We start from the raw sequence: 112,477 nt of genomic DNA on the forward strand, positions 1-112,477 counted from the left end.
ACCTCCCGCTCCATGAAGGTGTGCAGGGTGTCGCTCCACAGTCGCTGCTCGTCGGTGAACCGGAAATCCATGCCAGGCCCTTCGCCGTAGGATCGTCAGTCCCGCTTTTCGCCCGTCCCGCTTTTCGTCCGCCCCTTTGCAGCACGGTTGTTGACCACCGTAGTGGTCGCTGCTAGTACTAACAAGTGTTTGTTTTTCCCTGACGCCCGAGTGCGGCCGATTCCTGGGAAGGGGACCATTGAGTCTCGAACGCACCTATCGCGGACTGCGCGTGGTGGATCTCAGCGAGAACATCGCCGGCCCGCTGGCCTGCATGATTCTCGCCGACCTCGGCGCGGACGTGGTGAAGGTCGAACCACCGGGAACCGGCGAGGCCACCCGTCGGCTACCGCCCCACTGGGGCACCGACAGCACGGTGTTCCTGGCACTCAACCGCAACAAGCGCAGCGCCGCCGTCGACCTCCGCACCCCGGCCGGCCGGGACGCGGTGCTGCGGATCGCCCGGGGTGCCGATGTCGTCGTACAGTCCTTCCGGCCGGGTGTGGCCGACCGGCTCGGCCTGGGCTTCGACGACCTGCGGCGGACGGCCCCGCGCGTGGTGTACTGCTCGGTGAGCGCGTTCGGCGAGGGTGCGCTCGGCCGTGAACTGGCCGGCTACGACGCCCTGATACAGGCGTTCACCGGAATCATGGAGATGACCGGCGACCCCGACGGGCGACCGGCACGGGCCGCGCCCTCGGTGGTGGACATGTCCACCGGCATGTGGGCGGCCGTCGCCGTCATGGCGGCACTGGCCCGGCGCCCCGACGAGCCCGGCGCACAGCGGCTGGAGGCCGGCCTCGTCGACAGCGGCTTCTTCCTGATGGCCCATCAGATCATGGGCTATCTGGGCACCGGGACGTTTCCGCCACGGCTCGGCTCCGCGGCCCCCAGTACCGCTCCGTACGAGGCGTTCCGGACCGCCGACGGATCGATCATGATCGCGGCGGCCACGGACCGGCTGTTCGCCCGGTTGTGTACGGCGCTGGACCTGCCAGGACTGGCGGCGGACCCCCGGTTCCGGCGCGTGGCCGACCGGGTGGCACGGCGCGCGGAACTGGCCGGACCGATCGAGGAGCGACTGCGCGGCGCACCGTCAGGATACTGGCTGGACCGCATCGTCGCGGCGGGCGTACCGGCCGCGGCGGTCCACACACTGGCCGAGGCCCTGGAGCACCCCGTGACCGTGGAGCGCGGCATCGTGCGCGACGCGGCCCGGGGGCGTGTCCACGGTCTGAAGCAGCTGCGGCTGCCGATCGACACCGGCGCCGACTGCCCGATGCGCCAGCCACCCGCTCCGGGCGAGCACACCGAGGAGATCCTCTCCGAAGCCGGGCTCTCCCCGGAGGAGATCGACCGGCTTCGTCCGTCAACGGCGATGGAAGGGACGGCACCACCTCAATGACGACACTCCCCCCTCCACAGGAACGGCGTGCCGCCCTGGAGGCGCGGCACCCGGTGTGGACACCACGCACCACCGCCCAGCAACTCGACGCGGCAGCAGCGGAGTTCGCCAAGCGCCCGTTGATCCTGACCGATGATCACGTCCACACCTACACCGAGGTACGGCGGCGCTCCGTCCGACTGGCCGCCGGGCTGATGGCGCTGGGAGTGCGGGCGGGCGACCACGTCGCCGTCGACCTGGCCAACTTTCCGGACATCATCGCCCTCAAGTACGCGGTCGCCCGGCTCGGCGCGGTGTCCGTGTCCGTCAACTTCCTGCTGCGGCACGAGGAACTGCGGTACGTCCTGCGCCAGTCCGACGCCGTCCTGCTGATCACCATGGACTCGTTCCGGGAGCTCGACTACCTCGACGCACTCGACCGGATCGCGCCCGGCTGGGAGGAGCACGCGGGCGCCGCCGTGCTCCCCCGGCTCCGTGAGGTCGTCGTACGGGGGACGGACGGGCCGCCCGCCAGGGGCCGGTCCCTGGAGGAACTCGTACGGCTCGGGGCGGCGATCGGCGACGCGGAGGTCCTGGAACGCACGGCCGCCGCCGACCCGTTCGCCGCCTCGGACCTGCTGTACACGTCGGGCACCACCGGCATGTCGAAAGGGGTGCTGCTCCAGCACGACGCGGTGCTGCGCACGGCGTACGCGAGCGCCTACACCCGCGCGTTCCAGGACGGGCGGCGCATCCTGACCGCGCTGCCGATCCACCACGTCTTCGGGTACGTGGAGGCGACGCTCCCCGTGCTGTTCGTGGGCGGGGCCGTCTGTCCGCACACGGTGTTCAGCGCCGAAGGGACACTGCGGGCGATCGGCAGGCACCGTATCGACGAGCTCATCTGCGTACCGGCCATGACCGGTGTGGTGCTCTCCGAGGCGAGGTCAGGACCGTACGACCTGTCGTCGCTGACCACGATGTTCTCCTCCGGCGCCGCCCACCCGCCCGGCATGTGGGCACAGATGGCGGAGGTGCTGGACGTGGCGGAGATCTTCACCGCGTACGGGCAGACCGAGACCACCGCTTCCACCTTGTGCACCCGGCCCGGCGACCCGGTCGAACGGCTGAGGACGACCAACGGGTGCCCCAAGCCCGCCGGGGTCGCCGGCGATCCCGGGCTGGGCGGTGTGCTCGCCGCGTACCGGGCCGTCGACCCGGCGACCGGCGAGGAGGTGGCGACGGGCGAGGTCGGCGAGCTGGTGGTGAAGGGCCCGGCGGTGACCTCCGGTTACTACAACAAGCCCGAGGAGACGGCCGCCGCCCTGGACGCCGGCGGCTGGCTGCGCACCGGAGACCTGGGGCGCTTCGACGAGCAGGGCTATCTGACGCTCACCGGGAGGCGTAAGGAGTCGTACCGCTGCGGCTCCGAACTGGTCATGCCCGGCGAGGTCGAGGCGGTGTTGCGGGAGCATCCGGGGGTGCGGGCGGCGTATGTCGTCGGCGTCCCGCACGAGCGGATGGGCGAGGTCGGCTGCGCGTGGATCGTGCCCGAGGGGAGCGGAGCGCCACCCGACCCGGACGAGCTGGTCGGGTACTGCTCCGGGCGGCTGGCCAGGTTCAAGGTGCCCGCCGTCGTGCGGTTCGTCGAGGAATCCGAGCTGCCGGTCACGGTGACCGGGCGGGTGCGGAAGTACCGGCTCGCGGAATGGGCGACGGCCGACGGCGGCGGCATGGCGACTCCGGCCTCCGCGACGGCGGACGGCACCGCGGTGACCGACGGCGTCGCAGAGCCCGATGGCAGTGCGGTGAGGCACGCCGCGGCAGTGTCCGACGGTGCGGGACTCGCCGGGGTCCGCACCGCGCAGACGCTGCGCGACCTCGGCTACGAAGGACGCATCCGGCTGTTCTCCGAGGAGAGTGAACTCCCCTACGACCGGCCTCCGTTGTCCAAGGCCTACCTGACGGGCCGGCGGGGCGGGGAGGCGATCCGGTTCGAGGACCGGCTCGATGCCTATACGGCGCGGGGCATCGAGCTGGTCCTCGGCAAGCGGGTCGTCGCGGCCGATCTCGCCGCCGGAACCGTGGGGCTCGCCGACGGCTCGGAGGCGGCCTTCGACCGACTGGTGGTGGCGACGGGTTCCCGGCCGCGGGAGCTGGCCGCGCTGCCCCCGTCGCCCGCCGTGCACTATCTGCGGACGGCGGCCGACTCCCGGCGGCTGGCCGGGGCGCTCACGGCGGGGCGCCGGGTCGTACTGGTCGGAGGAGGCTTCATCGGGCTGGAAGTGGCCTGTGCGGCCCGCGCGCTGGGCTGTGAGGTGACCGTCGTCGAGGCCGTCGCACTGCCGCTCGCCACGGCCGTCGGCGAGGGACCGGCCCGTCGGCTGATGTCCTGGCACACCGCACGCGGGATCTCGTTCCGCTGCGGCGTGACGGTCCGGAGCGCCTCCGCCGCGGCCGGTGCGCGGATTCTGCGGCTCGACGACGGTTCGCAGGTCACCGCCGATGTCGTGGTCGTCGGCGTCGGTGTGGTCCGTGACACCGGCTGGCTCTCCGCGGCCGGACTCGGCATCCATCGCGGACTCGTCTGCGACCACGACGGACGCGCCTCGGATCCGGCCGTGCTCGGCGTGGGAGACGTGGTGTGCCGCCACGACGACACCAGGAGCGACGGGACCGGACGGAGCGGGGAGACCGGCGGGAGCGGGGTGTGCCGGCCGATCGGCCACTGGACCGCCGCCGCGGACAGTGCGGTACGCGTGGCCGGGACCATCACCGGCGGTGCTCCTGCCCCGGTCCAGGACGACGGCTTCTTCTGGTCGGACCAGGGCGACCTGCGGCTCCAGTTCGCCGGGTACGCCGGCCCCGGCTCGGAGGCCGCGGTGGTCTCGGGCGCGCTGGACGCGGACGCCTTCGTCGTGCACTACACGGACCGCGGGCGGCTGACCGGTGTGTTCGCCGCGAACAGCCCGCGCGCGTTCCTGCGCGGCCGGACGGCGCTGCGTTCGGCGAGCGGCGCGGGCCTGGCCCGTACCGCGGAAGGGAGCGGCACATGACCACGGACTCACGAGTGCTGGGCGACACCGACCAACGGGAGGTCACCGACCTGTACGCGCGCCTCGCGTACGCGTACGACGAGGCGCGGCCCGAAGCGTTCGCCGCGCTGTACACCGAGGACGGCGCGTTCGAGGTGGCGGGCGCCGAGCCGGTGCGGGGAGCGGCGGCGCTGGCGGACCTGGTCCGCGGGGCCGCGGAGCGCTCGCCCGGCACACGGCACCTGGTCTCCAACGTCCTGGTGCGGGGCACCGGGGACGGCGCGAGCGGCACCGCGTACGTCGTCGCACTGCGGGTCGCGCCGCCCGCGGTCCGCCTGATCACCATCGGCCGGTACGACGACGAGTTCACGCGCACCACGGACGGCTGGCGGATCCGGCGGCGCCGGTTCACACCATTCGTCCGGCCCGGTGCCGTACAAGCAACTGATTGTTCAGGAGGGTGACCATGTCCATCGGCCCGCTGTTCGACGAGTACTCCGAACGGTACGAGAACATCCGCCTCGAACGGGACGACGACGGCGTTCTGCAGGTCACCCTGCACACCGGCGGCGACAGCCTGATCTGGACCTCGCAGGCACACGACGAACTCGCCTACTGCTTCACCGACATATCCTGCGACCCCGGCAACAAAGCGGTCGTACTGACCGGCGCCGGGTCGGCCTTCTGTGCCGAAATCGACTTCGGCAGCTTCCAGTTGGGGACACCCGGCGACTGGTCCCATGTCATGTTCGAGGGCAAGCGGCTGCTCACCAACCTGATGAACATCGAGGTGCCGGTGGTCGCGGCGATCAACGGACCGGCTCTCGTCCACCCCGAGATCCCGGTGCTGAGCGACATCGTCCTCGCGTCGGAGACCACCGTGTTCAAGGATGGCCCCCACTTCCCGTCCGGAATCGTCCCCGGCGACGGCGCCCATGTGGTCTGGACCCATGTGCTCGGCCCGACCAGGGGCCGTTACTTCCTGCTGACCGGGCAGGAGATCGGCGCCCGCCAGGCCCTGGACCACGGCGTGGTCAACGAGGTTCTGCCGCCCGGGAAGGTGCTGCCCCGGGCCAGGGAACTGGCCGCGGGGATCGCCGCGGGGCCGGCGCTCGCCCGCCGGTTCTCCCGGGTCGTACTCACCCATGAGATCAAACGGCTGCTGCACGAGCAGCTCGGACTCGGCCTGGCCCACGAGGCGCTCGCCGCCCTCGACCGGTGAACGCGGTGAGCGGCCGGTCCGCGAGCGGCCGGCCTGTGAGTGACCCGCCTGCGAGCGACCAGCCTGTGAGCGGCACCTTCAACCGGACGCGGCAGTACTTCGAGGACTTCGCGGTCGGTGACACGGTGCTCTCGCCCGGGCGCACGGTCGACATCGCGGACATCTCCGCGTTCGCCGGACTCACCGGGGACCACTACCCGTTGCACGTCAACGAGGAGTACGGCCGGGGCACCAGATTCGGCGGCCGCATCGCCCACGGACCGCTGACCTTCGCCCTGGCCGTCGGGCAGATCGCGCTGACCGGCTTCCTCGGCGACGCCGTCGTCGCGTTCCTCGAATGCCAGGGGCTGCGCGCGCTGGCCCCCGTGCGCCCGGGTGACACCATCCGGGCGCGGGCCGAGGTGGCGGCCACCGAGCCCGGCAGCAGACCGACCCACGGGACGCTCCGCCTCGACTACACCGTCCTCAACCAGAAGGACGAGGACGTCATGACGTTCCGCATGGTGCTGCTCGCCCGGCGGCGGTCATAGCGGTGCCCCACTCGCCACCACGGCCCACGCGCAGCATCCCCCGAGGAGGAGAACCCACGGTGCCTGCCCCCGTACCCCCCGTACCCCCCGCATCCCCGGCCCCCGCATCCCTGGCTCCCGCGTTCCCGCCGTCCCCGGACGAGGCCGCGTTCGTCGGCATCGGCGAACTGCCGTCGGGGCGCTACCCCGACCGGTCCTTCATGGGCGGCCTCGTCGAGGTCGCGCTCGCCGCCGTACGCGACGCCGGTCTGGCCCTGTCCGACATCGACACCCTGCTGCTCATCCCCTGTCTGCACTCCCCCGCCGACCAGGCCGACCTGATCTTCTCGCGGGTGGTCGAGGAACTCGGCCTGGGCGGACGGGTCAAGAGCAGTGTGATGCTGCACTCCGGCGGCTCGACCAGCGACAACACCGTACGCACCGCCGCCTCGCTGATCGCCGCGGGATACGCGCGCAACGTACTGGTCCTCCAGGCCGAGAAGTGGGGCTCGGCACCGGTCGGCGAGATGATCGACATGCTGACCGCCAACGGCATCCCCCGCGAATGGGAGAAGGTGACGGGGCTGTCCTTCAACGCCGTGGGCGCGCTCATCGCCCGCCGCTACATGGCGGTGAGCGGATCGACACCCCGGGACATGGCCTCGGTGTGTGTCGCCCTGCGCGCGTGGGCGCGGCTCAATCCGAACGCCATGTACCGGGACCGGGAACTCACCGTCGACCAGGTGCTCGGGTCACGGCTGGTCTCCGACCCGCTGCACGCCTTCGAGTGCCCGATGATGGCCGACGGCGCGGTCGGCCTCGTCCTCACGAGTGCCGCGCGGGCGCGTGCCGGCGGCGAACCATGGGTACGGGTCGCCGGATCGGGTGGGTGCGTGTCGCACTACAGCATCGGCCAGGAGGAGGACCTCGCGGTGCTCGGCTGGCCGGCCGCGGCGGCCCAGGCGTACGAGCAGGCGGGGTGGGGGCCCGAGGACGCCGATGTCGCCGAGGTGTACGACTCCTACGCGGGGGTGCTGACCGTCGCGCTGGAGGGACTCGGTCTGGCCCCCGTCGGCGAGGCCGCCCGGATGTTCGCCGCCGGCGCGTTCTCGCCCGGCGGCCGGCTGCCCGTCAACACCAACGGGGGCCTGCTGTCCGCCGGGCACACCGGGGTGGGCGGCGGAACGGCGCTGCTCGCCGAGGGCGTACGGCAGTTGCTCGGCAGGGCCGGGCCGGAGCGGCAGGTCGAGGGGGCGCGGCGCGCGGTGTGCGGTGGTTCCGGCGGGACCTACATGGACAGTCAGGTACTTCTCCTGGAACGGGTGACACGATGAGCGGACCGGCGGACGGACCGGACGGAGGCCCGGAAGCGGGCCCGGAAGCGGGCTCGGGAATGGTCCCGGGAATGGCACCGACGGGACCGGAAGTGGGCCCCGGAATGGCGGCGATCACCGAGCCCTACTACGAGGGCCTCGTCCGCGGCGAGCTGATGCTCCAGCACTGCAAGGGGTGCGACCGGGCCATCATGTACCCGCGCCACCTCTGCCCCTTCTGCCATGCGGGCGACCTGGACTGGGTGGTGTCGTACGGCCGGGGTGTGCTGCACAGCTTCACCGTCCAACGGCTCGGCGAACCCACCGGGTTCGGCGAGGACACCCCGTACGCGCTCGGCGTGGTCAAGCTGTCGGAGGGCGTCCAGTTGCTCGGCCGGCTGTGGCCCGGTGCGGACGGCGGCTGGGACGCGTACACGTGCGACGCGCCGGTCGAGTTCCGTCCGGCAGCCGCGCACGAGGCCAGGCGGCGCCCGGTGGCCTGGTTCGGGCCGGTCCTGCGATGAACGGCAGCGGCACAGAGAGGAGTTGCGCATCATGAACGAGGTACTGATCGCCGGCGTCGGCATGACCCGCTTCGGCAAGGATCTCCGGCGCGGCGAGCGGACGATGGTGGCCGCGGTCACCGACCAGGCGCTCGCCGACGCGGGGATCCCGGCATCCGGCGTCCAGCGCGTCTTCGCCGCCAACGCGGCGGCCGGACTGGTCTCCGGACAGGAGATGATCCGCGGCCAGGTCGCGCTGCGGGACACCGCCCTGGCCGGGGTGCCGCTGGTCAACGTGGAGAACGCGTGCGCCTCCGGCAGTTCGGCGGTGAACCTGGCGTACGAGGTCATACTGGCCGGACGGTGCGATGTGGCCGTGGTCGTCGGCGTCGAGAAGATGTCCCACGAGGACAAGGCGCGCACGTTCGACGCGCTGCGCGGCGCCACCGACGTCACCACCACCGGACGGCGCGGCGACAGCGACGCGCCGCCGAAGAACTCGGTGTTCGTCGAGATGTACGCGCACGAGGCCAAGCGGTATCTCGACACCTACGACGCCACGATCGAGGATTTCGCCGCCGTGGCCGTGAAGAACCGGCGCCACGCGTCGCTCAATCCGCTGGCACAGTACCGGCAGCCGCAGACCCTGGAGGAGGTGCTGGCCGCACGGACGGTGGTCGATCCGCTGACCCTGCCGATGTGCTCGCCCACCACCGACGGGGCCGCTGCCGTGGTCCTGTGCTCCGCGTCGTACGCGCGTCGGCATGCCACGGGCCGCTGCGCGATCCGCGCGACCCGGACGGCCGCCGGGAACGGCGAGGACTCCCGGCCGGTCGCCGCCGCGGCCCTGGCGGCCTTCGAGGACGCCGCGCTCGGCCCCGGGGACCTGCATCTGCTGGAACTGCACGACGCCGCCGCACCGGCGGAGGTGCTGCAGTACGAGGAGATCGGCCTGTGTCCGCCCGGTGAGGGACATGTGCTGGTCAGGAACGGTGTCACGGCCCTGGGCGGCCGGATCCCCGTCAATACGGACGGCGGGCTGATGAGCCGGGGGCATCCGATCGGTGCCACGGGATGCGCGCAACTCGTCGAGCTGTACGACCAGTTGCTCGGCCGGGCCGGGGGGCGGCAGGTCGAGGGGGCGCGGGTCGGCATGGCGGTCAACGCGGGTGGCTGGCTGGCGGGCACGTATGCCGCCGCGGTCGCCACGATTCTGGTGAAGGCCGGGTAGCGGATGTCCTCCTCCGCCGGTCCCACCGATGTCGTCGAGCGCGACACCCTCTTCCACGCGCGCGTCGCGGACGGTGTCGTCCTGATCACCCTCAACCGTCCCGACCACGGCAACGGAGTGGTCCCGGAACTCGCCCGTGACCTGCTCGCGGCCCTCACCGAGCTGGAGTCCGACCGGTCCGTGCGCTGTCTGGTCCTCACCGGCGCCGGGCGGCAGTTCTCGGCCGGCGCGGACCTCCACGCCATGCGCCGTTACCTCGACGAACGTCTCGCCGTCGAGCAGGAACCGTACAACGCCAGGGCCCTGTTCCCGGTCACCCAGCGGATCGCCGCCTCCCGCCTGCCGGTCGTGGCGGCGGTCAACGGCGGGGCCACGGCGGGCGGCCTCGATCTGGCGCTCGCCTGTGATCTGCGCATCTGCTCGACGGCGGCCAGGCTCGGGGAGACCTACATCAATCTCGGGCTGCCACCGGGCAACGGCGGGTCCTGGTTCCTGCCGCGTCTGGTGGGGTCCGGGACGGCCGCGGAACTGGCCCTCACCGGAGATCTCGTCGACGCGGAGCGCGCCTTGGCGATCGGGCTGGTCAACCGGGTCGTCGAGCCGGACGAGTTGATCCCGGCCGCGGTGGAACTGGCCGGACGCATCGCCGCCAAGGCGTGGCGGGCGGTCGAGGCGACCAAACAGGCGCTGCGGTCCGGCTGGCAGGTCGATCTCGCGACCGCGATGAACTCGGGCTACTGGGCCGTCGCCGCGCTGCACCACACCGACGACCTCTCCGAGGGCATCGACGCCTTCCTCGAACGCCGCCCACCGGTGTTCAACCGCGCCCGGAACGAGGACGGCACCGTATCCGACGAACCTCCACGCGCATGACGCGGCCCGGGCGCTGATCACCTCCCCTGTACAATCACTTGTTAGGAAACTCCCGGGGAGGTACATCTCTTGGCAGCGCCGTCCAAGTCGCGGAAAACGGAGGCCGGACAGGGCCCCGTCTCGGTCGAACGCATCGAGACGGCCGCCATCCAGCTGTTCGGTCAGAAGACGTATCCCGTCGTCGGGATGCGGGACATCAGCGACGCGGTGGGCATCCTTCCCGGCAGCCTGTACGTGCACATCCGCAAGAAGGAAGACATACTGCTGCGGATCATCGAGGGCGGGATCCAGAACTACCTCGACGCCATCGAGGCCGCGATCAAGCCCGGCACGAACGGACCGGACCGGATGCGCCGTGCCATCGTCGCGCACATGTGCGTCCTCGGCGACACCCTGCTCCAGACCCGTGTGGCGTTCCACCAGTGGACGTATCTGAGTCCTCCGCTCCAGGAGCAGGTGATCGAGCTGCGGAGGCAGTACGAGGAGATCTTCACCCGCATCCTGCGGACGGGCATCCGCAAGAAGGAGTTCCGGCGGGTGAAGCATCACCGGATCGCGGTGCTGGCCATCATCGGGATGCTCAACTCGGCCACGGAGTGGTTCTCCCCGGACGGCGAGCTCTCCCCCGAAGCCGTCGGCCATCTGCTCGCGGACAGCGCTCTGGAGGGACTCGCCAGGCAGCCGTCGGCGCCTGTCTCCTGACCCGCCCGTCCTGACCCGCTGACCCGGCGGCGCCCGGTGCGGCGGGCGCCCCCGATGCGGTCGGCTGGCCCGGTGCGGCCGGCGGGCCGCACCGGGCGGTCTTGCTCGGCGCGTGACCGGCGATCTAGGATGAATGCGCTTTCATAGCGGTTCGGTGGCAGGCATCAGCGCGTACCCAGGTACGGCGGAAGAAGCGGACGGTCGGTCGAGTGAGCGCGCCCACGGTATACGACGTCGCCGAGCGGTCGGACGTCTCCATCGCCACCGTCTCGCGGGTCTACCGCAACCCCGGATCGGTGCGCGCGCAGACCCGCGAGCGGGTCCTGGAGGCGGCTCGCGCGCTGGGCTACGTCCCCAGCGGGAGCGCCCGGGGTCTGGCCAGCCGCACCACCGGTGTGCTCGGCCTCTGCTTCCCGGACTACGCCGATCCCGACGCCGAGGCGGACGCGGAGGCGGAGGGCGACGCCGACGACGCGGTGATGCTCTACTCCGACCAGATCATCCGCGGCATGGAGCGGGCGGCCCGGCGGCACGGCTACGCACTGCTGATCTCCGCGTCGCTGGAGGGCGGCCCCGAGAGCCTGGTCGCGAAGGTCGCCGGGCGGGTCGACGGCTTCGCCGTCCTCGCGCAGACCGTGCCGACCGAGGACCTCGAAGTGATCTCGAACCGGCTGCCGATCGTGATGCTGGCCGGGCCTCGCGAGATCGACCACCTGGACCACGTCGTGGTCGCCAACGCCGACGGCGAGCGCGCGCTAGCCCGCCATCTGATCGAGGACCACGGGCTGCGCCGGCTCGCGTTCGTCGGCGGCGACGCCGACTCCCCGGACGCCGAGGCACGGTTCTCCGGCTTCCAGGAGGCGTGCCGGGAGGCCGGTTTGCCGGTGCCGGACGCGCCCGATCTGCGGGCCGGGATGATGACCCGGGCCGAGGGGGCGCGGGCCGCGGAGGCGCTGCTCGACCGGCCGGGCGACCGGCCCGAGGCGATGCTCTTCGCCAACGACCAGATGGCGGTGGGCGCGTTGCGCGCACTGGACGGGCGGGGCGTGCGGGTCCCCGAGGACATCGCGGTCACGGGGTTCGACGGGATCCCGCTGAGCCGGATCGTACAACCGGCGCTGACCACCGTACGGCAGCCGATGCGCCAACTCGGCGAGCAGGCGGTGGAGTTGCTGGTACAGCGGCTGGGTGACGGCGAGCGCGCCCCGATCTCGCTGACACTGCCGGTCTCCGTCGTCCGGCGCGCGAGCTGCGGCTGCGGGGACTGAGGCAGCCGTACCGCCTCACGGACCGCCGAAGGCCCGTCCGTGCACCATCCGCACACTCGTCCACACACCCGGCCGGTGTCCGCGGGGTGGCCCGCACGTTGCACGAGTGTGACCCGGCATCCTCTTGCGCATTTCCAGCCATCTGCAGCAGAGTGATGTATGCGCTTACAGGCAGCGCATACATCGGATTGCTCAAGGAGGAGCCCTCCATGCCCCGCACCGCCAGAACCGTTTCGGCCGGTATCGCAGTAGCCCTCACCTTCGGTATCACCGCGTGCGGCGGCTCGGGCGGCGGCGACGTCGCCGCGGACGCGAAGCAGACGATCACCGTCTGGGCCATGGGGGCCGAGGGCGAGAAGCTCACGGATGTGGCCGAGAAGTACACCGAGGCCAACCCGAACATCACCGTCAAGGTGACTCCGGTCGGCTGGGACGTCGCCCACCAGAAGCTGGTCTCCGCGGCCGCCGCGGGCACCCTGCCGGACGTGGCCCAGATGGGCGGCAGCTACCTGGGCGAGTTCGCGGAACTCGGTGTGCTGGAGCCGGTCGACACCAAGACCTTCGACAAGAAGGACTTCTTCCCCGCGGGCTGGCAGCAGGGCGAGGTGGACGGCCAGGCGTACGGCGTGCCGTGGTACGTCGACACCCGCGTCCTCTACTACCGCACCGACCTGGCCGAGAAGGCGGGGGTCGGCAAGGCTCCGGCCACCTGGCCGGAGATGCGCGACCTGGCCACCGCGTACCAGCAGAAGGCCGGCACCAAGTGGGGCCTGTCCATCCAGCCCAGCGGCCTGGACACGGTGCAGAGCTTCTACTCCTTCCTCTACTCGGCCGGCGGCGAGATCGTCGACGACAAGGGCGAGGTGGTGATCGACAGCCCCCAGGCCGTCAAGGCGCTCAAGGAGTACGGCGCGTACTTCGACAAGGGCCTGTCGAACAAGTCCGTGCAGCCCGGCTACGACGTGGTGAAGGACTTCGGCAACGGCCGGGTCCCGATGTTCTTCGGCGGCCCCTGGCACGTCACCCTGCTGAACGAGGGCCAGCCGCAGATCGCCGGCAAGTGGGCCGTGGCCAACGTGCCCGCCGACGCGGCCTCCGTCTCCATGGCCGGCGGCTCGTCGCTGGTGATCTCCAAGGACAGTGAGCACAAGGCCGCGGCGACCCGGTTCATCACGTACCTGACCGACACCAAGGGTCAGGCCGACTGGTACGAGCGCACCAAGGACCTGCCGGCCAACACGGCCGCCTGGACCTCCGGCGACCTCGCCGGTGACGCGAACCTCCAGGTCTTCAAGAAGCAGATGGACACCGCCAAGGCATCCCCGTCGCTGGCCGAGTGGACGGAGATCACCGACAAGGTGGACCAGGCCATCGCCAAGGTGACGCAGGGCAAGGCGTCCGCCGAGGACGCGCTGAAGACCGCGCGGTCCCAGATCGAAGGGCTCGTGAAGTAGGAACCATGAGCACCACGACCGGAAAGGCCGCACGGACGGCCCAGGTGCGGGCCGGGACGGGCGTCGTCACGCCCCCGGCCGGCGGGCCCGGGGGGCCGCGAAGGCGCCGGAAGCCCTCGATGGGCGTGCAGAACGTGGCCGGCTGGCTGTTCTCCACCCCCTTCCTGGTGCTCTTCCTGGTCTTCATGGCCGTCCCGATCCTCGCCACGCTGGCGATGAGCTTCACCGACTTCGGGCTGCGCAATGTCACACGCCCGCTGGACGCGGAGTTCATCGGTTTCGAGAACTACGTCAAGCTCTTCCAGGACGACACGTTCCTCACCTCGCTCTTCAACACGGCGTACTTCGTCATCGTCGGCGTCCCGCTGACGGTCCTGCTCGGACTGGTCGTCGCGGTCCTGCTGAACAACGGTATCGACCGGGCACGTACCTTCTTCCGCGTCGGCTTCTACGCCCCGGTGGTCACCACCATCGTCGCGGTAGCCGTGGTCTGGCGGTTCGTGCTCGATCCGAGCGACGGACTCGTGGCGGGCCTCTTCTCCGAAGTGGGGCTCACCGCACCGGACTTCCTCGGCTCGGAGGCCCTGGCCATGCCCTCGCTGATCGCGATGGCGGTCTGGCGCAATCTGGGCACGGTCATGGTGCTCCTCATCGCCGGGCTCCAGGCCGTCCCCACCGAGGTACGGGAGGCGGCGCGGCTGGACGGCGCCGGAGCCTGGCAGGAGTTCCGCCGGATCACCGTTCCGCTGCTGCGTCCCACACTGCTCTACGCCACGGTCATCACCACCATCGGCTACCTCAACGTGTTCGAAGAACCGTTCGTGATGACGCAGGGCGGCCCCTCGGACTCCACCCTCACCGTGTCGCTGAACATGTACCGCGAGGGCTTCAACTTCTTCCACATGGGTTATGCGAGCGCCATGGCGTATGTCCTCTTCGTAGTGATCATGGCCATCACGGTGCTACAGCTCCGACTGCTGAAGGACAACACGAAATGAGCGCCTCCAGCACACCGGGCGGCGCGGTGACCACGCCGTCCCAGCAGCCCGGGCCTCCCCGGCGGGGCCGGTCCGCGGGCCGGTGGATCCTGGTCCACGCGCCGCTCACACTCGGCCTGCTCGTCATGTCGGCGCCGTTCCTGTGGATGGCCGTGTCCGCCTTCAAGACCCCCGGTGAGCTGACCGCCAGTCCGCCGGTGTGGATCCCGGCCGAGTGGACCCTGGACAACTTCCGGGACCTGCTCGACAAGCTCGATCTGCCGCTCCACTTCATGAACTCGCTGATCGTGGCGGTCCTCGTGACCGTGTCGAACCTGGTGTTCTGCTCGATGCTCGGGTACGCCCTGGCCAAGCTGAACTTCGCCGGCCGCGACAAGATCTTCGGACTGGTGCTCGGCGCCCTGATGGTGCCCGGCAACCTGATGCTGCTCCCGCTCTTCGTGCTGATGAGCAGGATGGGGCTGATCGACTCGTACGCCGGTCTGGTGCTGCCGTTCGCCGCCGGAGCCTTCGGGGTCTTCCTGATGCGGCAGTTCATGCAGTCGATCCCGGACGAACTGCTGGAAGCGGCCCGGATGGACGGCGCCGGTGAGTGGTACATCTTCTGGCGGATCGTGATGCCCCTGGTGAAGCCCGCCCTGGCGACGCTCTCCATCTTCACGTTCCTGGGGTCCTGGAACAACTTCGTCTGGCCGCTCATCTCCACCAACGACCCCGACAAGTACACCCTGCCGGTCGCCCTGGCCACGTTCGCCACCGACCCCAACCAGGCCGGCGGCTCGAACGGCATGCTCATGGCCGGCTCCTTCCTGATCGTGCTGCCCGTCCTGGTGGTGTTCATCGCCCTCCAGCGGCACTTCACGCAGGGCATCGCGACGGCGGGCATGAAGTAGCCGAGCGAGCCACGCCACGCCGACCGTTCCCCCTCCACGCACCGGAAAGACATCTCGTGATGACGCACACCCACGTTCCGTTCCCCGAAGGCTTCCTGTGGGGCGCCTCCACGGCCGCCCACCAGATCGAGGGCAACAACACCAACAGCGACTGGTGGGTCAAGGAACACACCGCGGGCACCCACATCCAGGAGCCCAGCCTGGACGCCTGTGACAGCTACCACCGCTGGCGCGAGGACATGGACGTACTGGCCGGGCTCGGCTTCACCGACTACCGCTTCTCCATCGAATGGGCGCGTATCGAGCCCGCGGAGGGCCGGTTCTCGCGCGCCGAACTCGCCCACTACCGCCGCATGGTCGAGGGCGCCGTCGAACGCGGCCTGCGCCCGATGGTCACCCTGCACCACTTCACCGTGCCGCAGTGGTTCGAGGAGCGCGGCGGCTTCACCTCCGAGGGCGCCACCGAACTCTTCGCCCGGTACGTCGCGGCCTGCGCCCCGGTCATCTCGGAGGGCGTCGACCACGTCTGCACCATCAACGAGCCCAACATGATCGCCGTCATGGCGGGCCAGGCCCGGCGCGGCGACATCGGCTTCCCGCCGGCCGGGCTGCCGACCCCGGACGAGGAGACCACCCACGCCGTGATCGCCGCGCACCACGCGGCCGTCAAGGAGGTCCGCGCCATCAACCCGGACATCCGGGTCGGCTGGACCGTCGCCAACCAGGTCTACCAGGCGCTGCCCGGCGCCGAAGCGGTCGCCGCGGCCTACCGGCACCCCCGCGAGGACGTCTTCATCGAGGCCGCCCGCGGCGACGACTGGATCGGCGTGCAGTCCTACACCCGGACCAGGATCGGCGCCGACGGCCCGATCCCCACCGCCGACGGCGTCGAGCGCACCCTTACGCAGTGGGAGTACTACCCCGAGGCGGTGGGCCACGCGCTGCGCCACACCGCCGAGGTCGCCGGTCCCGACCTGCCACTGATCGTCACCGAGAACGGCATCGCGACCGACGACGACCACCGCCGGATCGACTACTACACCGGCGCGCTGAACGAGGTCGCCGCCGCGCTCCAGGACGGGCTGCGCGTCGAGGGATACCTCGCCTGGAGCGCGCTGGACAACTACGAGTGGGGCTCGTACGAGCCCGCGTTCGGCCTGATCGGCTGGGACCCGGAGACCTTCGAGCGGCGGCCCAAGCCGTCCGCCACCTGGCTGGGCGCCATGGGCCGCACCCGCGCACTCCCCCGCCTGGCCGACTGACGCCGACACCGGGCCCCGTACGCCGCTGGGAGCCGCCCGTACGGGGCCGCCCGTACGGGGCCCGGCGCCACCTGACCGGCACCGGGCCCCGTACGCCGCCGGGCGCCACGGCCCGGGTCCGCCACGGCGCGCGCCCGTCACGGGTCCGCCGGCGCCCGGGCCGCGCCGCCCGGCCACCTGAACCGCACCGCGTACGTCACGGAACTTCCCCCGTCCCCTTCTGCCACCGGGAGCTGGATCGTCATGGACCGTCGCACGTTTCTCACCGCCGCGGGGAGCGGAGCCGCCGCGCTCTCCCTCGGCGCCGCCTCCGCCCCCTCCGCACTCGCCGCGCCCTCCACGCTCGCCGCGGCGCGGGACTCCGCCGCTCCGCCTCTGCTGCGCTGGTTCCGCGACACCCACCGCTCCATCGAGGCGATGACCACCGACTTCGGTCTCGCCGTCGACAAGATCGACCTCAGTGCCGCCGGCGGCCCCGTGCTCTCCCGCCAGACCTCACCGACCAACATCGGCTGCGGCCTCTGGTCGACCGTCGCCGCCGCCGGCCTCGGCGTGATCGACGACCGGACCATGGAGCGCCGCCTGGCACGCACCGTCGGCGCCGTCGAGAAGCTGGAGCGCCACCACGGCTTCTGGCTCAACTGGTACGACGCGCACGACGGTTCGGTGCTGACCGAGTGGCCGGAGACGGGTGCCCCGGTCCGCCCTTTCCTCTCCTCCGTCGACAACGCCTGGCTGATCACCGGGCTGCGCATCGCCGCCGACGCCGCGCCCGCGCTGCGCCCCCGGATCGCCCGCCTGCTCGCCACGGCCGACTGGTCGTACTACTACACCCCGTACGACCCCGCCGACCCGGTCGCCGGACCGGGGCAGCTGCGCGGCGGCTTCTGGACCGACACCGGAGAGCCGACGGGACACCACTACGGGGCCCTCAACACCGAGCCCCGCATGGCGAGTTACCTGGGCATCGCGGACGGTTCACTGCCCTCCGACCACTACTGGCACATGCTGCGCACCATGCTCCCGGAACACGAGCAGGAGCAGCGCCCGGGGGGCCGGTACGAGGTCATGGACGGGGTCCGCGTCTGGCAGGGGCACTACACCCACCGGGGCCGCGCGCTCGTCCCGACCTGGGGCGGTTCGATGTTCGAGGCGCTGATGGTGCCGCTCTTCGTCCCGGAGCCGGAGTGGTCGCCCCGGTCCTGGGGCCTCACCCACCACCGGTACGTCCGCGGCCAGATCGAGCACGGCCTGGAGGAGGCGGCGTACGGCTACTGGGGCTTCTCCCCCGCCAACATTCCCGAGGGCGGGTACCAGGAGTACGGGGTCGACGCGATCGGCATGCAGGTCGACGGGTACGCCTCCAACACCGACCGGACGTACACCACGGACGGCGCGCCGCTGCCACCGCCGTCCGCGTTCACCAACGGGGTGGTCACACCGCACGCCTCCTTCCTCGCCCTGCCGTACGCGCCCCGCGAGGCGGTCGCCAACCTGCGCGCGCTGGACCGGGACTTCGGCGCGTACCACGACGGCTACGGCTTCCGTGACTCCGTCAACGTCTCCACGGGCCGGGTGAGCGACTTCGTACTGGCCCTGGACCAGGGCATGATCGCGGCCGCCCTGGCGCAGGCGATCCGGCCCGGACTGCTGCAGCGCCCGTTCCGTACGGGAGGCTTCCGCGCCCGGGTCCGCCCGCTGCTCGCGAAGGAGCGGTTCTCCATCTAGACGAGTAAGTCCGAAGTAGCGTCGTCCGCCCCCTTGGGGCGGGCGGGGAGGTGTCAGGTCCGTGCAGCCGCAAGGCGGAGGAGGGAAGCGACGCGGAGCGTCGTTGACTGACGACAACGCCGCGGATGTGCGTGCATGGCGCCTCCCCGCAGACGGGACTTCGGACTTACTCGTCCAGGCACGCGGCCCGGGCGGAAGCCCCCGCCCGGGCCGCTCCGCCACCGTCAGTTCCAGGGGTTGGCGATCTGGTCGTCGACGGCGGTCCAGAGGCGTGCGCCCTCCGGTACGTAGCCGTACGCCCAGAAGGACCAGCCGCCGGAGGACTCCAGGCCGGGTCCGTACCGGCCGTCGTGGAACTCGGCCATCCGCCAGCCCGCCCCGTAGTACTGGACGCAGAGGCTGTCGGCGACGGCCCGGCTGGTCAGCGTCGTGCCGCGTACGGGCGGGGTGGCCGCGACGGTTCCCCGGGCCCAGCCCGCGTAGAAGTCCGGAGTGACGCCGGCCGGTACGGCGGCGCCGGTGACTCTCAGGCACAGCACCGACAGCGCGGTGGAGGCGGGGGTGTCCCCCTGGTACGGGTTGGTCACCGCGTCGGAGCTGACCCGGACGGTACCGTCCGCGCCCTTGGCCGCCACCGTCCAGGTCATCCCGGCGTGATCGGCGCTGACCCCCGCCTGCGCGGGCGCGGCGGTCAGGGTCAAGAAGGTGAGCGAGGCGGCGACCGCGGCGGCGGCGGCGGTGCCCCGGCGTAACGGATTCCTCATGCGTGTCCCTCCGGACGGCGGACACCGGCACCGGCAACGACTGCTCGGTGCTCGGTGCGTGATGCCCGACCAGCATCGGGAGGAGCGCACGATTCCATCACTTCTTCTTCGCTGATTGACCACAAATGCTCGCGCGGCGTCCGATAAGACACTCTTGTCACAGGGGCACATCGGGGAGCGCGATGTCCCCGTCGTACCAGGGGTCGATGGGCGCGCTCTCCAGGCGGCGTCCCAGTTCGTCCAGGATCCAGCCCTGCCGCTTCAGCGTCCGCAGTACGACGCCGTGGTCGGCGATCTCCAGCCCCGGGCACTGGGTGCCGATCCGGTCCTCCAGGTCATGGGCGCTGTCGACCGAGTGCAGCCAGGTGGAGAGGAGGATGTTCGTCTCGCCGCTGGTGGCGGTGAGCAGCCGGACGTCGGGCATCCGGCCGAGGTGTTCGCAGATCCGCCGCCGCTGCGCGACCGGCGCCCTGGCCCACATGAGCGAGGTGACCGGCCAGCCCGTGATGTGCTGGGAGATCTCGCAGCGGAACGCGACGGCCCCCGTACGCTCCAGGCGCGCCAGCCGGCGCCGGACGGCGGTCTGGCTGGTGCCGGTGCGCTCGGCCAGGTCGGTGACGGGCAGCCGGCCGTCCGGGGCGAGGGCGAGGAGCAGTTCCCTGTCCGGTGCGCTCAGCGGGCCGGGGGCGGGCTGCCGCGGCGCGGTCTCGTCCGCGACGCTCTGGAGCAGCTGCTGCTGCGCGCGAGGCAGGGCGTCCAGTCGCCAGTCGCTGCCGGAGACGAGGATGCGCGTGGTGATCTGGGTGTTCACCCGTACCACCCCCGGCAGCCGGCTCACCCCGTCCAGGATGAACCGGGACAGGCTCGGCAGGTCCCGGGTGACGGCGTTGACGTGGATGTCGCGCCCGCTGGCCAGCTCCATGACGGACTTCGTCCGCGGGTCCCGGGCCAGCGCCAGGGCGACCCCGCGCCGGGCCCCGGGTCCGCAGTCCACGTCGATGAACGCGTTGCAGAGCGAGCGCCACAGGGCGGGGCTGCCGGTCGCCGTCACCCAGGCCAGGCCCCGGTCGGAGATCCGCCCCCAGCGGCGGGCGACCGTCACCGCGCTGAGTCCGAGCACCTCACTGATCGCCGTCCAGGAGGCGCGTGGCGCGATCTGGAGGGCGTGGGCGATGGCCAGATCCGTCTCGTCGAGCTGGGCCTGGAGGGCGGCGGAATCCTTCACCCGGGGATGATCCATGGCGATTCTCGTCGATTTCCTGGGTTGATGAACGGGAGATGGCCACGATGTACCACCACCGGCGGCCCCGCAAGAGCGGTGGCGACCGGAGTGGTACGTCGCCGGGGGCGCCCCGGGACACATTTCTCTCACGGAAGGCCGGATTCTGATGCCGCAGAGCGAACAGCAGCAGCCGTGGGAATGGGACGAGCCGACCTGGCGCGGCCATGTCGGACGCGTACGCGCCGGGCGCTCCCTGGCACCCGCCGGCTGGCCCGGCGGGGCGCGCTGCGCGGTGGCCGTGTCCTTCGACTCGGACCACGAGACCCCGGCGCTGCGGGACGGCGAGACGAGCCCGGCCAAACTCGCCCAGGGCGAGTACGGCGCCCGGGTGGCCGTGCCGAAGATCCTCGGCCTGCTGGAGAGGCACCGCGTGCCGGCGAGCTTCTTCATGCCCGCCGTCTGCGCGCTGCTGCGCCCGCAGGAGGCGAAGTCCTACACGGCCGCCGGGCACGAGCTGGCGGTCCACGGCTGGATCCACGAGCGCAACACCCTGCTCACCGCGGAGACCGAGCGTGAGCTCCAGTTCCGCGCCGCCGACACCCTGGAGCGGATCGGCGGCGTACGTCCCGTCGGCATCCGCACGCCGAGCTGGGACTTCTCCCCGCACACCCTGGCGATCACCCGTGAGATGGGACTGCTCTACGACTCCTCGCTGATGGCCGACGACGAGCCCTACGAGCTGGTCGAGGACGGGGAGCCGACCGGTGTGGTGGAGATCCCCGTGGAGTGGATCCGCGACGACGCGCCCTACTTCATGATGGAGCGTTTCGCCTCGCTGCGGCCCTACATCGCGCCGCGCGACGTGCTCGGCATCTGGCAGGACGAGTTCGCCGCCGCGTACGCGGCGGGCGGTCTGTTCCAGCTCACGATGCACCCGCACATCATCGGCCACCGCTCCCGGCTCGTCGTGCTCGACGAACTGCTCGCGCACATCGGCGGGCACGAGGGGGTGTGGTTCGCCACCCACCGGGAGATCGCGGAGCACTGCCTCGCGCACCGCCCGGCCGTCTGACCCGTACTCCCCGGTGGTGTGCGGACATCCCGTACACACCACTCGTACGCGCACACCCCCGTACGCACCCCTCGTACGCACCCCTCGTACGCACGTCCGCCGCCCCACCCGGCGCCCCGGACCGCCGCCGGCGACCGCCCCGGCCGCCCTCGCGTCCCCACCCCAGGACGCCCCCGCTCGCACCCCGCGCGCCCGTCCCCCGGCGCGCCCGTCGACCCCGGTTCCGCCCCGCCCCGAGAGGCCCGGCGGAGCCGCCCCCCACGGGAAAACACCGGGCCCGCACGCCCGCAGCCCGATCCGTCCCCAGTGACGCTCCCAAGGAAGGCGAGGATCCTCCTCGTGAAAACCGACACCGCCGCATCCGGTACCGCCCCGTCGCACAAACTCACGCCCAAGCAGCGCAAGGCCATCGTGGCCGGTTCCGTGGGCAACACCGTCGAATTCGTCGACTGGGCCCTCTACGGCATCTTTGTGAAGATCATCGCGGATGTCTTCTTCCCGAAGGCCGAGGGAGCGGTCGCGCTCCTCTCCACGCTCGCCGTCTTCGCCGTCGGCTTCGTGATGCGGCCGGTGGGGGCCGCCGTCCTCGGCGCGTACGCCGACCGGCACGGCCGCAAGAAGGGGCTCTCCCTCACCATCGGCCTGATGGCAGGTGCCGGTTTCATCATCGCGATCACCCCGGGATACGAGACGATCGGCATCGCCGCCCCGGTGATCCTGCTGCTGGCGCGGCTCACCCAGGGCTTCTCCGCGGGCGGCGAGTTCGGCTCGTCCTCGGCGTTCCTGGTGGAGTCCGCGGCGCCCGGACGGCGTGCCTTCGCCGGGTCCTGGCAGCAGGTGTCCGTCGCGGGCGGTGTCCTGATCGCCTCGCTGCTCGGCACGGCCTTCACCTCGCTGCTCAGCGAGGACGCCCTGCACAGCTGGGGCTGGCGGGCCGCCTTCGTCATCGGCGCGCTGCTCGGCCTCGTCGGGCTCTGGCTGCGCGTCACCGTCGAGGACACCGAGTCCTTCAACGAGACCAAGGCCGAGGGGCAGGACCGCAAGAACCCGCTGAAGGCGATGTTCGTCGAGCACCCGGCCGCCGCGCTGCGGGTCGCGGGCATCACGGTCGCGGGCACACTGACGTACTACATCTGGGTCAACTACCTGCCGACGTACGCCAATCTCACCACCGGCATCCCGCTGGAGCGGGCGCTGCTCTCGCAGACCCTGTGCCTGGTCGTCTTCATCGTGCTGCTGCCCTTCGCCGGGCTGCTCTCCGACAAGCTGGGACGCAAGCCCACCCTGGCGGCGTTCGCCGCGGGCTTCGTCCTCCTCTCCTGGCCGATGCTGCACCTCCTGAACGACAGCTTCCTCGTCCTGTTCCTGGTGCAGCTCACCGGCATGCTGCTGATCCTCGGCTACTCCGCCAACTGCGCGGTGATCATGGCCGAGCAGTTCCCGCCGGAGGTCCGGGCCACCGGGATCGCCCTGCCGTACGCGCTGGCCGTCGCCGTGTTCGGCGGCACCGCCCCGTACGTCACGACCTGGCTGAGCGACTCCGGCCACGCCGACAAGCTCTGGCTGTACGTCTCCGGCGCCGCCCTGATCTCCCTCGTCGTCTACCTGACCATGCCCGAGACCAAGGACAAGGAGTTCTCCTGATGGCGCACGTACTGGTCACCGGTGCCGCGAGCGGCATCGGACGGGCCGTCGCCGAGCACTTCGCCGCGGCCGGCCACCGGCTGACGCTCGTGGACATCGACGCCGACCGGCTCGCCGGCACGGCGAGCGCGCTGGGCGCGGCCCACCAGGTCCACGACCTCTGCGCCCCGGACGGCCCGGCCGCCGCCGTCGGCGACGCCTGGGAGGCCCACGGGCCGGTGGACGTGCTGGTCAACTCGGCCGGCATCTACCCGTCGCTCGACATGGCCGAGGTCACCGCCGCCGACTGGGACCGGGTCTTCGCGCTCAACACCCGGGCGCCGGTGCTCGCCACGGCCGAACTGGCCCGCCGCGCGACCGCCGCGGGGCGGCCCGCGTCGGTGGTCAACATCTCCTCCGGCGCCGCGCTGCGCGCCCGGCCCGGCGGCGGCCCGTACGCGAGTTCCAAGGCGGCGCTGGAGATGGCGACCCGCGCGGCGGCCCTCGAACTGGGCCCGCACGGCATCCGCGTCAACGCCGTCAGCCCCGGCTTCATCGGGGTCGACAGCGCCTGCAACCCCGTCACCGACGAATACGCCGCGGCCGTCTCGGTCAACCCGCTGGGACGGCCGGGCACCCCGGCGGACATCGCGCGCGCCGTCGTGTGGATCGCCGGCCCCGACGCCTCCTGGGTGACCGGCGAGATCCTGCGCGTGGACGGCGGCAGCGGCACCGGCGCCACCCATCTGCCCCGGCTGTGGCCGCCGCCCGGCGGCTCCACACCCCGCAGTCCGGGTCACGGCCCGGACACCACGAAAGGACCCACCACATGACCGGCGATGCCTACACCGTGGTCGGCGCGGGCGCCATCGGCGGCACCCTCGCCCACCGCCTCGCGGCGGCCGGACACCAGGTCACCGTCATCGACACCGACACCGCCCACGTCGCCGCGATCCAGGCGGACGGGCTGACCATCCTGCGCGGCGAGGAGCGCGAGAGCGTACGCCTCGACGCCGCCACCCCGGACACGTACCAGGGCCCGCCGCTCGGGCGCGTCCTGCTCAGTGTCAAGGCGCAGGCCACCGAGGCGGCCGTGCGCTGGATCGCGCCGCGCCTCGCCCCGGACGGGTATGTCGTCTCCGTGCAGAACGGTTTCAACGAGGCCCTCATCGCCGAGCACGTCGGCGCGGAACGCACCGTCGCCGCCTTCGTCAACATCTTCGCCGACCTCGTCGAACCGGGCGTGGTGCGCGACGGCGGCCCCGGCGCGTTCGTCCTCGGCGAGGTGGGCGGCGCGCCCGTCTCCCCCCGGGTGCGCGCCCTGGTCGCCGACCTCCAGGCGTGGGGGCCCGCCCGGGCCACCGACAACGTCGAGGGCTATCTGTGGGCGAAGGCCGCGTTCGGTGCCATGCTCTCCGCGACCGCCCTCGCCGACGCCCCCATCGCGGACCTGGTGGACCGTCACCGCCCCACCATGTACGCGCTGGCCGCGGAGGTGTACGCGGCGGCCGACGAGGCCGGGGTACGGCTGGAGTCGTTCGACGCCTTCGAGGCGCCCGCCTTCCGGCCGGACCACGACCCGGCCGCGCGGGACGCCGCCTGCGACCGGCTGACGGCGTGGCTGCGCACCCAGCCGAAGGACCGCAGCGGCATCTGGCGCGACCTGGCCGTCCGCCGCCGTCCGGTGGAGGTGACCACGCACTACACGGACGTGTTCGCGTACGCGCGGCGCGCGGGCCGGCCGACGCCGGTGCTCCGGGCCGTCCTGGACGGTCTGCGGGAACTGGAGCGGGACCCGTCCACCATGTCCGAGTCCCGTCTGGAGGCCCTCGACCGGCTGACCGCCTCCGGCGGCGCCGGAACGTCCGGCGGCGGTACGGCGGACGCGGACGGCGCGCCGGAGCAGGGGCTGCCCACCGGTCCCGCGCTCACCGACGCGCAGGCCGTCGCCGTCCGGGACTGGCTCGACGGGCACCGCGACGCGATGGACGCCGACCTGGCCGCGTACACCGGGCAGGAGAGCTCCAGCGACGACGAGGCGTCGCTCACCGCCTGCCTCGACTGGCTGCGCGGCTGGCTGGACACCGCTCTCGGCGCGCCCGTGAAGGAGGAACTGATCCCGCGTGACGGCGCGGGCGACATCCTGGTCCGGCGCTATGCGGGCAGCGGTGCGCCGGCCGCCGCCCCGCTGCTGCTCGTCGGCCACTACGACACCGTCTGGTCCACCGGGACCCTGCGGGACTGGTCGTACCGGCGGGACGGGGACCGTATCTCCGGCCCCGGTGTGTTCGACATGAAGGCCGGGCTCGTCCAGGCCGTCTGGGCGCTGCGCGCGCTCACGGCGCTCGGGCTGCCGCGTCCGGAGTGCACCCTGCTGCTCAACGGGGACGAGGAGACGGGCAGCGAGGCGTCCAGCGATGTCATCGTCGCGGAGGCGCGGCGCTCCCGGGCGGCGCTGGTCTTCGAGGCGAGCGCGGACGGCGCGGTGAAGACGACCCGTAAGGGGGTCGGGCTGTTCTCCCTCACCGTCACCGGCGAGGAGGCGCACGCCGGGCTCGACCCGACGCGCGGGGCCAGCGCGGTCAACGAGATCGCCCGTCAGGTGCTGGCGCTGGAGGCCCTCGCCGACCCGGCGGCCGGGACCACCGTCAACGTGGGGGTGCTGCGCGGCGGCACCCGCAGCAACGTCACGGCGGGAGAGGCGGTCGCGCACCTGGACATCCGGGTGGCGACCGAGGCCGAACGCGCCCGCCTGGACACGGCGCTGGCCGCCCTCACCCCGTTCGATCCCCGGACGGGTCTGGCACTCGGCGGCGGCTGGAACCGTCCGGTCTTCGAGCGCACCGAGAGCGTCGGGCACCTGTACGCGGTCGCCCGGGCCTGCGCCGTGCCGCTCGGCCTCCAGCTGCGCGAGACGGCCGTGGGCGGCGCCAGCGACGGGAACTTCATCCTGGCCGCGGGCACCCCCGTGCTCGACGGGCTCGGCGCGGTGGGCGGCGGCGCCCACGCCCGCGGCGAGCACGTGACGCTCAGCGGCATGGTCGAGCGCTCCGCCCTGGCGGCCGGTGTCCTCGCCGCCTTCGCCACCGTCTGAGGAATCCCCCCGTTCGGGAGGGGCCCCGCCCGCCTGTGTTCCCGCCTCCGTTAGGGTGACGGGATGCGACGCGTCTCCCGCACCATCGGCCCCGCTACGAGCGGGGCCCGCGCGTGACCACGGAGACCAGGTCGCTGCCGGCCCTCGCGCCCGGCGCGACGGAGACGCCCTTCGTCATCATGGGGTACGACGAGGTCGTCGCACACGACACCGTGTGGGACGAACACTCCCACCCCTTCCACGAGTTGCTCTGGAACGAGCGCGGTGTCTCCTCGGCGGTGGTCGGCGCGCGGGTCTGGACGATCACCCCCGCGCTGGGCCTGTGGATGCCCGCGGGCACACTGCATTCCGGCTCGGCGGTCGCCGGTACCTGGTTCCGCGCGAGTTTCTTCGGCTTCGGCACCACGTCCTCGATCTCCGACGTGCCGGTCGCGGTCGAGATCACCCCGCTGCTGCGGCTGCTGCTCGAACGGCTCGGCGATCCGGGGCTCGCCGCGCGCTCCCGGGCGGCGACCGAGGCGCTGGTGCTCGACGTACTCGCGCCATCGCCGCGCGAACTGCTCGTACAGGTGCCCACCTCCGCCCTGCTGCACCCGATCGCCGAGGCGGTACGGGAGGACCCGGGCGACCCGCGGACGCTGACGGACTGGGCCGGCGCCCTCGGGGTGAGCCCCCGCACGATCACCCGCGCCTTCAACTCCGAGACGGGTACGAGCTTCGCGCGCTGGGTGGCCGCGGTGCGCGCCCAGCACGCGGTCGCCCTGCTCACCCGGGGCTGGGACGTCGAGGCCGTCGCCGAGCAGGTCGGCTACCGGTCGGCCAGTGCTTTCGGCGCGGCCTTCCGCCGTACGACCGGGCTCACCCCCGGTACCTTCCGGGCGCGCTGAGCCGGTCGCCCGCACCCCGGGGGTCCGGGGCCGGGACCGGGACCGGGACCGGGTATGTCCGGATCGCTACAACAGCTGACCCAAAGGGTTGATTGCGACACGGGGGCAACCTCTTTAAAGTACAAAGGCAAGCCTTACCTAACCGGCTTGTGCGAGCCCGGTGCACCGCTCCACGACGGCATCCCGCGACCCGGACGTGCGAGGGCCGGCACCCCTGACCCCCGAAAGCTGAGTACGGACCCATGCCTTCATACCGCCTTCGCCTGCTCACCGCGGCAGCCGCCCTGGTGGGTCTCACCGCCTGCGGCAGCCCGACCGACACCGGGGACTCCGGGGACACCGGCGCCGGAAGCCCGGACGGGAAGAGCAGTTCGAGCCAGTTCCCGCTGACCGTCGAGCACGCCCTGGGGAAGACCACCATCCCGGCCAAGCCGCAGCGCGTCGCCACGGTGAACTGGGCCAACGACGAAGTGCCCCTGGCGCTCGGGGTCGTACCGGTGGGCATGGCCAAGGCGAACTTCGGCGACGACGACGGCGACGGCGTGCTGCCCTGGACCGAGGAGCGGCTCAAGGAGCTGAAGGCGGAGACGCCGGTGCTGTTCGACGAGACCGACGGGATCGACTTCGAGGCCGTGGCCGACACGGAGCCGGACGTGATCCTGGCCGCGTACTCGGGGCTGACCGCGCAGGACTACGAGACGCTGAGCGAGATCGCCCCCGTGGTGGCGTATCCGGACGCGCCGTGGGCGACGCCGTGGCGCGAGATCATCCGGACGAACAGCAAGGCGATCGGGCTCGCAGACGAGGGCGAGAAGCTGATCACGGACCTGGAGGGCGACATCAGCAAGACGGTCGCCAAGTACCCGCAGCTCAAGGGCAAGTCGGCGATGTTCATGACGCATGTCGACCCCAACGACGTGAGCGAGATCGGCTTCTACACGACGCACGACACCCGGACGCAGTTCTTCCAGGACCTCGGCCTGAAGACCCCGGGCAGCATCACGGAGGCGTCCAAGGGCACCGAGAAGTTCGCCCTGACGCGGAGCGCCGAACAGATCGACGTGTTCGACGACGTCGACATCATCACCGGGTACGGCGACGAGAAGGGCGAGATGCTCACGACCCTCCGCAAGGACCCGCTGATCTCGAAGATCCCCGCGATGAAGCGCGGCTCGGCGTACCTGCTGCCCGGCACCACGCCCCTGGCGACCGCGGCGAACCCCACGCCCCTGTCGATCTCGTGGGTCCTGGACGACTACGTCGCCGCCCTCGCCGAGGCCGCGGACAAGGTCAAGTGACGACGGCCGGCACCCGGCGCCCGCCGGGCGCCGCCGTGACGCGGCGCCCGGCCGGCGCCCGGACGCTGTGGCTCCTCGCCGCGCTCCTGGTGCTGGCCGCGATCATGGTGGCGTCCCTCGCGTTCGGTTCGCGCGATGTCGCCTGGTCCGACGTGTGGGCGGCGCTCGGGGGCGCCGACGACTCCCTGGAGCGGGCGGCGGCCACCAAGCGGCTGCCCCGTACGGTGCTCGCCGCGGTGATCGGCGCGGCGCTCGGCCTGGCCGGCTGTGTGATGCAGGGCGTGACCCGCAACCCGCTGGCCGACCCGGGCATCCTCGGGGTCAACATGGGCGCCTCGCTCGCCGTGGTCACCGGGGTCGCGTACTTCGGCCTCACGTCGCCGACCTCGTACGTATGGGTCGCGATCGTGGGCGCGGGGCTCTCGGCCCTGTTCGTGTACACGGTCGGGACGATCGGCCGGGGCGGCACCACGCCCCTCAAGCTCGCGCTGGCCGGCGCCGCCACGTCGGCCGCGTTCGCCTCGCTGGTCAGCGCCGTGGTCCTGCCGCGCAACGACATCGCGGGAAGCTTCCGGCTCTGGCAGATCGGCGGGGTCGGCGGGGCGTCCTTCGAACGCGTCGGGCAGGTCCTGCCCTTCCTCCTGGTGGGCTTCGCCGTCTGTCTGCTCTCCGCGCGGGCGCTCAACTCGCTCGCGCTGGGCGACGAGTTGGCAGCCGGTCTCGGTGAACGCGTCGCCGTCGCACGGGCCATGGCCGCGCTCGGCGCCGTCGTGCTGTGCGGCGCGGCGACCTCGGTCACCGGGCCGATCGCCTTCGTCGGCCTGGTCGTTCCCCACGTCTGCCGCCTGCTGGCCGGTGTCGACCACCGCTGGCTGCTGCCGTTCTCGGCGCTGCTGGGCGCGTCGCTGCTCACGGCCGCCGATGTGGTCGGACGGGTCGTGGCGCGTCCCGCGGAGATCGACGTGGGCATCGTGACGGCGCTGATCGGCGCCCCGTTCTTCATCTACATCGTCCGTCGTCAGAAGGTACGTGCCCTGTGAGTGCCAAGGTCCTGACCCGGCCGCCGTCCGCCGGGGCGGCGGCCCGCGGCCGGGTGCGCCGCGCGTCCCGGCGGCGCGTCGTCGTCCTCGCGCTGGCGGTCCTCGTCGCCGTCGCGTTCTGCGTCACCCTGATGGCCGGGCAGACGTTCTACCCGCCGCGCGACGTGATCCGGGTGGTCCTCGGCGAGCAGGTGCCGGGGGCCTCCTTCACGGTCGGCCGGCTGCGGCTGCCGCGGGCGGTGCTCGCCATGGTGGCGGGGTTCAGTTTCGGGCTCGCCGGTGTCACCTTCCAGACGATGCTCCGCAACCCGCTCGCCAGCCCGGACATCATCGGCATCAGCTCCGGTGCGAGCGCCGCCGCCGCTTTCGCGATCGTGACCCTGTCCCTCGGCGAGTTCCAGGTGTCGGTCATCGCCATCGCCGCCGGACTCGCCGTGGCCGTCCTGGTGTACGCGCTGGCCTTCCGGGGCGGTGTCGCCGGCACCCGGCTCATCCTGATCGGCATCGGGATCTCCGCGATGCTCGACAGCCTGACCAACTACGTCCTGTCCCAGGCCGCCGAGTGGGACCTCCAGGAGGCGATGCGCTGGCTGACCGGCAGCCTCAACGGGGCGAGCTGGGACCAGGTCGTGCCCGCCGTCGCCGCCCTGGCGGTGCTCACCCCCGTCCTGCTGGCCAGGTCGCGCGATCTCTCCGCGATGCAGCTCGGCGACGACACCGCCTCCGCCCTCGGGGTCCGGGTCGAACGGACCCGTATCACGGTCATCGTCGCCGCCGTCGGGCTGATCGCCTTCGCGACGGCGGCGGCCGGTCCCATCGCGTTCGTGGCGTTCCTCTCCGGTCCCATCGCCGCGCGGATCGTGGGGGCGGGGAGTTCACTGCTGGTGCCCGCCGGACTGGTCGGCTCGCTCCTGGTGCTGGTCGCCGACTTCTGCGGCCAGTTCGCCTTCGGCACCCGGTACCCGGTCGGGGTCGTCACCGGCGTCCTCGGGGCCCCGTACCTCGTCCATCTGATCATCCGTACCAACCGGACAGGAGGGTCGCTGTGACCTCGACCCACTCACTCGCGGCCGAGGGCCTCACGCTGGGCTACGGCGACCGCGTCGTCATCGACTCCCTCGACCTGGCCGTGCCGCCCGGCCGGATCACGGTGATCGTCGGCGCGAACGCCTGCGGGAAGTCGACCCTGCTGCGCTCGATGTCCCGGCTGCTCGCGCCCCGCGCGGGCCGGGTCGTCCTGGACGGCAGGGAGGTGCACCGGCTGCCCGCGAAGGAACTGGCCCGTACGCTCGGGCTCCTCCCCCAGTCACCGGTCGCCCCCGAGGGCATCACCGTCGGGGATCTCGTCGGCCGCGGCCGCCATCCGCACCAGGGCGTCTTCTCCCGCTGGAGCGAGCGGGACGACGCCGCCGTGGCGTCCGCCCTCGACGCGACGCACACGACGGAGCTCGCCGACCGCGCGGTGGACGAGTTGTCCGGGGGCCAGCGCCAGCGCGTGTGGATCGCGATGGCGCTCGCCCAGCAGACCGATCTGCTGCTGCTCGACGAGCCCACCACCTTCCTCGACGCGAGCCATCAGATCGAGGTCCTGGACCTGCTGACCGACCTGAACCAGGCGCGCGGGACCACCATCGTCATGGTCCTGCACGACCTCAACCTCGCGGCGCGGTACGCCGATCACCTCATCGCCCTCGCGGCGGGCCGGCTCCATGCCGTCGGGACCCCCGCCGAGGTGCTGACGCGGGAGAACGTGCGCGCGGTGTTCGGCCTCGACAGCCGCATCATCGAGGACCCCGTCTCGGGCCGCCCGCTGATGCTGCCGATCGGCCGTCACCACGCCGGGACCCCGGCGGAGGAAGCGGTCCGGTGACGGCCCCGTCGGCGCCCGAGGTCAGTTGATGTACAAGGTCAGTTGACGTACGAGGCATTCCGCGCCGTTCTCACCACGGTGTCGCCGTCGGTCCGGCCGAGCAGGCCCGCGGAGCGCCACGCGTCCACGGTGCTCCGCACCCGCGCGACGAGCGCCTCCTTGTCACGGAACGGGGCCCCGGCCCAGATCTCGTCGAGGAGGGTCGTGCCGTCGGGCCGCGCCGGGTTGGCGACGCCCGAGTCGGAGTTCCCGAGCACGACCCGGGGTTCGTCCCGGCGGAAGTAGACATGGGCCGGGTCCTCGGTCCCCTCGAAGAAGGGGGCGAACTCCGTGCCGTCGAGGGTGTGGTGGAGCGGCTTGCCCGGTACCGGGGTGAGGGTGGGCAGGAGGTCTCCGGAGAGCGCGGCGTTGCGGTAGAACCCGAAGCGCCGGTAGGTCGTGGCGGGGTCGCGCGCGACCAGGTTGACCGGCCCGTGGAAGAGGGCGTGGAGGGTCGGGTCGTCGGGCGTCGCCTCGGTCCGGAGCCGGAAGGGCACCGTGACCCGGACGGTGTCCCCGGCGCGCCAGGTGCGGGAGATGGCGAAGTAGGCGCCGGGCTGCGGCTGCCCCGCCACCGGGGTGCCGTTGACGGTCACCCGGAAGTCGGGGCCCGCCCAGGAGGGCACGCGCAGCCGCAGCTCGAACGCGCCGGCGCCGCCGATGGTCAGGGTGGAGCCCTGTTCCCTGGGGTAGTCGGTCGTCTGCGTCACGGTGACGCCCCGCTCGGCCCAGGTCAGGGTGGACGGGCTGTACAGGTTGACGTAGAGGGCGCTGTTGTCGGCCGTCCTGAAGTAGACGGAGTCCTGGTATTTGGTGGCGCTCTCCATCCCGGTGCCCTCGCAGCAGGTGGTGCCCGCCTTCGGTGTGTAGTCGCGGACATGGCCGGGTGTCAGCCCGATGAAGTACGTGACCAGCGGCTTCTCGCCGTCCGCGGTGTCCTGTTTGGAGCCGAGGACCTGGTTGTACAGGGCGCGTTCGTAGTACTCCATGTACTTCGGGTCCGGCTCGTGGAAGAAGAGCAGCCGGCTCAGCTTGAGCATGTTGTACGCGCAGCAGCTCTCGGCGGTGGTGGCGCTGATCGTTCCGGCCACGGATCCCCGGGCCCGCCAGAACTCGCCGGTGCTGGTGCCGCCGATGGCGTACATCCGGGTGGGGACGACCATGTCCCAGAAGTTCTTCGCGGCGGCGAGGTAGCGGGCCTCGCCCGTCGCGTCGTGGAGCCGCAGGAGCCCGGTGAGGACGGGGATGTGCTGGTTGGCGTGGAGCCCGTCCAGGATGTCGCGGTTCGCGGCGCAGGCGTCGATGAGCGAGTCGAGGTCGAACAGCCGGGCGAGGGCGAGGTGTTCGGCCTTGCCGGTGAGGGCGTGGAGATCGCAGACCGCCTCGACCAGGCCGCCGAACTCACCGCTGGAGAAGAGGCCCCACATGCGCTGCAAGGTGGCGGCGGGCAGCCGGGACAGCCGGGAGTACATCCAGTCGCACAGGCCCGAGGCCAGGTCGAGCGCCGGCGCGTCGCCGGTGTACAGGTGGGCGTCGAGCAGGCCCCGGAGGATCTTGTGCGCGGTGTAGTACGGCGCCCACACGACCGTGTAGTCGCTGGCCGTCATCGACTCCAGCGTGATGAACTGGGTCTCCGGGTAGGCCGCGAGGAACCCGGGGTGGCTCGGGCCGCCCCAGGTGCGGCGCACGGTGGCGTCCAGGCCGCGCGCCGAGCCGTCGGCGACGGTGGAGCCCGAGGTCTCGTCGAAGGCGTACGACACCAGATCGCCCCGGCCCGGGGAGGCGTCGGCGGCCCGCCTGTCCTGCAGCTCCGCGATCTCGCGCGCAGTGAGGGCGCGCGCCCAGGCGTTGAACTCGTCGAAGGCCCCGGCGAACACCGGGTCGCCCGGAAAGTTCGAGCGGCCGAGCCAGTGGTTGCGCAACGGGCCCAGTACCGCCGGGTCGAGGGTCATCCCCGTACGGCGTCCGACGGCGGTCCCGTTGACGTAGAGCACACCGGTGCCGCCGCCGATCGTGACGGCCAGATGGCTCCACCGGTCCAGTGGGAGTTCCGCGGTGCCGTCGATGCCCTGCTCGCCCGCGGGGCCCCCGGTCGTGAGGGCGAAGCGGGGCACCCCGTTCGCGTTGCGGGCGGCGAGGTAGAGGTAGCGGGTGGTGTCGTCGCCGAAGTCGAGGACCCGGGCCCAGGCCGCGTGGTGGGTGGGCTTCACCCAGGCGGACAGGGTGACGGCCGGGGCGCCGCCGAGGATGCCGGCGGGCAGGTCGACGTACCGGTAGGAGCCGCGGACGTGTTCCGCCGCGGTGCCGAACCGGCCGGCCACGCCGAGCACCGCCGGCGCGGCCCTGAGCGCCGCCCTGACCTCGGTGAGGGCGCCGGTCAGGTAGCTGATCCGGTCGGCGTACACCTGGTCACTGGTGCCGGCGTAGGACTGGGCGAGCATCGTCAGGAAGTGGCCGGTGTAGTGGCCGCGGAGGTTGCCGTTGGCCTCGCCGTCGAGGCCCTCCCAGCCGCCGGGAGCGACCGCGCCGCGGGTCGGCAGCCCGGCGTTGGCGCGGAAGACCTGGAGGAGCCGGTCCACGTCGTAACCACGGCCGTGGTCGAGCATGAACTGGCGTTTCGTGGCGAAGACGCCCCGGCCGAGCGTCACGTCCCCGAGCGCGAAGGGGCGCACCGCCCAGGTGGGCGGGGCCGGGAGGGCCGCGGCGGCGGAGTGGCCGGCGGCAGCGGAGGAGGCTTCGGAGACGGCGGAGGAGGAGCCGGCGGAGGCGCTGGAGAATCCCGATGCCGCCGCGGCGAGTACCGCGGTCCGGAGCATGCCGCGCCGGGAGAGGGGCGGCGGTGGTGGTGGCGGTGACATGAGGGGTCCTCATCTCTGCGACTGGGGAGGCGGCCATGAGCTCGGAGACGGGTCTGTCTCCTTGAGGGGCACCATCCGTTCGGGATACCGAACGCCGTTCTGAGTTCCGGTCAGAAGATAGATTCGGAAAGCGGGCGCGTCAACGCTCGCGTCAGGGCCCGGCGGCGTCTCCCGCACCGCCGGGCCCGCTCCTTCGCTTCTCCCTCTCCTGCCGCCCCGCCCTCCGCCTCACCTACCAGCGCGGGATGGTGGCCCGGTAGGTGGGGTGGATGGTGCGCATGTAGCCGGTGTCGTCCCGGTTGCGCAGACCGCAGCTCAGATACTGCTCGTGCAGGGTCCCCAGGGCGTCCCGGTCGAGCGTGACACCGAGGCCGGGGGTGGTGGGCACCTCCACCGAGCCGTCCTTGAACGTCAGGACGCCGGGCTCGATGACGTCCTCGGTCTTCCATGGCCAGTGGGTGTCACAGGCGTAGGTGAGGTTCGGGGTGGCGGCCGCGAGATGGGTCATCGCCGCGAGGCTGATGCCCAGATGCGAGTTCGAGTGCATGGACAGGCCCATGCCGAAGGTGTCGCAGATCCCGGAGAGGAGCTTGGAGCGGCGCAGGCCGCCCCAGTAGTGGTGGTCGGAGAGGATGACCTGTACGGCGTCCACCGCGACCGAGGGGTGTAGTTCGTCGAAGGCCACGACGCACATGTTGGTCGCCAGCGGCATCGACACCTCGCGGGCGACGGCGGCCATGCCCGCGATGTCCGGCGTGGGGTCCTCCAGATACTCCAGCACACCGTCGAGCGCCTGCCCGACCTTGACGGAGGTGGGCACCGTCCACGCCGCGTTCGGGTCGAGCCGCAGCGGGTGGTCGGGGAACTCGGCGCGCAGCGCCCGTACCGCCTCGATCTCCTCCTCGGGCGGCAGGACCCCGCCCTTGAGCTTGATGGCGGTGAACCCGTACGCGTCGACCATGCGCCGGGCCTGGGCCACGATGCCCTCGGGGTCCAGGGCCGCGCCCCATGCGTCGGGCTCGGCGTCGGGGTGGGCGGCCCACTTGTAGAACAGGTAGGCGCTGAACGGCACCGCCGGGCGCACCGCGCCGCCGAGGAGATCGGAGACCGGGCGGCCGCAGGCCCGCCCCTGGATGTCGAGCAGGGCGACCTCGAACGGGGAGAACACCCGGTCGACGGTGCTGCTGGTGGTGACCATCCCGGTCAGACCGGAGCCGCCGACGCCGCCGACGCGGGCGATGACCTCGCCGACGATCCGGTGCAGCTCCTCGGTGGCGTAGACGTCGAGTCCGGCGATCCGGTCCGCGACCGCCCGGAGCCGTTCCAGATGCCTGGCGTCGGCGTAGGTCTCGCCGAGCCCGGTGAGCCCGCCGTCGGTGTGCACCTCGACGATCGCGCGCAGGGCGTACGGCTCGTGGACGCCGACCGAGTTGAGGAGCGGCGGGTCCCGGAAGGCGACCGGGGTGATGGTGACGGCGGAGATCCGCAGCTGCTCGGCGCTCATGCGCTGGTGCTCCTTGCCAGTTCGAGTCCCCGCTCCAGGAGCGAGGCGAGTTCGTCGAGGTCCTCCCGCGTGGGTTCGGTCAGCGGTGCGCGCACCGGCCCCACGTCGAGGCCGCGCAGCCGCACGCCGGCCTTGACCAGGGAGACCGCGTACCCCGGGACCTTGTCCCGCAGGGCGACCAGCGGGTGGAAGAAGCCGGCCAGCAGGGCGTCGGCGCGCTTGTCGTCGCCGGTGGTCACCGCCTGGTGGAAGGCCAGGGAGATCTCCGGGGCGAAACAGAAGACGGCGGACGAGTAGAGCGGGACACCGATGGCCCGGTAGGCGGGGACGGTGACCTCGGCGGTGGGGAGCCCGTTGAAGAACTGGAAGGGCTTGGCGCTGTCGCGCAGCGACGCGCGGATGGCGACGACGGTGCGGGCCAGGGTCTCGATGTCGCCCACGCCGTCCTTGAAGCCGACCACGTGGTCGATCGCGGCGACCTCCACGGCGGCGCGGGGGCCGAACCGGGCGTTGGCCCGGTTGTAGACGATGAGGGGCAGTCCGGCCGCCTCCGCGACCTCCCGTACGTACCGCACCAGTCCGTCCTGATCGGCGTTGACCAGGTACGGCGGCAGCAGGAGCAGTCCGTCGGCGCCGTTCTCACGTGCCGTGACGGCGAGGTCGACCGCCATCGGGAGCGCGCCGCCGACGCCCGCGTACACGGGAACCGCCCCGTTCACGGCCTCGACCGCGGTGCGTACGACGTCGGTGTGTTCCCGGGGCGACAGGGCGTGGAACTCCCCGGTGCCGCAGGCGGCGAAGACCGCGCCCGCGCCGGCTTCCACCCCTGCCCGTACATGGGCGTCGAGGGTCTGTGGGTCGAGAGCGCCGTCGGGTGCGAAGGGGGTGACCGGAAAGAACAGCACTCCGTCAAGCATGAGACTCCGTTCAGGTATGTGTCCGAGATCTATGTTCATGTATTCGTCACCGAACTTAGGCCGCCCCGCGGGAAACCGTCAAGCGGTCACACCACCACCCCCTCGCCTCTGACGTGGGACCTTGCACCTCATGGACACACGGTGGCGGTCCCGCGAGATTCCACGGGAAACCATTGACCGGGTGGACACACGACCGTAACGTGTCCACACGTGTGACAGATGTTCACATACATATACGACCGAGCCGGACGCCGGGACGGTCGGGGCGCGGCGCGCCCCGCCCTCGCGAGCGGAGTCTGGCCTTCGCGGTCGACGGCCCGGGCACCGGACCTATCTGTCATGCCGTCACGCCAATCGAAGTGGGAGACAACGATGGTCCCGCAGCCTCTTGCGAAGAGCCCCAAGAGCGAACCGAGCGAACCGGACGCGGAGAGCCGTGCGGTCGGCAAATTCCTCCGCCGCATGCTGCCCATTCTGGTGCTGATGCTCCTGGTCAACCAGATGGACCGGACGAACGTCGGGTTCGTCCAGGACGAGCTGAGGGCCGACGTCGGGGTGAGCGCCACCGCCTACGGCCTCGGCGCCGGCCTGTTCTTCATCGGGTACGCCCTCTTCGAGGTCCCGAGCAACATGCTCATGGAACGCTTCGGCGCCCGGGTCTGGCTGACCCGCATCATGATCACCTGGGGCGCGGTGATCCTGGCGATGTGTCTCATCCACAATGTGACGACGTTCTACGTCCTGCGTTTCCTCCTCGGTGTCACGGAGGCGGGCTTCTTCCCCGGCGTGCTCCTCTACTTCACCCAGTGGCTGCCGGACTCCAGCCGGGGCCGGGCCAGCGCGATCTTCCTGGGCGGCTCCGCCACGGCCTACATCGTGACCGGCCCGATCACCGGGGCGCTGCTGGAGATGCACGGGGTGGCCGGATTCGCCGGCTGGCGCTGGATGTTCGCGATCGAGGGCGTCTTCTCCATCGTGGTGGGGATCGTCGCCGGATTCTTCCTGGTCTCCAAGATCGGTGACGCGCGCTGGCTCACACAGGAGGAGAAGGACGCGCTGAGCGCGGCGGTCGCGCGCGACCAGGAGTCCCGCAGCCGGGCTCCGAAGGTGTCGAGGATGCGGCTCCTGGTCCACCCCCAGGTCGCCCTGCTGACCGCGGTCTTCTTCGCGATGGCCCTCACCGGCTACGCGATCACGTTCTGGCTGCCGAGCCTGGTGGCGGAGATCGGCGGGCTCTCGCCCTTCCAGATCGGGCTGCTCTCCGCCATCCCGTGGATCTGCGCGGTGATCGCCATGTACTCGATGAGCCACTTCACGGACCGCGCCCCGGACCGCCGGCCCTATCTCGCGATCGCGCTCGTCCTGTCGGCGGTGGGCTCCTTCCTCGCCACCCTGGGCTCCCCCTGGTTCGGGCTCGCCGCCATCACCCTGGCGGCGGTCGGCGGCAAGTGCGCGGCCACGCTGTTCTGGCCGATGGCGCAGTCCGGGCTCGATCTGAAGATCGCCGCGGCCGGGCTGGCGGTGGTCAACTCGCTGGGCAACCTGGGCGGGTTCGTCTCCCCCACCCTCTTCGGCTACCTCAAGGACACCACCGGCAGTACGCACGGCGGTCTGTACGCGCTCGCGGTGGCATCCGTGCTGGCCGCGTTCGGTGTCGCCTTCATGCGCCGGCCCGGCGGCCCGGCGGCCCGTACGGGCGAACCGGACGCGGCCGGGCGGGCGGTGGCGGCCGGCGAGGCGCGGTAGGCGCGCCGTCCGACCCGGGTCTCCTCCCGGGTCGGACGGGGCCGAACGCTACAGCAGGGCGACGGCGCGGCCGGCCAGCTCGCCGCTCGTGAGCTTGCCGATGTACTCGGGGATCCGGTCGAACGGGATCGGTACGGTGTGGGAGCGCAGGGCGCCGGTGGCGATGAGGCCGAGGACGGCCTCCGCCTCGGACTTCTCCCCGTTGGAGGCGCCGACGAGGGTGATCTCCTTCATCGTGATCTTCTGCATGGAGAGGGTGGCCGTCTCACGGGCCAGACCGATCTGCACGATCCGGCCGCCGTGCCGGACGGCGTCGACGGCGGAGGCGGTGGTCGTACCGAACCCGGCGAAGTCGATGACGACGTCGAGTCCGGCGTCCTCGAAGTCACGGATGTCGGCGGAGACACCGCCGACCCCGAGCTCCCTGGCCCGCTCCCAGGCGGACTCGTTCACCTCGGCCACGTACACGGTGGCCCCGGCCGCCTTCGCGATCTGCGCGCCGAGCGAGCCGAGACCGCCGAAGCCGATGATGCCGACGTTCATCCCGGCCGCGACATGCCCGAACGTCTCGACGGCGCGGTAGGCCGTACGGGCCGCGTCCATGGCGGGCGCGGCCTGTTCGAAGTCGACGGCGTCCGGCACATGGACGGCGAGCCGCGCCTCGACCGCGGTGTACTCCGCGAATCCGCCGTCGACCGCGGTGCCCGGCCCCTCCGTGGTGGCCGGGATGCCGACCCGGTCGCCGACGGCGAAGCCGGTGACGCCCTCACCGACCGCGGTGACGATCCCGGCGGTCTCGTGGCCGAGCACGATCGGGATGTGCCCGAGCAGCGAGGTGATGGTGCCGTCGATGAAGCTGACGTCGCTGTGACAGATCCCCGCCGCCTTGACGGCGAGGACGATCTCGCCCGCGGCCGGGGTCGGTTCGGGCAGCTCGACAAGCTGCAGGGGTTCGTTCACACCGGTGAACTGCCATGCCCTCATGGGTGTTTCTTCTTCCTCTGGTGGTACGTGGTGGCCCGGCCGGAGCGCGCCGCGGTGGCGGCGCCGGTCCCGCCGGGACCGGTGGTGATCGTCAGCGGACGCTGGTCAGGCCGCCGTCGACGGGCAGGAGCTGCCCGGTGATGAAGTGCGAGGCGTCGCTCGCGAGGAACACCAGCACGGGCGCGAGATCGGCGTCGGCGTCGCCGAACTTCCCGCCGAGCGGGATCGACTTCGCGATCTCGGCGTCGTACGCCGCGAGTTCCTCCGGGCCGAGCGAGCCCCGGTACTTGTCGAACATCGGGGTGTTGACGTACGGGAGGACGGCGTTCACCCGTATCCCGTCCGGCCCCCACTCGCGGGCCACGGTGCGCGTCCAGGTGTGGACGGCGGCCTTCGAGGCCCCGTAGGTGGCGTTGGTGAGCTCGCCGGTGAACCCGGACATCGAGCCGAAGTTGACGATCGCGCCCGCGCCGGCCGGCCGCATGGCCCGGTAGGCCGCCTGGTTGGTGTGGATCGTGCCCAGCACATTGACCCGGAAGACCGACTCCCACAGCTCGTCCGTGATCTCCGCCGCGAGCGAGCTGCGCTGCAGGCCGGCCACGTTGACCAGCACGTCGAGGCCGCCGAGCGCGCCGGTCGCCTCGTCGAAGGCGGCGTCGACGGCGTCCTTGTCGGCGATGTCGGCGCGGCGGAACGTGACCGTCCCGGGCCCCTCCGCCGTCGCCTCGGCCGCGACGCGCGCACCGGCCTCCGGTGCGAGATCGAACGACCACACCCGCGCGCCCTCGCGCGCGAAGGCGCGCACGGTGGCCTCGCCGATGCCCTGGGAACCGCCGGTCACGATGACGCGTTTGCCGTCGAGTTGCATGGTTGAGCTCTCTTTCCCTTGCCGTGGGGCGCCGCGCCGCGCCGAGCACGGGAGTCCTCCCGTCCCACCGGGGGCTCCTCCCTCCGTCGAGTACGGTCCCCTCAGCACCGCGACGGGGTGCGCCTTCTATTCTGGTACTGAGTATCACAATGTACTCGCCCCTGACAGGGGGCGGGGGGACAGGACTGGCATGCACGCGACTCCACCACCGCCCCGGCGGCGGTCCCCCGGCCGGCCCGCGGTGTCGTCCCGGGAGGACATCGAGCGCGTCGCGATCCGCCTCTTCCTCGACCACGGCTACGCGGCGACCACGATCCCGATGATCGCCGAGGCGAGCGGGGTGAGCCGGACGAGTGTGTTCCGGTACTGGGGGACGAAGTCGGAGATCGTCTGGGGCACCTTCGACGTCCACACCCGGCGCCTCTCCGAACTCCTCGACGCCACGGACCCCGCGGAGCCGGCGATGCGCGCCGTCCGCGCGTGCGTCGTCAGGAACCTCGCGCTCTCCATCGAGGACTCCAGCCTGTGGATGGAACGCTTCGCGCTCCTCGACACCTCCCCCGACCTGCGGTCCGAGGAGTCCGCGCACTGGCTGAGCTGGGCGGCCGCCGTCACCGCGTTCGTCGCCCGCCGGCACGGCATACCGCCGGGCGGTGTGATGGCCCAGAGCATCGGCGGCGCCGTGCAGGCGGCGTTCCTCGCCGTACTGCGGAGCTGGCTCACCGAACCGTCGCCGTCCGCCGCCCTGCTCCCGGAACTCGACCGGGAGCTCGCCCCGCTCTGCGACCTCCTGCAGACATGGCTCGGCACCACCCACTGAGCAGGAGTGCCGGGGCCGCCCGGCGGCGGGACGGCGGCGCGGTCCCGCCCTCTACGATCATGCGATGCGAGAGCCGATATCGACAGCGCGCCGGCCACCGCGCCGGGCACGCCTCCTGGTCGCGGTGGTGGTCAGCCTCTGCGCACTGCTGGGCGCGGTGCGCCTGCTGGCACCGGCCACCGGGGGCGCGAAGGGCGAACCGTCCGGGATCGGGCCCCAACTGGCCTTCCTGCGCGCGGCCCTGGACGACGGCGCGGGCGAGGAGGCCCAGGAACTCTTCCCCGAGGGGTACTTCTTCCTGCATGTGCTGTACGGACTGAGCTGGGTCGAACGGGGCATGCGCGCACCGGAGACCGAGCGCCCCGGCGCGCTGCGGGAGGCACGGTGGGCGCTGGCCCGGCTGGACTCCACGCCGGGCCGCGCCCCGTTCAGCGAGGACCTCGTCCCGTCGTACGGCGTCTTCCACCGCGGCTGGAGCAACTGGCTGCGCGGCGGGGTGCTGGCGCTCCAGCCGGCCGGGCGGCGCGACCCGGCCGAGGTCCGGCGGTTCACCGCCGACTCCGCCGAGCTGGGCGCGGCGTTCGACGCCTCCGCCTCGCCGTACCTGGCGGCGTACCCGGGACAGGCGTGGCCGGTCGACTCGGTCGTGGCGATGGCCTCGCTGCGGCTGCACGACACACTGCTCCCGGCAACGACAGGCCCCCGGTACGGGAAGACCGCGGAGCGCTGGCTCCAGGGGGTACGCGGCCGGCTCGATCCGCGTACGGGGCTGCTCCCGCACCGGGTCGACCCGGTGGACGGCACCCCGGCCGAGGTGGCCAGGGGCAGTTCGCAGAGCCTCGTCCAGCGCTTCCTGGTCGACGTCGACCCGGACTTCGCCGCGGAGCAGTACGCGCGCTTCCGCGACCGGTACGTCGTCTCCCCGCTCGGCCTCGGCCCGACCGTACGGGAGTATCCGCGGGGGCTGGACGGTCCGGCCGACGTCGACTCCGGCCCGCTGCCGCTCGGGGTGAGCCTGTCGGCGACGGTGGTCACCATCGGCGCGGCCCAGGTCCACGGCGACGCCCCGCTCGCCGGGGCGCTGGCCAACTACAGCGAGCTGGCCGGGCTGCCGGTCCGGACGCCCTGGACCAAGCGGTACGCCTTCGGGCTGGTCCCGGTGGGCGACGCGTTCCTCGCCTGGTCGAAGACGGCACGCCCCTGGGTGACGCCCCCGCCGTCCCCGCCCCCGGCGAATGTCTCGCCGTACTGGCGGGTGCCGCTCCTGTCCCTGCTCCTGCTCCTCGGAGCGGTGCCCTGGCTCCCCGCCCTGCTGCGGCACATCCGCCGCCACCGGCGGCGGAACCTCCCGGCCGGTGTCTGAACAGCGCCTCCAGGGCGGCCCTATTCCCAGACGGCGATGTTGCGCCGTACCGGGACCGTGCCCGAGTCCGTGGCGAACAGCTCCGGCGAGCGGGCCCGGATGCGTTCGACGTCGTCGAAGACCGCCCGCAGATGGGTGCGCATGGCCGTACGGGCCAGGGTGACGTCCCCGGCGAGCACCGCTTCGAAGATCTCCACGTGCTGAGCGGCGAAACCGGCCGGTGACGCGGTGTGGTAGAGACCCAGGCGGCGCGCACGGTCGAGATGACCCTTGGCCGAGACCACGGTGGCCCAGGCGCTGCCGTGTCCGCTCAGCCGCAGGATGGCCTGGTGGAACGCCTCGTCCAGGGCGAAGAACTCCTCCAGGGCGAGGCCCGGCCGCTGCTGCTCGGCCAGGTTGGCGCGCAGTGCGTCGACGACCTCGGGGTCGAGTTCCGCGGGGAGGTCTTCCAGGGAGGCCAGCTCCACGGCCTCCCGGAGGAACTGGGCGTCGGCCACCTTGGCCGGGTCGACCCGTGAGACGAACGATCCCACCTGCGGAAAGACCTGGACCAAACCCTCGTGGGAGAGCAGGATCAGACTCTCCCTGACAGGGGTGCGGCTGACCCCGAGGGCCGCCGCCAGCTCGTTCTCGGACAGGGCTGCGCCCGGAGGGAGCTCAAGGGTCAGAACCTTGTGCCGCAACGTCTCGTAGACAGCGCGGCGGCTGGTCCGCTGCCGGTTCGATCGGGCCATGCGCTCATCGTATCGGGCGCTGACACGGCCCGTGCCCGGTCGATGGCGCTGTGCCGTTCCGATGGCGTCGTCCCATGTGGAACGAGTATTGCATCACTGGCCGACCAGTGCTTGTATACCAGCCATGTCGACCAGTTGTCCGGCGTGTGAACCGGTTGGCCGGCGGCGTACGGACCCCGAAGGAGCAGGCTCGCCCCTCTCCGACAGCCGACAGCACTTCCCCGAACAACGGAGTTCCCATGACGGACACCACGCGGACGGAGCCCACGGGCCCCGCGACGAGAACGACGCGTGATCTCACCAAGGCCGCCGTATCCGGCTGGCTGGGTACGGCGATGGAGTTCATGGACTTCCAGCTCTACTCGCTGGCAGCGGCCATCGTCTTCAACAAGATCTTCTTCCCGGACGTCAGCCCGGCGATCGGCCTGATCGCCGCCATGGCGACCTACGGTGTCGGGTACGTCGCCCGGCTCGCCGGGGCCGTCTACTTCGGGCGGATGGGCGACCGGATCGGCCGCAAGAAGGTCCTGTTCCTGACCATCCTGCTGATGGGGGCCTCCACCACGCTGATCGGCGCGCTGCCGACCTACGCCTCGATCGGCATCCTCGCCCCGATCCTGCTGGTCGTCCTGCGCCTGGTCCAGGGCTTCGGAGCCGGCGCCGAGATCGCCGGGGCCACCGTCATGCTCGCCGAGTACGCCCCCACCAAGCGCCGGGGCCTGGTCTCGTCGCTGGTGTCGCTCGGCACCAACTCCGGCACCCTGGCCGCGTCCGGCCTGTGGGCGATCCTGCTCGCCGTGCTCAGCGAGGAGCAGCTGCTCTCGTGGGGCTGGCGGCTCCCGTTCCTGCTGAGCTTCCTCCTGATGATCTTCGCGGTCTGGCTGCGCAGGAACCTCAAGGAGAGCCCGGTCTTCGAGGAGCGGGCCGACGTGGTCGACGGTGTCGCCATGTCCCGCGACGAGGTCGAGACCGTCCTGACCGACTCCGCCCTGGACGAGAAGCAGGAGAGCGTCCTGGAGGCCGGGATCCGCCAGCGCAAGGGCAAGGCGTTCTTCCTCGCCCTCGGACTGCGGTTCGGCCAGGCCGGCAACTCGGGGCTGATCCAGACGTTCCTCGTCGGCTACATCGCCACGACGCTCCACGCCGAGCGGTCCGTGCCGACCGACGCGATCGTGTACGGCTCGCTGCTGGGCTTCCTCACCGTGCCGCTGGTCGGGATGCTCGGGGACCGCTTCGGCCGCCGCCCGATGTATGTCGCGCTCACCCTGCTGACCATGGCCTTCGCCTTCCCGATGATGCTGCTCATCACCTCGGACAGCACCTCCGCCCTGATGCTCGGCATGGTCCTCGGGCTCAACGTCGGTGTCCTCGGGCTGTTCTCGCTGGAGAGCGTGACGATGGCCGAGCTGTTCGGCTCCCGGACCCGCTTCACCCAGCTCGCCCTGGCCAAGGAGATCGGCGGCATCCTCGCCACCGCCATCGGGCCGGTCGTCGCGGCGACCCTCACCGCCGTCACCGGGAGCTGGTGGCCGATCGCGGCGATGCTCGTCGTCTACTCGCTGATCACCCTGGTCTCCGCGTACCTCGCCCCCGAGACCCGCGGCCGCGACCTGGTCCGGCTGGAGGACGCCGCATGAGGGCCGTCGTCGTCCACGGTGCCGGAGACCTCCGTATCGACGAGCGTCCCGACCCCGTGCCGGGCGAGGGGGAAGTCCTCCTCGCGATGGAGTGGGGCGGGATCTGCGGGTCCGACGTCGCCTACTGGAAGCACGGGGCGTCCGGGACCGCCGCGCTCGCGCACCCCCTGGTGCTCGGTCACGAGGTCGCGGGACGGATCGCCGCGACCGGCGCGGGGGTCGGCGGACTGCGTGCCGGACAGCCCGTCACCGTGCACCCGGCCGAGCCGGTCGGCAACGGCCCGCTGCCGGACCGGATCGCCGGCCGCACCAACCTCCACCCGCGGATCCGGTACTTCGGTTCCGCCGCCTTCGACCCGCACACCGACGGCGGGTTCAGCGAGTACCGGGTGGTCCGGGCGGGCCAGATACGGCCGCTGCCGGACGGCGTGGACACCGAGCACGGCGCCCTCGCCGAGCCCCTCGCCGTGGCGCTGCACGCCGTGCACCGCGCCGGAGACATCCGGGGCAAGGCCGTGCTGGTCAACGGCTGCGGCCCGATCGGGGCGCTGGTCGTGGCGGCGGCGAAGCACCGGGGCGCCGCCGCGGTGATCGCCTCGGACCTCTCCGCGGCGTCGCTCGCCGTCGCCCGCGCCATGGGCGCGGACGAGACGCGCGACCTCGGCGCGGGCGCGGTGCTCCCCGACGATGTCGAGGTGGCCTTCGAGGCGTCCGGCGCCCCGGCGGCGCTCGGCCCCGTCCTGCGGGCGACGGCGCGCGGCGGCACCCTCGTCCAGGTCGGTAACCTGCCGGGCGCCGCCGTGTCCGCGGCCCTCGGTGACCTGGTGACCCGGGAGATCAACTGGGTCGGCTCGTACCGCTTCGTGGAGGAGATCGACGACGCGCTGCTGGCGATGCGGGACGGTCTGGACGTCTCCCCCGTGATCACCCACCGCTTCGGCCTCGACCGGGCCGGGGAGGCGCTGGCCGTCGCCGCCGATCCGGCGAGCGGCAGCAGCAAGGTGATGCTCAGGCTCGGCCGGGACGGGTAGAAGGGGAGACAGGACCGGGGGTTGGTCGCGCCGCGGTGCAACCCCGGCGCAACCTCACGGCGGGTTGACTGGTTCTCCTGACGACCGGTTCCCTTCCTCCGCAGAGGCGGCGAGATGAACTACGAAGTGAGTTCCCCCGAGACGCCCCTGGTCGTGCTGACGCCCGCGGCCGCCGAGTTGATCCGGCGGCTGCGGGCGGACCACGGGCCGTTGATGTTCCATCAGTCGGGCGGCTGCTGCGACGGCAGCGCGCCCATGTGCTATCCGGACGGCGAGTTCCGTACCGGCGGCTCCGACGTGCTGCTCCATTCCCTGGAGGTCGAGGGCGTCGCCGAGCCGGTCCCGTTCTGGATGTCGGTGAGCCAGTACGAGGTGTGGCGTCACACCCGGCTCATCGTCGACGTGGTCGCGGGGCGCGGCAGCGGCTTCTCCCTGGAGGCCCCCGAGGGCGTACGCTTCCTGATCCGCTCGCGGCTGGTCGGTACGTGACCGCCGGGCGCCCACCGGTCAGGGGTTGAGGCTGGAGACCACCCCGGCCGTGGTGGAGATCCCGTTGGCGATGGTCGGCGCCATGCTTGTGCCCGCGAGGAAGAATCCGAGCAGGGCGCAGACCAGCGCGTGCGAGAACTTCAGTCCGCCGCTGCGCAGGAAGACCACCGCGAGAATCGCCAGAAGCAGCACCACTGAAATCGAAATGGCCATCGCCAAACCTCCTCCGCCGCACGGGAATCGCGGCATTCGGCCGCCAGTGTGGCGGAGGAGGGGGCCGGTACGGCCGACTGGCGTGTCCGCCGTACGGGTGGTTGACGCGGGGTTACGGCCGGGCGGTGCGCAGAAAGCGTTCGAGACCCGCGAGGTCGTCGGTGTTGAGGTGGTCCACACCGGCGGCGAGCAGTTCGCTCCAGACGGCGTCCCGCGCGGGCCCCGGAAGGTCGGGGGTGGCCCAGAAGCGCAACCGCTGCCCGTGGGAGTGCGCGGCACCGGCGAGACGCCACAGTTCGGCGCGCTCGGCGGCGGGGAACGGGCCGGCGCCCTGCCAGCTGAAGCTCTGCGTCCAGTTGGTGCTGATGAGCGGGACGAAGGAGGCGGGCGCGGCGGTCCCGAGGTCGTCGAGCCGCCCGTCGTAGAAGGCGTACCGCACGCGCTGCGCCTCCATCGGTACGCGGGCCGCGCGGTCGCCGGAGATGACCGGGGTGACCGCGCCGGGGCGTACCGAGCCGTGGGCGTACGTGGTCAGCATCGAGCGGTAGCGGGCGAGTTGGCGGTGCAGCTCGGTGTACGCGGCGGCGCCGTCCGTCTTGATGTCGATGAGCAGTTGCACCGGGCGGTGGTATCCCCGGTGGACGGAGCCCCCGTTCGCGCGGACCCGGGCGAGGAGCGGGTCGAGGTAGAGCGAGGCGAGGGTACGGGCCGGGTCGAGTTCGGTGGCCTCGTGGGCGACCAGCAGTTCGCCGTCGACCAGGAAGATGTCGGCCTCGACGCTGGTGAAGCCGTGCGCCAGCGCGTCGAGGAGCGGGCGCGGGTGGAGGTAGTCGTTGTGGGCGTGGGCGCGGCGCAGCGGCCGGGGACCCTGACCGCCGCCTCCCGTCCGGGCGGCGGCCCGGGCGTAGGCGGGGGCCGCGACGACCCCCGCGAGCGCGGCGGTGAGCGTGCTGACGGCTCTGCGGCGGGTGGTGAGGGCCATGATGCCTCCGGGACGGGACGCGCTGAGGCGCGGCGGGCACGGTCCTGGTGAGTATCGCCCTGTCATGCCTGAATCAAGGCTGTGCCGCGCAGTGTTCGTCCACCCGCCATCCGCGATTCAGCCACCCGCGGGGCCCCTCCCCGGCGCGCCGCCGGTCACCTGGACGCGCCATTCCGGCCCGGGGAGGTCCGCCAGGCCGGCCAGGCGTTCCCGGTGTGCGCCGGGCGAACCGAGCGCGCTCTCGTCGGACTTGGCGCGCTTGAGGTACAGGTGCGCGGGGTGCTCCCAGGTCATGCCGGTCCCGCCGTGGAGCTGGACGCACTCCTCGGCGGCGTGGACGGCGACGCGCCCGCAGTACGCCTGGGCGACGGCCACGGCGAGCGGGGCCCCGGGGTCGCCGGTGGCGAGCGCGTCGGCGGCGTTGCGGGCGGCGGCGCGGGCCGAGACGACCTCCAGCCAGAGCTGCGCCATCCGGTGCTTGAGAGCCTGGAAGGAGCCGACGGGGCGGTTGAACTGGTGGCGCTCGCGGGTGTGCCGGACGGTCTCCTCCAGGCACCACTCGGCGAGGCCGAGCTGTTCGGAGGCGAGCAGTCCGGCGCCGGCCAGCAGTCCGCGCCGTACGGCGGCCTCCCCCGTGGCGGCGTCGGCGATCCGGATGCCGTGGCCGGCCGGGACCGTGACGGTGGCGAGCGGGCGGGTCAGGTCGAGCGGTGTCAGCGGCTCGACGGTGACACCGGGCGCGGCCGTCTCGACGGCGTACAAACCGTCGGCGCGCGGGACGAGCAGCACATCGGCGCGTACGGCGTCGGCGACGGCGCTCACCGTGGTCGTCGCCTCCGCCGGGTCCCCGGCGGCCACGGCGTCCCCCGCGAAGGGCAGCGGCGCGTCCGGGGCGGTGGTGAGCGGCAGGGCGAGCACGGCGGTACGGTGGCCGCTCGCCAGCGCGGTGAGGAGCCCGGCGACATCCGTGGACTCGGTGCTCTCCCCGTCACAGCCGAGCAGGGTCTCGGTCGCCACCACCGAACTGGTGAGGTAGGGCGCGGGGGTGACGGCGCGCCCCAGCTCCTCCAGGACGACCGCGGCCTCCCGGTGGCCCGCGCCCTGGCCGCCCAGCTTCTCCGGGACGAGCAGCCCCGCCACGCCGATCCCGGCGGTGAGCGAGGTCCACAGCCCGGGATCGTAGGGGTCGCCGGACTCGGCGCGGGCGAGGGTGGCCGGCAGGTCGGCCCGGTCGGTGAGCAACGACCGTACGGCGGCCCGCAGATCGTCCTCGGTCTCCGAGTAGAGCAGGTCGGGGGAGGCCGCGGCGGGGGCGGGCTGCGTGGTCACCGGGTCAGGTCCTTCCAGGGGACGTCCTTGTCGTTGCGCGGCTCCGGGGGCAGGCCGAGGACGCGTTCGGCGACGATGTTGAGGAGGACCTCGCTCGTACCGCCCTCGATGGAGTTGCCCTTGGACCGCAGATAGCGGTATCCGGCGTCGCGTCCGGTGAAGTCGACCAGTTCGGGCCTGCGCAGGGTCCAGTCGGAGTACAACAGGCCCTCTTCGCCCAGGAGTTCCACCTCCAGGCCGCTGATCTCCTGGTTGAGGCGGGCGAAGGCGAGTTTCATCCCGCTTCCCTCGGGCCCCGGTTGGCCCGCGACGAGCTGCTGGCGCAGCCGCTCGCCGGTGAGCCGGGCGACCTCGGCCTCCACCCAGAGGGTGAGCAGCCGCCGGTGCAGATCGTGGGTGCGCAGCTCCGGCCGCTCGCGCCAGGTGGCGGCGGCCTTGCCGATCATGCCGCCCTCGCGGGGCAGGCGCGCGCCGCCGATCGAGACCCGTTCGTTCATCAGCGTGGTCTGCGCGACCTTCCAGCCCTCGCCGATCGCGCCGAGCCGGTGGGCGTCGGGGATGCGGACGTCGGTGAGGAAGACCTCGTTGAACTCCGCCTCGCCGGTGATCTGGCGCAGCGGCCGTACCTCGACGCCCGGGGCGGTCATGTCGCAGAGGAAGTAGCTGATGCCCTGGTGTTTGGGCAGCTCGGGATCGGTACGGGCGATGAGGATGGCCCAGCGGGCGAGATGGGCGCTGGACGTCCACACCTTCTGTCCGTTCACGATCCAGTCGCCGGTGTCCTGGCCGCCGCCCTCGCGCACCGCGCGGGTGCCGAGGGCCGCCAGGTCGGAGCCCGCGCCGGGCTCGCTGAAGAGCTGGCACCACACCTCCTCGCCGACCCACAGGGGCCGCAGGAAGCGCTCCTTCTGCTCCCGGGTCCCGTACCGCAGGATGGTCGGCGCGGCCATGCCGAGACCGATGCCGATCCGCCGGGGGTCGTTGTCGGGCGCGCCGGCGGCGGCGAGTTCGGCGTCCACGACCGCCTGGAGGGAGCGCGGCGCGTCGAGTCCGCCGAGTCCGGCCGGGTAGTGCACCCAGGCGAGTCCGGCGTCGAAGCGCGCCCTGAGGAAGTCGGTGCGCCCGGTGGTGGCCGGCGGGTGTCCGGCCAGCAGTTCCCTGGTACGGGAACGGAGTCCGGCGGCGTCGGGGACGTCGGCGGCAGCGGTCACCGGAGGTCCCCTGCCGGGAGAACGACCACCCGGCCCGTGGTGGCGCCGTCGGCGACGCGCTGCACGGCGTCGGCGCCGCCCTTCATCTCGGCCCGCTCGCTGATGAGCGGCCGGATCGCGCCCCGGGCCGCCAGCGCGGTCAGCTCCTCGTGGCAACGCGCCACCGCGGAGGGGTCCTTGGAGTTGTAGAGGCCCCAGTGGAGCCCCATGATCGTGTAGTTCTTCACCAGCGCGTGGTTGAGGGCGGGGCTCGGGATCGTCCCGCTCGCGAAGCCGACGACGACGATCCGGCCCTCGAAGGCGACGCTCTTGGCGGACGCGGTGTACGCGTCGCCGCCCACCGGGTCGTAGACGACGTCCGCGCCCCGGCCGCCGGTGGCCTCCTTGACGGCCGCGACGATGTCGTCCGTGCGGCGGTCGATGACCACGTCGCACCCCATCTCCCGGGCCACCGCGGTCTTGTTGCGGCCTCCGGCGACCCCGATGACGGTGGCCCCCGCCGCCTTGCCGAGCTGGACGGCGGCGCTGCCGACGCCGCCGGCCGCGGCGTGTACGAGCAGGGTCTCCCCCGGTTTGATGGCGGCCCGCCGGTGCAGGGCGAACCAGCCGGTCTGGTAGCCGATGTGGAGCGCGGCGGCCTCGGCGTCGTCCAGTGTGCCGGGCGCGGGCAGCAGCGCCGCCTCGTCGGCCAGGACGTACTCGGCCAGGCCGCCGTGCGGCAGTTCCGGTGTGGCGATGACGCGGCGGCCGTCCTCGGTCTCGCCGCAGATCTCCACGCCCGGGGTGAAGGGCAGCGGCGGCCGTACCTGGTACTGGCCCCGGCAGAGCAGGGCATCCGGGAAGTTGATGTTCGCCGCCCTGACCCGCAGCCGGACCTGCCCGGCACCGGGCACCGGAAGCTCGGTCTCCTCCAGCCGCATCACCTCCGCGGGCTCGCCGTTCCTGTGCACGCGCCATGCCAGCATTCGGGCCTCCACACACGGGGTCGGTACTCCCTGTGCATACTAAGCGGTCGCTTGTCGTGCTGGGAACAGCCCGCTCAGGACGTCTTCGGCCGCGCCCTCACATGCATCCGCTCGCCCTGCGGGCCGAAGAGGCTCAGGAATTCCACGGGCGCCTCCCCGGCCGGGCCGAACCAGTGCGGGACCCGCGTGTCGAACTCGGCCGCCTCGCCCGGGCCCATCACCACATCGTGGTCGCCGAGCCGCAGCCGCAGCCGCCCGGAGAGGACGTACAGCCACTCGTACCCCTCGTGGGTCCGCTGCTCCTCGTCGCAGTGGTCGGGCGTGTTCTCCGCCACCACCTTGTACGCCCGCAGGCCGCCCGGCCGGCTGGTGAGCGGCAGCATCGTACGGCCGCCGCGCACGATCGGCTTGGAGCGGATCCGGGGGTCGCCCACCTCGGGCGCGCCGACCAGTTCGTCGAGCGGTACCTGGTGGGCGCGGGCGATGGGCAGCAGCACTTCGAGGCTGGGCCTGCGGTGGCCGGACTCCAGCCGGGAGAGGGTGCTCACGGAGATGCCGGTGGCGGCGGAGAGCGCGCCCAGGGTGGCCCCGCGCTCGCGCCTGATCCGGCGCAGCCGGGGTCCCACCTGGTTCAGCACATCGTCGAGCCGGGGGTCTTCGTCCATCCGTACATTGCAGAAACCGCACGCCCGTTTGTCAATCCGGCACGGCGCCGGCCGGGCGTCTCCGGGACCGCGGCGGGGCGCTCAGCCGTCCGCCCGGGCCGCGTCCGCCCGGGTCCTGCCCGCCCGTCTCCCGTCCGGCCTCGTCCGGTCCGGCCTCGTACGGTCCGACGCCGTACCGTCCGAGCCCGTACGGTTCGGCCCCGTACCGTCCGGCTCCGTACCGTCCGGGAAGATCGGGACCGGCCGGATCCTGCGCAGATACGCCTCCGCCTGCCAGATCGCCTCCCGCGCGGTGCGCTGTCCCATGAGGACGCAGAGGGTGTACGCCACGTCCTCGAAGCGTCTGCGGGTCGTCACGTCCAGCGGATCGACGAGCACCAGCCGTTCCCAGGCCCGGTAGCGGGCCAGGAGATCGGCGACAAGATGTCTGTCCGGCAGCAGCATGTCCACCACCTCCGCTTCGGCGGGGACCGGTCGTCGCGCACAGCCTGACACAGTCCCCTGAGCGTCATTCTCCCCCCGGCGCGCCGCATCCGCGCGGCGGGCCCCGGAGGGCTCAGCTCTCGCCGCGGGCCAGCGCCAGCAGCCGGTCCAGGACGCGCGGGCCGCCCGCCCGTACCCCGTCGTGCTCGAACTCGTCGGTGACCCAGGTGCGCAGGCCGCGGATGGCGCGCGCGGTGCGCAGCGAGTGCTCCGTGTCGACGTACATGTCGTCGTGGTAGACGGCCGCCGCGACGGGCACCTCGTTGGCGGCCAGCCGCGCCGTGTCGTACAGGGCGGGCCAGTCGCTGCGGGCGGCGAGCAGTTCGGCGGACTCGCGCAGGGGGCGCAGCGCCGGGTCGCTCTCGAAGTGCCAGGGGTGGACGGACTCGCCGGTGAAGTAGAGCGGGCCCTCCCCGGCGAGGGTCTTGGCGGCGTCGAACCGGGCGAACTCGCCCCGTACCCGCTCGGCGGCCCAGTCGGTGGCCGAACCGCCCTGCGCGTAGATCGCCTCGTGGACCAGCGCGTACAGCGGGTGTCCGGCGAAGGAGAGGGCCGAGGCCACGCTCTCCTGGAAGGCGTCGGAGAGGGCGGGGCCCTTGGGGGTGCGGACGAAGGCGTTCTCCAGCAGGTAGTGGAGCTGATGGCTGCCGTCCCCCGCGCCGAGCACGATGCCGAGGGACTGGAACGCCTCGGGGGTGAGGGTGTAGCCCCCGGGCAGGACCGGCCGGTGCTCGGCGACGTACCGCGCGACGGCGCGGGCCCGTTCGACGTCCTGGGGGTAACGGGCGTAGTGGGCCTCCACCTTGCGCGCGATCCGCGGGTACGCGGCGCGGTAGACCTCGTCCGCGGTGGCGTCCAGGGACGGCAGTCCCCCGGTGATCAGTACGGTGTCCAGCCCCTCGGGAGCGGCGCAGAGGTAGTGGGTGGCGCAGAAGCCGCCGAAGCTCTGGCCGAGTACGGTCCAGGGGGCGCCGCCGGTGAGCAGCGGGCGGATGGTCTCGCAGTCGCGGACGATGGAGTCGGCGCGGAAGTGGGCGATGTGGTCGGCCTGCGCGCGCGGGCCGCCGTGCAGCGGCAGGGTCTGCCGGTTGACGGGCGTGGAGAGGCCGGTGCCCCGCTGGTCGAGCAGGAGCACCCGGAACTCCGTCAGGGCGCGGCCGAGCCACGCCTGTCTGCCGGTGAACCGGCGCGCGCCGAAGCCGGGCCCGCCCTCCAGGTACACCAGCCAGGGCAGTTCCGCGCCGGCCCGCGCGCTCGACACGACCTCGCGCGCGAACAGCTCGATCCGCTCGCCGCCCGGATCGCCGTGGTCCAGCGGGACCGTGAAGCGGTGGTCGGTGAGGACGACGCCGGGCTGGCGGTAGCTGGTCAAGAAGGGCTCCTGTTTCTCGCGCCCCTAAGGCGGTCAGGCACCACCGGGGCAGTCACGCCGGACATTTCAGCACACGGTCGGCGAGCGCCTCGGCCCGCCCCGGTGGATACGGAGCGGGCACGGTGCGTGTTCAGCCGCCTCCGTCCCTCCGGACGCGGACGCCGGCGCCGACCGGGACGCGCGCGGTGCCCCGGACAGTCGCGGCCCGTGTGCGGGCGGGACCGGCCGCTCCTAGCGTGAGGTCATGATCCGGTTCGAGCAGGTCGGCAAGGTCTACCCGGACGGTACGGCGGCCGTGGACGACCTGTCCTTCGAGGTGCGCGAGGGCGAGCTGGTGACGCTGGTGGGGCCCTCCGGGTGCGGCAAGACGACCACCATGATGATGGTGAACCGGCTGATCGAGCCCACCTCGGGCCGGGTCCTCGTCGAGGGCCGGGACGTCTCCGGGGTCGACCCGGTGGCGCTGCGCCGCCGGATCGGCTATGTCATCCAGCAGGTCGGGCTGTTCCCGCACCGTACGGTCCTCGACAACACCGCGACCGTCCCCACGCTGCTCGGCTGGAAGAGGGCGAGGGCGCGCGAGCGGGCGGCGGAACTGCTGGAGCTGGTGGGGCTCGACCCGGCGACGTACGGTCCGCGCTACCCCGCGCAGCTCTCGGGCGGGCAGCGCCAGCGGGTCGGGGTGGCGCGCGCCCTGGCCGCCGATCCGCCGGTGCTGCTGATGGACGAGCCGTTCGGCGCGGTGGACCCGGTGGTGCGCGAACGGCTCCAGAACGAGTTCCTGAAGCTCCAGGCGACGGTGCGCAAGACGGTGCTGCTGGTGACCCACGACATCGAGGAGGCGGTACGGATGGGCGACCGCATCGCCGTGTACGGGGAAGGGCGCATCGAGCAGTTCGACACTCCGGGCGCGGTGCTCGGCACCCCGGCGACGCCGTACGTGGCCCGGTTCGTCGGTGCCGACCGGGGGCTGAAACGGCTCTCGGTGACCGCGGTCGAGACGGCCGATCTGGAGCAGCCGCCCGTCGCCAGGACCGGGGAGCCCGCGCGGGACGCGGCGGCGCGGATGCGTGCGGAGGGGGCCCGCTGGGCGGTGGTGCTGAACGACGCGGGCGAGCTGCACGGCTGGATCGCGGCGGGCGCGCCGGCCCGCGCGGGGACCGACGGGTCCGAGCCCGGCACGGTGGGGGACCACGCCCGGCGGATGGAGGCGTGGGTGCCGCTCGGCTCGCCGCTGAAGCAGGCGTTCAGCGAGATGCTCCAGCACGACGCGGGGTGGGTGGCGGTGCTGGACGGGTCGCGCTTCGCCGGGGTGCTGACCCCGGCCAAGCTCCACGAGGCGCTGCGCCGCTCGGTCGACGCGGACGCGCAGGGCATCGGCCGGGGCGAGGTCGACTTCGACTCGGTCTCGGACGCCTGAGATCTGTCGTGCGGACCGGGCGCGGGCCGTGGGCAGCAGGACTCAGGTCGTCCACGCCTGCCGCCGCGGCCCGGTGACCTGAGGTCGGCCGCACCGGCGGGTTCGCGCTCTTCTGCGATCCACGCTCCGGTCGTACGGTGTGATCACCTGCTGTCCAGTGGCCCGTTGGCCAGTTGCCCAGTCTTTTCCCTACCGAGGTGGTCCCGCATGCCCCAGGCCGATCTGCCCCTCGACCAGCTCCGGGTCTACCGGAGCGCGTCCGTGGAGCCCGAGGATTTCGACCAGTTCTGGGCGAAGACCCTCGCCGAGACCCGCGGCCATGATCTCGACGTGCGCTTCGAGCCCGTCCCGACCGCGCTGACGACGCTCGACGTCCTCGACGTGACCTTCGCCGGCTTCGGCGGCCACCCCGTCAAGGGCTGGCTCGTCCTGCCCGCGGGCACCCGTGAGCCGCTGCCCGTGGTGGTGGAGTACGTTGGGTACGGCGGCGGGCGCGGGCTGCCGCACAGTCATCTGCTGTGGGGGTCGGCCGGGTTCGCGCACTTCGTGATGGACACCCGGGGGCAGGGCGCCGGGTGGGACGGCGGCGACACCCCCGATCCGGTGGGCAGCGCCTCCTCCATACCGGGCTTCCTGACCCGGGGCATCGAGGACCCGCACGACTACTACTACCGGCGGCTGTTCACGGACGCGGTGCGCGCAGTGGAGGCCGCCCGGGCCCACCCGCTGGTCGACGCGGCGCGCACCGCGGTCGCCGGCGCCAGCCAGGGCGGCGGGATCACCCTCGCGGTGGCCGGTCTCGTACCGGACCTGGTGGCGGTGGCGCCGGACGTGCCGTTCCTCTGCGACTTCCCCCGGGCCACGACCATCAGCGCCCGGCATCCGTACCGCGAGGTGGGCCTCTACCTGAAGACCTACCGGGGCCGTACGGAGCGGGCGTGGCGGACGCTCAACTACTTCGACGGCGTGCACTTCGCGGCCCGCGGCCGGGCCCCCGCGCTGTTCTCGGTGGCCCTGGAGGACGAGACCTGCCCGCCGTCGACGGTGTTCGGCGCGTTCAACGCGTACGCGCACGAGGACAAGTCGATCGAGGTGTACGACTTCAACGACCACGAGGGCGGCGGCCCGTACCAGCAGGCCGCGCAACTGCGCTGGCTGCCGGAGCGGCTGCGGGCGGGCTGACGGGGCGGCGGGCCGCCGCGGCCGGCCGGCAGCAGTCCCCGTGACTCCAGATAGCTTCTGGCGACGTCCTCGGGCAGCCGCCGCCAGCCGTCCACCCGCTCGCCCAGTCCGGCCAGGTCCGCGGTCGTCAGTACGGTGTTCAGCCGGTCCAGGGCCTCGGTGACGCCTCGCGCGCCGGCCCTGGCCCGGTTGACGACGGGCACGATGTTGTCTGCGTTCTGCAGGTGCTTGTCGTCGGCGAGCAGCACCAGTCCGAACCGGTCGAGGGTCGCGTCGGTGGTGGTGGTCAGCACCATCTGGTCCTGGCCGCGCCGCACGGCCTCCTTGGCCGGTGTGGTGCCGACGCCCTTCGGGTCGATGCCGGTGATGTCGATCCCGTACGTCTTCCGCAGCCCCGGCGCGCAGTACGGGCGCCGTACGCACTCGTCACCGGCGGCGAGCCGCACCGGCAGCCGGGAACGGCCCAGGTCACTCAGGGTCTTCAGGCGGTGCTTCCGTGCGTAGGAGGCGGCGACCGCGAAGGCGTTCTGGTCGACCGCGCGGCCGGGAGCGAGGACCGTCAGCCCGCGCGCCGAGGCGAGGGTGCGCAGCGCCTTCATCGTGGTGGCGAGGTCCGGCGAGCCGACGGGGCGGGCGCCGGGGCCGTGGACCTTGGCGTTCAGCCAGTCGGCGAAGGTGGCCGCGTACTCCGGTACGACATCGATCCGGCCGCTCTCCAGGGCCGGTTCGTAGAGCTCCCGGTTGGTGACCGAGAGAATTCTGGTGTGGTATCCGGCCCGCTCCAGCAGGAGCGCGTACATCTGGGCCAGCAGGTCGCTCTCGGTGAAACCGGCGGTCCCGACGGTGAGATGACGGCTGTCGCCGGGCGGGGCGGTGACGGCGCCCCGGTGTTCCAGGGAGGGTCCCGTGGTGCAGGTGGCCGTCGCCAGGAGCAGGACGCCGCAGAGGGCGGTGGTACGCAGCGGCCTCATCCGGCGCCGTCCCCGGGGCCTCCCGTCCGGCCACTCCGGCCCGGCCCGCCCCACCGCGGCCCGGACGTCCCCAGCCGGCGTACCGCCTCGAACACCCCCTCCACCAGCAGCGCCAGGGCGGCGACGAGCACGGCGCCCGCCACCACCTGGGCGGTGTCGGCGAGGTTGAACCCGGCGGTGATGATCCGGCCTAGTCCCCCGCCGCCGATCAGCGCCGCGAGGGTCGCGGTGGCCACGAGCTGGACGGCGGCGATCCGTACGCCCGTGAGGATCAGCGGCAGCGCGAGCGGCACCTCGACCCGGTACAGCGTCTGCCACGCGGTCATGCCCATGCCGCGGGCGGCCCGGACGGTGTCCCGGTCGACGCCCCGCATCCCGACATAGGCGTTGGTCAGCAGCGGCGGGACGGCGAAGAGGACCAGGGCGATGATCGTGGGCCACTGTCCGTACGCGCCGAGCGGGGTGAGGAGCAGCAGGACGAGAACGGCGAAGGTGGGGACGGCGCGCCCCGCGTTGGAGATGTTGACGGCGAGGGCGCCGCCCCGGCCGAGGTGGCCGAGGACCAGGGCGACGGGCAGGGCGAGCGCGCAGCTCAGGGCGAGGCAGACGACGGTGAGGAAGAGGTGCTCGGCGAGCCGGTCGCCGATGGAGCCGTCGCCCGACCAGTGGGCGGGGCTGGTGAGCCAGGACCAGGCGGCGGTGAGGGTGTTCACGCGCGGGCCCGCCGGGTCCAGGGGGTGAGCAGGCGCTGGAGCAGCAGGAGGATGACGTCGGCGGCGACGGCGATGACGACGCACAGCACGGAGGCGGTGAGCACCTGCGCCTTGAAGAAGGAGTTCATCCCGGCGTAGATGAGGTTGCCGAGTCCGCCGTATCCGACGATGGCGCCGATGGTGACGAGGGAGACGGCGGAGACGGTCGCGATGCGCAGTCCGGCCAGGGCCGCGGGCAGGGCGAGCGGCAGTTCGACGGTGAGCAGCAGCCGGAGCGGGCCGTACCCGAGTCCGCGGGCGGCCTGCCGGGTCTCCTCGGGGACGCCGCGCAGCCCGGCGAGGATGTTCCGTACGAGCAGGGTCAGGGAGTAGAGCACGAGCCCGGCGACGACGAGCGAGGCGGACAGTCCGTAGAACGGCAGGAGCAGCGAGAACATGGCGAGCGACGGAATGGTGTAGAGGACGGTCGTGACGCCGAGGACGGGGGCCGCCGCCACGTTCCAGCGGCGGGCGGCGAGCGCGAGGGGTACGGCGAGGGCGAGGCCGATCAGGACGGCGGCGAAGGTGAGCTGGAGGTGCTGGAGCACCGCGTCCCACAGGATCGTGCGGCGGCTGGAGAGGTAGGCGCCGCAGATCCACTCGTTGCGCGCGAGGCAGTCGTCCGGGGGCGCGGTCACCTGTCCATTGGAGCGCCGCCCGGCGGCGCCCGCGCGCCGTGCTGGACCGTACGGGGGAGGCGGGACGGTCGAGTGGGGCGCGGCGCGATCCCCGTGGCGGGCGCCGGGGCCGCCGGGGAGGGGTTCACGACCGGATCACCGGGTCCCAATTCGCCTGAATGGTAAGGATGTTGCGTGGGATCACACGTAAATACCTCTTACGGGTGAACTGGACGGAATTACTTGAGTGTGGCGCCGATCGTCATGGCATGCTCCGAACAATCAGGACTACTCGCCATCTGTCCCCTCCGATGAGGAAGTGCCGCGATGACTCCTTCGGATTCCGTGCGGACCTGCCCGGTCCGACATGACAACGCGCTGGAACCCGACCCCTTCATGACCCGGATGCGGACCGAGGCTCCGGTCGCCCGGGTCCGGATGCCGTACGGAGAGGGCGACTGCTGGCTCGTCACCCGGTACGCGGACGTCCAGACCGTCACCTCCGACCGGAGGTTCAGCCGCGCGGCGCTGATCGGCAAGGACTTTCCGCGGATCACCCCGGCGCCCATCGCCCAGTCCGAGGCGATCAATCTGATGGACCCGCCCAACCTCAACCGGGTACGCCGGCTGATCATCAAGGCGTTCACCACCCGTCAGGTCGAGCAGACACGGCCCTGGACCCAGCGGACCGTGGACGAACTGCTCGACGAGATGGTCGCGCGGGGCGGGCCGGGCGACATCGTCGCCGATCTCGCCGACCGGTTGCCCCTGATGTCGATCTGCGAACTGCTCGACATACCGGTGGCGGACCGGCGCCAGTTGCGCGACTGGGCGATGGCGATGATGTCCATGAACGCCGCCGACCGCGACTCCGCGGTCGGGGCGAAGGCGGGGCTGCGGGCGTACTTCACCGAGCTGACCGCGGCGCGCCGGCGCGCGCCGGGCGACGACCTCATCAGCGCGCTCGCCACCGCCCGGGTGGGCGACGAGATGCTGGACGAGGCCGAACTGGCCGTCCTGGCGATGCTCCTGGTCGTCACCGGCCACGACACCACCACGTACGACATCAGCAACATCGTCTTCACGCTGCTGACCCACCCCGCGCAGCTCGCGCAGTTGCGGGCCCGCCCCGAGCTGCTGCCCCAGGCCGTCGAGGAGTTGCTGCGGTACATCCCGTTCCGCCAGGGGGTCGGCATCCCGCGGGTGGCCCTGGAGGACGTCGAGTTCGACGGGGTGACCATCAAGGCGGGCGACACGGTCCATGTCTCCTACCTGACGGCCAACCGGGACGACCTCGTCTACGAGCGCCCGGACGAGCTGGACTTCGAGCGCGTGGACCCCGCCGTCCACATGGCGTTCGGGTACGGCAGCCACCACTGCCTCGGCTCCCATCTCGCCCGGATGACCCTCCAGGTCTCCGTCGGCACCCTGTTCCGCCGGTTCCCCGCGCTGCGGCTGGCCGTTCCCGAGCCCGAGGTGCGGTGGAACACCGACTCCATCTGGCGCTATCCGCTGGCGCTTCCGGTCGCCTGGTGAAGGAGCTGACATGGCAACACTGTGCAGACCGGCGATCGCCGTGCCCGAGCACGTCATCACCCGGGAACAGACCCTGGAGTTCGCGCGCACCCTGCACGCCGGGCACCCGCAACTCGCCCTGGCGCTGCGGCTGATCGGCAACACCGGGGTGCAGACCCGGCATCTCGTGCAGCCGATCGAGGACACGCTGAGACATCCCGGCTTCACCGCCCGCAACGCCCTCTACGAGAGCGAGGCCAAGTCCCGGCTGCCGGAGGTCATCGACCGGGCGCTGGCCCACGCGGAGCTGACGACCCGCGACATCGACCTGATCGTGTACGTGTCGTGCACCGGCTTCATGATGCCCTCGATGACCGCGTGGCTGATCAACACCATGGGGTTCAGGTCCGCCACCCGCCAACTGCCCATCGCCCAGCTCGGCTGCGCCGCCGGTGGCACCGCCATCAACCGCGCGCACGACTTCTGCATGGCGTATCCGCGGGCGAACGTGCTCATCGTGTCCTGCGAGTTCTGTTCGCTCTGCTACCAGCCGGAGGACCTCGGGGTGGGCAATCTGCTCTCCAACGGTCTCTTCGGGGACGCGGTCGCCGCCGTCGCCGTACGGGGCGAGGGCGGGGTGGGCGTCCAGCTCGAACAGAACGGCTCGCATCTCGTGCCCGGCACGGAGGAGTGGATCTCGTACGCGGTCCGGGACACCGGCTTCCACTTCATGCTCGACAAGCGGGTCCCCGGCACGATGTCCATGCTCGCCCCGGCCATGCGGGACATGGCGGAGCCGTTCGGCTGGGACGTCTCCGACCTGGACTTCTACATCGTCCACGCGGGCGGGCCCCGGATCCTCGACGACCTGAGCAAGTATCTGATGCTCCCGTCGGAGACCTTCCGCTACAGCAGGGCGACCCTCACGGAGCGGGGGAACATCGCCAGCGCCGTCATCTTCGACGCGCTGGACCGGCTCTTCGAGGAGGGCGGCGCGGCGCAGGGGGCCCGGGGGGTGATCGCCGGCTTCGGCCCCGGGATCACCGCGGAGATCTCCCTCGGCCGCTGGATCCGGCCGGGCGGCGCGGCGACGGTGTCCCACCGCAACGGGAGCGTCCCGAGGAGCGCGGTGTGAACGCCCGGGAGATCCGGCCGGCCGGCCCACGGGGCCCCCGGCTCTCCCGGGCCGACACCACCCGCGCCGACCGGCTCACCCGGCTGGCCGGGACCCGGCTCGCGCCGCTCCCCGGCACCGCCCTGCTCGTCATCGGCTGCGGCACCGGACGGGCCGCGCTGCTGCTGGCCGCGGAGACCGGCTGCGCGGTGACCGGCACGGACATCGGCGCCGCCCGGATCGCCACCGCGCGGCGCCGCGCCGCGCGTTCGGCGCTGGGCGTCCGGCCGGAGTTCCACACCGCCGACGCGACCGCCCTGCCGTTCCCGGCCCGCTCCTTCGACCAGGCGCTCATGATGGAGGTCACCTCGCGACTGCCGGACACCCCAGGCCGCCGGGGCAAGCGGGCCGTCCTCGCGGAGGCCGCCCGCTGTCTGCGCCCCGGCGGCCTGCTGCTCCTCGCGGACCCGGTCGGCGCCGGCGGCGCACCGGCGGGCGCGCCGGGCGCGCGTCCCACGACGCGGGAGCGGCTGCCGGCCCTGCTCGACGCGGCGGGGTTCGACGTGCTGCGAATCGACGACCTGACCGCGCTCACCGGCGAACCGGCGGCGGAACGGTATACCGGCTACGTCATGATCACGGCCTGGTCCCGGGTGGCGCGCGTCACCTAGGCTGTGCGCCCGTCCGCGTCGCACCGCGCCCACCACGGCGCGTCGGCGGTCGTGGCAGCCCCGGTCACCCACACAGGAGCCCTTCATGACGGCCCATCCGCCGCCCCAGCCCCGGATCGACACCAGCAAGGCCCACCCCGCACGGGTGTACGACTGGCTCCTCGGCGGCAAGGACAACTATCCGGTGGACCAAGTGGTCGGCGAGCGCATACCCGCGGAGGCCAAGGGCAACGCCTTACGCAACCGGGCGTACATGCGGCGCGCCGTCGCCTGGGTGGCCCGGCAGGGCGTCGACCAGTACCTCGACATCGGCACGGGGATCCCCACCGAGCCGAATCTGCACCAGATCGCCCAGGAGATCGTTCCGACGGCCCGGATCGTCTACGCCGACAACGACCCCATCGTGCTGCGCCACGCCGAGGCCCGGCTCACCGGCACGGCCGAGGGCGCCACCGACTACATCCAGGCGGACGTCCGGCAGCCGGAGGCCATCCTCGATCACGCCCGGACCCTCCTGGACTTCGGCCGGCCCGTCGCGCTCTGTCTCATCGCGCTGCTGCACTTCGTCCCGGACGAGGACGACCCGTACGGGATCACCCGGACCCTCGTGGACGCGCTGCCCTCCGGCAGCTATCTGCTCCTCTCCCACACCACCTTCGACGAACACCCGCAGTACCGGGACGTCGTCACCACCGCCTACAAGGAGGGCGAGATCCCGCTGCGGATGCGGGACCGGGCCGAGGTGGCGCGCTTCTTCGACGGTCTCGAACTCGTGGAACCCGGGCTGGTGACGGCCGCCCACTGGTACAAGGACGGACCCGCCCCGGCGCCCGAGCCGAGCGGCTTCTACGCCGGCGTCGCGCGCGTACCCTAGGGTCTGTCGTTCGCGTACCGCCCTGACGGGCCCGATGGACCGGACCGGCGGGGAGCCGGAGCCGGTCCACCAAGGACACGCTGCCGGTGGCCCTCTAAGGTGCCGGTGGCCCTCTAATGGGAGAACCGGGGCAGCCACTTCACCTGGTAGTCCCTGTGGTGGGCGTGCTCCGCGGCCATCTGCCGGACGACGAAGCCCAGTCCCACCGCGCGGCCGTCGGCGAAGCTGTCGCCGGGACGGTCCACGTCCAGGGCCGCGACCTCCGCGTACTCGTCGAGCAGCACCCGGCTCGTCTCGACACGCCGGAGGGTGCACGCCGGATCCTGACGGGCGATGTGGCGGTCGTAGCCGTGCGTGCGCAGGCTGAACGCGATACTGCCGGTGCGGTCGTGGATCTCACCGGGCTGCTCCGGCGGGCACCGCCAGGCATCGCCGCCGGCGTCGCGGGCGATCCGCTCTTCCTCGTCGAGGCGTGCCCGCACGAACGCCATCAGTCCAGCGTTGTGGTCTGTCATCTGGTTCCGGTCCTTCTTGCCATGACGGACCCGCTCCGGGCAGTGCCCGTGCCGGGTCCGTTCCACTCGTCCCGCAGAGCATGCCGCACTTCGGCCCCGCACGCCGCGCCGTCCACGCCGGGGCGCGCGCCCGGCACGAGTCCGCCGGGGAAAAGCGAGTTGACCGGTCGGGCGCGGGGCCGCTTGGCTGGTGGCCATGCAGCCGCGCCCCCTCCACCCGGACGAAGTGGCCACCGGCGTCCCCCTGGTACGCCGGCTGCTCGCCGCCCAGTTCCCCCGGTGGGCGGCGCTGCCCGTCACGCCGGTCCGCTCCGCCGGTACCTCGAACGCGATGTACCGGCTCGGCGCGGAGATGGTCGTACGGCTCCCCCGCGTCGCGAGCGCCGCCGGCGACGTGGCGAAGGAGCACACCTGGCTGCCGCGGCTCGCGCCGGCGCTCCCGGTCGCCGTTCCCGTACCGCTGGGCAGGGGGACGCCCGGCGAGGGGTTTCCCTTCCCGTGGTCGGTCTACCGCTGGCTGCCGGGCGGGAACCCGGGGGCCGCCGGGATCGCACGGCCGGAGCCGTTCGCCCGGGAACTGGCGGAATTCATCAACGCGTTGCACCGGATCGACCCGGCCGACGGGCCCGCCTCGTACCGCGGTGAGCCCCTGGCCTCGCGGGATGCCGCCACCCTCGCCGCCATCGGTGAGCTGGGCGGGCACCTCGACGCCGTCGCGGTGACGGCCGCCTGGGCGGCGGCGCTGCGAGCGCCCGGACGGCGCGGGCCGGCCGTCTGGATCCACGCGGACCTGCAGCCGGGAAATGTGCTGATCGCCGACGGACGGCTCGGCGCGGTCATCGACTTCGGCTGTCTCGGGCTGGGCGATCCGGCCGTCGACCTGATCGCGGCGTGGTACCTGCTGCCCGCCGCCGCGCGGGGCGTCTTCCGCGCCGCCGTCGGGGCCGACGAGGCGGCCTGGGCGCGGGGGCGCGGCTGGGCGCTGTCGATCGCGCTCCTCGAACTGCGCCACTACCGGGAGACGGACCCGCGAATGGCCGCCATCGCCCGGCGGGTCGTCGACGCGGTGCTCCGGGAGGAAGGAGCCTGACCGGTCCCGGTCCCGGGAACGATGTGGCGCGGCCCGGAGAATTCCTTTGCGCCGCCGCGCGGCGCCGCCCCACACTGTGCCGGTGCTGATCCGACGTGAGAACCCCGCCGACCGTGCCACCGTACGGGCCGTCACCGCCGCCGCCTTCGCGACCCCGGAGAAACCGGAGACCGTGGAGGCCCCGCTCCTCGACGCGCTGCGCACCTGCGAGGACTGGCTGCCGGAGCTCTCGCTCGTCGCCGTCGACGGCGCGCCCGGCGGGCCGGAGGAGATCGTCGGGCACGTGGTCTGCACCCGCGGGCGCGTCGACGGCGCCCCGGCGCTGCTCCTCGGTCCGCTGAGCGTGCGTCCGGACCACCAGCGCCGCGGCGTGGGGCTGGCGCTCGTCCACTCCGTGCTCGGCGCGGCGGACGCCCTCGGCGAACCGCTCGTCGCGCTGCTGGGGAGCCCCGCGTACTACGGCAGGTACGGCTTCCGGACCAGCACGGAGTACGGGATCGTGCCGCCCGATCCGTCCTGGGGCGCGTATTTCCAGGTCCGGACGCTGACCGCGTACCGGGAGACGCTGCGGGGTGCCTTCCGGCTCGCCGAGCCGTTCGACCACATCTGACCGCTCCCCAAGACAGACCCTAGGTTCCCGAGAGGTCCAGCAGCACCTTGGAGGCGACTTCGCGGTCCCCGGCGATGTCGAAGGCGTCGACGGACCGCTCCAGCGGGAAGGTGTGGGTGACGACCGGATCGACGGGCAGTCCTCCGGCCAGCAGGGCCAGCGCCTCGTCGAATTCGCCGTCGAACCGGAAGGCGCCCCGCAGCTCGATCTCGCGGGTGACCGCGACATTGCCCAGCAGCCCGACCTCGCCGGGCGGCAGCAGCCCCAGCAGGACGACGGTGCCCCCGCGGCGCACCCGCTCCACGCAGGTGCGCAGTCCCGCCGGGGCGCCGGACGCCTCGATCGCGACATCGACGGCATCTCCCCAGGCCGGATCGTCGGGGCGGTCCGCCCGTACGGTCGCGGTGGCGCCGACCTCGGCCGCGAGCCGCAGCGGCGCGTCGAGCAGATCGGTGACGACGACCTCCGCGGCGCCCGCCTGGCGCAGCGCCGCCACGACGAGGCAGCCGATGGGGCCCGCGCCGGTGACGAGGACGCGTCGGCCGCGTACCGCACCGGCCCGGCGTACGGCGTGCAGCGCGACCGCCAGCGGTTCCGCGAGGACGGCGCGGCGCAGCCCGAGCCCCGCGGGCAGCGGGCGGATCTGGTCGGCGGGCACGGTGATGTGCTGGGCGAAGCCGCCCTGGACGTGCGGGGTCCGGGCGGCGCTGCCCAGATAGCGGGTGTGCGCGCAGATGTTGCGCCGGCCGTCGGCGCACTCGGGGCAGGTGCCGCAGGGGGTGGCGGGGTGGACGGCGACGGGGGTGCCCTCGGCCGGTCCCGTGGTACCGGGGCCGAGGGCGGCGACATGCCCGACGACCTCGTGGCCCAGCACCATGGGCGCGGTGACGGCGAAGTCCCCCACCCGGCCCCGGTGGTAGTAGTGCAGATCGGAGCCGCAGATTCCGCCGAGGGCGACCGAGACGGCGATCTCGCCGGGCCCGGGGTCGGCCGCCGGCCGTTCCTCGATCCGCAGGTCACCGGCTCCGTGGACAACACACGCGTGCATGGGGGAAGGCTCCTTCACAGGACGGAGAGCATGCCGCCGTCGACGTACAGCACCTGGCCGTTGACGAAGTCGGAGGCGGGAGAGACGAGATAGATCAGGGCGCCGACCAGGTCGTCGACCGTGCCCCAGCGGCCGGCGGGCGTGCGGCCCCGGACCCAGGCGCTGAACTCCTCGTCGGCGACGAGCGCGGCGGTCAGCTCGGTCTCGAAGTAGCCGGGGCCGATGGCGTTGACCTGGATACCGGACGGGCCCAGGTCGGCGCACATGCCCTTGGTGAGCATCTTCAGGCCGCCCTTGGTGGCGGCGTACGGGGCGATGCCGGGGCGCACCACCTCGCTCTGGAGCGAGCAGATGTTGACGATCTTGCCCTGGCCACGGGGGGTCATCCGCCGGGCGACCTCCCGGCCGACCAGGAAGGCGCTGGTGAGGTTGGTGCCCAGCAGTCCGTGCCATTCCTCGTCGGTGAAGTCGGTGAAGGGGGCGCGCCGCTGGGCCCCGGTGTTGTTGACGAGGATGTCGATCGGGCCCGTCCGCTCCTCGACGGAGGCGACGGCCCGGGCGACGGCGGCGGAGTCCGTGACGTCGAACGCCTCCGCGCGGACGGCGTCGCCGAACGCCTCGGCCAGTCCGGCGCGCGCCGCCTCCAGGGCGGCGGCGTCCCGGCCGTTGAGGACGACCGTGCAGCCGGCTTCCAGCAGCCCCCGCGCGAGCGCCAGGCCGATGCCCCGGCTCGATCCGGTGACCAGGGCGACCTTTCCGGTGATGTCGAACATCGGGTGGCTCATCGGGCGGCCCTCCGGTGCCGTGTCATGCACAGCTCCTTTCATTTTTCCACTGAATGGAAACACCATCTGTTCAATGGAAAGCATCGTGTCCACGCTCCCCGGCCGGTGTCAACCACCAGGTCGCGCACCAGCGCGCGCACCCGGTCGATCACCGCCCGGCGGAGGGCCCTTCCGCCGAGTGGTAGCGTCCTGCTGTGAGTGCCAGCGATGTACCGGTCGACGTGGTGGGCCGGGCGATCCGGCTCCTCCTGCTGGTCGGCGAGCACCCGCACGGCATCACGCTCTCGGAGCTGGCGCGCGAGAGCGGCGTGCCCGTCTCCACCTCGCACCGGCTGGTGAACTCGCTGTGCCGCGAGGGCCTGGTCGAGTTCGAGCCGGTCGGCAAGCGCTACAAGCCGGGGCTCGGCCTCTTCCGGCTCGGCCAGCAGGCCGGCCAGGCGTACGGGTTCGCGGGCGCCGCCCTCCCCGTGATGCAGCGGGTGACGCGGCAGACCGAGGAAGCCACCCTGATGTCCGTGCTCGACGGGACGCACCATCTCTACGTGCACTACGTGGACGGCCCGCTGCCCGTCGGCGTACGCAGCGAACCCGGCCGGCACGGCCCACTGCACTGCACCTCGATGGGGAAGGTACTGCTGGCGTTCGCCCCCGCCGAGGTCCGGGCGGACCTGCTGGAACGGGTCGAGCTCACCCCGTACGGACCGCGCAGCATCACCGACCGCGCGGTCCTGCGCGCCGAGGTCGAGCGGGCCGCCGAACGCGGTTACGCGACGGCCGACGAGGAGCACCACGCCGGGCTGCGCGCCGTGGCCGTGCCCGTGCTCCGTCCGGACGGCGGTGTCTTCGCGGCGCTCTCGACCGCGGCCCCGGCGTTCCGCCGCACCCTCGACGACCTGGTCGCCATGGTGCCGGTGCTCCAGGCCGCCGCGTCCGAACTCGGCGTCCGGCTGCCCACCCGCTGACCCTGGTCGCACGGCCCGCCGTCCGGTCCTGGATCCGGCCGCCCTCATGGCTGTCCCCGGATCCGGTCGTCCCCGCGCGAGCACCGGAACACCCCGTCCACGCACCGCGATCGCGTGTTCCGAACCGCAATCAGGCCGTGAGTGGCTGGACTTCACCGCAACCATTGCGGCGACCCAGTGACCACCGCGCGCGCCACCACCGCCGACCCCGCTTCCGCCGCTCTACCGACGCACCGTCATAGCACGCCGGGACGAGGTGAGTTGGCCCGCCGCCCAGCGTCCGGCCACTCTCCGCCGGGCCGGTGACGGGCCGACCGCACCGCCTCTGACCACGCACAACGCCGGTCGGTCGGGGCGGCACCCCAGGCGGGACGGCGCGGCACCGGACATGGTTCCAGGGGTGGTCCGGTGGTGTGTTCCGCCGCGCGGCACGCCCGGCAACGGCCCTGACGGAAGGCAGTATTCCGGCCGTTGCCGCAGGTTGACACGGAAGTGGCCGCCCCAGCAGCATGCGTGATGCCACCGAGGCCCCGCTGCCCGGTGTGCGACCACCTACTTCAGTCCGGCCCTCGCTTCGGCCTGCCCGCTCCGGCACCCGGCAGGCCACCTCGTGTTGTGCGCGACGCGATGCACGGGACCGGATCACGCGGGCAACAAGATGGAGAAACGCATGGCCAAAACGAGACGTGTCACCGCGCTGCGCCTGCTCGGAATCGGCGCCGCCGCCCTGGCGTTCACCACCGCCGCGGCAAGCTCCGCGTGGGCGACCGACTGCCCCGGCGGCAAGGGCTGGGACAAGGGCAACCACGGGGGTTACCAGCCCGGCACGGGCGCGGGCACGCCGGTCACCACCGCCGACAAGTGTGAGTTCTCCCTGGACGGCCGGGACTGGGTCTCCCAGATCAAGGTCGACGACATCAGCCTCAAGCCGGCCGACGACGGCAAGGTCCACGTCAAGGTCCGCACCGCCTCCGACGCCTCGAACTGCACGGTCTCGCTGGCCTCGTACCGTACCCACGGCCCCACCTGGGAGACCTCGGGCGAGCAGGTCTTCCACGACTTCGACACCGTCGACATCAAGCAGGGCGGCCAGGACACACTGGACGTGGCCTTCCCCGACGTCGGCTGCTACGCGCAGGTCGACCTCTACCGCGGCAAGGTCAAGTACGACGGCCTCAAGGACGCGAACGACGGTTTCGAACACGGCGACCTGCCGATCGGTCCGAGCCGCGCGGTCATCAAGGACAAGCTGATCGCGGCCTGGAACGGCGGCACGAAGAACTGCACCGCGCAGGAGATCCCGCCGGCTCCGGAGCCGCCCACGGACGAGTCCACGCCGGAGAAGCCGCCGGCCGAGGCGACGCCTCCCGGCGACACGCCCTCGGAGTCCGGCACACCGGGCACGGACACCCCGACCCCCTCGGCGAGCGAGCCCACCACCCCCTCGTCGGACACCCCCACGCCGAGCGCCTCCGAGCCGACGTCGGACACCGCCACCCCGCCGAACACGCCGAGCGCGGCGTCCACCGGTGGCGGCGGCGACCTGGCGGAGACCGGCGGCGGCAATGTCGTCCCGCTCGCCGCGGGCGCGGCCGTGCTGCTGGCCGCGGGTGGCGCGGTCGTGATCGTGACCCGTCGCCGTAAGGCCGTCGCGGGCAACTGACCCACCACGGCAGCCGGTACGCGGGCCCCTCCGCCCTTTCCCGCCTCTGTTTCCCGGGGCGGGAAAGGGCGGAGGCCCGTTCGGCCCGGAGGGCGTCGGTGCCGAGAGCGTCCGCCGCGCCCCGGACCGGCGCGGTGATCAGGCCCGCGCCACCCAGTCGTACCAATCGGCCATGCCTTCACCGGTGGTCGCCGAGACGGTGAGCACCCGCAGCTCCGGATTGACCGAACGGGCGTACTTCTCGCACTGTTCGACATCGAAGTCGACGTACGGCAGCAGGTCGATCTTGTTGATGATCACGAGATCCGCCGCGGCGAACATGTACGGGTACTTGAGGGGCTTGTCCGTTCCCTCGGTGACCGAGATGATCACGGCCCGGCTCCGTTCGCCGAGGTCGAAGAGGGCGGGGCAGACCAGGTTGCCGACGTTCTCGACCAGGACCAGCGAGCCCTCCCCGGGCTCCAGGGTGGCCAGCGCGCCCCGCACCATCCCCGCGTCGAGGTGGCAGCCGGCGCCGGTGTTGATCTGGACGACCGTGCCGCCCGCCCGCCGGATCCGCTCGGCGTCGAGCGCGGTCTCCTGGTCCCCCTCGACGACCGCGACCGGCCGGCGTCCGGCGAAGTTCCTGACGGTGCGTTCGAGGAGGGTGGTCTTGCCGGCCCCGGGCGAGCTCATCAGGTTCACCGCGACGATGCCCCGCTCGGCGAGCCAGGCGCGGTTGTGTGCGGCCAGGCCGTCGTTCTTGACGAGGACCTTCTGTTCGAGGGTGATGGTCTCACCGGCCGCGCCGGCCCCACCCGCCCCGCCCGGGTGAACCCGGTCATGGCCGTGCGGGTGCGCGTGCGGTACGGAGATCCTCGTCCCGCCGCCGCCCTCACCGCTTCCGCCGACGCAACCGCACGTACCGCACATAGGGTCAGCCCACTCTCATCGAGACGATCTGCAGCTCCCGCCCCGAGGTGATGTCCACGTCGGCGCTGCCGCACGGACAAAGCAATACAAGATCGGTCAGTGTGAAGTCCTGCTCACACGCCCGGCAGTGCGCCGTTCCGGGGGGCTGGTCGATCTCCAGGAGCGCGCCCTCCGCGACCGTGCCCGCGGTGGTCAGATCGAAGCAGAACCGCATCGCGTCGGGCACCACGGCGGTCAGCGCTCCCACCCGGACCCGGACGGTGCGTACGGGCCTGCCCGCCGCGCGCTCGCACACCGCGTCCACCACGCTCTGAGTGATTGACAATTCATGCATCAGTGGCCAGCTTTCCGTACCCCCCGTACTCACCGCGTACTCACCCATTCGCCCCGGCCGATCCGCGACGAAAGGCCGGCCGCCCGAAATAATCTCGTGTTGACAGAACGAGCGGGCGGATTCTAGATGGTAGCAAGGTGAGTGTCGCCACCTCACCGGTATCGGGCGGTCCCATCCCGGAAGGCGGCGGGCTATGCCGACAGAAGCAGCGGAAAAAGCGGAGAACACTCTCATCCATGTGCTGTGGATCAACGCGGGGCTGAGTTGTGACGGGGATTCCGTCGCGCTCACTGCGGCCACACAGCCCAGCATCGAGGAAATCGCGCTCGGCGCACTGCCCGGTCTGCCGCAGATCGCCGTGCACTGGCCGCTCATCGATTTCGAGTGCGGCCCCGCGGGGGGCGCCGACGATTTCCTGGAGTGGTTCTTCAAGGCGGACCGGGGCGAACTGGAGCCCTTCGTCCTGGTGGTCGAGGGGTCCATCCCCAACGAGAGGCTGAAGGAGGAGGGGTACTGGGCGGCCTTCGGCAACGACCCGGCGACCGGGCAGCCGATGACCACCAGTGAGTGGCTCGACCGGCTCGCCCCCAAGGCCACGGCGGTCGTCGCGGTCGGCACCTGCGCCACGTACGGCGGCATCCACGCCATGGCGGGCAACCCGACCGGCGCCATGGGCGTGCCCGACTACCTGGGCTGGGAGTGGAAGTCGAAGGCGGGCATCCCGATCGTGTGCGTCCCCGGTTGCCCCATTCAGCCGGACAACCTCTCGGAGACGCTCACCTATCTGCTCTACATGGCCACCGACCAGGCCCCGATGATCCCCCTCGACGAATCGCTCCGTCCGACCTGGCTGTTCGGCCAAACGGTGCACGAGGGGTGCGACCGCGCCGGCTACTACGAGCAGGGCGAGTTCGCCACGGAGTACGGACAGCCCGAGTGCATCGTCAAACTGGGCTGCTGGGGTCCGGCCGTGAAGTGCAATGTGCCCAAGCGCGGCTGGATGAACGGAATCGGCGGCTGCCCCAACGTCGGCGGGATCTGTATCGGCTGCACCATGCCGGGATTCCCCGACAAATTCATGCCGTTCATGGACGAGCCGCCGGGCGGAAAGCTCTCCACGAATGCCGTCGGGCTGTACGGCTCGACGATGCGGCGGCTCCGGCAGATCACCACGCACACCCTCGACCGCGAACCCAAGTGGCGTAAACGCGGGAAGCAGCTCACCACCGGCGCCACCCGTACCTGGTAGCGCACCGAAACGGAAAAAGAGGCGGCCTCATGACGACGACGAGCCAGGGCAAAGGCGATCTGGTGGAGATGGCGTGGGATCCCATCACCCGAATCGTCGGAAGTCTGGGCATCTACACGAAGATCGACTTCAAGCAGAAGACCGTCGCCGAGTGCCACAGCACCAGCTCGATCTTCCGCGGCTACTCGGTCTTCATGAAGGGCAAGGACCCGCGCGACGCCCACTTCATCACCAGCCGGATCTGCGGAATCTGCGGTGACAACCACGCCACGTGTTCCTGTTACGCGCAGAACATGGCGTACGGCGTGAAGCCGCCGCACCTCGGTGAGTGGATCGTGAACCTCGGCGAGGCCGCCGAGTACATGTTCGACCACAACATCTTCCAGGAGAACCTGGTCGGGGTCGACTACTGCGAGAAGATGGTCTCCGAGACCAACCCGGGCGTGCTCGAACAGGCCCATCGCACCCCGGCGCCGCACGCCGACGCCCACGGGTACCGGACCATCGGCGACATCATGCGCGCGCTGAACCCCTTCTCCGGTGAGTTCTACCGCGAGGCCCTCCAGGTCAGCCGGATGACCCGGGAGATGTTCTGCCTGATGGAAGGGCGCCACGTACACCCCTCCACGCTCTACCCCGGCGGCGTGGGCACGGTGGCGACCATTCAGCTCATGACGGACTACATCACCCGTCTCCAGCGCTACGTGGAGTTCATGAAGAAGGTCGTCCCCCTCCACGACGACCTCTTCGACTTCTTCTACGAGGCGCTGCCCGGCTACGAGCAGGTCGGCAACCGCCGTATCCTGCTGGGCTGCTGGGGCTCCTTCCAGGACCCGGAGCACTGCAACTTCGAGTACCGGGACATGTCCGAGTGGGGCCGGAAGATGTACGTCACCCCCGGTGTCGTGGTGGACGGCAAGCTCGTCACCACCGACCTGGTGGAGATCAACCTGGGCATCCGCATCCTGCTCGGCTCGTCGTACTACAACGACTGGGAGGAGCAGGAGATGTTCGTGACCCACGACCCGCTCGGCAACCCGGTCGACCGGCGGCACCCGTGGAACCAGCACACCAACCCTCAGCCGCAGAAGCGCGACCTGGGCGACAAGTACAGCTGGGTCATGTCGCCGCGCTGGTTCGACGGCAAGGAGTACCTGGCCCTCGACACCGGCGGCGGGCCGCTCGCCCGGCTGTGGACCACCGCACTGGCGGGCCTGGTCGACATCGGGTACATCAAGGCCACCGGCAGCAGTGTGCGGATCAGCCTCCCCAAGACCGCCACCAAGGGCCCGGTCGAGTTCGAGTGGCACGTACCGCGCTGGAGCAACACCATCGAGCGCAACCGCGCCCGCACCTACTTCCAGGCGTACGCCGCGGCCTGCGCGCTGCACTTCGCGGAGAAGGCGCTCGTGGAGATCCGGGCCGGCCGCACCAAGACCTGGGAGAAGTTCGAGGTGCCGGAGGAGGGCATCGGCTGCGGCTTCACCGAGGCGGTGCGCGGGGTGCTCTCGCACCACATGGTGATCAGGGACGGCAAGATCGCCAACTACCACCCGTACCCGCCCACCCCGTGGAACGCGAGCCCCCGGGACTCCTACGGGACGCCCGGGCCCTACGAGGACGCGGTGCAGGGCCAGCCGATCTTCGAGGAGAACGACCGGGAGCACTTCAAGGGCATCGACATCATGCGGACCGTGCGCAGCTTCGATCCCTGTCTGCCGTGCGGCGTCCACATGTACCTCGGTGGCGGCAAGAAGCTGGAACTGCTCCACTCGCCCACGCAGTCCGCGGGCAGTGAATGACATGACGGAACGGCAGACGCGCGTTCCCCCGGCGTCCGAGGAGTGGCGGACGACCGGGGAACGCATCGAGGCACTGATCACGGCCGGCGCGGCGGGCGGCCCGGCGGCGCGCGAACGCGGCGAGGAACTGGTCCGGCTGGTCACCGACTTCTACGGGGCCGGTCTGGAGCGGCTGCTCGACCTCGTCCACGAGCACGGCGGTCTGGACGACACGGTCCTGGCCGCCCTCGCCGGGGACGACCTGGTGGCGAGTGTGCTGCTGGTGCACGGACTGCACCCGTACAGCGTGGCGACCCGGGTCGAGAACGCGCTGGAGAGCGTACGGCCGTACCTCGGCTCGCACGGCGGCGATGTGGAGCTGCTCGGTGTCACGGAGGACGGGACCGTACGGCTGCGGCTGCTGGGCAGTTGCGACGGGTGCCCGTCCTCCTCGGCCACCCTGGCGCTCGCCGTGCGGGGCGCGGTGGAAGCGGCGGCGCCGGAGGTCGGCGCGATCGAGGTGGCGGAGTCGGCCGGGACGGCGGAGGCGGCGGGCCCGCTGGTGCCGGTGGACTCGCTGTTCGCACGGCTGCGCGAAGCCGGTACGGACGACGCCGTGGACGACGCGGACGACGCGGCCCGTACGGACGCCGGTGACGGTGCCGGCGACGCGGGGGCGAGCTGGCAGCCGGTGCCGGAGCTGGGCGCCCTGGAGTCCGGCGGTGTCGAGCGCCTGAGCACCGGCGGGTTCCCCGTGGTGGCCTGCCGGATCGGCCCCGACCTGTTCGCCTTCCGGGACCGGTGCGCCCGCTGCGAGCGGCCGATGAAGGGCGCGACGCTGGCCCGGCGGCTGGGCGGCGGCGCGGACGACGGGGTGCTGCGCTGCTCCGCCTGCCGCGCGCACTACGACGTACGGCGCGCGGGCACCTGTCTCGACCCGGACGCGGACGGCGCGCACCTGTCCCCCCTACCCGTGCTGGCCGACGGGGCCTCGGTCCTGGTCGCCGTGCCGGCCGCGCCCGCGGTGGCGCCGTGAGCGCGCCCGCCGGACCCGCCCGGTCCCCGGTCGCCGCACTGCTGCGGGTCACCCGCAACCGTCCGGAGCCGGTCGTCGGCGAGCGCTGCGACATGTGCGCCGCCCCGGCCGCCACGGAGCACCAGCATGTGGTGAACCTGGAGAGCCGGCGCCTGATGTGCTGCTGCCGGGCCTGCTACCTGCTCTTCACGGACGACGGGGCACAGCTGCGCTACCGCGCGGTGCCCGACCGGTATCTCGGCTTCGACCGGCTCCCGCTCGACGCGCGGGCCTGGGACGCGCTGGGGATCCCGGTGGGTCTTGCCTTCCTCTTCCGTAACTCCGCGCAGGACCGCACCGTCGCGTTCTACCCCGGCCCGGCCGGGGCGACCGAGTCCGAACTGCCGCTCGACGCCTGGGCCGGCCTCGTGGCGGCCGCCCCCGAACTGGCGGTCGTACGCCCCGATGTCGAGGCGCTTCTCGTACGCCGTACGGAGGCACCCGGGCGCGGCGGCGAGAAGCGGGACGGAGACGGGGACGGCCAGGGCACCTCATGCCATGTGGTGCCGATCGACGCCTGCTACGAACTGGCCGGCCGGCTGCGCACCCTGTGGCGCGGCTTCGACGGCGGCCAGGAGGCGCACGCCGCGATGGACGCGTTCTTCGAGCGGGTCAGGGCGCGCAGCAGACCCGCGCGCGCGGAGTCGGCCACGGAGCGGACCGCGGTGGCGGCGGGGACGGCGGCCGGGGAGGGAGCGTCATGAGCCCGCCGACCGCGCCCGGCCTGGAGTTCTCCGTACGGGACATCGTCGCGGAGCCGTTCAGCGCGGCGCCGCAGCTCACCGCGCGGCTGCGGATCGAGGACGGCTCGGGCGAGCCGGTGCACGCGATCGTGCTGCGCTGCCAGGTCCGGATCGAACCGCAGCGCCGCCCCTACGACGAGGCCGAACAGGACGGGCTGCGGGGCCTGTTCGGGGAGCGGGAGCGGTGGTCCGACACCCTGCGGCCGTTCCTGTGGATGCAGTGCGACACGACGGTGCAGGGGTTCACCGGCTCCACCGAGGTCAACCTCGCGCTGCCGTGCACCTACGACTTCGACGTCGTCGGCTCGCGCTATCTGCACGCGCTCGGGGAGGACGGGACGGTGCCGGTCAGCCTGCTGTTCTCGGGCACCGTCTTCGCCCGGGGCGCGGGCCGTTCGGGGCTCGGGGTGCGGCAGGTGCCCTGGGACCGCGAGGCACGGTACGAGCTGCCGGTCGCCGTGTGGCGGCGGCTGATCGCGTACCACTTCCCCCACTCGGGGTGGATCAGGCTGGACCACGACGTGCTCGCCGCCTTCGCGGAGTTCCGTGAGCGGCGCGGGCTGATCAGTTGGGACGAGACGGTGCGTACGGTGCTGGCGAGCGCGGGAACGGAAGCGGGGGCTGGGGCGGACGGGAGAACACACACCGGTGCCGCCGCCGGCGCACTCGACGAGGTGGTCCGGTGACCAGGGCGGCCCCGGCGGACCTCGACCCCGTGCGCGCGGTCGCCGACGCGGTGCTCTACGAGGGCTACTTGCTCTACCCGTACCGCGCCAGCGCCCACAAGAACCGGTCACGCTGGCAGTTCGGGGTGCTGGGGCCGCCCACCGCGACCGCCGCGAGCTTCGCCGAGGAGCCGGGCATGGCGATGCAGTGTCTGCTCTCGGTGGAGCCCGGCGCCCCGGCCCCCGCCGAGGTGACGGTCCGGCTGCGCTTCCTCCAGCACCAGGTGCGCGAGGTACGGCGGCGGACCGGGGACGGCGGCGAACTCGCCGTCCCGGAACTCGTCGTCGACGGAGTGGCGGTGCTCAGCTGGGACGAGGCGGTCGAGCGGGAGGTCGACCTCGGGCCGGTCCCGTTGACCGGGCCGACCGACCAGTTGTGCGCGGTCGCCGGGGGCGAGGAGACCGAGCCGCTGACGGACGCGCGCGGGGAGCCGGTGGGCAGCGTCCGGCGCCGCCGCGAGCCACTGGTGGCCCGGGTCCGTACCCACGCGGAGCGGGACGGCGGATTCGTACGGCTGACGGTCTCCGTGGCGAACGAGCACGCCGGGACCGTCGCGGACAAGGACGCCGCCGTCCGGGTCTCGCTGCTCGGCACGCATCTGCTCCTGCGGGCCCGCGGCGCCCGCTTCGTCTCGCTGCGCGAGCCCCCGGACGAGGCGGCCGCCGCGGCGGCCCGCTGCGTACAGCACCGGTGCTGGCCCGTGCTGGCCGGGGCGGAGGGCACCACGGACACGGTGCTCGGCGCGCCGATCATTCTCTACGACCACCCGGAGATCGCCGAGCAGAGCGCGGGCGCCCTGTTCGACTCGACCGAGATCGACGAGATCCTGACGCTCCGCGTGATGACGATGACGGACCGGGAGAAGGCGGAGGCCCGGGCCACCGATCCGCGCGCCCGGGAGATCATCGACCGCTGTGACGCGATGACGCCCGGCGACCTCCAGCGGCTGCACGGCCTGCTGCGCACCGGCGACGCGCGGAACGCCGCCCCCGACTCCTTCGACACCGGCGGCGCCCCCTGGTGGGATCCGGCCGCGGACGCCGCCGTGTCGCCGGGGTCGGACAGCGTCGTGATCGACGGGGTCCGGGTGGCCAAGGGGAGCCTCGTACGGGTGCGTCCGGCCCGCCGCGCCGACGCGCAGGACCTGTTCTTCGACGGTCAGGTGGCACGGGTGACGGCCGTGCTCTCGGACGTGGACGGCGGGGTGCATGTCGCCCTGGTCCTCGTCGACGACCCGGCGGCCGACCTGCACGACTGGTACGGCCGCTACTTCTACTTCGCCCCCGACGAGCTGGAACCGCTGACCGCCGGCGATTCCGGCCGGCCCGTACCCGATCCGCCACCGGCGGAATTCCGGAAGGAGAACCCCTCATGCGCTTCCTCGGACTGATCACCGCGGGTGCTGCCGCCGCCATGGCGGCGGTCGCCGTCGCCGTCGGCGTGCGCTCGATCCCCGACCTCCGCAGGTACCTGCGAATGCGCTCCATGTGAGCGCGGGAGACGGGGCGCGGGAGTGCCGGGTACTCGTCGCGGGTGTCGGCAATCTCTTCCTCGGTGACGACGGTTTCGGCCCCGAGGTCGTACGGCGGCTGGCCACCGGCCCCGGAGAGCCGCTCCCCGGCGTCCGCGTCGTCGACTACGGCATCCGGGGCATGCACCTCGCGTACGACCTGCTGGCCGGGTACGACGCGCTGGTGCTGGTGGACGCCTGTCCGGGGGACGGGCCCCCGGGGGAGCTGACGGTGCTGGAGGTCGGCCCGGACGACCTCGGTTCGGGTGAATTCGACGCACACGGCATGCAACCGGTCGCGGTGCTGGCGAATCTGGATCAACTGGGCGGTACGCTCCCGCTGACTCACGTCGTGGGCTGCGTCCCCGCCGGAGTCGACGAGGGCATCGGTCTCAGCGAGCCGGTCGCCGCGGCCGTCCCCCGGGCGGTCGCGGCGGTGCGCACACTGGTCCGCCTGCTGACGGCGGCACAACCCGCGCCGTCGCCGGAGCCCTGCCCCGCTCTCCCGTCCGTGCCCGAACGGCCCCGGAGGTCCTGATCATGTGTCTCGGCATTCCCGGCCGTGTCGTGGAGAGCGTCGAGGGATACGCGGGCCAGCTCGCCCTCGTCGATGTGGAGGGCGCCCGGCGCCGCGTCAACATCGGCATGCTCGACACTCCCCCGGCCACCGGTGACTGGGTGCTGCTGCACATGGGGTTCGCCCTGGAGATCATCGACGAGGCGAAGGCGGCGCACGCGCTGTCGGGGCTGGAGTTGATGGGCGGCGGCCCCCGTGAGCGGCGGGATCCGGAGCCCCGGCAGCCCCGGGTCCGCAGCCGGTTCGAGGTGCGCGGGGTCGTCCAGGGCGTGGGCTTCCGCCCCTTCGTGTACGTCACCGCCGCGGAGCTGTCCCTCGCCGGCTCGGTGTCCAACACCGGCACCGGGGTGGTCGCCGAGGTGGAGGGGGACCCCGGGGCGGTGGCGGAGTTCGGCCGCCGGCTCCGGGACCGGCCGCCCCCGCTCGCGGTCGTGGAGTCGGTGACGGAGACGGAGCTGCCGCTCGCGGGCGGCGCCGAGTTCACCATCGAGGACTCCAGCACGGCAGAGCGGGCCCGCACCCTGGTCTCCCCCGACATCGCGGTCTGCGCGGACTGCCTGGCCGAACTGCGCGACCCGGGGAACCGCCGCCACCGGCACCCCTTCATCACCTGCACCCACTGCGGGCCGCGGTTCACCATCGTCACCGGCCTCCCGTACGACCGGGCGGCGACGACCATGGCGGCGTTCGCGATGTGCGAGGAGTGCCGCACGGAGTACGGCGACCCGCGCGACCGCCGTTTCCACGCCCAGCCGATCGCCTGCCACGCCTGCGGCCCGCGTCTCGAACTGGTCACCCCGGACGGCGGGACCCCGCTCCACGGCGAGCAGGCGCTGCGCGCCGCACGGCGGCTGCTCGCCGGGGGCGGGATCGTCGCGGTCAAGGGGCTGGGCGGCTACCACCTCGCGTGCGACGCCCGTGACGGGGCGGCGGTCGCGCGGCTGCGCCACCGCAAGCACCGGGGAGGCAAACCCTTCGCCGTCATGGTCAGGGACCTCGGCGTCGCCGGGGAACTGGTCACCCTGACCGAGGGCGGGCAGGCGCTGCTCGGCGGCGCGCGGAAGCCGATCGTGCTGCTGCCCCGCCGGTCGTCGCCCGGCCCCGCCGGGGGCGTCGCGCAGGGCGTGGCGCCGGGCAGCCCGGATCTCGGCCTGATGCTCCCGTACACCCCGCTGCACGTGCTGCTGTTCGGCCTCGACGGCGACGAACCCGGCCCCGACGCGCTCGTGATGACCTCCGGGAACCGTTCCGGTGAGCGGATCGTCACCGATGACGCGAGGGCGCTGGCCGAACTCGCCCCGCTGGCCGACGCCTGGCTGCGGCACGACCGGGCGATCCACGTGCCGTGCGACGACTCGGTCAGCCGGTTCGTCGCCGGCGCCGAGCTGCCGCTGCGCCGGTCGCGCGGGTACGCGCCGCTCCCCCTCGCGCTGCCCTTCGAGGTCCCGCCGCTGCTCGCGGCGGGCGCCGACCTGAAGAACACCTGCGCGCTGGGCGAGGGCGGCTATGCCTGGGTCAGCCAGCACGTCGGGGACCTGGACGACCTCGCCACGGTGCAGGCGCTGACCCGTACGGCGGACCAACTGGCGCTGCTCACCGGCGTCGAGCCGGAACAGCTCGTGGCCGACCGCCACCCCGGCTACCGCTCCGGCGCCTGGGCCCGGGCGCACGCCAGGGGCCGGGCCGTACGCACCGTGCAGCATCACCACGCGCACATCGCGTCCGTGATGGGCGAGCACGGCCTCGGCGAAGGCGAGAGTGTCATCGGCTTCGCCTTCGACGGCACCGGCCTCGGCGCGGACGGCGCGGTGTGGGGCGGTGAGGTGCTGATCGCCGGCTACAAGTCGTACCAGCGGGCCGCGCGGCTCGCGTACGTGCCGCTGGCCGGCGGGGACGCGAGCGTGCTGCGGCCCTACCGGATGGCGCTCGCGCATCTGCGGGCCGCCGGTGTCCCCTGGGACAGGGAGCTGCCCTCGGTGGCGGCCTGCCCGGCCGCCGAACGGAGGGTGCTGGCACACCAGTTCGCGACGAACTTCGGCTGTGTGCCGACGTCGAGCATGGGCCGGCTCTTCGACGCGGTGGCGTCGCTGGCGGGCGTACGGCACGAGGTGGCGTACGAGGCCGAGGCGGCGATCGAGCTGGAGGGGCTGGCCCGCGCGGCGCCGCCGGAGCCGCACGACCCGGCGGGGAGCGCCTACGGCTTCGCCGTCCGGCCGGCGCCCGGCCCCGGTGACCCGGTGGTGGCCGACCCCGGTCCGGTGATCCGCGCGGTGGTCTCGGACGTACGGGCCGGTGTGGCGCGGGAGTTGATCGCCGCGCGCTTCCACACCTGCGTCGCCCGCCTCACCGCCGACCTCGCCGAGGGGTGCCGGGAGCGGACCGGGCTCGGGGTGGTGGCGCTGGGCGGCGGTGTCTTCCAGAACGCCGTCCTCCTGGAGGCCACCCAACACGCCCTGGAAGCGGCGGACTTCACCGTGCTCCGCCCCCGTCTGCTGCCGCCCAACGACGGCGGGCTCGCCTTCGGTCAGCTGCTGATCGCGGCGTCCGGCGGCTGACTCCGGCGCCCGAAACCCACCCGATGCCCCGCAGAGAAGGAAGGCACCATGTGTCTGGCAGTTCCGGGACGTGTCCTGCGCACCGAGGAGGTCGACGGCGCCGTGATGGCGGAGGTCGACTTCGGCGGCGTACGCAAGGAGGTCTGCCTCCAGTACGTCCCCGACGCGGCGGTCGGTGAATACGTCGTCGTCCATGTCGGCTTCGCGATCCAGCGGCTCGACGAGACGTCGGCGCGGCAGACCCTGGCCGACTTCGAGCGGCTCGGGCTCCTGGAGGAGGAGTTCGGTGACGGCCTCGAACCGGCCGCCGGAGCACGGAACTCGGTGGAAGGAACCGACCGGTGAAGTACCTGGACGAATTCAGCGACCCCCAGCTGGCACGGCGGCTGCTCGACCAGATCCACGCGACCACCACGGGCCCGGTGGCGATGATGGAGGTCTGCGGCGGCCAGACCCACTCGATCATCCGGCACGGCATCGACCAACTGCTCCCCGATCACATCGAGATGATCCACGGCCCCGGCTGTCCCGTCTGCGTGACCCCGCTGGAGGTCATCGACCGGGCGCTGGCGATCGCCGCCCGGCCCGAGGTCGTCTTCTGCTCCTTCGGCGACATGCTGCGGGTGCCGGGCAGCGGCCAGGACCTGTTCTCCGTGAAGAGCGCGGGCGGTGACGTACGCGTCGTGTACTCACCGCTCGACGCGCTGAAACTGGCGCGCGAGAACCCCGACCGGGAGGTCGTCTTCTTCGGCATCGGCTTCGAGACGACGGCCCCCGCCAACGCCATGACCGTCCACCAGGCCCGCCGGCTGGGCGTGCGCAACTTCTCCCTGCTCGTCTCGCATGTCCTCGTGCCGCCGGCGATCGCCGCCATCATGGAGTCCCCCACCTGCCGGGTGCAGGCGTTCCTGGCCGCCGGGCACGTGTGCAGTGTGATGGGGACGTCGGAGTACCCGGCGCTGGCGGAGAAGTACCGGGTCCCCATCGTCGTCACCGGATTCGAGCCGCTCGACATCCTGGAGGGCATCCGCAGGACGGTCCGCCAGATCGCGGAGGGACGGCACGAGGTGGAGAACGCCTACCCCCGCGCCGTGCGCGCCGAGGGGAACCTGCCCGCCATGGAGATGCTGCGGGACGTCTTCGAGGTCACCGACCGGACCTGGCGCGGCATCGGGCCGATCCCCGCCAGTGGCTGGCGACTCGCGGAGAAGTACCGGGAGTTCGACGCGGAGACGCGGTTCGACGTGGCGGCCATCCGTACGGCGGAGTCCGCGCTGTGCCGGTCGGGCGAGGTGCTCCAGGGGCTGATCAAGCCGCACGAGTGCCCGGCGTTCGGCAGGGAGTGCACTCCGAGGAATCCGCTGGGCGCGACGATGGTGTCCTCCGAGGGCGCGTGCGCCGCGTACTACACGTACCGCCGACTGGAACTGGTCGATGCGAAGTGACTGAGACGACGAATCAGGTACCCGCCCCCGCCGCCGAGGCCGTGGGGCCGGACTTCGAGAGCTGGGTCTGCCCGGTCCCCCTGCGGGAGACGCCGACGGTCGTGATGGGGCACGGCGGCGGCGGGGCGATGTCGGCCGAGCTGGTCGAGCACCTGTTCCTCCCCGCGTACGGTTCGGCGGCGTCGTCGGAGCTGGGCGACTCCGCCGTGCTCACCGTCGGGGACGGGACGCGGCTCGCCTTCTCCACCGACTCGTACGTGGTGCGGCCGATGTTCTTCCCCGGCGGCTCCATCGGCGACCTCGCGGTGAACGGGACCGTCAACGACCTGGCGATGGCGGGCGCCGTACCGCTCTTCCTGTCCAGCGCGTTCATCCTCCAGGAGGGCACGGCGCTCACCGATCTCGGCCGGATCGCCCGGGACATGGGCGAGGCGGCGCGGGCGGCGGGCGTCCGGCTGGTCACCGGAGACACCAAGGTCGTCGACAGCGGCAGCGGGGACGGCGTCTACGTCAACACCTCGGGGATCGGGGTGATCCCCGACGGCGTCGACATCGGCCCGCACCGCGCCGCGCCCGGTGACGCCGTGCTGATCAGCGGGGACATCGGGGTCCACGGCGTGGCGGTGATGAGCTGCCGGGAGGGTCTGGAGTTCGGCACCGCCGTCGAGAGCGACACCGCGGCCCTGCACGGTCTGGTGGCCGCGATGATCGCCACCGGCGCGGACGTGCGCGTACTGCGCGACCCCACCCGCGGTGGTGTCGCGGCCTCGCTCAACGAGATCGCCACCGCCTCGGGGGTCGGCGTGGAACTGGTCGAGCGGGAGCTGCCCGTACCGGAACCGGTGCGGGACGCGTGCAGCCTGCTGGGGCTCGACCCGCTCCAGGTGGCGAACGAGGGCAAACTGCTCGCGATCGTCCCGGCCGACGCCGCCGACCGGGTCCTCGCGGCCCTGACGGCGCATCCGCTGGGCCGTGGGGCGCGCCGGATCGGTACCTGTGTCTCCGACCATCCGGGGATGGTGGTGGCCAGGACGGGGCTCGGCGGCTCACGGGTGATCGGGCTGCCGATCGGTGAACAGCTGCCGAGGATCTGCTGAATGAGTGAGCGGGGCGCGCTGCTCTTCGCCCGGTACGCCTATCCGCCCAACGAGCTGGGCTACTGCGGCCCCGCGGATGCCGGGACCCTGCTCCGTACCGAGGAGACGGCGGGTATCGAGCGTCATGCCCGCCGCTTCGAGGGCGCCTGGTGCTATCTCGAACTGCTCGCCGAGACGGCCGGTCTCGCCGACCCGCTCGACGAGCGGGTGGTCGAGGCGTACTGGATCGGCAACGAGCTGCTGGACCTGACCACCCCGACGGTCCTGCTGGCGCGGCTGCGGGACCGTTTCGACGGCCAATGGGGCGGCACCTGGCGGGACGCGGCGGACCGCGCCCTCGCCCACCACACCTTCCAGGTCTTCGACGTGTACCCGTGGGCCGGCCTGCTGCGCGGGCCGGCCCGGCCGACCGCGCTCTCCGTCCTCGACCGGTGCCGTATCCGTACGGGCGTGGTCCACGCGGTACGCGGCGAGTCCGCCACGGTGGAGTCCCGCCCACTGCGTTGGACGGGCACCGGTCTGGCCCCGGGACCGCCCCGCCGGGAGTCCGTCCGCTGGTCGACGGGCGGACGGTCCCTCATCCCGGGGATCACCCCGGGCGATGTGGTGGCGCTGCACTGGGACTGGGTGTGCGACGTCCTCACACCGGCGCAGGCGGCGCGCGTCGAGTCGACGGAGGCCCGCCAGTTGACGGCGCTGGGGCTCGCTCCTCGCCGGTGACGACCCGGCCGGCCCCAGCGCCCTCACGGGAGTTCAGGCGTTGCCGACGAGCGGCCACTGGAAGGCCCGCAGCAGACAATCGCCCGGGTCAATCCACAGCAGACTCCTGCCCTCCACCTGGATGTCGAAGCGCACCTCCAGCTCCGCCCAGATGCTCTGTCCCGGGAAGGGGGAGCTGATGGTGAGCGACGGCATGGGCTGGAACCCGGGGAGGGTGACCGCCCGCATACGGCTTCCGCCCAGTCCTCCGCTTTCGAGGAATATCAGGTTCTGCGCCTCCACACGTTCGCCGAGTATGTGGCGGTTGTCGACTCCGGGCGGGGCGAAGACGAACTGGAAGAGGGTCTGCCTCCTGATCATCCAGCACTTCGACCACCGGTCCCCCGAGAAGAGATCAGCAGGCCCCACCCAGCCGAGGAGACCGCCGAAGAGTTCCATGTGCGGGTCCGACCGCCACCGCCCGGTGGAGGTGGCCGGGATCCTGTTGCTCTGCAACTCGAAACGGAATCTCGCCCCGAAATTGCGGAAACTCAACGAGCCGCCGTTGTAGGTGAGCTTTCCGGTGAAGTGCAGGCCGTCGGCGAGGAACCGCCCGGTGTAGGGCTGGGTCGAGGAAGCCTGCGCGTTCGCGAACCAGAAGTCCGGGTCCGCCGCCCTCGGGACGGCCGGTTCCAGATCGAGGGGGCGCAGGTGCCGGTCGATCCGGGCATGCCCTTCGGCGGCCTCTTCGAGTTTCTGCACCTGGCGTGCCCCGTATTCCGACGCCCGTGCCCGGTACTCGTCCAGATCGACACCGGACGCTCGCGCGACGGACCGGAGCAGGTCCGCGCTGTGTGTCTGTGCTTCTTCGTCGGGCTGTGCGGCCTTCGCCAGTTCCATCTGGTGGTGCAGGGTGTCCAGCTCTTCCTGATGGCTGAAGTCCAGCTCTTTGATGACCTCTTCAGGCATCGTGTGTTTCGGGTTGACGATGGTGGCGCCACTCATGGCGACCTCCTCGGCATAGGCTGTATCCGGTCCCCCGTTCCCCCGGTTCACCCGTGCGGCAGCCTTGGAGTCGCCCGTCACAACTGATATACCGGCCGCACGCTTTGGGTGATATACACCATTCAGGGCGGCTTCTTCACCAGCCTACTCGCTTCCCCGGGATGCGTCTCTCCGAGGCGGGTGTGCCACGGGAAGGCCCATGGCCTGCCTGAGCGCCCCCGGTGTCAGGCAGGAACACGCCCCCGGCGCGCCAGGACGCCGTTCACGCGCCGCTCCGGGTCGTTTCGTTCGGATCGGGCCGGATCAGGGTGCGTCCGGGCACCAGTGTGCCGGGCAGCAGTTCGTGGGTGATCTCCGTCCGGCCCGGGTTGTCCAGCATGGACTTCATGACGGTCACGGCGCGTTCGGCCGCCCGCTCCACGGGGATGCGCAGGGTGGTGAAGCCGAGGAGATCATTGCCCGGCATGATTCCGTCGCACCCCGTGAGGGACAGGTCGTCCGGCACGCGCACGCCGGCCGCCTGCGCGTGGGGCAGGAAGGCGAGCAGCCGCAAGTCCGAGGGGAACATGGCGGCGGTGATCCGCCCCTCGCGCCGCAGGGCGATGATCTCCCGCGCGCCTTCGTCCCTGAGTCCGAAGGTGGGGGCGGGGATCTCGTGCACCCGGATGCCGTGGCTCCGCAGCCGGCGGGCCATCGTGGTGCCACGCCGGTACTCCGCCACCGAGTTGTCGGTGCCCGGTGTCACCACGGCCACGGCCCGGTGTCCGTACTCCGCGACGGCGTCCGCGAGTTGCGCCGCGTTGTTCTCCTCGTCGTAGGACACGCTGTAAATCCCGGGGTGCGAGGCCGGCCGGCCGATGAGGACGACCGGCACCCTGTCGAGGAACGGCACCAGCATCTCGGCGCGGATGACGCCGGTCGCCACGAACATCCCGCCGACCCGCAGTCCGAGGAGGCGGTTGAGCGCCTGCCGTTCGAAGTGGGCTCCCTCGGTCCGTGACGGGGCGACCGTCACCATCTGGAGGCCGGCCCGGCTGATGTGGGTCTGCAACTCGCTGAAGAGCAGGCCGTACGCGGGGTTGGTGGGGTCCCGCAGCAGCAGGCCGAGGATGTCGGAACCGCGGGCGGCGAGCGAGCGCGCCATCACGTTCGGGACGTATCCGAGCCGCTCCGCCGCGGCGTAGACCGCGTCCCTGGTCCGCGGGGACACGGGCGTCGATCCGTAGAAGACACGCGACGCGGTGGCCCGCGACACACCTGCCGCCGTGGCGACCGCCGCCATCGTGACGTTCAGCGGTGACGCGGGGGAGGACGGGTCCGGGGGGCTTTCGGCACCTTCGTTCGATCGCACCCGGTCACCCTACCCACCGCGGGCCGGGGGCCGGTTCGTACCGGGGACGGTGGCGTCGGGGCGGGATGCCGCGGAGCTCCTGCCGGTACCGGCACAGCGGTCCCGGCCAGTCGGTCTGGATGATGTCGGCGCCGTGTTCCATGAGCCGCCCCCATCCGTCGGCGGGGTCGCCGAAGAGGGAGGTGTTGTCGTCGTGGCCGGCGAAGAGGGGGATGCCGTTGGTGAGGTTGATGGCGTTGAGCAGGCAGGCCAGCCCGTCCTCGTGCAGCCGCGCGACGACCTCGGGCGCGGACAGTTCGTCGTCGTGCCCCACGGCGAGAAGTTCGGCCCCGATCAGGTTGATGTCCGGATCACCGCGTACCGCCTCGATGTCGGCGAGGGAGCGCACCATCGGGATGAAGGGGTACTTGACCGGGTGCCGGCGCAGTTTGTCGAGCCAGATCTCGTCGACCGGGCTCTTGAGGACCAGTTGGGGCGCGACATCGTAGCGGTCGAGGAAGGGCAGCAGGTCGTCCCAGTACCACCACGACCGGTCCACGTTGAACAGCACATCGCCGCGGAAGCGGTGGAGCACCGTGTCGAGTCCGGTCACGGGGACGTCGTGTCCGGTCCACCGGTATCTCAGGGCGCGTATCTCCTCGGCCGGCAGGGCGCGAAGGTCGAGGTCACGGTCGAACGCCTGGCGCTCGCAGCCGTCGTGGAAGAGGAAGAACTCCCCGTCGGCCGACGCGACGATGTCGATCTCGACCATGTCGGCACCTTGCGCCAGAGCGGCCTGTACGGCTCTGTCGGTGTTCTCCGGCACGTCACCGAGACCGGTGCCGCGGTGCACGGCGACCAGCGGGGCGCGCTGCGCGAGCTCCGTGTTCACAAGGGAGTTGATGTCCTGGTACCGCGCTTGCCCGAACATGGTTTCCTTCCGTCAGGCGATGGGTGTGTCGTGGGGGCCCGGCGTGGCCGGTGTCTTCGGCCGGCGCCGCTCACGGCGCGGGGACCGGCCGGGACCGGCCCCGCCTCGGCGGCCGTACACGAACCAGATGGCCAGGGTGGAGATGACCATGAGCAGCACGGTGTAGACGAAGGTCAGCGCCGTGGCGTCGCTGTTCCCCTGGTTCCGGGTGGCGTTCTGGATCGCGATGCCGAGGGGCTGGTAGAGCGGGTGGGCGAGGAACACCGCCGTGTCGTACTCGTCGAGCAGACTGGTGAAGTTGAGCGCCGTGACGGCGGCCGCCGCCGGGAGCACCAGGGGCAGCAGCACCCGCCGGTACGTGTGGAACGTGCTCGCGCCGAGCACGGTCGCCGCTTCTTCGAGGGAGTCGGGGATGCCCGCGTAGGCCGCCTTGAGCAGGCGCAGGGTGAACGGGATCTTGGCCGTGATGTAGGCGATCGCCAGCAGCGCGACCGTGCCGGAGAGGACGACGCCGCCGGTGAGGGCCTGCGGTACGGAGTACGTGATGACCAGCCCGAGCGCCATGAGCGTGCCGGGCAGCACCCACGGGATGTGCAGCAGGTATTCGACGGTGATCGTCACCGCGTTGACGAACCTGTGCAGGATCCGGGCGACGAACAGCATCGCGACGATGACGACGGCCGCGGTGACCGCCGCGTAACCGACGCTGACCACGAACGGCCAGGAGGCCGTCGCGTCCGTCAGCACCCGCTGGTAGTTGGCGAGCGTGAAGCCGCCCGCGCCCAGCCGGCCGGACGAGATCGTCGCCGCGTCGGTGAACGAGAAGACCACGATGAGCAGCGGCGGGATCAGATAGACGAGGAAGAGCAGGTAGGCGAGCAGGTGGACCACCGCGTTCGCCACGGGATGGTCGATGCGCTGCTTCTGGAGAACGGCGGGAACCTTCGAGACCGAGAAGTATGTCCCTCCCGCCTGGAGGCGGTTGAGGATGCCGAGCAGCAGCAGGGAGGCCGCGCCGAGGATCAGGGCGAGGGTGGCCGCGAGGTCGCGCGACGTGGGGATCCCCGAGAAGGTGAGAATCATGGGAGTGATCGTCTGGAACTCCCTCCCGCCGAGAACCTGCGGCGCCGCGAAGGCTCCGAGCCCGCCGAGGAAGGTCAGGACGGTGACGGCGAACAGCGTGGGCCTGAGTACGGGCAGCACGATCCGCCGGAGGATCCGCCAGGGGGACGCGCCCAACTGGCGTGCGGCCTCGATGGTCTGGTGGTCGATCCGGGCGACGGCGGAGGAGAGGAAGAGCAGATGATGGCCGGTGCCGGTCAGGGTCATCACGACCACGACCGCGAGCATCCCCGAGAACCACGCGGGGTCCGTCCCCGGGAGGAGTGAGGTCAGCAGCCGGGTGACAAATCCGTTCTCGCCGTAGACGAAGGCGTAGCCCGAGACCGCGACCACACCGCCGTAGACCAGTGTCGTGGCGTACCCGAGCCACAGGAAGCGGGCGCCGCGGATGGTGAAGTAGCGGGTGACGAGCACGATGAAGACGCCGACGACGTTCACCGTGACCGACAGGACGGCGGCCAGCAGAAAGCTGTTGCGCAGGGAGTCGAGCGCGCGCTGTGAACTCCAGAGCTTCTCGAAGGCGCGGGTGCTCGGCGAGCCGTGCGGGAAGAAGATCTGCTGCAGTGTGACCGCGTTCGGGTAGACCAGGAACGCGACGACGAACCACAGCAGCGCCACGCCGGCGACCATGACCAGGGGGGACCGGAACATGGTCCGGGCGGAGGCGCTCATCACGCGGCTCCGGGGTACTGCAGGACGGACGCGGGGTCGATGTCGGCCACGACCTCCTGCCCGGTCCGCAGCCGTGGCCCGTCGCCCTCCTTCAGCACGATGCGCAGGCTGTCGTGCTCGGTGCGCAGGCGGTACACGCTGTGCAGTCCGTGGTAGGTGCGCGAGGTGACGGTGGCCCGGACGGGGAGACCGGTCGCCGGCCGGCCGTCCGGCAGGAGGCTGATCTTCTCGATGCGGGCGTAGGAGGGCCTGGCCGGGTCGAGTCCGCGCTCACCGTGTGCGGCCAGCGCGCCCACGAGGTGCGGGCTGAGCTTGTTCACCTCGCCGATGAAGGTGCAGACGAACTCGCTCGCGGAGCGGTCGTAGACCTCCTCGGGCGTCCCCACCTGCTCGATACGCCCCCGGTTGAGCACCGCGATGCGGTCACTCATCGACAGTGCCTCCTCCTGGTCGTGGGTGACGTAGAGGGTGGTGATGCCGAACTGGGTCTGCAACTCCTTGAGCTGGCCGCGCAGTTGCCGGCGGAGCTTCGCGTCGAGGTTCGACAGCGGCTCGTCGAGCAGCAGGACCTTGGGGCGCATGACCAGAGCGCGCGCTATGGCGACACGCTGCTGCTGGCCGCCGGAGAGTTCGGCGACGCCCTTGGCGAGCTGCTCCGGCGAGAGGTCGACCTGTTCCGCGATCTCGCCGACGCGCCGGTCCACCTCCTCGGCGGGACGTTTGCGTACCCGCATGCCGAACGCGATGTTCTCGCGCACGCTCATGCCGGGAAACAGGGCGTAGTTCTGGAAGACCATGCCCACCTCGCGCCTGCCGCTGGGAAGGTGGGTGATCTTCCGGCCGGCGACGGCGATGTCTCCGGCGGTGAGGCCGACGAAGCCGGCGAGGGCGCGGAGCGCGGTGGTCTTGCCGCAGCCGGAAGGTCCCAGCAGGGTGAAGAACTCCCCCTCCTCGACCCGCAGGGAGAAGGAGGGAAGCGCCTCGAAGTCCTGGAACCTCACCGTGACGCCGTCAAAGGTGATCATGTCGTTCCTCGGTTGTGCGGGGGTGGGCGGCGCCGTGGGGCGCTTCGGGCGGATGGTGCGGGCGGGGCGGATGGCCCGGCCGGGAGCAGATCACTTGGCGAGGTACTCAAGTTCGATCTTCTCGATCCACTGGTCGAGGTGGCGGGCCACGAAGGACCAGTCGATGTCCTGCGCGGTGAAGGAGTCCGTCTCCTTGACCGCCTCGGGGCTCGCCTCGGCCAGTGCCGCCCTGTCGGTCGGGGCGGTGAAGAACTTCCGCGACCAGGCGGCCTGGACGTCGGCGCCGCCGAACCAGTCGATGAACTTCTTCGCGGCGGCGGCCTTCTTCGTCCCCTTGACGAGGCCGACCTGCTGGACGACCATCGGGACGCCGTCCTCGGGGTGTACGGCCTCGGTCCGGATCTTGTACTGCTGTTCCCGGGTGGCCTTGCCGGACAGCCACATCTGGCCCGCCCCGACCTTGCCCGCGGCCATCCGCGCGTACAGGTCGGTGCCGGTCACGGCGGGCGTGCCGCTCGCGAAGTACTTCTTCACCGCGTCCCAGCCGGCCCGGCTGACACCGAGTTCGCCCTGGTCGTCGCGGTAGCGGCTGAGGATGCCCGCGAGCACCATCTGGGTCGTACCGCCGCCGAGATCGGCGGGGACCTCGTACTTCTTCCTGAACCGCTCCTCGGTCCACAGGTCCGGCCAATCGGCGGGGGCCTGGTTCCTGTCCGGGTAGGCGGACGTGTCGTAGACGAGCATGACCGGCTCGCGCACGATGGGCCAGAACTGCTTCCCCGTCGCGTCTCCGAGCGAGGCGTCGACCTGGCCGGACCACGAGGGCGTGTAGCCGTCGAGGACCCGTGCCTCCTTCAGCTTCTCGAAGTAGACGTTGTTGAGGCCGAACGTGACGTCCGCCACCGGGTTGTTCTTCTCGGCGACCAGGCGGTTGCGCACATCGGCGCCGCCGAGATCGACGAGCTGGACGTCGAAGCCCGCCTTCTTCGCCTCGGTCTTGAGCCAGTCGCCCCGCCCGTCGGAGACGGAGTTGCTGTAGACGACGAGGCTCTGCGCGCCGCCGGACCCGCCGGAGGACATCGGGGACGAGCATCCGCCGGCGATCAGGGCGGTGGCGAGCGCGGCCACAGCGGCCGTGAGGGTTTTACGCATCGGTTCTCTTCCGTTCCGGCCCTGTCGGCGTAGCGCGGCGGGACCCCTTGTCGTGGTGGCGACCGCGTGTTCGGCTCCTGGTCCCGGGAAGCTTCCGGGCTGGCATGAACGCGCGTTCATTCGGATTGAACGCGCGTTCATCGACGTACGGCGGTCCGAAAGGTGAACCGTGGGCAGCCGGACACCGAAGAGTGGCGTCCGTACCGCCGCGACCGGCAGGAAGGGAACGTCCACGCGGACGGCTCCCGTCCGGTGCGTGTCCGGGAGCGGAATGAGCCCGGTGCGTACACGGTGGGAGTATGCGTGCGAGCCGATACGGAGGCGCCATGGAGACCGGAGAGGCGAGAAAGGCCGGAGAGCCGGAGGACGCGGCGGCCGGGCCCGGGCTGCGCTGTCTGGTGACGGGGGCGACCGGGTACATCGGGGGCCGGCTCGTCCCCGAGCTGCTGGCGGCGGGGCACTCGGTGCGCTGTCTGGCCCGTACTCCGGGGAAGCTGCGGGACCATCCGTGGGCGGGCCAGGTGGAGACGGTCAAGGGGGACGTCACCGACGCGGACTCGGTCGGCGCGGCGATGGAGGGCATCGATGTCGCCTACTACCTGGTCCACGGGCTGGCGGGCGGGCCGGACTTCGAGGAGACCGACCGGGCGGCGGCCCGGATCTTCGGCGAGCGGGCCCGCGCCGCGGGCGTCCGGCGCATCGTCTATCTGGGCGGTCTGACCCCGGACGACGTCCCCGTGGAGCAGCTCTCGCCGCATCTGCGGTCCCGCGCGGAGGTGGGCGGGATCCTCCTCGGCTCGGGCGTGCCGACGGCCGCGCTGCGTGCGGCGGTCATCATCGGTTCGGGCTCGGCCTCCTTCGAGATGCTGCGCTATCTCACCGAGCGGCTCCCGGTGATGGTCACCCCGAGCTGGGTGTCGACCAGGATCCAGCCGATCGCCGTCCGCGACGTGCTGCACTGTCTGGTGGGCAGCGCGCGGATGCCCGGGGACGTGAACCGCACCTTCGACATCGGCGGCCCGGACATCATCACCTACCGCGAGATGATGCAGCGTTACGCGCGGGTCGCCGGGCTCCCGCACCGGCTGATCGTGCCCGTCCCGGTGCTGACGCCCCGGCTGTCGAGTCACTGGATCGGCCTCGTCACCCCCGTTCCGCGGTCGATCGCCCGGCCGCTCGCCGAGTCGCTGCGGTACGAGGTCGTCTGCCGGGAGCACGACATCACGCGGTACGTCCCCGAACTTCCGGGCCGGCCCTTCACCTTCGACCAGGCGCTCACGCTGGCCCTGCGGCGGGTGCGCGAGGCGCGGGTCACCACGCGGTGGTCCTCGGCGTCGGTGCCCGGCGTGCCCAGCGATCCGCTGCCGACCGACCCCGACTGGGCCGGCGGCAGTCTCTACACCGATGTGCGGGAACGGGACGTGGCCGCCTCCCCGGAAGCCCTGTGGCGGGTCGTCGAGGGCATCGGCGGTGAACACGGCTGGTACTCGTTCCCCCTCGCCTGGGCCGTCCGGGGCCGGCTGGACCGGCTGATCGGCGGGGTGGGGCTGCGCCGGGGCCGCCGCGACGCCGAGCGGCTGCGCGTCGGGGACTCGCTGGACTTCTGGCGGGTCGAGGAGATCGAACCCGGGAGGCTGCTGAGGCTCCGTGCCGAGATGCGACTGCCGGGGCTGGCGTGGCTGGAGATGTACGCGCAGGAGCGGGAGGGAGGCGGCTCCCACTACCGTCAGCGGGCCCTGTTCCACCCGCGCGGGCTGCTGGGCCACGCCTACTGGTGGGCGGTCTCCCCGTTCCACGCGGTGGTCTTCGGCGGGATGGCCCGCAACATCGCCCGCGCGGCGGACCAGGAGACGGAATCCGGCCGTGCCGTGTCCGTGACGTCCCGCTGACCGTTGTACCGGCGCGTCCCACGGACCGTTGACGCGTCCCGCCGACCGTCGTACCGGCACGTCGCGCGTGGGCAGAAGGCGAGCAGAAGGAACCCGGGTCCGTCCGGCCCCTGGAACAGGAGCAGCATGATGAGTGTCGCCGTCGTCCTCTTCACGTCCGATCTGCGGCTGCGTGACAACCCGTCGCTGCGCGCGGCCCTCGCGGCGGCCGACGAGGTGGTCCCGCTCTTCGTACGGGACAAGGGTGTCGAGGACGCGGGCTTCGCCGCGCCCAACCGCCGGGCGTTCCTCCACGACTGCCTCCGGGATCTGGACGCGGGTCTCCGGGAGCGCGGCGGCCGGCTGGTGATCAGGTCGGGTGAGGTGGCCGAGGAGGTCTGCCGGGTCGCCGCCGCGACGGGGGCGCGGGACGTGTACCTCGCCGGGGGTGTGACCGGTTACGCGCTGCGTCGCGAGGCGCGGCTGCGCGCGGCCCTGGAGTCCCAGGGGCGCGCGCTCCATGTGCACGACGCCGTGGTGACCGCGGTGGCGCCGGGCGCGGTGACGCCGACGGGTTCGCGGGCGGATCACTTCGCGGTGTTCACCCCGTACTTCCGGCGGTGGTCCGGGGAGCGGATCCGGGACACCCTCGACGCGCCGCGCTCCGTGCCCGTACCGCGGGAGGTGGGATCGGACGCGCTGCCGTCCCGGGCCGATGTCAGCGGTGTCTCGGAAGGGCTCGCCGAGGGCGGCGAGCGGGCGGCGCGGCGGTGCCTCACGGCCTGGCGCCGCACGGGGCTCGCCTCGTACGCGGACCTCCACGACGATCTGGCGGGCGACGCCACGTCGCGCCTCTCGCCCCATCTGCACTTCGGCACCCTCTCCTCCGCCGAGCTGATCCGGCGGGCCAGGACGGCGGGCGGCCCGGGCGCGGAAGCCTTCGTACGGCAGCTCTGCTGGCGGGACTTCCACCATCAGGTCCTGGCGGCCCGCCCGTCGGCCGCCCATGCCGACTACCGCGCCCGGCACGACCGCTGGCGCACCGGGAAGGCGGTGGCCGAGGAGGTCGAGGCGTGGAAGGCGGGACGTACGGGCTATCCGGTGGTCGACGCCGCGATGCGGCAGTTGCGGCACGAGGGCTGGATGCACAACCGGGGCCGGCTGCTCACCGCGAGCTTCCTCGTCAAGACGCTGTACGTGGACTGGCGGGTCGGCGCCCGCCACTTCCTGGACCTGCTGGTGGACGGCGACATCGCGAACAACCAGCTCAACTGGCAGTGGATGGCGGGGACCGGCACGGACAGCCGGCCCAACCGCGTACTGAACCCGGTGACCCAGGGGAAGCGGTACGACCCGGACGGCACTTATGTACGCCGCTGGGTGCCCGAGTTGCGGGACTTCGAGGGCGGCGCGGTCCACGAGCCGTGGAAGCGGCGGGCGCGGGGGCCGGAGCCGGCGCGGTCCGGCTACCCGGAGCCCTTGGTGGAACTGTCGGAGGGACTGGCCAGGTTCAGGCGGGCCCGCGGCCTGGACTGACCGCCTCCACCGGACCTGGGCCGCACCGGCCGGGCGGGGGTCCGGTCAGTGCGCGAAGAGGGTACTGGCCAGGACCACGTGGACGGCCGTACCGCCGACGATGCTCAGCACGGCGTTGCGCCGCCACAGGTGCAGGCCGACCGTGACGGCCAGCGCCGCCGACGGGGCGATGACCCGCGGCTCGGTCAGGGGGAGGTCGCGCAGGCAGTAGACGAGCAGGATCACCATGATGCCGGCCGGCATGCGGGTGCTGAGGTACCGCACGGTGCCACTGGCGCGCAGCGGGGCCAGCGCCGCGAAGGGCAGGGCGCGCAGGGCCCAGGTGACGGCGGCGGAGACGGCGACCGCGGCGATCAGGTACGGGGTGTCAGGCACGGCGGGTCCTCGTACGGGTGAGGAGGTGACGGGTCAGCAGGGCGGCGGTGAACAGGACGCAGGCGGCCGGCATCATCTGCCCGGGCAGGAGCAGCCGGGCGGCGAGCGCGCTGAGCAGGGCCAGGACGGGGGTGGGCAGGTCGTCGCGGCGCTCGCGGATCGCGTCGAGGGCCAGCACGGTGAACAGGGCGGTGAGCGCGAAGTCCAGGCCGGTGACGCTCGTGGGGATGAGCGAGCCGAGCAGCCCGCCGGCGGTGGCACCGGCGGCCCAGTACAGGTGCATGTACGCCTGGAGCCACAGGATGCGGCGGCCCGGCCAGGAGCGGGCCCGCTCGTTGGTGGTGAGCGCGTACGCCTCGTCGGTCAGGGCGAAGGTGCTGTAGGCCTTGGCGAGGCGCCCGTTCACGCGGTGCAGGGGGAAGGACAGCGTGTAGAACACGTGCCGGACGTTGACCAGGAACGCGGTCAGGGCGACCGTCCCGAGCGGTGCGACGGCGGCGGCCAGACCGACGAGCAGGAATTCGAACGAGCCGGCGTAGATGAGAGCCGCGAACGCGCTCGCCCACCACCAGGCCAGGCCGGACTGGGTGATGACGGCCCCGAAGGCGAGACCGAGCGGCACCATGGCCAGGCCCACGGTGGCGGAGTCCCGGAACGCGGCGAGCGCCGGAGGCGTCGGGTCCGGGGCGGGGCCAGGGGCCAGGTCCGGGGCGGGGGCCGGGGCGGGGTCCGCGTGCACGGCGTCGGGCCGGGACGGGTCGCCTACGGCGGGTGGAGATATTCCCATACGGAAATATTATGACAGAGTTTGCCACATATGGTTGCTAATAATGACTCACCAACTCGCCTTTGAGCAATTAAATGCGGGAGATCTCCTTCCTGGTGGCATTTTGTTTCAGCCTCGCCGGTCGGCCTCGCCGGGACGGCCCCGCCGGGCGGGCGCCGGACAAGGGACCGGGCCCCGTCAGACCGCGGGCCGCGCGCCGGCGATCCGCAGCGCGATGTCGCCGTACTGGTAGGCGACGTCGTCGACGGAGAACTCGCCGTCCTCGCGGAACCAGCCGGCCACGCCGATCCCCATGTCGAGGATCGAGTACGAGGCGATCCTGGCGGACCGCACCTCGAAGGCCCCCTCGGCGGCGCCCCGTTCGATCAGCTCACGGAAGCGGCGCTCGTAATCACTGCGCCGGCCGAGCAGCCGTTCCTGGTCCGGCGGTTCCAGGCTGCCGATCTCCCGGTTGCCGACGAACGCCTCCAGGCGGTGCCGGGCGTGGTAGCGGATGTGCGCCTCCACGGCGCGGCGCAGCGCCTCCCGTACGGAGTCGGCACCGGCCACGGCCGCGGTGTGGTCCGCGATCAGCCGCTCCATCGTGCCGGTCATGATCTCGGCCAGCAGCTCGTACTTGGACGCCACGTGCTTGTAGAGGCTCGGGCCGCGCACGCCGACGGCGGCGCCGATCTCGATCATGGTGGTGGCCCGGTACCCCTGGGCGGCGAACAGCCGCAGGGCCGCCTGCCGGATCGCCGTCCGCCGGTCGGCCGGAGGCCCGCCGCCGGACTCCGCGGGCCGGTGCGGACGCTCGTAGGAGCCGTCCTGGATCGCCCTCACACAGACTCCCGGAGCTAAGAGTGGTTAGCCGGTTTTCTCTTCTGGCAGCGCTGATTATAGGCAGAGACCTTGACACCGCGCCCCTTCGGACCTGAGATGGCTAATGGCCAGTAGCCGAGTGTGGCGGACCGAGTGTCCCAGCGTCAGAAGGAGACCCCATGCGCAATCGTCTGTCCGGGCAGGTCGCCCTGGTCACCGGTGCGACCGGCGGCATCGGGGACGCCGTGGTGCGCCGGCTGGCCGCCGAGGGAGCCGCGGTGGTGGTGACCGACGTGGACGCCGGCCGCTGCGAGGAACTGGCGAAGGAGCTGACGTCCGGCGGCGCGAGCGCGCTCGGTCTCGCGCTGGACGTCAGCGACGAGGAGGCGTGGCGCGGCACGGTCGAGCGGGTGGTCGCCGAGCTGGGCGGCCTGACGACGCTCGTCAACAACGCGGGCATCGCGGCGATGCGGACCGTGGAGAGCGAGACCCAGGAGTCCTGGGACAAGGTCATCGCCGTCACGCAGAAAGGCGTCTGGCTCGGCATGAAGCACGGCGGGCCCGCGATCGAGCGGTCCGGCGGCGGCTCGGTCGTCAATGTCGCGTCGATCTTCGGTACGGTCGGCGGCTTCGGCAGTCAGTTCTCGTACCACGCCGCGAAGGGCGCGGTACGGCTGATGACCAAGAACGCCGCGCTGCACTGGGGCACCCGGGGCGTCCGGGTCAACTCGCTCCACCCCGGCTTCATCGAGACGCCCCGCTCGCGCGAGCTGTGGCGGGGCACGCCCCGGCACGCCGCGATGGTCGAGGGCACGCCGCTGGGGCGGCTCGGCACCCCCGACGAGGTCGCGGGGGCCGTGGCGTTCCTCGCCTCGCCGGACGCGAGCTTCGTCACCGGCTCGGAGCTGTACGTGGACGGGGGTTGGACGGCGCGCTGACCCGGGCGGGCGCGGTGTGCCCGGCAGGCGCGGTGCGCCGGGCGCCGTGCCGGGTCACCGTACGCGTGTGTACCGGTCGACCCCGTCGGCGTGTGCCACCGTGGCCCGGCCACGCAGCACGAGGACGTCCAGATGCGCCGCCGTCTCGTTGACCGCGAGCATCTGGTTGAAGGCGCTCAGCTCGGCGAACGGCAGCTGCCGGCGGGTCCAGCCGAGCCGGCGCGCCACCGCGTGGGCGTCGAGGGTGCCGTCGTCGAGCGCCGTCAGGCTCTTGGCCAGCCGGTCGTCGTGGTGGGTGAGCAGTTCGGCGACCCGGACGTGGGTGCTGTCCGAGACCGGCCCGTGGGCGGGCAGCAGCCGGGTGTCCGCGTACCGGGTCATCAGCCGCAGCGAGTCGAGGTAGTCGGCGAGCGGCCGGCCGCCCGGTTCGGCCAGTTCGAACCCGATGGACGGGGTGATGTGCGGCAGGACGTGGTCCCCCGCGAACAGCAGCCCCCGCCGCTCGTCCAGGTAGACCACATGTCCCTTGGTGTGTCCGGGGGTGGGTACGACGCGCAGCTCACGGCCGCCGAGCCGGAGGGTCCCCGTACCGAGCCAGCGGTCCGGGAGTTCCCATACGCTCGGGTCGTAGCCTCCGTGGTCCATCGCCCCCACCAGATCGGCCAGTTCGGCCGCCCCGGCCCGGCGCAGCGTCGCCAAGGAGCCCTCGGGCCGGTCGCTGCGCAGCCGGCCGAGCATCTCCAGGCCCGGCCGTTCGCCCGCGCCCAGGTAGACGCGCGAACCCAGCAGCCGGCGCAGTTCCACCGCCTGGGTGTAGTGGTCGCGGTGGACATGGGTGACGAGGATGTGGCTGATGTCCCCGAGGTCATGGCCGATGGCCGCCATCGCCTGTTCCAGTGCCTTGCGCGCCTCGGGGATCGCCCAGCCGCCGTCGATCATGACGATGCCGCCGTCGTCCCCCGGATCCTCCAGCAGGTAGACGTTGACGGCGTGCAGCCCGTCGTTGGGCAGCGGCAGGGGCACACGGTGCACCCCGGGCTGTACGGTCTGGACGCCGGCCCGGGCCCAGGGCCCCTGGTCGAACCGCTCCGTCATGGTTCTCCTCACTCCGTGACGCCGCGGACCGGGCCGCGCGGGGTACGCGGGGCCCGGTCCGCCGGTGTGGCGTCGGTTCAGGCGGTCTCGGCGGGGCCGTGGGTGTCGGCGGTGTCAGTGGGGGCGGCAGTGTCGGTGGGGGCAGCGATGTCGATGGGGGCGGCGCTCAGCCGCCGGACGAGTGCCCGGGCCCCCGCCCGGTCCAGTTTGCCGACTTTCGTCTGGGGCAACTCCTCTATCCCGTACACGAATTCGGGCCACTTGGTCTTGGAGAGTCCGACGCTGTCGAGGTGTCCGGTCACCTCCGCCAGCGCGATGGAGCCGCCGTCCTCGGTGACGACGAGCAATGCGACGCGTTCGCCGAGCACTTCGTCGGGGACGGGTGTCACGCAGACCCTCGACACACGCGGGTGGGCCGCGACCGCGCGCTCTATCTCGGTGATGTCGATGTTGCGGCCGCCGCGGATGATGACGTCCTTCTCGCGGCCCATGATGCTGATCGTGCCGTCCTCGTGGGGCATCAGCAGATCGCCGGTGGGGAAGTAGCCGTCCGGTGTGAGGGACGGCGGGTCGACCCGGCCGGCGCGGGCGTAGCCGAGGAAGAGCGAGGGGCCGCGCACCTGCGCCCGGCCGGATTCCCCCGGTCGCGCCCGCTCTCCCCCGGCCGTGAGCGCGCGCAGGTCCGTACCGGGGAAGGGGCGGCCGTCCCTGCCGAGCCGGATGTCCTCGGGGTCGTCCGGGCTCGGCGAGGTGTGGCCGAGGCACTCCGACATGCCGAAGACGCGGAGGATCTTCGTACCGAGGGAGCGTTCGGCGCGGGCGAGAGCGCCCCGGTCCATGGGGCCGCCGCCGACCGTGATCGCCCTGACGCCTCCGAGGACCCCCGAACCGGCGGCCTCGGAGCCCATCTGGAGCGCCATGGTCGGTACGCACATGGTCCAGCGGACCTGATGGTCGGCCAGCCGCCGCAACGCTACGGCCCGGTCCCACTTCGCGGTCAGGACGAGCGGACCGCCCAGTTGCAGGGCCAGGTGTACGCCGAAGCAGTACGCCGCCGTCGAGGACAGCGGCACGATCGCGGCCACCGCGTCGCCCCGGGCGAGGCCGTTGATCGCGATGGTGTGCTCGCCCGCGTACCGCAGGGCCTCCTCGGACTGGACGACGCCCTTGGGCCGTCCGGTCGAGCCGGAGGTGAGCCCGATGAGAACGCCGCCCGACCAGCGCCCGACATCACGCGGCCCCGGCGCGGACCGGCAGCTCCAGCCGTCGAGCACGGTCTCGGATCGGCCCGGCAGCAGTTCGGGCACCGCCCATTCGTCCATCGCCGAGGGCTCGGCGACGACCACGTCCGGGCGGATGTCCTCCCAGGCCGCGGCGAACTCGGCGCGGGTGGTGTGCCGGTTGACGACCGCGAGGACGCCCCCGTTCCGGCCCACGGCGAGGGTGGCGGCGACGGTACGCCAGGAGTTGTCTGCCTGCACCATGACCGTGGCGCCCGCCGCGTCCGTCCCGTCCGCCCCACCGGGTGACAGGGCTTCGGCCAGCCGGGCCGCCTCGGCGAGCAGTCCGCGCGCGCCGTGCTCTCCCGCGTCGTCGACCACGGCGACGAAGTCCGCCTGCTCGGCTCTGAGTTGGAACTCCCGCACTACCTGTCGCATCCCGGCTTCCTCGCTACGCTGTGCCGAACTCCGGACTGAATGCTGTGCTGTGCTGTGGTGCGTTGTGCTGTGCTGTGCTGTGCTGTGCTGTGGCGCGGTGCCGTACCGCCGTCGGCTGCGGCGGTCTCAGCCGGTGAACAGCTCCGCCTCGGGGCCCATCACCGCGATGCGCCGGCCCTTCATGTCCCCGACCTGCGCGACGGCCCGCTCCCACTCCGGACTCGCGAGCGCCTTCCGCAGGTCCTCCGGGGAGTCGAAGCTGAGGACGGACAGCCCGTCCCACCCCTCGGAGCGCGTCTCCAGGGCCGTGTCGATCTCGGTGTGCCGCCAGGCGCGCAGTCCGGGCAGGAGACGGGTCAGCTCCGCGTGGTCGCCCCGCCACCAGTCGATGAACCGCTCGTGCGTCCACTCGGGGGGCCGGGCTGCCAGCAGGACGAGGTTGTACATGACGGTTCTCCTACGTGTTCGGGCGTTCAGGCGTTCAGGGAAAGCGGATCTCGGACGACCGGCCGATCAGCAGCCGCTGGAGCCTGCCCTCGCCGTTCACTCGGCCGGCCGCGACGAAGCTGGCCTCCGGGACGCCGGCGCGCCGCACCTCGCCGAGGAAGAGTTCGTCCTGGCCGAGGGTGGTCGCGGAGAGCCGGTGGTGGGTACGGGTGCCCTTCTCCCGCTGCTCCAGGTAGCCGACGAGCGCGGCGCGGTCCCCCGCGAAGTCGGTGGCGCTGCCGCCGCCCGTGGAGAACAGGATGGAGAGCGCGAAGTCGTCGCTGATCAGGTCGAGGATCCTGGCGGGCTCGTCGCTGTCCAGGATCTCGAACCACGCGGTGAGGAAGGGCGCCGCGGAGGTCGTGTCAGTGGGCACGTCGGTGGGTGTGTCGGTCATCTCAGCCTCCAAGTGGCCGGGTGTCGGACGGTCTCTGCCCGGCAGCGGGCGGCCCGAGGCGTCCACGGCGGTACCCTCGCCATCGTCTACGCCGGCCGGTCGACGAGGTCGAAGGTGGTCGTGAAGAACGACTGGTAGCGGGCGAGTCGTCCGTCCGGTGTGACGGCGGCGGCGGAGAGGAAGGACCCGACGGTCCTCCCCGACTCGGTCACGACGCCGTACACGGTCTCCACGTCGCCGTCGGCGGTGGCGCGGAGGACCTCGTGCACCCGGTCGACGGCGGCGCGGCCCGCTATGTAGGCGGCGAAGTCGTCCCTGGATGTGCCTCGGGCCTCACGCCCCGGCAGGGCGATGAGGAACTGGAAGTCCGGCACGAGGAGGTCGAGCGCCTGTTCGGGGTGTTCGCTGTCCATGCGGGCCAGATACGCGCGCAGCACGGGGGCCATGAATATCCTTTCAGCTGTCGTCCGCCTGCCCGGGGGGAGCCGGCGCCGAGGGGATCCGGTACCTCCCACTCAAACTGAGTTAAGTTCAATTCAGTAAGTGGATTTTAATCCCGCCGAAACACACCTGGCAATGGCCGGTGCCGGACTCGACCCGAACGGTCCGGGGCGGCAAAGGGCGCGGCCCGCCGGCGGAACTCGGCCGGCGGGCCGGTGGCGGTCGCCCAGGAGGCGGGTCGCCCGGGAAGCGGATCGCTCAGGTGGCGCTCAGGTGGCGACCATGCGCACGCAGGAGCCCTCGATCAGCTCGCTGATCTCCGAGAGCGGCGTCGGCCCCGACGGGCGGTACCACCGCCAGACGCTGACGATCAGGCCGAGCACCCCCGCGCCCAGCAACTGCGCGTCCCGCAGCGGGAAGACGCCCTGGGACATCCCCCGTACCAGCAGATTCGTCCAGTCCCGCTCGACGACCTGGACCAGTTGGCGGGCCGCGACCCGCTCCGCCTCCTCGCGCTTGGACCCGCGCGCGCCGGAGAGCAGGTCCATGTGGCTCTGCAGGATCCGCATCTGCAGCACCTCGTGCGCGGAGACGTCGTACGCCGCGCGGACCGCCGCCCGCAACGCCTCGACCGGGTCCGCGATGTCCTCGGTGGCCTCGGTGAACCGGTCGTGGGAGCGCTGGAGTTCGAGCCGCATGATGGTGAGCAGGCAGTGGGTCTTGGACTCGAAGTAGTGGTAGAGCGCGGTCTGTCCGATGCCCACGCGCTCGGCGACGGTCGACCACTTCGTGGCCTCGAAGCCGGACTCGCCGAAGCAGTCGACGGCGGCGGTGAGAATGGCCGCGCGCTTGGATCGCGGTCCCGCCTCCGGTTCAACCATCCTGGCCATCGTCTCCCTCTCCGACCGTCACCCACGTTTCAGTACCCGAGAGTAGCCCCAAGTTGAACTCAGTTGCCAATCAGCCGGTTCACAGGCGTTCGAGGACGGTGGCGTTGGCCATACCGCCGCCCTCGCACATCGTCTGCAGACCGTACCGGCCGCCGGTCCTGCGCAGCTGGTGGACGAGTGTGGTCATCAGCCGCGCTCCCGTGGCGCCGAGCGGATGCCCGAGGGCGATCGCGCCGCCGAAGGCGTTGACCTTCTCCGGGTCCGCGCCCGTCTCCTTCTGCCAGGCGAGGACCACGGAGGCGAACGCCTCGTTGATCTCGACCAGGTCGATCCGGTCGAGGGAGAGCCCCGCGCGGTCCAGGACCTTCTCGGTGGCGGGGATCGGGCCGGTCAGCATGTGGATCGGGTCCGAGCCGACCACGGCCATCGCGTGCACGCGGGCCAGCGGGGTCAGGCCGTGGCGGCGTACCGCCTCCGCCGAGGCGATCAGCAGCGCGGCGGCGCCGTCGGAGATCTGGCTGGAGACGGCGGCGGTCAGCCGGCCCCCTTCGGTGAGGGTCTTCAGACCCGCCATCTTCTCCGGCGTGGTGTCGGCGCGCGGTCCCTCGTCCCGGGTGAGCCCGAAGGACGGGACGATCTCGTCGTCGAAGACTCCCTCCGCCTGCGCGGCGAGCGCCCGCTGGTGGCTGGTGAGCGCGAACCGCTCCATGTCCGTACGGGAGACGGCCCACTTCTCGGCGATCAGTTCGGCGCCGCGGAACTGCGAGACCTCCTGGTCCCCGAAGTGCTCGCGCCAGCCGTCACCCCCGAACGGGGTTCCCAGGCCCGCCTGTTCGCCGACGTACATGGGGCTGGCGATGGGCACCAGGCTCATCACCTCGACCCCGCCGGCCACCACCAGGTCGGCGGCGCCCGAGCCGACCGCCTGGGCGGCGAAGTGCACGGCCTGCTGGGAGGAGCCGCACTGCCGGTCGACGGTGGTGCCGGGCACGTGCTGGGGCAGGCCCGCGGAGAGCCAGGCGGTGCGGGCGAGGTTGCCGGTCTGCGCGCCGATCTGGCTGACGCAGCCGAAGAACACGTCGTCGACCTCGCCCGGGTCGACGCCGCCGCGGTCCAGCAGGGCGCGCAGCACATGGGCGCCGAGGTCGGCCGGGTGGACGCCGCTCAGGGCGCCCTTGCGGCGGCCGACGGGGGTGCGGACGGCCGCGACGATGAATGCTTCCGACACTGTGCTCTCCATGGTTTCGGTACGGGGGCGGCCCGGCCGGCGGTACCGGCGTGGGCCCGTGGCGGGGGGATCAGGGCTCGTACGAGGTGCCCGCGAAGTCCGGTGCGCGCTTGCCGAGGAAGGCGGCGACGCCCTCGCGGCCCGTCGGGGAGGCGGCCGCCGCGGCGATCGCCCGTGCCTCGCTGTCCAGGTGCGGGCCCAGTTCCGTCAGCGGACCGGCGGCGACGAGGCGACGGGTGGCGCCGAAGGCGGCGGTGGGTCCGCGGCGCAGGGCCTCGGCCGTCCGCTCGGCCTCGGCGGTCAGCCGGTCCGCGTCGACCACCCGGGTCACCAGTCCGATCACCTCGGCTTCCGCCGCCGGTACCCGGCGGTTGGTCAGCAGCAGGTCCAGCGCCCGCTTCGGCCCGACGAGGCGGGGCAGCGACCAGCTCACCCCGGCGTCCGGCGAGTAGCCGATGCCGGTGTAGGCGGCGGTGAACGTGGCATTGCCGGCGGCGAGCGTGATGTCGGCGACGGCCGCCAGCCCGAGCCCCGCCCCGGCGACCGGGCCCTGTACGGCGGCGACCAGCGGCGCGTCCAGCGCGGTGAGGACGCGCAGCGCGCCGTGGAGCGCGCCGGTCACCGCCGTCAGGTGGCTCTCCAGCTCCTCGGCCGGGAGCGCGGAGAACTCCCGCAGATCGCCGCCGACGCAGAAGGACCTGCCCTCTCCGGTGAGCAGGACGGCCCGTACGTCCGCCCGCGCGCACGCCCGCGCGGCGTCCAGCAGTTCGCGCGCCATCGCCAGGTCGATGGCGTTGCCGGCCTCGCCGCGCCGCAGGGTCAGCCGGGCGAGACCGTTGTCCTGGATGTCGGTGGAGACCCTCATCGCGCCGTCCATCCGCCGTCGACGGTCAGAATCTGTCCGGTGCAGTACGAGGACGCGTCCGAGGCGAGGAAGAGCAGCGCGCCGTCGAGTTCGTGGGCGTGGCCGCCGCGGCCCAGCAGGGTGTTGCGTCCGACCCAGCGGGCGGAGCGCTCGTCGCCGAAGAGGTCCGCGGTCATCTCGGTGCGGAACCAGCCGGGGGCCAGCGCGTTGACGCGGGTTCCGGCGGCGCCCCACTGTCCGGCCAGTTCGCGGGTGAGCCCGATCAGTCCGGCCTTGGAGGCCGCGTAGCTCGCACCGCCGAGGGGGGCGGCGGAGACCAGGCCGAGGATGGAGGAGACGTTGACGATGCTCGGTCCGCCCACACGCTCCCCGGCGGGTGCCTCGGCGGTGAGCCGGGCGAGGTGGAAGGGCGCGGTGAGATTGACGCCGAGGACGTCGGCGAAGGCGTCCGGGGACTCCTCCTCGGCGCGGGTCGCGCCGGGCATGGCGGCGTTGTTGACGAGGACGTCGATCCGGCCACCGGCGGCCAGCGCCGTCTCCACCAGTCGGACACGGTCGGCCGCCACCGAGACGTCGCAGGTGACGGCGTGGATCCGGGGGTGCGACCCGGCGAGTTCCCGGAGCGGGCCGGTGCGGCGGGCCGCGGCGAACACGGTGGCGCCCGCCTGGGCGAGGACGGTGGCGAAACGCCCGCCGAGCCCGGCGGAGGCGCCGGTGACGATCGCCGTCCTGCCCTCCAGCGAGAACAGTTCGGCGGCGGGGCGCGGCGCGCTCATCCGGCCACCCCGATCGGCAGGGCGGTGGCGCCGCCGTCGAGCACCAGGGTCTGGCCGGTCATCCATGAGGAGGCGTCGGAGGCCAGGAACAGCGCCGCGTTCGCCACGTCCTCGACGGTGCCGAGGCGGCGCATCGGCAGCGCGGCGGTGAGGATGTCCTCGCGGGCCTCCCACACCGCGCGCGCCAGCTCGGTCTTGATCAGTCCGGGCGCGATGGCGTTCACCCGGGCGCGGGGGCCGAGTTCGTAGGCGAGCTGCCGGGTCATGTGCAGCATGGCGGCCTTGGTGGCGTTGTAGTAGCCGATGTGCGGGTCGACGACGAGCCCGCCGACGGAGGCGATGTTGATCACCGCTCCGCCGTGCTCGGCCATCGACGCCCGCCAGGCGCAGCGGGTCCAGGCGACCATCCCGTACTGGTTGACCCGTACGGTCTTCTCGGCCCGCGGCAGGTCGAGGTCGAGCAGGTCGCCGTGGTACGGGTTGGTCGCCGCGTTGTTGACGAGGATGTCGACACGGCCCAAGCGGCTCATGGTGGTGTCGACGCAGGCCTCGGCCTGGTCGGGTTCGCCCGCGTTGGCGACGACCGTGTGGATCTCCCCGTCACCCTCGATGCCCAGCAGGTGCGCGCGGGCCTCGGCGAGTCCGGGCGCCTTGCGCGCCGCGATCACCACATGCGCGCCGGCCGCCCGGTAGGCGGCGGCGATGCCGAGGCCGATGCCGCGGGAGCCGCCGGTGATGACGGCGACCCGGCCGTCGAGCGTCCGGGTGCTCATGCCGCACCGGCCTTGGTGCCGCTGTCCCGGTAGGGGGCGAGTTCCCGGCGGGCGATCGTCCGCAGGTGCACCTCGTCGGGGCCGTCGGCGATGCGCAGCGCCCGGGTGATGGCGTACAGCCGGGCCAGTACGGTGTCGTCGCTGACGCCCGCCGCGCCGTGCGTCTGGACCGCGCGGTCGACCACCTTGTGGGCGATCTCCAGCGCGGCCACCTTGATGGCGGCGACCTCGGTACGGGCGGCGGCGTTGCCCGCGGTGTCCATCAGCCAGGCCGACTTCAGGACGAGGAGGCGCAGTTGCTCGATCTCGATGCGGCTGCGGGCGATCCACTCACGGACCACGCCCTGGTCGGCGAGCGGGCCGCCGAAGGCGATCCGCGCGGTGGCGCGTTCGCACATCAGCTGGAGGGCGCGTTCGGCGAAGCCGACGGCGCGCATCGCGTAGTGCATGCGGCCCGGTCCCAGCCGTCCCTGGGCGAGTGCGAATCCCTCGCCCTCGCCGCCGAGGATGTTCGCCGCGGGGACGCGGACGTCCTCGAAGAGCACGTCGCCGTGGCCGAGGCGGTCGGTGTAGCCGAACATGGGCAGGTCGCGCAGGACCGTGACGCCCGGGGTGTCACGGGGGATCAGCACCATGGACTGCTGCCGGTAGGCGGGCGCGTCCGGGTCGGTCTTACCCATCAGGATGATCAGCCGGCAGTCCGGGTCCATGATCCCGGAGGTGTACCACTTGCGGCCGTTCACGACGTAGCTGTCGCCGTCGCGGGTGATGCGGGTACGGATGTTGCGGGCGTCGGAGCTGGCGACCTCGGGTTCGGTCATCGCGAAGCAGGACCGGATCTCGGCGGTCAGCAGCGGCCGCAGCCAGCGGTCCTGCTGCTCGGGGGTGCCGTACAGCGCGAGCAGCTCCATGTTCCCGGTGTCGGGCGCCGAGCAGTTGAAGACCTCGGGGCCGATGAGGGAGCGGCCGGCCAGCTCGGCGAGGGGCGCGTAGTCGAGGTTGGTGAGTCCCGCGCCCCAGTCGCCGTGCGCGAGGAAGAGGTTCCACAGGCCCTCGGCCCGTGCCTTCTCCTTCAGCTCGGTCATCACCGGCGGCAGCGCGTGGGGATCGGCCGCGGCGGCGAGCTGCCGGTCGTACACACTCTCCGCGGGGTAGACGTGTTGTTCCATGAAGGACCGCATACGGTCCTGGAGTTCGCTCGCGCGTGGCGAGAGTCCGAAGTCCACGATTGCTCCTCCTCGCCGGCGGCTGGCCCGGCGTACGTGCCCTGTGCGGTGCGGTGTGTGGCGTGGTCGGCGCGGCCCGGCCGGTCGGGGGATCAGCCGAGAAGGTCGCGGGCGGTGCGGATCATCGCGGCGATGGTGGGCGGCAGCCGTTCCTGGTCCGGGTCGTGGTGCCGGCCCTCGCGGTGCCTGCGCAGGTTGTGGCCCATGATCGCGGCCATCTTCATGCGGCCCAGCGCCCGGAACCAGGCCATCGCGGGCGGTGTCGGCCGGCCGTCGAGGTACGCCGCCAGCAGTTCGTCCTCGGTGGGCAGGCCCGGGACGGCGCGTCCCAGCGCGGGGAAGTTGCGGTGGTCGGCGAAGAGCAGGAACCAGCCGAGGTCGGTGCGCGGGTCTCCGGCGCTCCAGATCTCCCAGTCGACCACGGCCACCGCGCGCTCCCCGGCGCACAGCACGTTGCCGAGCCGGAAGTCCCCGTGCAGCAGCACCGGCGACAGGCCGGGAGGCACCCGGTCGGCGAGAAGGGTGAGCAACTGCTCCGCTCCGGGCCGCAGTTCGGCGGGTACGGCCTGCATGGTGCGACTCCACCTGGCCAGTTCGCCGGCCGGGTCGAGCGGTGGCGGCGCGTCGAGCCCCGGCGTACGGAGATCGGTGCCGTGCAGCCGCCGCAGCACGGAGGCGATCTCCAGCATCCGCGCCCGTGCCGTCCCTGCGGGCACCTCCGGTGTGTCGAGTACGGGTTCGACGGCCTCCCCGGCGGCGAAGTCCATCGCGAACCAGCCGGGGGCCGTCTCGTCGACGACGGCGACGCCGGGCACCGGCACCGGGCCGCCGGCGAGGGCGCGCAGGACCCGGGCCTGACGCAGCACGTCGTTGCGTCCGACCGGCTCCCGGCCGGGCGGCACCGCTTTGACGACGTACGCCGTGTCCCCGGCGCCGACCGAGTACGTCAGCCCGGAGTGGCCGCCCGGCAGTACCTTCAACTCCCCTACGGTCACGCCGGGATGGCGGGCGGCGAGCCGGTCGCGGACCCGGGCGGCCAGCGTCGGGGACGGCGGGGCCGTGGTCATCGGGAGGGCTCCTTGGGCAGGCCGAGGACGCGCTCGGCGAGGATGGTGCGCTGGATCTCGTCCGTGCCGCCCGCGATGCGGTAGCCGGGCGCGCCGAGCAGATGCTCCGTCCAGGCGTACGTGCCCCACTCCCCCGTGTCGGCGACCAGGCGGGGGCCCAGCAGCTCCGACACCAGGTCGCTGGTGCGCCGCATGGTGCCGGTCGCGTACAGCTTGCCGACGGAGGCCTCCGCGCCGGGCTCGCGGCCGGCGACGAGGGCGGCGGTGACCCGCTGTCCGATGAGCCGCTGCACCAGGGCGCGGATGTGGAGGTCGGCGGCCCGGACGCGTTCGCCGTCGGTGAGCGGGCGGGGCGGGTGGGCGGCGAGCCGCAGCGCCCGGTCGGCGTTGTCCAGACCGAGGCTCCCGGAGTCGAGCCGCTCGGCGGCCAGCACGGTGAGCGTGACCCGCCAGCCCTCGCCGACGGGTCCGAGCCGGTCGGTGTCGGGCACGACCACGTCGTCGAGATAGACCTCGTTGAAGCTGGCGCCGCCGGTCATCTGCCGGATCGGCCGTACGATCACGCCGGGGGCGTCCATGCGGACGAGGAACACGGTGATCCCGGCGTGCTTGCGTACCTCCGGGTCGGTGCGGCACACGGCGACGCCCCAGGTGGCGACCCGGGCGCCGGAGGTCCACACCTTGTGCCCGTTGAGCACCCAGTTCTCGCCGTCGCGCTCCGCCCTCGTCCGTACCGCGGCGAGGTCGGAGCCGGCCTCCGTCTCCGAGAAGAGCTGGCAGGCCAGCTCGTCCGTCCGGAGCAGCGGCCGCAGCCAGCGCCGCTTCTGCTCCTCGGTGCCCCAGACGCCGACCGCGGGGGCGACGAGCTGCTGGGTCACCGGGAAGACCTCGGCGCGCCGGGGCACCTCGAAGGCGGCCTCCTCGGCGCGGTAGAGCTGCTCGTAGTAGCCGGGCAGGCCCTGGCCCCCGTACTCCTGCGGCCAGTTGAGCGCGCCCCAGCCCTGGTCGTACCGGAGCCGCTCCCACTCCTGGACACGGGCGGTGTGTTCGTGTTCCTCCCGCTCGGTCCAGTTCTCGAACACGGCGACGGAGTCGGAGCCGCTGCCCCATCCGCCGTCCGCGGCGGCCGGCCGGGCGACCGTGGCGAGCCAGCTCCTGGCCCGGTCGCGGAACTCCGCTGGGGACGGGTCGTCACTCATCTCTTCCTCCTCCACCTGATATCAGCGGGACAGCACCGTGCAGGCGCTGACGCCGGGCGCGCCGTACACATGGGTGAAGCCGGTCCTGGGTCCGCCGGGCACCTGGCGGGCGCCGGCCCGGCCACGCAGTTGCTGGACGATCTCGTAGACCTGGCGCAGCCCGGAGGCGCCGATGGGTTCCCCGTTGGCGATGCAGCCGCCGTCGGTGTTGACCGGCAGCGAGCCGTCGATTCCGGTGGCACCGGCGGCGATCAGCTTCTCCTGTTCGCCGTCCGCGCAGAAGCCGCACTCGGCCATGTGCATGATCTCGGCGCCGCTCTCGGTGTCCTGGAGCTGGCAGACGTCCACGTCGGCCGGGCCGATCCCCGCCTCCTCGAACGCGGCGGCCGAGGCGTCCCGGCTGACGCTGGTCGGCTCGCCCGCCGGGACCGACGGGCTGAACACCTCGAAGGAGCCGAAGCGCCGGGTGCGTACGGCGACCGAACGCAGGGTGACCGGGGGGCCGTTCATGGTACGGGCGGCCTCGGGCGAGCAGAGGACGAGCGCCGCCGCGCCGGCCCCCGGGGAGCAGAACATGAAGCGTGTCAGCGGGTCGCTGACCATGGCGGAGTCCAGGATCTCGGCGGCCGGGACCGGTTCGCGCCGCCAGGCCTCGGGCGTCCGGGCGCCGTTGCGGTACGCCTTCTCCGCGACCAGGGCGAGGCTCCGCGGGGTGATCCCGTGGTCGTACATGTAGCGCTGGATCTTCATGCCGAAGAACTGGGTGGTCACCATCAGTCCGTCGGTGCCGTACTCCTGGCCCAGGCCCCAGTCCTCGGGGCGTGGGTCGAAGGCGCCGCGCGGGTGTTTGTCGAAGCCGACGGCGAGGGCGACATCGGCCATGCCGGAGCGGATCGCGTTCGCCGCGGAGAGCAGGGCGCTGCCACCGGTCGCGCAGCCGTTCTTGACGTTGACGAACGGCACGCCGGTGAGGCCGAGTTGGGCGACGAGCGTGTCGGCGAGACCGGCGCTGTCGCTGCCGCCGAACGCGGCGCGCACCCGGGGCCATTCGGTCCCGGCGTCCGTCAGCGCGGCGTTCACCGCGGCGACGGCCAGTTGCCGGCCGCTCAGCTCGGACCGGCCGAAGGGGGTGCGCCCGGCACCGCAGATGAGGACGTCGGTGGTCATGTTCCCTCCTCGCCGGGGACCGTGGGGCGGGCCCGCGGCACTCCGTCGCCGGCCGTCACCGTCATCGGCGTGCCGATCCGGATCCCGTCGAGGTCGTCGACGTCGAGCACGGCGGCGACCCGTACCCCGGCCGCCAGCTCGACGTAGCCGAGCGCGAACGGCTCGAAGCCGCCGGGCGGGGGCTGGTACGGCGGTGACTTGGGCGCGTAGCGCTGCACCGTCCAGGTCCACAGGGTGCCCGCGCCGGACAGGGCCGCCGGGTCGGCCGGCCCTCCGCAGCGCGGGCACGTGTCGTCCGCGGGGTAGAGCGACACCGAGCAGCGGGGACAGTGGGCGCCCGCCAGTCCGGCGGGCGCGCTCCGCGGAGGTGTGGTCATGGGGTTCAGCGCCCCTGCCACTTCGGCTCGCGCTTCTCCAGGAACGCCGAGACGCCTTCCTTCGCGTCCTCGGAGTTGAGCGCCACTCCCACGGCGAGGTGCTCCATGACCATCAGCGACTGGACGTCGGCGTCCAGGCTCCGGTCGATCGTCATCTTGGTGAGCCACATCATGAACGGGCTCTTGTCGACGAGGTCCCCGATGAAGTCCTCGACCGTCGCGTCGAGTTCACCGGCCGGGGCGGACTTGTTGATCAGTCCGAAGTCGGTGGCCTCGATACCGGAGAGCAGCTTGCCGGTGAGCATCAGCTCCTTGGTCTTGCGGATGCCGATCATGCGCGGCACGCGGTAGATCGGGCCGGCCCCGCCGAAGAGCGAGCGGCGGATGTGGAAGTCGCCGATCTTGGCGTCGTCCGCGGCGATGGCGAAGTCGCAGGAGATCATGAGCTCGAATCCGCCCGCGGTGACATGGCCCTCCAGGACGGCGACGGAGGGGGTCTTCATCGAGTAGAGGCGGTCGCACACCTTGGCGGACTTCACCGCCACGTCGATGGCGTTCGACTTGCCGACGTACTCGGCCTTCAGACTGTCGAGGTCGAAGCCCGAGCAGAAGGTGCCGCCGCGACCGCGCAGCACGAGGACCCGCAGCTCGGGGTCCTCGTCCACCTCGGTCACGATCTCGTCGAGCCGGTCCAGGATCGGCACGGTGACGCAGTTCTTCTTCCACGGGCGGTTGAGCCAGACACGGGCGACATGACCGTCACGCTCGAACTGGATCTCGTCTTCCACTGCCATCTCTCACTCCCCAAACTGAACTGAATTCACTACGATTCTGGGGAGCCGACGGTCCCCTGTCAACCCCGAACTCGACATCGGTTCACTTCACGGAAAGGGTGGTTGAACCGGGCGGGATCGGGGAACTCCCTCACCTCACTGAACCAAATTCGACATGCTCGACGGTGCCGCGCGAGCCGTCACGCGGCCGGGAGGCCGATCAGCCCGGCGAGCCGGGCCCGGTGCTGGTCCGCGGTGCCGAACAGCACCTCGGCGCTGCGCGCGCGGCGCACATAGAGGTGCGCCGGGTGTTCCCACGTGAAACCGATCCCGCCGTGCAGCTGGACGTACTCCGCGGTCGCCAGCAGGAAGGTCTCCGAGCAGACCGCGGCGGCGGCGCTCGCGGCCTCCGGCAGCCTCGGCGAGGCGGCGGCCACGCAGGCGGTCGCGTACGCGGACGCCGAGCGCCCCGCCTCCAGCGCGACGAGCACATCGGCGAGCCGGTGCTTGACCGCCTGGAAGGAGCCGATC

107 protein-coding genes and 1 pseudogene (2 of these 108 only partly in view) are annotated in these 112,477 nt (G+C 72.2%); 57 read left to right on the top strand and 51 right to left on the bottom strand.

Annotated elements, in window-relative coordinates; all coding sequences use genetic code 11:
- Window positions 1-71: the 5' end (the start) of an acyl-CoA dehydrogenase family protein gene (locus ACFTZC_RS15210; protein ID WP_382889684.1), read on the bottom strand. Its footprint begins 1,066 nt before the window's first position; the window shows 71 of its 1,137 coding nt (coding positions 1-71); the start codon lies at window positions 69-71; its stop codon lies beyond the left edge, outside the window.
- 167 nt (window positions 72-238) lie between these two features.
- Here ACFTZC_RS15210 and ACFTZC_RS15215 point away from each other — a divergent pair, with 167 nt between their 5' ends.
- From ACFTZC_RS15215 to ACFTZC_RS15290, 16 genes are all read left to right on the top strand, one after another.
- Window positions 239-1,444: a CaiB/BaiF CoA transferase family protein gene (locus ACFTZC_RS15215; RefSeq protein ID WP_382889686.1), complete on the top strand. Its 1,206-nt coding sequence runs from the start codon at window positions 239-241 to the stop codon at window positions 1,442-1,444.
- The gene (locus ACFTZC_RS15220; protein WP_382889688.1) at window positions 1,441-4,479 is read left to right on the top strand and encodes an AMP-binding protein; all 3,039 of its coding nucleotides are present in this window, start codon (window positions 1,441-1,443) and stop codon (window positions 4,477-4,479) included. The genes ACFTZC_RS15215 and ACFTZC_RS15220 overlap by 4 nt, the downstream gene beginning before the upstream one ends.
- Window positions 4,476-4,922, top strand: coding sequence for a nuclear transport factor 2 family protein (locus ACFTZC_RS15225; RefSeq protein WP_382889690.1), 447 nt, complete (start codon window positions 4,476-4,478; stop codon window positions 4,920-4,922). Before ACFTZC_RS15220 ends, ACFTZC_RS15225 begins: the two co-directional genes overlap by 4 nt.
- A gap of 2 nt (window positions 4,923-4,924) precedes the next feature.
- Window positions 4,925-5,680: an enoyl-CoA hydratase/isomerase family protein gene (locus tag ACFTZC_RS15230; protein ID WP_382889692.1), complete on the top strand. Its 756-nt coding sequence runs from the start codon at window positions 4,925-4,927 to the stop codon at window positions 5,678-5,680.
- Between the two features lie 65 nt (window positions 5,681-5,745).
- The gene (locus ACFTZC_RS15235) at window positions 5,746-6,210 is read left to right on the top strand and encodes a MaoC family dehydratase (RefSeq protein WP_382889694.1); all 465 of its coding nucleotides are present in this window, start codon (window positions 5,746-5,748) and stop codon (window positions 6,208-6,210) included.
- Window positions 6,211-6,269: 59 nt separating this feature from the next.
- Complete coding sequence (locus ACFTZC_RS15240; protein ID WP_382889696.1) at window positions 6,270-7,523, top strand: thiolase family protein; 1,254 nt, start codon at window positions 6,270-6,272, stop codon at window positions 7,521-7,523.
- A 71-nt stretch (window positions 7,524-7,594) separates the two neighbouring features.
- Complete coding sequence (locus ACFTZC_RS15245; protein WP_382889698.1) at window positions 7,595-8,026, top strand: Zn-ribbon domain-containing OB-fold protein; 432 nt, start codon at window positions 7,595-7,597, stop codon at window positions 8,024-8,026.
- 31 nt (window positions 8,027-8,057) lie between these two features.
- Window positions 8,058-9,236 (top strand): thiolase family protein, encoded by a 1,179-nt coding sequence (locus tag ACFTZC_RS15250; protein WP_382889700.1) that lies wholly within the window; start codon window positions 8,058-8,060, stop codon window positions 9,234-9,236.
- Between the two features lie 3 nt (window positions 9,237-9,239).
- Window positions 9,240-10,109 carry an enoyl-CoA hydratase/isomerase family protein gene (locus ACFTZC_RS15255; RefSeq protein WP_382889702.1) on the top strand — a complete coding sequence of 290 codons (870 nt, stop codon included), beginning with the start codon at window positions 9,240-9,242 and terminating at the stop codon, window positions 10,107-10,109.
- A gap of 69 nt (window positions 10,110-10,178) precedes the next feature.
- A complete protein-coding gene (locus tag ACFTZC_RS15260; RefSeq protein WP_382889704.1) occupies window positions 10,179-10,811 on the top strand; it encodes a TetR/AcrR family transcriptional regulator in 633 nt (210 codons plus the stop codon).
- A 209-nt stretch (window positions 10,812-11,020) separates the two neighbouring features.
- Window positions 11,021-12,079 carry a LacI family DNA-binding transcriptional regulator gene (locus ACFTZC_RS15265; protein ID WP_382889706.1) on the top strand — a complete coding sequence of 353 codons (1,059 nt, stop codon included), beginning with the start codon at window positions 11,021-11,023 and terminating at the stop codon, window positions 12,077-12,079.
- Window positions 12,080-12,288: 209 nt separating this feature from the next.
- Window positions 12,289-13,533: a sugar ABC transporter substrate-binding protein gene (locus tag ACFTZC_RS15270; protein WP_382889708.1), complete on the top strand. Its 1,245-nt coding sequence runs from the start codon at window positions 12,289-12,291 to the stop codon at window positions 13,531-13,533.
- A gap of 5 nt (window positions 13,534-13,538) precedes the next feature.
- Window positions 13,539-14,531, top strand: coding sequence for a carbohydrate ABC transporter permease (locus ACFTZC_RS15275; RefSeq protein ID WP_382889710.1), 993 nt, complete (start codon window positions 13,539-13,541; stop codon window positions 14,529-14,531).
- Window positions 14,528-15,424, top strand: a complete 897-nt coding sequence (locus ACFTZC_RS15280) for a carbohydrate ABC transporter permease (protein WP_382889712.1) — start codon at window positions 14,528-14,530, stop codon at window positions 15,422-15,424. Before ACFTZC_RS15275 ends, ACFTZC_RS15280 begins: the two co-directional genes overlap by 4 nt.
- A 59-nt stretch (window positions 15,425-15,483) precedes the next feature.
- A complete protein-coding gene (locus ACFTZC_RS15285; RefSeq protein WP_382889714.1) occupies window positions 15,484-16,686 on the top strand; it encodes a glycoside hydrolase family 1 protein in 1,203 nt (400 codons plus the stop codon).
- A gap of 243 nt (window positions 16,687-16,929) precedes the next feature.
- Window positions 16,930-18,414: a glucoamylase family protein gene (locus tag ACFTZC_RS15290; protein ID WP_382889715.1), complete on the top strand. Its 1,485-nt coding sequence runs from the start codon at window positions 16,930-16,932 to the stop codon at window positions 18,412-18,414.
- Between the two features lie 224 nt (window positions 18,415-18,638).
- Here the strand turns inward: ACFTZC_RS15290 and ACFTZC_RS15295 are convergent, their stop codons facing one another.
- Both ACFTZC_RS15295 and ACFTZC_RS15300 read right to left on the bottom strand, forming a co-directional pair.
- The gene (locus ACFTZC_RS15295; RefSeq protein ID WP_382889718.1) at window positions 18,639-19,178 is read right to left on the bottom strand and encodes a hypothetical protein; all 540 of its coding nucleotides are present in this window, start codon (window positions 19,176-19,178) and stop codon (window positions 18,639-18,641) included.
- A gap of 157 nt (window positions 19,179-19,335) precedes the next feature.
- Window positions 19,336-20,403, bottom strand: a complete 1,068-nt coding sequence (locus ACFTZC_RS15300) for an Lrp/AsnC family transcriptional regulator (protein ID WP_382889720.1) — start codon at window positions 20,401-20,403, stop codon at window positions 19,336-19,338.
- A gap of 163 nt (window positions 20,404-20,566) precedes the next feature.
- Here ACFTZC_RS15300 and ACFTZC_RS15305 point away from each other — a divergent pair, with 163 nt between their 5' ends.
- The 9 genes from ACFTZC_RS15305 (at window position 20,567) to ACFTZC_RS15345 (ending at window position 31,284) form a co-directional block, all read left to right on the top strand.
- A complete protein-coding gene (locus tag ACFTZC_RS15305; protein ID WP_382889722.1) occupies window positions 20,567-21,472 on the top strand; it encodes a polysaccharide deacetylase in 906 nt (301 codons plus the stop codon).
- A gap of 339 nt (window positions 21,473-21,811) precedes the next feature.
- On the top strand, window positions 21,812-23,116 hold the full coding sequence (locus tag ACFTZC_RS15310) for an MFS transporter (RefSeq protein WP_382889724.1): 1,305 nt from the start codon (window positions 21,812-21,814) through the stop codon (window positions 23,114-23,116).
- Window positions 23,116-23,928 (top strand): SDR family NAD(P)-dependent oxidoreductase, encoded by an 813-nt coding sequence (locus tag ACFTZC_RS15315; protein ID WP_382889726.1) that lies wholly within the window; start codon window positions 23,116-23,118, stop codon window positions 23,926-23,928. The genes ACFTZC_RS15310 and ACFTZC_RS15315 overlap by 1 nt, the downstream gene beginning before the upstream one ends.
- Window positions 23,925-26,189, top strand: a complete 2,265-nt coding sequence (locus ACFTZC_RS15320) for a 2-dehydropantoate 2-reductase (RefSeq protein ID WP_382889728.1) — start codon at window positions 23,925-23,927, stop codon at window positions 26,187-26,189. Before ACFTZC_RS15315 ends, ACFTZC_RS15320 begins: the two co-directional genes overlap by 4 nt.
- A 113-nt stretch (window positions 26,190-26,302) precedes the next feature.
- Window positions 26,303-27,076: an AraC family transcriptional regulator gene (locus ACFTZC_RS15325; RefSeq protein WP_382889730.1), complete on the top strand. Its 774-nt coding sequence runs from the start codon at window positions 26,303-26,305 to the stop codon at window positions 27,074-27,076.
- 242 nt (window positions 27,077-27,318) lie between these two features.
- Window positions 27,319-28,374, top strand: a complete 1,056-nt coding sequence (locus ACFTZC_RS15330) for an iron-siderophore ABC transporter substrate-binding protein (protein WP_382889732.1) — start codon at window positions 27,319-27,321, stop codon at window positions 28,372-28,374.
- On the top strand, window positions 28,371-29,414 hold the full coding sequence (locus ACFTZC_RS15335; RefSeq protein ID WP_382889734.1) for a FecCD family ABC transporter permease: 1,044 nt from the start codon (window positions 28,371-28,373) through the stop codon (window positions 29,412-29,414). Before ACFTZC_RS15330 ends, ACFTZC_RS15335 begins: the two co-directional genes overlap by 4 nt.
- On the top strand, window positions 29,411-30,463 hold the full coding sequence (locus tag ACFTZC_RS15340) for a FecCD family ABC transporter permease (RefSeq protein WP_382889736.1): 1,053 nt from the start codon (window positions 29,411-29,413) through the stop codon (window positions 30,461-30,463). The genes ACFTZC_RS15335 and ACFTZC_RS15340 overlap by 4 nt, the downstream gene beginning before the upstream one ends.
- Complete coding sequence (locus ACFTZC_RS15345) at window positions 30,460-31,284, top strand: ABC transporter ATP-binding protein (protein ID WP_382889737.1); 825 nt, start codon at window positions 30,460-30,462, stop codon at window positions 31,282-31,284. Before ACFTZC_RS15340 ends, ACFTZC_RS15345 begins: the two co-directional genes overlap by 4 nt.
- A gap of 38 nt (window positions 31,285-31,322) precedes the next feature.
- Here the strand turns inward: ACFTZC_RS15345 and ACFTZC_RS15350 are convergent, their stop codons facing one another.
- From ACFTZC_RS15350 to ACFTZC_RS15360, 3 genes are all read right to left on the bottom strand, one after another.
- On the bottom strand, window positions 31,323-34,181 hold the full coding sequence (locus ACFTZC_RS15350) for a beta-L-arabinofuranosidase domain-containing protein (protein ID WP_382889739.1): 2,859 nt from the start codon (window positions 34,179-34,181) through the stop codon (window positions 31,323-31,325).
- Window positions 34,182-34,413: 232 nt separating this feature from the next.
- Complete coding sequence (locus ACFTZC_RS15355) at window positions 34,414-35,685, bottom strand: glucarate dehydratase family protein (RefSeq protein WP_382889741.1); 1,272 nt, start codon at window positions 35,683-35,685, stop codon at window positions 34,414-34,416.
- Window positions 35,682-36,602 (bottom strand): 5-dehydro-4-deoxyglucarate dehydratase, encoded by a 921-nt coding sequence (locus tag ACFTZC_RS15360; protein WP_382889743.1) that lies wholly within the window; start codon window positions 36,600-36,602, stop codon window positions 35,682-35,684. The genes ACFTZC_RS15355 and ACFTZC_RS15360 overlap by 4 nt, the downstream gene beginning before the upstream one ends.
- A gap of 372 nt (window positions 36,603-36,974) precedes the next feature.
- Between ACFTZC_RS15360 and ACFTZC_RS15365 the strand changes: the two genes are divergently transcribed.
- The gene (locus ACFTZC_RS15365) at window positions 36,975-38,348 is read left to right on the top strand and encodes an MFS transporter (RefSeq protein ID WP_382889744.1); all 1,374 of its coding nucleotides are present in this window, start codon (window positions 36,975-36,977) and stop codon (window positions 38,346-38,348) included.
- A 48-nt stretch (window positions 38,349-38,396) separates the two neighbouring features.
- Here the strand turns inward: ACFTZC_RS15365 and ACFTZC_RS15370 are convergent, their stop codons facing one another.
- On the bottom strand, window positions 38,397-39,332 hold the full coding sequence (locus ACFTZC_RS15370) for a zinc-binding dehydrogenase (protein WP_382889746.1): 936 nt from the start codon (window positions 39,330-39,332) through the stop codon (window positions 38,397-38,399).
- A 91-nt stretch (window positions 39,333-39,423) separates the two neighbouring features.
- On the bottom strand, window positions 39,424-40,200 hold the full coding sequence (locus tag ACFTZC_RS15375; RefSeq protein ID WP_382889747.1) for an SDR family NAD(P)-dependent oxidoreductase: 777 nt from the start codon (window positions 40,198-40,200) through the stop codon (window positions 39,424-39,426).
- Between the two features lie 190 nt (window positions 40,201-40,390).
- Here ACFTZC_RS15375 and ACFTZC_RS15380 point away from each other — a divergent pair, with 190 nt between their 5' ends.
- Both ACFTZC_RS15380 and ACFTZC_RS15385 read left to right on the top strand, forming a co-directional pair.
- Entirely contained in the window at window positions 40,391-41,020 is a 630-nt protein-coding gene (locus ACFTZC_RS15380; RefSeq protein WP_382889749.1) for a TetR family transcriptional regulator, read from the top strand.
- Window positions 41,021-41,084: 64 nt separating this feature from the next.
- Complete coding sequence (locus ACFTZC_RS15385) at window positions 41,085-42,383, top strand: hypothetical protein (protein ID WP_382889751.1); 1,299 nt, start codon at window positions 41,085-41,087, stop codon at window positions 42,381-42,383.
- Window positions 42,384-42,403: 20 nt separating this feature from the next.
- On the opposite strand, the gene ACFTZC_RS15390 is transcribed toward ACFTZC_RS15385, so the two are convergent.
- On the bottom strand, window positions 42,404-43,117 hold the full coding sequence (locus tag ACFTZC_RS15390) for a GntR family transcriptional regulator (protein WP_382889753.1): 714 nt from the start codon (window positions 43,115-43,117) through the stop codon (window positions 42,404-42,406).
- A 239-nt stretch (window positions 43,118-43,356) separates the two neighbouring features.
- On the opposite strand from ACFTZC_RS15390, the gene ACFTZC_RS15395 reads away from it, so the two are divergent.
- The 3 genes from ACFTZC_RS15395 (at window position 43,357) to ACFTZC_RS15405 (ending at window position 46,274) form a co-directional block, all read left to right on the top strand.
- Window positions 43,357-44,754 (top strand): MFS transporter, encoded by a 1,398-nt coding sequence (locus tag ACFTZC_RS15395; RefSeq protein ID WP_382889755.1) that lies wholly within the window; start codon window positions 43,357-43,359, stop codon window positions 44,752-44,754.
- Window positions 44,751-45,785, top strand: coding sequence for an L-idonate 5-dehydrogenase (locus ACFTZC_RS15400; RefSeq protein WP_382889757.1), 1,035 nt, complete (start codon window positions 44,751-44,753; stop codon window positions 45,783-45,785). Before ACFTZC_RS15395 ends, ACFTZC_RS15400 begins: the two co-directional genes overlap by 4 nt.
- 114 nt (window positions 45,786-45,899) lie before the next feature.
- On the top strand, window positions 45,900-46,274 hold the full coding sequence (locus ACFTZC_RS15405; protein WP_382889759.1) for a DUF779 domain-containing protein: 375 nt from the start codon (window positions 45,900-45,902) through the stop codon (window positions 46,272-46,274).
- Window positions 46,275-46,292: 18 nt separating this feature from the next.
- On the opposite strand, the gene ACFTZC_RS15410 is transcribed toward ACFTZC_RS15405, so the two are convergent.
- The 8 genes from ACFTZC_RS15410 to ACFTZC_RS15445 form a co-directional block, all read right to left on the bottom strand.
- Window positions 46,293-46,487, bottom strand: coding sequence for a hypothetical protein (locus ACFTZC_RS15410; protein ID WP_365816244.1), 195 nt, complete (start codon window positions 46,485-46,487; stop codon window positions 46,293-46,295).
- 112 nt (window positions 46,488-46,599) lie between these two features.
- The gene (locus ACFTZC_RS15415; protein WP_382889762.1) at window positions 46,600-47,469 is read right to left on the bottom strand and encodes a phosphatidylinositol-specific phospholipase C/glycerophosphodiester phosphodiesterase family protein; all 870 of its coding nucleotides are present in this window, start codon (window positions 47,467-47,469) and stop codon (window positions 46,600-46,602) included.
- Between the two features lie 117 nt (window positions 47,470-47,586).
- On the bottom strand, window positions 47,587-48,798 hold the full coding sequence (locus ACFTZC_RS15420; protein WP_382889764.1) for an acyl-CoA dehydrogenase family protein: 1,212 nt from the start codon (window positions 48,796-48,798) through the stop codon (window positions 47,587-47,589).
- Complete coding sequence (locus ACFTZC_RS15425; RefSeq protein WP_382889766.1) at window positions 48,795-50,009, bottom strand: acyl-CoA dehydrogenase family protein; 1,215 nt, start codon at window positions 50,007-50,009, stop codon at window positions 48,795-48,797. The genes ACFTZC_RS15420 and ACFTZC_RS15425 overlap by 4 nt, the downstream gene beginning before the upstream one ends.
- Window positions 50,006-50,974 (bottom strand): NADPH:quinone oxidoreductase family protein, encoded by a 969-nt coding sequence (locus tag ACFTZC_RS15430; protein WP_382889768.1) that lies wholly within the window; start codon window positions 50,972-50,974, stop codon window positions 50,006-50,008. The genes ACFTZC_RS15425 and ACFTZC_RS15430 overlap by 4 nt, the downstream gene beginning before the upstream one ends.
- Window positions 50,975-51,048: 74 nt before the next feature.
- A complete protein-coding gene (locus ACFTZC_RS15435; protein WP_382889770.1) occupies window positions 51,049-51,639 on the bottom strand; it encodes a helix-turn-helix domain-containing protein in 591 nt (196 codons plus the stop codon).
- Window positions 51,640-51,720: 81 nt separating this feature from the next.
- On the bottom strand, window positions 51,721-52,083 hold the full coding sequence (locus tag ACFTZC_RS15440; RefSeq protein WP_382889772.1) for a DUF5133 domain-containing protein: 363 nt from the start codon (window positions 52,081-52,083) through the stop codon (window positions 51,721-51,723).
- Window positions 52,084-52,195: 112 nt separating this feature from the next.
- On the bottom strand, window positions 52,196-53,494 hold the full coding sequence (locus tag ACFTZC_RS15445) for an alpha/beta fold hydrolase (protein WP_382889774.1): 1,299 nt from the start codon (window positions 53,492-53,494) through the stop codon (window positions 52,196-52,198).
- 244 nt (window positions 53,495-53,738) lie between these two features.
- On the opposite strand from ACFTZC_RS15445, the gene ACFTZC_RS15450 reads away from it, so the two are divergent.
- Together ACFTZC_RS15450 and ACFTZC_RS15455 are read left to right on the top strand one after the other, a co-directional pair.
- The gene (locus tag ACFTZC_RS15450; RefSeq protein ID WP_382889776.1) at window positions 53,739-54,914 is read left to right on the top strand and encodes an ABC transporter ATP-binding protein; all 1,176 of its coding nucleotides are present in this window, start codon (window positions 53,739-53,741) and stop codon (window positions 54,912-54,914) included.
- Window positions 54,915-55,121: 207 nt separating this feature from the next.
- A complete protein-coding gene (locus ACFTZC_RS15455) occupies window positions 55,122-56,096 on the top strand; it encodes an acetylxylan esterase (protein ID WP_382889778.1) in 975 nt (324 codons plus the stop codon).
- A gap of 26 nt (window positions 56,097-56,122) precedes the next feature.
- Here ACFTZC_RS15455 and ACFTZC_RS15460 read toward each other — a convergent pair.
- The 3 genes and pseudogenes from ACFTZC_RS15460 to ACFTZC_RS15470 form a co-directional block, all read right to left on the bottom strand.
- Window positions 56,123-57,067: pseudogene (locus tag ACFTZC_RS15460) on the bottom strand (ABC transporter substrate-binding protein); the annotation flags it as partial.
- Window positions 57,064-57,780, bottom strand: coding sequence for an ABC transporter permease (locus ACFTZC_RS15465; RefSeq protein WP_382889780.1), 717 nt, complete (start codon window positions 57,778-57,780; stop codon window positions 57,064-57,066). The pseudogene ACFTZC_RS15460 and the gene ACFTZC_RS15465, both read right to left, overlap by 4 nt.
- Window positions 57,777-58,457 (bottom strand): ABC transporter permease, encoded by a 681-nt coding sequence (locus ACFTZC_RS15470; RefSeq protein ID WP_382889782.1) that lies wholly within the window; start codon window positions 58,455-58,457, stop codon window positions 57,777-57,779. Before ACFTZC_RS15470 ends, ACFTZC_RS15465 begins: the two co-directional genes overlap by 4 nt.
- A gap of 306 nt (window positions 58,458-58,763) precedes the next feature.
- Between ACFTZC_RS15470 and ACFTZC_RS15475 the strand changes: the two genes are divergently transcribed.
- From ACFTZC_RS15475 to ACFTZC_RS15490, 4 genes are all read left to right on the top strand, one after another.
- A complete protein-coding gene (locus ACFTZC_RS15475) occupies window positions 58,764-59,972 on the top strand; it encodes a cytochrome P450 (protein ID WP_382889784.1) in 1,209 nt (402 codons plus the stop codon).
- Window positions 59,973-59,982: 10 nt separating this feature from the next.
- Window positions 59,983-61,086: a type III polyketide synthase gene (locus tag ACFTZC_RS15480; RefSeq protein WP_382889786.1), complete on the top strand. Its 1,104-nt coding sequence runs from the start codon at window positions 59,983-59,985 to the stop codon at window positions 61,084-61,086.
- Window positions 61,083-61,736, top strand: a complete 654-nt coding sequence (locus ACFTZC_RS15485) for a class I SAM-dependent methyltransferase (protein WP_382889788.1) — start codon at window positions 61,083-61,085, stop codon at window positions 61,734-61,736. The genes ACFTZC_RS15480 and ACFTZC_RS15485 overlap by 4 nt, the downstream gene beginning before the upstream one ends.
- A gap of 85 nt (window positions 61,737-61,821) precedes the next feature.
- Window positions 61,822-62,610 carry an SAM-dependent methyltransferase gene (locus ACFTZC_RS15490; protein ID WP_382889790.1) on the top strand — a complete coding sequence of 263 codons (789 nt, stop codon included), beginning with the start codon at window positions 61,822-61,824 and terminating at the stop codon, window positions 62,608-62,610.
- A gap of 113 nt (window positions 62,611-62,723) precedes the next feature.
- Here the strand turns inward: ACFTZC_RS15490 and ACFTZC_RS15495 are convergent, their stop codons facing one another.
- Window positions 62,724-63,125 (bottom strand): DUF6221 family protein, encoded by a 402-nt coding sequence (locus tag ACFTZC_RS15495; protein ID WP_382889792.1) that lies wholly within the window; start codon window positions 63,123-63,125, stop codon window positions 62,724-62,726.
- Between the two features lie 196 nt (window positions 63,126-63,321).
- On the opposite strand from ACFTZC_RS15495, the gene ACFTZC_RS15500 reads away from it, so the two are divergent.
- Both ACFTZC_RS15500 and ACFTZC_RS15505 read left to right on the top strand, forming a co-directional pair.
- Window positions 63,322-64,215 (top strand): aminoglycoside phosphotransferase family protein, encoded by an 894-nt coding sequence (locus tag ACFTZC_RS15500; protein ID WP_382889794.1) that lies wholly within the window; start codon window positions 63,322-63,324, stop codon window positions 64,213-64,215.
- Between the two features lie 82 nt (window positions 64,216-64,297).
- Window positions 64,298-64,825 (top strand): GNAT family N-acetyltransferase, encoded by a 528-nt coding sequence (locus tag ACFTZC_RS15505; protein WP_382889796.1) that lies wholly within the window; start codon window positions 64,298-64,300, stop codon window positions 64,823-64,825.
- 19 nt (window positions 64,826-64,844) lie between these two features.
- Here ACFTZC_RS15505 and ACFTZC_RS15510 read toward each other — a convergent pair whose 3' ends face one another.
- Window positions 64,845-65,873, bottom strand: coding sequence for an L-idonate 5-dehydrogenase (locus tag ACFTZC_RS15510; RefSeq protein WP_382889798.1), 1,029 nt, complete (start codon window positions 65,871-65,873; stop codon window positions 64,845-64,847).
- A gap of 14 nt (window positions 65,874-65,887) precedes the next feature.
- Window positions 65,888-66,658, bottom strand: a complete 771-nt coding sequence (locus tag ACFTZC_RS15515; RefSeq protein WP_382890004.1) for an SDR family oxidoreductase — start codon at window positions 66,656-66,658, stop codon at window positions 65,888-65,890.
- Between the two features lie 194 nt (window positions 66,659-66,852).
- Between ACFTZC_RS15515 and ACFTZC_RS15520 the strand changes: the two genes are divergently transcribed.
- A complete protein-coding gene (locus ACFTZC_RS15520; protein ID WP_382889800.1) occupies window positions 66,853-67,620 on the top strand; it encodes an IclR family transcriptional regulator in 768 nt (255 codons plus the stop codon).
- Between the two features lie 670 nt (window positions 67,621-68,290).
- Window positions 68,291-69,283: an LAETG motif-containing sortase-dependent surface protein gene (locus tag ACFTZC_RS15525; protein ID WP_382889802.1), complete on the top strand. Its 993-nt coding sequence runs from the start codon at window positions 68,291-68,293 to the stop codon at window positions 69,281-69,283.
- A 138-nt stretch (window positions 69,284-69,421) separates the two neighbouring features.
- Here the strand turns inward: ACFTZC_RS15525 and hypB are convergent, their stop codons facing one another.
- Together hypB and ACFTZC_RS15535 are read right to left on the bottom strand one after the other, a co-directional pair.
- Window positions 69,422-70,195, bottom strand: coding sequence for a hydrogenase nickel incorporation protein HypB (hypB, locus tag ACFTZC_RS15530; protein WP_382889804.1), 774 nt, complete (start codon window positions 70,193-70,195; stop codon window positions 69,422-69,424).
- A gap of 4 nt (window positions 70,196-70,199) precedes the next feature.
- A complete protein-coding gene (locus ACFTZC_RS15535; RefSeq protein ID WP_382889806.1) occupies window positions 70,200-70,529 on the bottom strand; it encodes a hydrogenase maturation nickel metallochaperone HypA in 330 nt (109 codons plus the stop codon).
- Window positions 70,530-70,722: 193 nt separating this feature from the next.
- Here ACFTZC_RS15535 and ACFTZC_RS15540 point away from each other — a divergent pair, with 193 nt between their 5' ends.
- Genes ACFTZC_RS15540 through ACFTZC_RS15600 form a run of 13 tightly spaced genes read left to right on the top strand, consistent with a single transcriptional unit; the run spans window position 70,723 to window position 84,007 of the window.
- The gene (locus ACFTZC_RS15540; RefSeq protein ID WP_382889808.1) at window positions 70,723-71,778 is read left to right on the top strand and encodes a hydrogenase expression protein HypE; all 1,056 of its coding nucleotides are present in this window, start codon (window positions 70,723-70,725) and stop codon (window positions 71,776-71,778) included.
- 29 nt (window positions 71,779-71,807) lie between these two features.
- A complete protein-coding gene (locus ACFTZC_RS15545; RefSeq protein WP_382889810.1) occupies window positions 71,808-73,580 on the top strand; it encodes a nickel-dependent hydrogenase large subunit in 1,773 nt (590 codons plus the stop codon).
- 1 nt (window position 73,581) lies between these two features.
- Window positions 73,582-74,595: a NifU family protein gene (locus ACFTZC_RS15550; protein ID WP_382889812.1), complete on the top strand. Its 1,014-nt coding sequence runs from the start codon at window positions 73,582-73,584 to the stop codon at window positions 74,593-74,595.
- Window positions 74,592-75,338: a DUF5947 family protein gene (locus tag ACFTZC_RS15555; protein WP_382889814.1), complete on the top strand. Its 747-nt coding sequence runs from the start codon at window positions 74,592-74,594 to the stop codon at window positions 75,336-75,338. Before ACFTZC_RS15550 ends, ACFTZC_RS15555 begins: the two co-directional genes overlap by 4 nt.
- On the top strand, window positions 75,335-76,063 hold the full coding sequence (locus ACFTZC_RS15560; RefSeq protein ID WP_382889816.1) for a DUF6084 family protein: 729 nt from the start codon (window positions 75,335-75,337) through the stop codon (window positions 76,061-76,063). Before ACFTZC_RS15555 ends, ACFTZC_RS15560 begins: the two co-directional genes overlap by 4 nt.
- Window positions 76,060-77,493: a hypothetical protein gene (locus tag ACFTZC_RS15565; RefSeq protein WP_382889818.1), complete on the top strand. Its 1,434-nt coding sequence runs from the start codon at window positions 76,060-76,062 to the stop codon at window positions 77,491-77,493. Before ACFTZC_RS15560 ends, ACFTZC_RS15565 begins: the two co-directional genes overlap by 4 nt.
- Window positions 77,475-77,594 (top strand): DUF6893 family small protein, encoded by a 120-nt coding sequence (locus ACFTZC_RS15570; protein WP_382889820.1) that lies wholly within the window; start codon window positions 77,475-77,477, stop codon window positions 77,592-77,594. Before ACFTZC_RS15565 ends, ACFTZC_RS15570 begins: the two co-directional genes overlap by 19 nt.
- Window positions 77,591-78,151: a hydrogenase maturation protease gene (locus tag ACFTZC_RS15575; protein ID WP_382889822.1), complete on the top strand. Its 561-nt coding sequence runs from the start codon at window positions 77,591-77,593 to the stop codon at window positions 78,149-78,151. The genes ACFTZC_RS15570 and ACFTZC_RS15575 overlap by 4 nt, the downstream gene beginning before the upstream one ends.
- A 2-nt stretch (window positions 78,152-78,153) precedes the next feature.
- Complete coding sequence (hypF, locus tag ACFTZC_RS15580; protein WP_382889824.1) at window positions 78,154-80,745, top strand: carbamoyltransferase HypF; 2,592 nt, start codon at window positions 78,154-78,156, stop codon at window positions 80,743-80,745.
- A 48-nt stretch (window positions 80,746-80,793) separates the two neighbouring features.
- On the top strand, window positions 80,794-81,090 hold the full coding sequence (locus ACFTZC_RS15585) for a HypC/HybG/HupF family hydrogenase formation chaperone (protein WP_382889826.1): 297 nt from the start codon (window positions 80,794-80,796) through the stop codon (window positions 81,088-81,090).
- Window positions 81,087-82,190, top strand: a complete 1,104-nt coding sequence (hypD, locus tag ACFTZC_RS15590; RefSeq protein WP_382889828.1) for a hydrogenase formation protein HypD — start codon at window positions 81,087-81,089, stop codon at window positions 82,188-82,190. The genes ACFTZC_RS15585 and hypD overlap by 4 nt, the downstream gene beginning before the upstream one ends.
- Window positions 82,187-83,287 carry a hydrogenase expression/formation protein HypE gene (hypE, locus tag ACFTZC_RS15595; RefSeq protein WP_382889831.1) on the top strand — a complete coding sequence of 367 codons (1,101 nt, stop codon included), beginning with the start codon at window positions 82,187-82,189 and terminating at the stop codon, window positions 83,285-83,287. Before hypD ends, hypE begins: the two co-directional genes overlap by 4 nt.
- A complete protein-coding gene (locus ACFTZC_RS15600) occupies window positions 83,288-84,007 on the top strand; it encodes a DUF6390 family protein (protein WP_382889833.1) in 720 nt (239 codons plus the stop codon).
- A 33-nt stretch (window positions 84,008-84,040) separates the two neighbouring features.
- Here the strand turns inward: ACFTZC_RS15600 and ACFTZC_RS15605 are convergent, their stop codons facing one another.
- From ACFTZC_RS15605 to ACFTZC_RS15630, 6 genes are all read right to left on the bottom strand, one after another.
- Complete coding sequence (locus ACFTZC_RS15605; RefSeq protein ID WP_382889835.1) at window positions 84,041-84,991, bottom strand: hypothetical protein; 951 nt, start codon at window positions 84,989-84,991, stop codon at window positions 84,041-84,043.
- A gap of 262 nt (window positions 84,992-85,253) precedes the next feature.
- Complete coding sequence (locus tag ACFTZC_RS15610; RefSeq protein ID WP_382889837.1) at window positions 85,254-86,342, bottom strand: LacI family DNA-binding transcriptional regulator; 1,089 nt, start codon at window positions 86,340-86,342, stop codon at window positions 85,254-85,256.
- Window positions 86,343-86,346: 4 nt separating this feature from the next.
- Window positions 86,347-87,252, bottom strand: coding sequence for a glycerophosphodiester phosphodiesterase family protein (locus ACFTZC_RS15615; protein ID WP_382889839.1), 906 nt, complete (start codon window positions 87,250-87,252; stop codon window positions 86,347-86,349).
- Between the two features lie 12 nt (window positions 87,253-87,264).
- Window positions 87,265-89,046 (bottom strand): ABC transporter permease, encoded by a 1,782-nt coding sequence (locus ACFTZC_RS15620; protein ID WP_382889841.1) that lies wholly within the window; start codon window positions 89,044-89,046, stop codon window positions 87,265-87,267.
- Window positions 89,046-90,071, bottom strand: a complete 1,026-nt coding sequence (locus tag ACFTZC_RS15625) for an ABC transporter ATP-binding protein (RefSeq protein ID WP_382889843.1) — start codon at window positions 90,069-90,071, stop codon at window positions 89,046-89,048. Before ACFTZC_RS15625 ends, ACFTZC_RS15620 begins: the two co-directional genes overlap by 1 nt.
- Window positions 90,072-90,161: 90 nt before the next feature.
- The gene (locus ACFTZC_RS15630; RefSeq protein WP_382889846.1) at window positions 90,162-91,223 is read right to left on the bottom strand and encodes an extracellular solute-binding protein; all 1,062 of its coding nucleotides are present in this window, start codon (window positions 91,221-91,223) and stop codon (window positions 90,162-90,164) included.
- A 326-nt stretch (window positions 91,224-91,549) separates the two neighbouring features.
- On the opposite strand from ACFTZC_RS15630, the gene ACFTZC_RS15635 reads away from it, so the two are divergent.
- Together ACFTZC_RS15635 and ACFTZC_RS15640 are read left to right on the top strand one after the other, a co-directional pair.
- A complete protein-coding gene (locus ACFTZC_RS15635) occupies window positions 91,550-93,112 on the top strand; it encodes an SDR family oxidoreductase (RefSeq protein WP_382889848.1) in 1,563 nt (520 codons plus the stop codon).
- A gap of 129 nt (window positions 93,113-93,241) precedes the next feature.
- Complete coding sequence (locus tag ACFTZC_RS15640) at window positions 93,242-94,627, top strand: cryptochrome/photolyase family protein (RefSeq protein WP_382890006.1); 1,386 nt, start codon at window positions 93,242-93,244, stop codon at window positions 94,625-94,627.
- 45 nt (window positions 94,628-94,672) lie between these two features.
- Here ACFTZC_RS15640 and ACFTZC_RS15645 read toward each other — a convergent pair whose 3' ends face one another.
- The 3 genes from ACFTZC_RS15645 to ACFTZC_RS15655 all read right to left on the bottom strand — a co-directional run bounded on the left by ACFTZC_RS15645 (window position 94,673) and on the right by ACFTZC_RS15655 (window position 96,611).
- Window positions 94,673-95,002 (bottom strand): branched-chain amino acid transporter permease, encoded by a 330-nt coding sequence (locus ACFTZC_RS15645; protein ID WP_382889850.1) that lies wholly within the window; start codon window positions 95,000-95,002, stop codon window positions 94,673-94,675.
- On the bottom strand, window positions 94,995-95,627 hold the full coding sequence (locus tag ACFTZC_RS15650) for an AzlC family ABC transporter permease (RefSeq protein WP_382890009.1): 633 nt from the start codon (window positions 95,625-95,627) through the stop codon (window positions 94,995-94,997). Before ACFTZC_RS15650 ends, ACFTZC_RS15645 begins: the two co-directional genes overlap by 8 nt.
- 339 nt (window positions 95,628-95,966) lie before the next feature.
- Window positions 95,967-96,611 carry a TetR/AcrR family transcriptional regulator gene (locus tag ACFTZC_RS15655; protein ID WP_382889852.1) on the bottom strand — a complete coding sequence of 215 codons (645 nt, stop codon included), beginning with the start codon at window positions 96,609-96,611 and terminating at the stop codon, window positions 95,967-95,969.
- A 158-nt stretch (window positions 96,612-96,769) separates the two neighbouring features.
- On the opposite strand from ACFTZC_RS15655, the gene ACFTZC_RS15660 reads away from it, so the two are divergent.
- Entirely contained in the window at window positions 96,770-97,528 is a 759-nt protein-coding gene (locus ACFTZC_RS15660; RefSeq protein WP_382889854.1) for an SDR family NAD(P)-dependent oxidoreductase, read from the top strand.
- A 54-nt stretch (window positions 97,529-97,582) separates the two neighbouring features.
- Here the strand turns inward: ACFTZC_RS15660 and ACFTZC_RS15665 are convergent, their stop codons facing one another.
- From ACFTZC_RS15665 to ACFTZC_RS15745, 17 genes are all read right to left on the bottom strand, one after another.
- Window positions 97,583-98,623 (bottom strand): MBL fold metallo-hydrolase, encoded by a 1,041-nt coding sequence (locus ACFTZC_RS15665; RefSeq protein ID WP_382889856.1) that lies wholly within the window; start codon window positions 98,621-98,623, stop codon window positions 97,583-97,585.
- 77 nt (window positions 98,624-98,700) lie between these two features.
- Complete coding sequence (locus ACFTZC_RS15670) at window positions 98,701-100,281, bottom strand: class I adenylate-forming enzyme family protein (RefSeq protein WP_382889858.1); 1,581 nt, start codon at window positions 100,279-100,281, stop codon at window positions 98,701-98,703.
- A gap of 126 nt (window positions 100,282-100,407) precedes the next feature.
- Complete coding sequence (locus ACFTZC_RS15675; protein ID WP_382889860.1) at window positions 100,408-100,728, bottom strand: EthD domain-containing protein; 321 nt, start codon at window positions 100,726-100,728, stop codon at window positions 100,408-100,410.
- Between the two features lie 34 nt (window positions 100,729-100,762).
- Window positions 100,763-101,164: a hypothetical protein gene (locus ACFTZC_RS15680; RefSeq protein WP_382889862.1), complete on the bottom strand. Its 402-nt coding sequence runs from the start codon at window positions 101,162-101,164 to the stop codon at window positions 100,763-100,765.
- Between the two features lie 86 nt (window positions 101,165-101,250).
- Entirely contained in the window at window positions 101,251-101,610 is a 360-nt protein-coding gene (locus ACFTZC_RS15685; protein WP_382889864.1) for a nuclear transport factor 2 family protein, read from the bottom strand.
- Between the two features lie 264 nt (window positions 101,611-101,874).
- The gene (locus tag ACFTZC_RS15690; protein ID WP_382889866.1) at window positions 101,875-102,486 is read right to left on the bottom strand and encodes a TetR family transcriptional regulator; all 612 of its coding nucleotides are present in this window, start codon (window positions 102,484-102,486) and stop codon (window positions 101,875-101,877) included.
- An 88-nt stretch (window positions 102,487-102,574) separates the two neighbouring features.
- A complete protein-coding gene (locus ACFTZC_RS15695; RefSeq protein WP_382889868.1) occupies window positions 102,575-103,723 on the bottom strand; it encodes an acetyl-CoA C-acetyltransferase in 1,149 nt (382 codons plus the stop codon).
- 70 nt (window positions 103,724-103,793) lie between these two features.
- Window positions 103,794-104,588: an enoyl-CoA hydratase/isomerase family protein gene (locus ACFTZC_RS15700; protein ID WP_382889870.1), complete on the bottom strand. Its 795-nt coding sequence runs from the start codon at window positions 104,586-104,588 to the stop codon at window positions 103,794-103,796.
- A complete protein-coding gene (locus ACFTZC_RS15705) occupies window positions 104,585-105,364 on the bottom strand; it encodes an SDR family NAD(P)-dependent oxidoreductase (protein ID WP_382889872.1) in 780 nt (259 codons plus the stop codon). The genes ACFTZC_RS15700 and ACFTZC_RS15705 overlap by 4 nt, the downstream gene beginning before the upstream one ends.
- Window positions 105,361-106,137 (bottom strand): SDR family oxidoreductase, encoded by a 777-nt coding sequence (locus tag ACFTZC_RS15710; protein ID WP_382889874.1) that lies wholly within the window; start codon window positions 106,135-106,137, stop codon window positions 105,361-105,363. Before ACFTZC_RS15710 ends, ACFTZC_RS15705 begins: the two co-directional genes overlap by 4 nt.
- Window positions 106,134-107,363, bottom strand: coding sequence for an acyl-CoA dehydrogenase family protein (locus tag ACFTZC_RS15715; RefSeq protein ID WP_382889876.1), 1,230 nt, complete (start codon window positions 107,361-107,363; stop codon window positions 106,134-106,136). Before ACFTZC_RS15715 ends, ACFTZC_RS15710 begins: the two co-directional genes overlap by 4 nt.
- A 92-nt stretch (window positions 107,364-107,455) precedes the next feature.
- Complete coding sequence (locus ACFTZC_RS15720) at window positions 107,456-108,430, bottom strand: phosphotransferase family protein (RefSeq protein ID WP_382889878.1); 975 nt, start codon at window positions 108,428-108,430, stop codon at window positions 107,456-107,458.
- A complete protein-coding gene (locus tag ACFTZC_RS15725; RefSeq protein ID WP_382889880.1) occupies window positions 108,427-109,629 on the bottom strand; it encodes an acyl-CoA dehydrogenase family protein in 1,203 nt (400 codons plus the stop codon). Before ACFTZC_RS15725 ends, ACFTZC_RS15720 begins: the two co-directional genes overlap by 4 nt.
- A 21-nt stretch (window positions 109,630-109,650) precedes the next feature.
- Complete coding sequence (locus ACFTZC_RS15730) at window positions 109,651-110,796, bottom strand: thiolase family protein (RefSeq protein WP_382889882.1); 1,146 nt, start codon at window positions 110,794-110,796, stop codon at window positions 109,651-109,653.
- Window positions 110,793-111,173: a Zn-ribbon domain-containing OB-fold protein gene (locus ACFTZC_RS15735; protein ID WP_382889884.1), complete on the bottom strand. Its 381-nt coding sequence runs from the start codon at window positions 111,171-111,173 to the stop codon at window positions 110,793-110,795. Before ACFTZC_RS15735 ends, ACFTZC_RS15730 begins: the two co-directional genes overlap by 4 nt.
- Window positions 111,174-111,178: 5 nt before the next feature.
- Window positions 111,179-111,967: an enoyl-CoA hydratase/isomerase family protein gene (locus ACFTZC_RS15740; protein ID WP_382889886.1), complete on the bottom strand. Its 789-nt coding sequence runs from the start codon at window positions 111,965-111,967 to the stop codon at window positions 111,179-111,181.
- Window positions 111,968-112,146: 179 nt separating this feature from the next.
- A protein-coding gene (locus ACFTZC_RS15745; protein ID WP_382889888.1) for an acyl-CoA dehydrogenase family protein crosses the window boundary here: on the bottom strand, window positions 112,147-112,477 show its 3' portion. Its footprint extends 806 nt past the window's final position; 331 of the gene's 1,137 nt are visible here — the last part of the coding sequence; its start codon lies beyond the right edge, outside the window; the stop codon is at window positions 112,147-112,149.

Source organism: Streptomyces sp. NPDC056987, assembly GCF_042673865.1.
In the GTDB taxonomy this organism is placed as follows: Bacteria; Actinomycetota; Actinomycetes; order Streptomycetales; family Streptomycetaceae; genus Streptomyces.

Bases quoted from the DNA above. Each gene is read 5' to 3' on its own strand.
- ACFTZC_RS15225 (WP_382889690.1), top strand. From the start codon at position 4,476: ATGACCACGGACTCACGAGTGCTGGGCGACACCGACCAACGGGAGGTC.
- ACFTZC_RS15285 (WP_382889714.1), top strand. From the start codon at position 15,484: ATGACGCACACCCACGTTCCGTTCCCCGAAGGCTTCCTGTGGGGCGCC.
- ACFTZC_RS15355 (WP_382889741.1), bottom strand. From the start codon at position 35,685: ATGAGCGCCGAGCAGCTGCGGATCTCCGCCGTCACCATCACCCCGGTC.
- ACFTZC_RS15690 (WP_382889866.1), bottom strand. From the start codon at position 102,486: ATGGTTGAACCGGAGGCGGGACCGCGATCCAAGCGCGCGGCCATTCTC.
- ACFTZC_RS15455 (WP_382889778.1), top strand. From the start codon at position 55,122: ATGCCCCAGGCCGATCTGCCCCTCGACCAGCTCCGGGTCTACCGGAGC.
- ACFTZC_RS15680 (WP_382889862.1), bottom strand. From the start codon at position 101,164: ATGACCGACACACCCACCGACGTGCCCACTGACACGACCTCCGCGGCG.
- ACFTZC_RS15395 (WP_382889755.1), top strand. From the start codon at position 43,357: ATGACGGACACCACGCGGACGGAGCCCACGGGCCCCGCGACGAGAACG.
- ACFTZC_RS15320 (WP_382889728.1), top strand. From the start codon at position 23,925: ATGACCGGCGATGCCTACACCGTGGTCGGCGCGGGCGCCATCGGCGGC.
- ACFTZC_RS15430 (WP_382889768.1), bottom strand. From the start codon at position 50,974: ATGCTGGCATGGCGCGTGCACAGGAACGGCGAGCCCGCGGAGGTGATG.
- ACFTZC_RS15525 (WP_382889802.1), top strand. From the start codon at position 68,291: ATGGCCAAAACGAGACGTGTCACCGCGCTGCGCCTGCTCGGAATCGGC.
- ACFTZC_RS15660 (WP_382889854.1), top strand. From the start codon at position 96,770: ATGCGCAATCGTCTGTCCGGGCAGGTCGCCCTGGTCACCGGTGCGACC.
- ACFTZC_RS15670 (WP_382889858.1), bottom strand. From the start codon at position 100,281: ATGCGACAGGTAGTGCGGGAGTTCCAACTCAGAGCCGAGCAGGCGGAC.
- ACFTZC_RS15675 (WP_382889860.1), bottom strand. From the start codon at position 100,728: ATGTACAACCTCGTCCTGCTGGCAGCCCGGCCCCCCGAGTGGACGCAC.
- ACFTZC_RS15370 (WP_382889746.1), bottom strand. From the start codon at position 39,332: ATGAGGGCATGGCAGTTCACCGGTGTGAACGAACCCCTGCAGCTTGTC.
- ACFTZC_RS15405 (WP_382889759.1), top strand. From the start codon at position 45,900: ATGAACTACGAAGTGAGTTCCCCCGAGACGCCCCTGGTCGTGCTGACG.
- ACFTZC_RS15315 (WP_382889726.1), top strand. From the start codon at position 23,116: ATGGCGCACGTACTGGTCACCGGTGCCGCGAGCGGCATCGGACGGGCC.
- ACFTZC_RS15415 (WP_382889762.1), bottom strand. From the start codon at position 47,469: ATGGCCCTCACCACCCGCCGCAGAGCCGTCAGCACGCTCACCGCCGCG.
- ACFTZC_RS15305 (WP_382889722.1), top strand. From the start codon at position 20,567: ATGCCGCAGAGCGAACAGCAGCAGCCGTGGGAATGGGACGAGCCGACC.
- ACFTZC_RS15255 (WP_382889702.1), top strand. From the start codon at position 9,240: ATGTCCTCCTCCGCCGGTCCCACCGATGTCGTCGAGCGCGACACCCTC.
- ACFTZC_RS15480 (WP_382889786.1), top strand. From the start codon at position 59,983: ATGGCAACACTGTGCAGACCGGCGATCGCCGTGCCCGAGCACGTCATC.
- ACFTZC_RS15650 (WP_382890009.1), bottom strand. From the start codon at position 95,627: ATGGTGCCGCTCGGTCTCGCCTTCGGGGCCGTCATCACCCAGTCCGGC.
- ACFTZC_RS15545 (WP_382889810.1), top strand. From the start codon at position 71,808: ATGACGACGACGAGCCAGGGCAAAGGCGATCTGGTGGAGATGGCGTGG.
- hypB (WP_382889804.1), bottom strand. From the start codon at position 70,195: ATGTGCGGTACGTGCGGTTGCGTCGGCGGAAGCGGTGAGGGCGGCGGC.
- ACFTZC_RS15615 (WP_382889839.1), bottom strand. From the start codon at position 87,252: ATGTTCGGGCAAGCGCGGTACCAGGACATCAACTCCCTTGTGAACACG.
- hypF (WP_382889824.1), top strand. From the start codon at position 78,154: ATGTGTCTCGGCATTCCCGGCCGTGTCGTGGAGAGCGTCGAGGGATAC.
- ACFTZC_RS15365 (WP_382889744.1), top strand. From the start codon at position 36,975: ATGGTCCCGCAGCCTCTTGCGAAGAGCCCCAAGAGCGAACCGAGCGAA.
- ACFTZC_RS15270 (WP_382889708.1), top strand. From the start codon at position 12,289: ATGCCCCGCACCGCCAGAACCGTTTCGGCCGGTATCGCAGTAGCCCTC.
- ACFTZC_RS15280 (WP_382889712.1), top strand. From the start codon at position 14,528: ATGAGCGCCTCCAGCACACCGGGCGGCGCGGTGACCACGCCGTCCCAG.
- ACFTZC_RS15720 (WP_382889878.1), bottom strand. From the start codon at position 108,430: ATGACCACGGCCCCGCCGTCCCCGACGCTGGCCGCCCGGGTCCGCGAC.
- ACFTZC_RS15250 (WP_382889700.1), top strand. From the start codon at position 8,058: ATGAACGAGGTACTGATCGCCGGCGTCGGCATGACCCGCTTCGGCAAG.
- ACFTZC_RS15400 (WP_382889757.1), top strand. From the start codon at position 44,751: ATGAGGGCCGTCGTCGTCCACGGTGCCGGAGACCTCCGTATCGACGAG.
- ACFTZC_RS15600 (WP_382889833.1), top strand. From the start codon at position 83,288: ATGAGTGAGCGGGGCGCGCTGCTCTTCGCCCGGTACGCCTATCCGCCC.
- ACFTZC_RS15510 (WP_382889798.1), bottom strand. From the start codon at position 65,873: ATGCACGCGTGTGTTGTCCACGGAGCCGGTGACCTGCGGATCGAGGAA.
- ACFTZC_RS15740 (WP_382889886.1), bottom strand. From the start codon at position 111,967: ATGGCAGTGGAAGACGAGATCCAGTTCGAGCGTGACGGTCATGTCGCC.
- ACFTZC_RS15700 (WP_382889870.1), bottom strand. From the start codon at position 104,588: ATGAGGGTCTCCACCGACATCCAGGACAACGGTCTCGCCCGGCTGACC.
- ACFTZC_RS15435 (WP_382889770.1), bottom strand. From the start codon at position 51,639: ATGGACGAAGACCCCCGGCTCGACGATGTGCTGAACCAGGTGGGACCC.
- ACFTZC_RS15705 (WP_382889872.1), bottom strand. From the start codon at position 105,364: ATGAGCGCGCCGCGCCCCGCCGCCGAACTGTTCTCGCTGGAGGGCAGG.
- ACFTZC_RS15475 (WP_382889784.1), top strand. From the start codon at position 58,764: ATGACTCCTTCGGATTCCGTGCGGACCTGCCCGGTCCGACATGACAAC.
- ACFTZC_RS15710 (WP_382889874.1), bottom strand. From the start codon at position 106,137: ATGAGCACCCGGACGCTCGACGGCCGGGTCGCCGTCATCACCGGCGGC.
- ACFTZC_RS15410 (WP_365816244.1), bottom strand. From the start codon at position 46,487: ATGGCCATTTCGATTTCAGTGGTGCTGCTTCTGGCGATTCTCGCGGTG.
- ACFTZC_RS15550 (WP_382889812.1), top strand. From the start codon at position 73,582: ATGACGGAACGGCAGACGCGCGTTCCCCCGGCGTCCGAGGAGTGGCGG.
- ACFTZC_RS15735 (WP_382889884.1), bottom strand. From the start codon at position 111,173: ATGACCACACCTCCGCGGAGCGCGCCCGCCGGACTGGCGGGCGCCCAC.
- ACFTZC_RS15490 (WP_382889790.1), top strand. From the start codon at position 61,822: ATGACGGCCCATCCGCCGCCCCAGCCCCGGATCGACACCAGCAAGGCC.
- ACFTZC_RS15350 (WP_382889739.1), bottom strand. From the start codon at position 34,181: ATGTCACCGCCACCACCACCGCCGCCCCTCTCCCGGCGCGGCATGCTC.
- ACFTZC_RS15625 (WP_382889843.1), bottom strand. From the start codon at position 90,071: ATGATCACCTTTGACGGCGTCACGGTGAGGTTCCAGGACTTCGAGGCG.
- ACFTZC_RS15665 (WP_382889856.1), bottom strand. From the start codon at position 98,623: ATGACGGAGCGGTTCGACCAGGGGCCCTGGGCCCGGGCCGGCGTCCAG.
- ACFTZC_RS15730 (WP_382889882.1), bottom strand. From the start codon at position 110,796: ATGACCACCGACGTCCTCATCTGCGGTGCCGGGCGCACCCCCTTCGGC.
- ACFTZC_RS15540 (WP_382889808.1), top strand. From the start codon at position 70,723: ATGCCGACAGAAGCAGCGGAAAAAGCGGAGAACACTCTCATCCATGTG.
- ACFTZC_RS15295 (WP_382889718.1), bottom strand. From the start codon at position 19,178: ATGAGGAATCCGTTACGCCGGGGCACCGCCGCCGCCGCCGCGGTCGCC.
- ACFTZC_RS15375 (WP_382889747.1), bottom strand. From the start codon at position 40,200: ATGCAACTCGACGGCAAACGCGTCATCGTGACCGGCGGTTCCCAGGGC.
- ACFTZC_RS15290 (WP_382889715.1), top strand. From the start codon at position 16,930: ATGGACCGTCGCACGTTTCTCACCGCCGCGGGGAGCGGAGCCGCCGCG.
- ACFTZC_RS15570 (WP_382889820.1), top strand. From the start codon at position 77,475: ATGCGCTTCCTCGGACTGATCACCGCGGGTGCTGCCGCCGCCATGGCG.
- ACFTZC_RS15220 (WP_382889688.1), top strand. From the start codon at position 1,441: ATGACGACACTCCCCCCTCCACAGGAACGGCGTGCCGCCCTGGAGGCG.
- ACFTZC_RS15495 (WP_382889792.1), bottom strand. From the start codon at position 63,125: ATGACAGACCACAACGCTGGACTGATGGCGTTCGTGCGGGCACGCCTC.
- ACFTZC_RS15535 (WP_382889806.1), bottom strand. From the start codon at position 70,529: ATGCATGAATTGTCAATCACTCAGAGCGTGGTGGACGCGGTGTGCGAG.
- ACFTZC_RS15635 (WP_382889848.1), top strand. From the start codon at position 91,550: ATGGAGACCGGAGAGGCGAGAAAGGCCGGAGAGCCGGAGGACGCGGCG.
- ACFTZC_RS15560 (WP_382889816.1), top strand. From the start codon at position 75,335: ATGAGCCCGCCGACCGCGCCCGGCCTGGAGTTCTCCGTACGGGACATC.
- ACFTZC_RS15515 (WP_382890004.1), bottom strand. From the start codon at position 66,658: ATGAGCCACCCGATGTTCGACATCACCGGAAAGGTCGCCCTGGTCACC.
- ACFTZC_RS15230 (WP_382889692.1), top strand. From the start codon at position 4,925: ATGTCCATCGGCCCGCTGTTCGACGAGTACTCCGAACGGTACGAGAAC.
- ACFTZC_RS15440 (WP_382889772.1), bottom strand. From the start codon at position 52,083: ATGCTGCTGCCGGACAGACATCTTGTCGCCGATCTCCTGGCCCGCTAC.
- ACFTZC_RS15450 (WP_382889776.1), top strand. From the start codon at position 53,739: ATGATCCGGTTCGAGCAGGTCGGCAAGGTCTACCCGGACGGTACGGCG.
- ACFTZC_RS15245 (WP_382889698.1), top strand. From the start codon at position 7,595: ATGGCACCGACGGGACCGGAAGTGGGCCCCGGAATGGCGGCGATCACC.
- ACFTZC_RS15605 (WP_382889835.1), bottom strand. From the start codon at position 84,991: ATGAGTGGCGCCACCATCGTCAACCCGAAACACACGATGCCTGAAGAG.
- ACFTZC_RS15275 (WP_382889710.1), top strand. From the start codon at position 13,539: ATGAGCACCACGACCGGAAAGGCCGCACGGACGGCCCAGGTGCGGGCC.
- ACFTZC_RS15500 (WP_382889794.1), top strand. From the start codon at position 63,322: ATGCAGCCGCGCCCCCTCCACCCGGACGAAGTGGCCACCGGCGTCCCC.
- ACFTZC_RS15380 (WP_382889749.1), top strand. From the start codon at position 40,391: ATGCACGCGACTCCACCACCGCCCCGGCGGCGGTCCCCCGGCCGGCCC.
- ACFTZC_RS15640 (WP_382890006.1), top strand. From the start codon at position 93,242: ATGAGTGTCGCCGTCGTCCTCTTCACGTCCGATCTGCGGCTGCGTGAC.
- ACFTZC_RS15725 (WP_382889880.1), bottom strand. From the start codon at position 109,629: ATGAGTGACGACCCGTCCCCAGCGGAGTTCCGCGACCGGGCCAGGAGC.
- ACFTZC_RS15685 (WP_382889864.1), bottom strand. From the start codon at position 101,610: ATGGCCCCCGTGCTGCGCGCGTATCTGGCCCGCATGGACAGCGAACAC.
- ACFTZC_RS15385 (WP_382889751.1), top strand. From the start codon at position 41,085: ATGCGAGAGCCGATATCGACAGCGCGCCGGCCACCGCGCCGGGCACGC.
- ACFTZC_RS15360 (WP_382889743.1), bottom strand. From the start codon at position 36,602: ATGCTTGACGGAGTGCTGTTCTTTCCGGTCACCCCCTTCGCACCCGAC.
- ACFTZC_RS15390 (WP_382889753.1), bottom strand. From the start codon at position 43,117: ATGGCCCGATCGAACCGGCAGCGGACCAGCCGCCGCGCTGTCTACGAG.
- ACFTZC_RS15585 (WP_382889826.1), top strand. From the start codon at position 80,794: ATGTGTCTGGCAGTTCCGGGACGTGTCCTGCGCACCGAGGAGGTCGAC.
- ACFTZC_RS15630 (WP_382889846.1), bottom strand. From the start codon at position 91,223: ATGCGTAAAACCCTCACGGCCGCTGTGGCCGCGCTCGCCACCGCCCTG.
- ACFTZC_RS15620 (WP_382889841.1), bottom strand. From the start codon at position 89,046: ATGAGCGCCTCCGCCCGGACCATGTTCCGGTCCCCCCTGGTCATGGTC.
- ACFTZC_RS15330 (WP_382889732.1), top strand. From the start codon at position 27,319: ATGCCTTCATACCGCCTTCGCCTGCTCACCGCGGCAGCCGCCCTGGTG.